Genomic DNA, 111,878 nt, shown 5'->3' with positions numbered 1-111,878 from the left:
ACACGGGCTGCACACCTTTTGGGTCTTCCATAACGATAAGACCTAAAGCAGCCAAGGATCCGTCGGTACCGTAAGCCATGGCTGCGTTCACCCCTGATGTTTTTTCTGCGGCAGCTTTGATTGTGGTTGCTGTGTCACCGCCTGCCAAAACAAGCGCTTGGTCAGCACGCAGTTTAAATGCGTAGGCAGCCTGGAATGAAGGCATGGCGTCTGTTCGCTCCATGAACTCAGCCGATGCAGCCAATTTAAATGTACCGCCCTTGGTGATGTGGCGTCCTAAGTCTTCCATGGTGCGAAGTTGGTTGGCAGTAGCGAGGTCTTTGCGCACAGCGATTGCCCAGGTGTTGTTGGCATTGGCAGGTTCAAGCCATACGATTTTATTTTTTTCAAAATCGATTTTTTTGGCCAATTCGTAGCCTGCTCTCAAGCTCTTCCACGCTTGATTTTTTTCAGCACCCAGCATGAAAGCACCGTTGCCTGTGTATTCGGGGTAGAGATCAATCTCACCCGAAAGAAGGGCGGTGCGAACAATCTTGGTGTTGCCAAGCGATAACTTGTTTTCAGTTTTGATGCCGTTGGCTTCAAGCGCAAGCACAATGATGTTGCCAAGTAACTTGCCTTCGGTATCTATCTTTGACCCCACACGCACAGGTCCCTGGGCATGGGCTGAACAGAAGGCAAGCAGGCCTATTCCGCATATCAGCAAAGCGCGGCGTATGAGGTTCAAGGGCAGAGACATATTGAGGTACCTTACAAGACAAGTCTCGTAAAATACCACAATGGCTTCGCTCAAGTTAAATGTAGCCTTGAGCGCTTGCTTAAGCGTTTTTGCCAGTGCCTACCATTTGCATGGCCGAAGCGATGAGTCCTGATACCTCTGTCATATTGCTTGGCACGATGAGCGTGGTTTTGGAGTCTTGAGCCACTTTGCCATAGGCGAGAACAGCTTGCTCGGCCACTTTTAGTTGTACAGCTTGTTCGCCGCCAGGCTTTTGAATGGCGGCCGCAATGCGCTCAATGGCTTGCGCGGTGGCTTCTGCCACAGCCATGATGGAAGCGGCATCGCCCTCTGCTTTGTTAATGACAGCCTGTTTTTCACCCTCTGAGCGCGCTATGAAGGCTTCACGTTCACCCGTGGCAATGTTGATTTGTTCTTGTCGACGACCTTCAGACGCGGCAATAAGGGCTCGCTTTTCGCGTTCTGCTGTAATTTGCGATTGCATGGCATGCAAAATTTCGGCAGGCGGTGTGAGGTCTTTGATTTCGTAGCGCAATACTTTGACGCCCCAGTTGAGGGCTGCTTCATCAATGGCGGCAACTACTTGCGCATTGATGATATCGCGCTCTTCAAAGGTTTTGTCGAGCTCAAGTTTGCCAATCACGCTACGCAAACTGGTTTGAGCCAACTGCGTGACTGCAATGATGTAGTTGGAAGAGCCATAGCTGGCAAGCTTTGGATCGGTGACTTGGAAATACAAAATACCATCGACTTGCAATTGCGTGTTGTCGCGCGTGATGCAAACCTGACTGGGAACGTCGAGTGGAATTTCTTTGAGGCTGTGCTTTTGGATGACTTTGTCTATGAAAGGCACCACAAAATTAAGACCAGGTGTGAGGCTAGCGTGGTACTTGCCCAATCGCTCGACCACCCATGCGTTTTGCTGTGGCACGACCTTGACTGTTTTGATGATAAACAAGACCGCAATGGCCAAGAGGACGATTGCAATTTCCATGATTTTTCTTTCTAAGTAGCTGACGTTGACTTAACTTTTGTGCAGCACCAAAGTGTTGCCTTGAATATTTTGAATTTGGTAAACACCCAGTTCTTGCGGAACTCCCTCTGCACAAATAGCCGTCCAGTTGGCGCCCCTGTGCTTTACTTGTGCGGTTCCGTTGCTGAGCCATTCATGCACTTCCACGGTTTCACCCACATCTAAGTGCTGAGCAGGAATTTCTTCTGGATGAGACTTCAATTTTTGCAAGGAATAAATGCGCCACAAAATAACGGCCAGTCCACCGACCACCGACCCTGTGATCAGTTGTGTTGTGAAACCTAACTGAGCGTGGGCAGCGATGGCACCTGCTGCGGCGCCAATGGCGAGCATAAGCAAGTAGAAAGTGCCAGTCATAAGCTCTATGCCAACAAGCGAGCCTGCAATGAGCCACCAAATAGTTGATTCGTTCATAACTGAGATGTCCCTTTAACTAAAGTATCTCTATTGTCTCATCGTGCCACGAATTGGCGGCCAATTTGTAGATTCCGCTCGTTTGAAAGGGATTGCAAGCTTCTTCTGAATGCTTGTTGTTTAACTGCCGTTTTGATGGAAGCATTCTTTTTTTAATTATCATTAGCGTGTGAATGAAAAATTATTGATCAACTTTAGCCCTTGGCGCCTGTCTGTAGCGCCCATGATGGACTGGACCGATCGCCATTGCCGATTTTTCCACCGTCTGCTGTCGCAAAACACATTGCTTTACACCGAAATGGTCACCACCGGTGCAATCCGTCACGGCAGTGTTGAGCGCCATTTGCGCTTTAATGCCGAGGAGCATCCTGTGGCTTTGCAGTTGGGCGGCAGCGACGCCGCCGACTTGGCCTTTGCCGCCAAGCTGGGTGAGCAGTGGGGCTACAACGAAATCAATTTGAACTGCGGCTGCCCCAGCGACCGTGTGCAGCGCGGCGCTTTTGGTGCTTGTCTCATGAACGAGCCACAGTTGGTGGCCGATGGCGTGAAGGCCATGGTCGATGTGGTCTCGGTGCCAGTCACCGTGAAGCACCGCATTGGCATTGACCAAATTGAAAGCTACGATTTTGTTCGTGACTTTGTGGGTACAGTGAAAGAAGCAGGCTGCAGTGTGTTCATTGTGCATGCGCGCAATGCGTGGTTGCAGGGTTTGTCGCCCAAACAGAATCGCGAAATTCCACCTCTGCGATATGAGTTGGCCTACCAATTGAAAAAAGATTTTCCTGCTCTCACCATTGCCATCAATGGTGGCATCACCACCAATGATCAAATCGAAGCGCACTTGAATGAGGTTGATGGCGTCATGCTGGGTCGTGAGGCTTATTACAACCCTTGGCTCTTATCCACATGGGATGAGCAATTCTTTAAAGCGCCTGCATCAGTCATCACGCGAGAAGCGGTGGAAGAGGCCATGGTGACATACATGGAGCGGGCTTTCAAAGAAGATGCATGTCCTTGGTATGCCATAGCACGCCATATGCTGGGTCTTTACCATGGGCAAAGAGGCGGGCGCTTGTGGCGTCAGGTTTGGAGCAATCACAAGCTCAAACCTATGCCGCCTCGAGAAGTGATGGCCATAGCGCGAGTGGCGTTGGCCAAGGGCGCAGAGGTGCCCGCTTAGGGTGAAGTACTGGCAGCCGTTAGACCATTGGCAAAATGCTCACGCATGCGCGCTGAAGTGGCCAAGGGGTCTTTGGCCAACAAAGCGGCCATGATGGCTTGATGTTCTTGAAGCGACTCCGTAATTCGCCCTGTTTTAAACAGCGAGTTGTGCCTGTTGAGCTTCATCACTTTGCGCAAATCGGCAACCATTTGATCGCGCCATTTGTTTTGCGAGAGCTCTAGCAAACACATGTGAAACGCTTCGTTCACTTCAAAAAACTTGTCGTGTTTTTCTTTGCCTGGCTTGCCTGCAGCTTCTAATTCAGAATGAAGTGATTGAAGTTTCTTAAAGTCTGCAGGGGAAGCAGTTTGGGCTACCACTGCGGCTGCATCGCTTTCTAATAGGCTAAGCAAGTGATAAACATCGCGCAGATCTTTTTCAGAAACTTCTGTGACGTAGGCGCCGCGTCGAACCTTCATGGTGATCAAGCCTTCAGCCGCCAAAACCTTCAAGGCTTCCCTCAAAGGGGTGCGGCTGATGCCGTAGGCCTTGGCAATTTGCAGCTCATCAATCCAGCTGCCGGGCTCTAGTTCTCCACTGAAAATGCGCTGCCGAATGAGTTCGGCAACTTCTTCATAAAGCGCACGGGGCGCCAAGGATGGGACGGCTACAAGAACGGACATGGTGGATAAAACGTTGAAATTGGCCTAAAGTGGGCGTTTTGCCGATTGTAAGGCAGGTACAATATTTTGCATCAATAATTATGAATCATATTCAGGATTTGTCGAAATGACCCAGGCCAAGAACGAGTTCAAGAACGCCCAACTAGAAGATTGGATGCGCGCCGCACAAAAGTCTGCGCCCGGTGGCAACGTCGAAGCCCTCAACTGGAAAACGCCTGATGGCATTTCGGTCAAGCCTTTGTACACGGCAGAAGATACAGCGGCTTTGCCATATGCCAACACCTTACCAGGCTTCGAGCCTTTCTTGCGTGGCCCTCAAGCCACCATGTACTCGGTGCGCCCTTGGACCATTCGCCAGTACGCCGGGTTTTCTTCTGCAGAAGAGTCCAATGCTTTCTATCGCAAGGCTTTAGCAGCCGGCGGTCAAGGTGTGTCAGTGGCGTTCGATTTGGCCACTCACCGCGGCTACGACTCAGACCATCCTCGTGTCACTGGCGATGTGGGTAAGGCTGGCGTGGCCATCGACTCAGTTGAAGACATGAAAATTTTGTTCGACCAGATTCCCCTCGACAAGGTGTCTGTGTCCATGACCATGAACGGCGCGGTATTGCCCGTGCTGGCAGGCTACGTGGTAGCCGCCGAAGAGCAGGGCGTGAGTCAAGACAAATTGTCTGGAACCATTCAGAACGACATTCTGAAAGAGTTCATGGTGCGCAACACCTACATTTACCCACCCGAGCCGTCGATGAAAATCATTGGCGACATTATTGAGTACACGGCTAAGAATATGCCGAAGTTCAACTCAATTTCCATTTCGGGTTATCACATGCAAGAGGCCGGTGCCAATCAGGCCCTTGAGATGGCCTTTACGCTGGCAGACGGCAAAGAGTATGTGAAAACTGCCATTGCTAAAGGCATGGACGTTGACGACTTTGCAGGCCGCTTGTCCTTCTTCTGGGCGGTGGGCATGAATTTCTATTTGGAAATTGCCAAGATGCGCGCGGCGCGTTTGCTCTGGTGCCGCATCATGAAGGGTTTCGATGCCAAGAACCCCAAAAGCCTTATGCTGCGCACGCACAGCCAAACGTCTGGCTGGTCGCTCACCGAGCAAGACCCCTACAACAATGTGGTGCGCACCACCATTGAAGCCATGGCTGCTGTGTTTGGCGGTACGCAATCGTTGCACACCAACAGCTTTGACGAAGCCATTGCTTTGCCCACAGAATTTAGCTCTCGTATTGCCCGCAACACGCAGCTAATCATTCAAGAAGAGACCCACATTACCAACGTGATTGACCCATGGGCTGGCAGCTACATGATGGAATCGCTCACACAAGAAATGGCCGACAAAGCTTGGGCCATCATTGAAGAAGTGGAAGCCATGGGCGGCATGACCAAGGCTGTAGACAGCGGTTGGGCCAAGCTCAAAATTGAAGCAGCCGCCGCAGAAAAACAAGCACGCATTGACTCTGGCAAAGACGTCATTGTGGGCGTCAATAAATACAAGCTGGCCAAAGAAGATCCCATCGACATCTTGGCCATCGACAACGTCAAAGTGCGTGATGGTCAAATTGATCGCTTGAAGAAAATTAGAGCCACACGCGACAGCGCCAAGGTGCAAGCTGCATTAGATGCACTCACCGCGTCAGCTGAAAGTGGTCAAGGCAATTTGCTCGACCTCAGCATTCAAGCCATTCGATTGCGCGCCACGGTGGGTGAAGTATCCGATGCGCTCGAGAAAGTTTTTGGGCGCCACCGCGCCGATACGCAAAAGGTGACTGGTGTGTACGCTGCTGCCTACGACTCAGCCGAAGGCTGGGACCAACTGAAAAAAGAGATCAACGAATTTGCCGATGCCAAGGGCCGCCGTCCACGCGTCATGATCAGCAAGTTGGGTCAAGACGGTCACGACCGCGGCGCCAAAGTGGTGGCTACCGCGTTTGCCGATTTGGGCTTTGACGTCGACATGGGCCCCTTGTTCCAAACACCCGAAGAGTGCGCCCGACAAGCCATTGAAAACGACGTGCACGCAGTGGGCGTTTCTACCTTGGCTGCAGGCCACAAAACTTTGGTGCCTGCCATCATTGAAGAACTGAAAAAGCAGGGTGCAGACGACATCATCGTGTTTGTGGGTGGTGTCATTCCCCGCCAAGACTACGACTTTTTGTACGAAGCGGGCGTGAAGGGCATCTACGGCCCTGGCACTCCCATTCCAGCCAGCGCCAAAGATGTTTTGGAGCAAATTAAAAAGGCTTTAGGTTGAGGCCTCAAGACCTGATTCAAGGTGTCTTGCAGGGTCAGCCTGCGGTACAACGCCGCGCCATGGCCAAGTCCATCACCTTGCTCGAGTCCACGCTGCCTGCAGATCGTTTGCTGGCGGATGAATTGCTCACCAGCTTGTTGCCGCATTCTGGCAAGTCATTTCGCCTCGGTATCAGTGGTGTACCTGGCGTGGGTAAGTCAACCTTCATTGAAGCCCTGGGCTTGTTTTTAATAGCGCAAGGTCACCGTGTGGCGGTGTTGGCCATCGATCCTTCGTCCACTGTTTCTGGAGGCTCCATCTTGGGCGACAAAACCCGCATGGAGCAACTCAGCGTTCACGAGAAAGCCTATATCCGCCCCAGCCCTTCCAGTGGCACTTTGGGCGGTGTGGCTGAAAAAACCCGCGAAGCCATGTTGGTGTGCGAGGCCGCAGGTTATGACGTGGTCATTGTGGAAACTGTGGGGGTAGGGCAGAGCGAAACCGCAGTGGCCAATATGACAGACATGTTTGTACTCATGCAATTGCCAAATGCCGGTGACGATTTGCAGGCCATCAAAAAAGGTGTGATGGAATTGGCCGACTTAGTGGTCATCAACAAAGCCGACATTGACGCCTCAGCAGCTACTCGCGCTGAAGCTCAAATTACCAGCGCCTTGCGTTTACTGGGCATGCACGGTCATCCAGACCATGCGCATTTTGATGAAGAAATTTGGCATCCAGAAGTGATTCAAATTAGCGCACTTTTGAATCAAGGCGTTGACAGCTTTTGGCACCGCATATTGAAATTCAAACGACTCCAACTTGCCAATCAAAAGTTTGAGCGGCGCAGGCAAGGTCAAGCCCAATCTTGGATGTGGGAACGCATCGATGCTGGCTTGAAACAGAATTTCAGATCACAGGCCAATGTTCAGGCACTGTTGCCTGAGCTTTCACAGGCGGTGATTTCAGGCAAAGTGCCTGCATCCACTGCGGCAAGACAACTCCTGGCCGCTTATCAAGCGACTGGTTTTCCTCAAAATTGACACATCCTGAACAGAAGAGAAGAAAGTTAATCATGCAAGACATCATTGAACAACTTGAAGAAAAGCGGGCTGCAGCACGCATGGGCGGTGGACAAAAGCGCATTGATGCTCAACACGCCAAAGGCAAGCTCACAGCACGTGAGCGCCTAGAGGTGTTGATAGACGAAGGTACCTTTGAAGAGTGGGACATGTTTGTTGAGCACCGCTGCACAGACTTTGGCATGCAAGACAACAAAATACCAGGTGACGGCGTAGTCACTGGCTACGGCATGATCAATGGCCGATTGGTGTTTGTGTACAGCCAAGACTTCACGGTGTTTGGTGGCGCCTTGTCTGAATCGCACGCAGAGAAGATTTGCAAAATCATGGACCAAGCCATGAAGGTGGGCGCTCCCGTTATTGGCCTCAACGATTCAGGCGGTGCGCGAATTCAAGAGGGCGTGGCATCTTTGGGCGGCTATGCAGAAGTGTTTCAGCGCAATGCAATGGCCAGTGGTGTGATTCCACAAATCAGCATGATTATGGGTCCATCGGCCGGTGGTGCGGTGTATTCGCCTGCCATGACCGACTTTATTTTCATGGTGAAAGACAGCTCTTACATGTTCGTCACGGGCCCTGAAGTGGTTAAGACCGTAACCCACGAAGAAGTTACAGCTGAAGAATTGGGTGGTGCCTTTACGCACACCACCAAGAGCGGTGTGGCCGACATGGCGTTTGAAAACGACGTCGAAGCCTTGCTCATGCTGCGCCGTTTGTACAACTACTTGCCCTTGAACAACCGCGAAAAAGCGCCTGTTCGCGCCAGTGGTGACCCTACAGACCGTCAAGACAATAGCTTGGACACACTGGTGCCCTTGAATGCCAACCAAGCCTACGATATGAAAGAGCTCATCTTAAAAACCGTTGACGACGGTGACTTCTTTGAGCTGCAACCCGACTACGCTAAAAACATTCTCATTGGTTTTGCGCGTATGGCAGGCCAGACCGTTGGCATTGTTGCCAACCAACCTTTGGTGTTGGCTGGATGTTTGGACATCAAGAGCTCCATTAAAGCCGCACGCTTTGTGCGCTTCTGCGATGCCTTCAGCATTCCAGTGATTACCTTTGTAGATGTGCCTGGCTTCATGCCCGGTACTTCGCAAGAATATGGCGGCATCATCAAGCATGGTGCCAAGTTGCTCTACGCATACGCAGAGTGCACTGTGCCAAAAATCACGGTCATCACGCGCAAAGCCTATGGCGGTGCCTACGACGTGATGGCCTCCAAGCATTTGCGCGGCGATGTGAATTTCGCTTGGCCCAATGCTGAAATTGCCGTGATGGGCGCCAAAGGCGCTGTGGAGATTATTTTCCGCGAAGACAAAAACGATCCTGTGAAGTTGGCTGCGCGTGAAGCCGAATACAAAGACCGTTTTGCCAATCCCTTTGTAGCAGGTGCGCGCGGCTTCATTGATGACGTGATTCAGCCGCACGAAACACGCAAGCGCATTTGCCGCTCACTGGTGATGTTGAAAGACAAGAAAGTTGAAAACCCATGGCGCAAGCACGGCAACATTCCACTCTAAGTGGCTTGACCGATATCGCTTGAACCTCATACGCCATTAGGAGAAATACATGTTTACCAAAATTTTGATTGCCAACCGCGGTGAAATTGCATGCCGCGTGATTGCAACGGCCAAGAAGATGGGCATTGCCACAGTTGCCGTTTATTCCGAAGCCGACAAAGAAGCACGTCATGTGATGCTGGCCGATGAGGCCGTGTTGTTAGGCCCAGCCCCATCGCGTGAGTCTTACTTGGTAGCCGACAAAATCATTGCAGCTGCCAAAGCCACAGGCGCACAAGCGATTCACCCCGGCTATGGTTTTCTGTCTGAAAACGAAGCGTTTTCTAAACGCTGCGAAGATGAAGGCATTGCCTTTATTGGCCCCCGTCACTTCTCTATTGCCGCCATGGGCGACAAAATTGCTTCTAAGAAGTTGGCCAACGAAGCCAAGGTCAATACCATTCCAGGTTACAACGAAGCCATTGACACGGCTGAACAAGCCGTTGAAATTGCCAAAGGCATTGGCTACCCCGTCATGATCAAAGCTTCCGCAGGTGGGGGTGGCAAAGGTTTGCGCGTGGCCTTCAACGACAAAGAAGCCTTTGAAGGTTTCACTTCGTGCCGCAACGAAGCGCGCAACTCTTTTGGCGATGACCGCGTGTTCATTGAAAAGTTTGTAGAAGAACCCCGTCACATTGAAATTCAGGTGTTGGGTGACAGTCATGGCAACGTGATTTATTTGAACGAGCGCGAGTGCTCAATTCAGCGCCGTCACCAAAAAGTGATTGAAGAAGCGCCTTCACCCTTCATCAGCGATGCCACTCGCATTGCCATGGGCGAGCAAGCAGTGGCTTTGGCAAAAGCCGTGAAATACCAATCTGCAGGGACTGTGGAGTTTGTGGTGGGCAAAGACCAGAGCTTCTACTTTCTTGAGATGAACACCCGCTTGCAAGTGGAACACCCCGTGACAGAAGCCATCACAGGCATTGACTTGGTGGAGATGATGATCCGTGTGGCCAATGGCGAAAAACTGCCCATGACCCAAGCCGATGTGAAGCGCAACGGCTGGGCCATTGAGTGCCGCATCAATGCAGAAGATCCTTTCCGCAACTTCTTGCCTTCCACAGGCCGCTTGGTGCGCTTTCAAACGCCTGTGCAAACCATGTTCCAGTCAAACACCCAAGACCTGTTGGGCGTTCGAGTGGACACGGGTGTACAAGAGGGCGGCGAAATCCCCATGTACTACGACTCCATGATTGCCAAACTAATTGTTCATGGCACTGACCGCAACGAGGCCATTGCCAAAATGCGCGAAGCTCTCAACGGATTCATCATTCGCGGCATCAGCTCCAACACTCCCTTCCAAGCAGCTTTGTTGGCACATCCCAAGTTTGTGGCTGGCGATTTCAACACAGGCTTCATTGCAGAAAACTATGCTCATGGTTTCCGCGCTGAAGACGTGCCTCACAACGACCCCGATTTCTTGGTTGCTTTGGCAGCATTTGTGCGTCGCAAATCACGCGAGCGTGCAGCCAACCTCAGCGGTCAATTACCTGGCTATGACGTTCAAATTGGTCATGACTACAGCGTGATTGTGTTGGGCGCCAAAGGCGACAACCGCTACATCGGAGTGCACGTTGATGAGTTTCGTGGTCAGAGCGGCAAAGCCATTATCAAGGTGGGTGAGAACCACTACATTATTGAAAGCCGTTCGCGCTTGAACGATGTGCGAATCAGTGGCACTGTCAATGGCAAGCCATTTACGGCTCAGGTTGAGCGTGGCACGCCTAAGAATCCATTGGCTTTGCAAGTTCAACACAATGGTACCCGCATTGAAGCGCTTGTGGTTTCGCCGCGCATGGCTGAATTGCATCAAATGATGCCCTTCAAAACACCGCCAGACATGAGCCGTTTTGTGTTGTCGCCCATGCCAGGTTTGCTGGTCAATGTGGCTGTTGCGCCTGGTCAGAAAGTTCAAGCTGGGGAGCGTGTGGCTGTGATTGAAGCCATGAAGATGGAAAACATTTTGTTTGCAGCGCACGACGGCGTGGTTAAAAAAGTCATGGCTTCACAAGGCGAGTCATTGACGGTAGACCAAGTGATTGTGGAGTTTGAAGCATGAAAGCCACACAACGTCCTTTCAAAGTCTTAGGCATTCAACAAATAGCCATTGGTGGTACCGACAAAGTCAAGTTGCAAAAACTCTGGGTTGACTTGTTCGGTTTGGAAATGACAGGCACCTACAAAAGCGATCGTGAAAATGTTGATGAAGACATTTGTGCCATTGGCTCGGGTCCTTTCAAAGTAGAGGTCGATTTGATGCAACCTCTTGACATTGAAAAGAAGCCTGCGGTGCACACAACACCACTGAACCATGTCGGTCTGTGGGTCGACAAATTGCCAGAGGCCGTGGAATGGTTAGGGCAACAAGGTGTTCGTTTTGCGCCTGGCGGCATTCGCAAAGGCGCTGCAGGGTTTGACATTTGCTTTATTCACCCTAAGGGCAACGAGGAGTTGCCCATTGGTGGCGAGGGCGTTTTAATTGAGTTGGTTCAAGCGCCAGAGGAAGTGACTAAAGCATTTGCGGCATTGGCAGCGCAGTACGCCTAAGCACGCAACTTACTTCACTTGCCGAGCTTTGGCTTTTGCCAAAGCCGCTTCAATAATGGCTCGCTTGCGAGCCATTTCTGTTTCTGCGTTTTCGTTTGCATAGGTATGAGTTTCTAGGTCCGCCAGTTTCATGGCGGCTTTGGCTTCAAGCCTGCGTGCATGCTCGCGTTCTTCATGCACCAACCTAATTTGTCGAGACTCGTAGCGTTGGCGAGCTTGAGCTGCCAGTTCTGTAGACCACGCATTCCAACCAGTTTTGTTGCCCGAGACAGGCACCATCTCAATGCAATCGACAGGACATACGGGTAAGCACAGATCGCAACCTGTGCAAGCCGATTCAATCACGGTGTGCATGACCTTGTGACTGCCCAAAATAGCGTCTGTAGGGCAGGCCTTGATGCACAGCGTACAGCCAATGCACCAAGCTTCGTCTATGACGGCCACAGTCATGGGGCCTTCTTGGCCATGTTCAACATTCAGAGGCACAACGGGCTGACCCGTGAGCTCTGCCAAGATGGCTACGCCTTCGGCGCCACCCGGTGGACATTGATTGATGGGAACTTGGTCTGATGCAATGGCCTGCGCGTAGGCCTTGCAATCTGGATAGCCACACCGAGTGCACTGCGTTTGAGGCAGCGCATCTAGGATGCGGTTAGCCAGCGTGCTCACTTTTGACGAGCGGGCGCTTTTTTGGCAACTACTTTGGCTGTTTTCTTGGCTGGTGCTTTTTTAGCGGCGCTGGTACCGTTGTGCGCCAAAATGAATTTGACCACTTCGGGGTACACCACATCGCGCCAACGGCGACCACTGAAAATACCATAGTGACCGGCACCTGGCACTTCCAAGTGCTGGCGGTTTTTGGGTGCAATGCTGCTGCACAAACCATGAGCTGCTGCTGTTTGACCAGAACCAGAAATATCGTCTAACTCACCTTCAACGGTGAGCAAAGCGGTGGTCTTGATGTCTTGTGGGCGGACCAGCTCTTGTTTGCCTTTGACGCTTTTTACATCCCATGTGCCATTCACCAATTTGTAGTCTTGGAAAACGGTCTTGATGGTTTCTAAGTAATAGTCGGCATCCATGTCGAGCACTGCGTTGTACTCGTCGTAGAACTTGCGGTGCGCTTCAGTGCTAGCGTCATCGCCTTTGATCAGATCTTTGAAGTAATCGTAATGGCTTGAGGCATGGCGATCGGGGTTCATGGCCACAAACCCGGTGTGCTGCAAGAAACCAGGATAAACGCGGCGGCCAGCACCTGGGAAGTTGCCGGGCACTTTGTAAATCACATTGTTTTCAAACCACTCAAAGCTTTTGTTCATGGCCAAATTGTTGACAGCTGTTGGCGATTTGCGCGCATCAATGGGGCCGCCCATCATGGTCATCGTCAAAGGTGTGGTTTCCCCGCGTGATGCCATGAGTGACACAGCAGCCAACACGGGTACCGTGGGCTGGCAGACGCTAATCACATGACAGTTGCCGTACTTACTTTGCAAATGTCGAATGAACTCTTGAACATAGTTCACATAATCATCAAGGTGAAACTCACCCTCAGTTAAGGGCACCAAACGAGCGTTTTTCCAATCGGTGATGTAAACCTTGTGATCTTTCAACATGGTCTTCACGGTGTCACGCAGCAGAGTGGCGTAGTGGCCCGACAAAGGCGCCACAATGAGCACAGCGGGCTGACCCTTCAGCCCAGTCAAAGTTGCAGCATCGTCGCTAAAGCGTTTAAATCTGCGCAACTCGCAGAATGGTTTGTCAATTTCAATGCGCTCATGAATGGCGACATCGACATTGCCAACTTGCACAGTGTGAATGCCAAACTCGGGCTTGACATAATCTTTGCCCAAGCGGTGCATCAGTTCATAGCCTGCCGACATGCGGTGAGCCAATTGCGATTGGCCGAAGGGGTTCAGCGGATTGCTGTACATCTTGGCGGCGGTATGGGCCAAGTCTGCAAAGGGCTCCATGAAAGAGCGTTGAGTTTCGTAGATTTGGTAAAGCATGGCTTGAAACCCCTTAGTTTATTGCACTGCAGCAATATAGCAGTTGTGGTGCAAGAAAAGTGGAGTCGCACACCTAATTAAATTCACATAAGTGACACTAACTCCGTATACCGTGTAATTAAATTTAGACAACCTTGGCAATGGACTGGCAAACATAATCAATGTTTTTGCTGTTCAAAGCGGCCACGCACATGCGGCCTGTGTCGGTGCCATAGACGCCAAATTCAGAGCGCAAACGCACCATTTGGTCTTTGTTCAAACCAGAGTAGCTGAACATGCCAATTTGGGTGGTAATGAAGCTCATGTCTTGCTTCACGCCAGCGGCAATTAGTCCATCGACCAAAGTTTGTCGCATGGCCTTGATGCGAACTCGCATTTCTCCCAATTCTTTTTCCCAGGTTGCACGCCACTCGGGGTTTGCCAAAACAGCGGCCACCACCGCGCCGCCGTGGATTGGTGGGTTGGAATAGTTGGTGCGAATGACAATTTTGAGCTGGCTGAGAACGCGACCACATTCTTCTTTGTCGGCGCAAACAACCGACAAAGCGCCGACGCGTTCGCCATACAAGCTGAAGCTCTTTGAAAAAGAGGTGGATACAAAGAAGTTGAGGCCCGCAGCCACAAACTTGCCAACCACTGCACCGTCTTCGGCAATGCCGTGGCCAAAGCCTTGATAGGCCATGTCAAGAAATGCGGTGAGGTTTTTGGCCTTGATCACCGCTATCACCCGATCCCATTGGGCAGAGGAGATGTCGTAGCCCGTGGGGTTGTGGCAGCACGCGTGCAGTACCACAATGGTGCCTGCAGCCGCGGCGTTCAGGCTGGCCAACATGCCATCAAAGTTGACGCCGCGTTTTTCAGCGTCGTAGTAGGCATAGCTTTCGACTTGAAAACCAGCGCTGCTGAACAAGGCGCGATGGTTTTCCCAGCTGGGGTCTGAAATCATGACTTTGGCGTTGGGGCTGACCTTTTTCAAAAAGTCTGCGCCAATTTTGAGGCCGCCTGTACCGCCAATGCCTTGCACTGTGGCCACGCGGCCAGAACTAACGGGCTCGCTGTCGGCACCGAAAACCAAACTTTTTACGGCTGCGTCGTAGGCGGCTATGCCATCGATGGGCAAATAGCCGCGGGCACTGGGTTTGTCCATCATGGCTTTTTCGGCCGCTTGCACGCACTGAAGTAGCGGGAGTTTGCCGTTGTCGTCGAAATAAACACCCACGCCCAGGTTCACTTTGTTGGGGTTGGTGTCGGCTGCAAATTGTTCGTTTAAACCCAAAATAGGGTCGCGGGGGGCCATTTCGACGGCGGTAAACAGAGACATGAAAAAAAGTCCTTGTAGGGTGTTGCGAAAAACTGTTGCTAACTGGCAGAAAACCAAAACCTAGGTTAGGCTTTAGGGTTCCCCCTAATTTTAACGGCTCTTTCCCCCATTTTTGCCGCCAATTGACACATCTCAAGAAGTTCCATGGCCGTATTACCCGTCACCCCTGAAGTTGTCCTCGAAGCGGTTCCATTTGTTGCACCAGAAGGGCAGTTTGTGCAATACGAAGGCTCTCCCTTCGAGCTGTACCAGCCCTATCCGCCAGCAGGTGATCAACCTACGGCCATTGAAGGCTTGTTGGAAGGCTTGAACGATGGCGAAGTGTTTCAAACCTTGCTAGGTGTGACGGGGTCTGGCAAGACCTTCACGATGGCCAACGTCATTGCTCAAATGGGCAAGCCTGCCATTGTGTTTGCACCCAATAAAACATTGGCCGCACAGTTGTACTCAGAGTTCAGGGAATTCTTTCCCAAAAATGCGGTGGAGTATTTCGTCAGCTACTACGACTACTACCAGCCTGAGGCTTATGTGCCGCAGCGCGATTTGTTCATTGAAAAAGATTCCGCCATCAACGAGCACATTGAGCAAATGCGTTTGTCTTGCACCAAGAGTTTGATGGAGCGTCGCGACGTGGTCATTGTGGCCACTGTGTCGGCCATTTACGGCATTGGCGAGCCCGAAAGTTATCACCGCATGATCATGACTTTGCGCACGGGCGATAAGGTAGGTCAGCGCGATGTGATCTCCCAACTCATTCGCATGCAGTACCAGCGCAATGACCAAGATTTCAGCCGTGGAAAGTTTCGAGTTCGGGGTGACACCATCGATGTGTTTCCAGCAGAACACTCTGAATTGGCAGTGCGCATTGAGTTGTTTGACGACGAAGTTGAAAGCCTTCAGTTGTTCGACCCACTGACCGGTCGCATTCGCCAAAAGATTCCCCGCTTCACAGTCTATCCCTCCAGCCATTACGTCACGCCGCGCGACAAAGTGTTGGCCGCTGTCGAAACCATCAAAATTGAATTGGCCGAACGTCTCAAAGAATTGGTGGGCATGGGTAAATTGGTGGAGGCTCAGCGTTTGGAGCAGCGCACCCGATTCGATTTGGAAATGCTCAGCGAAGTAGGGCACTGCAAAGGCATTGAAAACTACACGCGGCATTTGTCTGGCGCAGAACCTGGTGCGGCCCCAAGTACATTGACCGACTACATGCCTCTTGATGCCATCATGTTTTTGGACGAGAGCCACCAAATGATTGGCCAGCTCAATGCCATGTACAACGGAGACCGGGCTCGCAAAACCACCTTGGTGGAATATGGTTTTCGATTGCCCAGTGCGCTTGACAATCGGCCCCTTAAGTTTGAAGAATTTGAAACCAAAATGCGACAGTGCATTTTTGTGTCTGCCACGCCAGCCAATTACGAAATCACACATGCAGGCAAAGTGGTAGAGCAATTGGTCAGGCCCACAGGCTTGGTCGATCCCGAAGTTGAGGTGCGACCGGCCATCCACCAAGTGGACGATGTGCTGCAAGAAATTCGCATACGCGTAGACAAACACGAACGGGTGCTGATCACGACGCTCACCAAACGCATGGCGGAGCAACTCACCGATTACCTGTCGGACAACGGCGTCAAGGTGCGTTATTTGCACTCCGATGTGGACACTGTTGAGCGCGTCGAAATTTTGCGCGACTTGCGACTTGGCGCATTCGATGTTTTAGTGGGTATCAATTTGCTTCGCGAAGGTTTGGACATTCCCGAGGTTTCTTTGGTGGCCATTTTGGATGCTGACAAAGAAGGCTTCTTGCGTTCAGAGCGCAGCCTGATTCAAACCATTGGCCGTGCGGCCCGAAACCTCCATGGCAGAGCCATTTTGTATGCCGACCGCATGACCGACTCCATGACCAAGGCCATTGGTGAAACTGAGCGCCGACGCACCAAGCAGGTGGCTCACAACTTGGCCATGGGCATCACGCCGCGCAGCATCGTGAAAGAGGTTCGCGACTTGATTGACGGTGTCTATAGTGAAAAGGCTGGCAAAGAGGCCGAACGTTTGGAATTGGCCGCGGTGCAGCGCGCGAAGGTGGAGGAGATGAGCGAGAAGGACATCTCTAAGGCCATCAAGCAACTGGAAAAGCAAATGATGGAACACGCCAAAAACCTCGATTTCGAAAAGGCCGCACAGGTTCGAGACCAGCTCCAGATGCTCAAGGCCCAAGCCTTTGGGGCACCAGGCACCGACAACGTGGTGGTCTTGAAGGCTTAAGCGGATAAAGACCTTCATTTTGTAATCCGACTAATCCGCTCAAGTTCTGCTATAGTCGAGCAAATTAGTCAACAACCTAGGAAAAAGCCATGCGCCTTACCACCAAAGGTCGATTTGCAGTGACCGCCATGATCGACTTGGCCCTGCGACAGCATTCAGGCCCAGTCACCTTGGCAGCCATTAGCCAAAGGCAAGAAATTTCCTTGTCCTACCTTGAGCAACTGTTTGGCAAACTGCGTCGCCATCAGTTGGTAGAGTCCACCCGCGGCCCTGGTGGTGGCTACACATTGGCCAAAAAAGCCTCCGACATTACAGTGGCCGACATTATTTTGTCGGTAGACGAGCCCATCGACGCCACCCATTGTGGCGGCAAAGAAAATTGTCATGGCAGCACTGGCCGTTGCATGACCCACGACCTGTGGTCTGCTCTGAATTCCCGCATGGTTGAGTTTTTGGACTCTGTCAATTTACAGAAATTGGTCGACGACCAATTGGCAGCAGGCCACACCATTGAAGACAAGCCAGCCATCAAGCGTGCCATTTCTGCCATGCCTGTGGTTCAACCCATCCGCGTCAACGGCCCCAATTCGGTATTTGCTTTGGGCAATACTTTTGCAAAATCTTGAGAAGTTTTCAAGCATGAACTCCACACCTCATTTCCCCATTTATCTCGACTACAGCGCCACCAACCCGTGTGATCCGCGCGTGGTCGACGCCATGATTCCTTGGTTGCGCGAGCACTTTGGCAATCCCGCTTCTCGCAGCCACGCTTGGGGCTGGGAAGCCGAAGAGGCTGTTGAAAAAGCCCGCCAAGATGTGGCCGACCTCATCGGTGCCGACCCCCGCGAAATTGTCTGGACCAGCGGTGCCACCGAATCCAACAACTTGGCCTTGAAGGGCGCTGCTCAGTTTTACAAAACTCGCGGCAAGCACCTTATTACGGTCAAGACCGAGCACAAAGCCGTGCTTGACACCATGCGCGAGCTTGAGCGCCAAGGCTTTGAAGTCACTTACCTTGACGTTCAAGACGACGGCTTGCTCAACCTCGATGTGTTCAAGGCAGCCTTGCGCCCCGACACCATTTTGGTTAGCGTGATGTTTGTCAACAACGAAATTGGTGTAATTCAAGACATTCCTGCCATTGGCGCCATCTGCCGCGAAAAGGGTATCGTTTTTCACGTCGATGCCGCGCAAGCCACTGGCAAATTGCCAATCGACCTCAACACGTTGCCAGTCGATTTGATGAGCTTGGCTTCACACAAAACCTACGGCCCCAAAGGCATTGGCGCTTTGTATGTGCGCCGCAAACCGCGCATTCGCCTTGAATCGCAAATGCACGGCGGTGGCCACGAGCGCGGCATGCGCTCTGGCACCTTGCCTACGCACCAATGTGTGGGCATGGGCGAAGCCTTCCGCATTGCTCGACTCGAAATGGATCAAGATATTGCCAAGGCCAAGGCCTTGCAGGAGCGCCTCATCAATGGACTCAAAGATGTTGAGCAAGTGTTCTTGAATGGTCACCCCTCCAAGCGCGTGCCCCACAACATCAACATGAGCTTCAACTATGTTGAAGGCGAGTCGCTCATCATGGGCATCAAAGGTTTGGCTGTGTCTTCTGGCTCTGCCTGTACCTCTGCCAGCTTAGAGCCCAGCTATGTGTTGCGCGCCTTGGGCCGCAGCGACGAATTGGCGCACAGCAGCTTGCGCATGACCGTGGGCCGTTGGACCACCGAAGCCGAAATTGACTTCGCCATCGAAACCATCAAAGCCAATGTGGCAAAACTGCGCGAACTCAGCCCTTTGTGGGAAATGTACAAAGACGGCGTCGACCTCAGCACCATTCAGTGGGCTGCGCACTGAGTTTTTCACCAACAGAATAAGGAAGTTAAATCATGGCTTACAGCGAAAAAGTTGTTGATCATTACGAAAACCCCCGCAACGTGGGCTCTTTTGAAAAGGGCGATGAAGATGTGGGCACCGGCATGGTGGGCGCGCCCGCCTGCGGCGATGTCATGAAATTGCAAATCAAGGTCAACCCCGTTACAGGCGTGATTGAAGATGCGCGTTTTAAAACCTATGGCTGTGGTTCTGCCATTGCTTCCAGCTCACTGGTCACCGAGTGGGTGAAGGGAAAAACATTAGACCAAGCAGCCGCTTTGAAAAACAGCGAAATTGCCGAAGAGTTGGCCTTGCCACCCGTCAAAATTCACTGCTCTATCTTGGCCGAAGACGCCATCAAAGCCGCTGTCGAAGACTACAAGAAAAAACACGCAACTGCTTAATGCAGCGTTTGCCGGAACTCAACAATGGCCATCTCTTTAACTGAAGCAGCAGCGCGGCACGTGTCGCGCTACATCACCAAACGCGGCAAAGGCGTGGGTGTGCGCTTAGGCGTCAAAACCACGGGCTGCTCTGGTTTGGCCTACAAGCTTGAATACGTAGACGAAGTGGCCCCCGAAGACGTGGTCTTTGAAGACCATGGCGTGAAGGTGCTCATTGATCCCAAAAGCTTGGCCTACATCGATGGCACCCAACTCGATTTTGTGCGCGAAGGTTTGAACGAAGGTTTCCGTTTCAACAACCCCAATGAGCGCGATCGCTGCGGCTGTGGCGAATCGTTCCGCGTGTGATCTCTCTGCAGGCGTCAGACTTCGAGCTGTTTGGCTTGCCTACGGCCTTTGAGCTAGACCGCTCGCAAATAGACCTTCAGTGGAAGTCATTGCAGCGCGAAGCCCATCCCGATCGATTTGCTTCTGAAGGTGCTGCTGCTCAGCGCATTGCCATGCAATGGTCTGTGCGCATCAATGAAGCCTACAACCGACTCAAAGACCCTTTAAAACGTGCCGCTTACTTGTGTGAGTTAAACGGCGCCGCTGTCAACGCTGAAAACAACACAAACATGCCGCCTGCGTTTTTGATGCAGCAAATGGAGTGGCGTGAAGCGCTAGACGATTGCAAAGCACTCAAAGCGAATGACGCCAAAGATAAGGCTTTGGAAAAGCTGTTGGACGAGGTGGATGCGTCGCATGCGCAAGCTTTGAAGCAAATTGCCAAGTTGATTGATGTCGAACACAATTTTCCCGCAGCGGTAGGTCAGGTTAGAGCGCTCATGTTCATTGAAAAATTTGCACAAGAAGTGCAACACCAACTCGACGCCTCTAGTTAAAAACAAATTCGCAATGGCTCTTTTACAAATTTCAGAACCTGGTCAAGCACCAGACCCTCATCAACGGCGCATTGCCGTAGGCATCGATCTTGGCACCACACACTCCTTGGTAGCATCTGTGCGCAATGGCGTAGCCGAATGTTTGCCCGATGACAAAGGCCAAGTGATCTTGCCATCTGTGGTTCGTTATTTGCCCGGACAAGGCCGTCAAATTGGCCAAGAAGCTGTGGCCAATGCCGCGCAAGATCCTGAAAACACATTGGCCTCTGTCAAGCGATTCATGGGTCGCAGCTTGTCTGACATAGCGCATCCCGAAAAACTGCCCTACAAGTTTGCGCAGCCAGAAGGCGCCAGCGCCAAAGGCATGTTGTCAATTCAAACTGTGCAAGGCAATAAGTCGCCTGTTGAAGTCAGTGCCGAAATTTTGGCTACTCTGCGTTATCGTGCCGAAGACACCTTCAACGATGACCTTCATGGCGCAGTGATAACCGTACCCGCCTACTTTGATGATGCACAGCGCCAAGCCACCAAAGATGCAGCCCAAATGGCTGGTATCAATGTGTTGCGACTTATCAATGAACCCACAGCAGCCGCTATTGCCTATGGCTTGGACAACGCCAGCGAAGGCATTTATGCGGTGTTTGATTTGGGCGGCGGTACCTTTGATATTTCTATCTTGCGTTTAACGCGTGGCGTATTTGAAGTAATGGCCACCGGAGGCGACTCAGCTTTAGGTGGTGACGACTACGATCACGCACTGGCAGACGCAGCCTTGGCATCCATGGGTTTGTCTGACATACAAGCTGGCCTCAGTGCTGAAGACAAAACCCGATTGAAAGCGGCAGCACGTGCAGCCAAAGAGGCTTTGACCAATTCACCTGACGTTTCTTTGGTATGGACACATGCATCACAAAGCCACGAAGTGAAACTCACACGTGTTCAATTCAACGAAGCAACTTCGGCACTCACTGCAAGATGCATGTCTGCTGTTAAGAAGGCATTGCGCGATGCCAAAATCAAAGCTGAAGACATTCAAGGCGTGGTCATGGTGGGCGGCTCTACGCGCATGCCGCAAGTGCAAGAAGCGGTAGCCGCCTTTTTCGGCAAGCCACCGCTTAACAATCTGAACCCCGACGAAGTAGTGGCCTTGGGCGCTGCCATTCAAGCCAATCAATTGGCTGGCAACGACTCGGCTGGCGATTTGCTCTTGCTCGATGTCATACCTTTGTCCTTGGGCATTGAAACCATGGGCGGTTTGGTGGAGCGCATCATCCCGCGCAACCAAACCATTCCCACGGCCATGGCCCAAGACTTCACCACTTACCAAGACGGTCAAACTGCGTTGGCATTGCACGTGTTGCAAGGCGAGCGCGATTTGGTGGTGGACTGCCGAAGCTTGGCCCGTTTTGAATTGCGGGGCATTCCGCCAATGGCAGCAGGCGCAGCACGCATTCGCGTGACATTTACGGTGGATGCAGATGGTTTGCTGAGCGTTGCTGCCAAAGAGCAAATCAGTGGCGTCGAGGCCAAAATTGATGTGAAACCTTCTTATGGCTTGAGCGATGATCAAATTGCCAAAATGCTGCAAGACAGTTTTACAACCGCCGAAGTGGACATGAAGGCAAGGGCACTGGTTGAGGCTAGAGTGGATGGCGATCGCATGTTGCTGGCCACCCAGAGTGCACTCCATGCAGATGGTCAATTGCTCAGTGCTGCTGATCGTGCGCAAATTGATTCACTCATGTTGGCTTTGCGCCAAACAGTCGACTCATCGCAAGATGCGCAGGCGGTAGAAGATGCCACACAAGCCTTGGCACAAGCCACCGAAGCCTTTGCGGCCGAACGCATGAATCACAGCATTCAAAAAGCATTGTCTGGCCAAAACATCCAGAGCCTTTAAGCTCACTGCTTTCTAAAGAAATACAAAATGCCCGTTATCAAAATATTGCCCCACGCCGAATACTGCCCAGAGGGCGCTCAAATTTCTGCACCTTCTGGCACCAGCATTTGTGAAGCCTTGCTTGACAACAAAATCAACATTGAACACGCCTGCGACATGAGCTGCGCCTGCACCACTTGCCACGTCATTGTGCGTGAAGGCTTGAGCAGCTTGAACGAAGCTGAAGAAACAGAAGAAGACTTGCTCGACCGCGCCTGGGGCTTAGAACCCAACTCACGTTTGAGCTGCCAAGCATTTATGGGCAAGCAAGACGTGGTGATCGAAATTCCAAAGTACACCATCAACCACGCTAAAGAGAACCATTGAAAGCCATCGCGGCTTGATTGCGTTTACAGTTAGCTTATGCGCCAATTATTTCTAGACACCGAAACCACAGGCCTCTCTGCTGAAGGCGGAGACCGCGTCATTGAGTTGGGTTGTGTTGAGCTGGTCAACCGCAAGCTCACCGGCAACAATTTGCATTTCTACTTCAACCCTGGGCGCGATAGCCACGAAGACGCCCTCAAGGTTCATGGCATTAGCAACGAATTTTTGCGTGATAAGCCCAAGTTCAAGGATGTGGTTCAAGAAATTTTGGACTATGTCGATGGTGCCGAAATCATCATTCACAATGCCGCTTTCGACGTTGGTTTTTTAAATAAAGAACTTGAGCTGGCAGGGCAGAAGCCCTTCACCCAGTATGTCGAAAGCGTGGTCGACACCTTGGTCATGGCCAAGCAAATGTACCCCGGCAAGCGCAACAGCCTCGATGCCCTTTGCGACCGACTTGGGGTAGACAACTCTGGTCGTACTTTGCACGGCGCCTTGCTCGATGCTGAGTTGCTGGCCGATGTCTATATCAACCTCACGCGTGGCCAGGAAGCATTGCTCATCGATGCAGGCGGCGACGAAGGGCAGAAGGGTGCAGAAGAGTCAGTTGACCTGAGTGGCTTTGAATTGCCTGTGATTCAGGCCAATGCCCAAGAGCATGCTGCGCACCAAGAACAATTGGCCCAATTGGACAAGGCCAGCGGTGGAAAGACCATTTGGCGGCAGGCCGCGCCTGTTTGAACCCCTAAAATCCTTGAAATTAGCCAATTTTCCATGGCATAATTTAAGGCTACGCTAAAACAGCGATAGGGCGATTAGCTCAGGGGTAGAGCACTGCATTCACACTGCAGGGGTCAGAAGTTCGAAACTTCTATCGCCCACCACCAAACTAAATCTTGAAGACTATCAATACCTTAGGTAGTTTTCAGGATTTCAATTCTATAAAATTTAGATATGCTTCCCTCGGAAGCATTTTTTTCGTCTCAAATTTTCTTGATTCTTCAGTTCGGCTTTGAGGGGAAAATAGAATATCTTTGTCTTATGAAAATGAATATGCTCACGCTACGTGAGCAACATAAAAGTTAATATTTAGAAATACATTTTTTCGGTTGTTAAGGGTAGCGTCAAAACGAATCGAGTTCCTTGGTTCACGCGAGTTGTGAAACTGATACTGCCCTGGTGTGAATCGATGATGGTTTTTGAAAGCCACAGTCCTATGCCCATGCCGCTTTCTTTGTTTGTGCGAAGCAATTCAAAAACGACCGCTTCAATTTCTGGAGAAATTCCAACTCCGTTGTCTGCTACCGACATCACAATGCGATCGTTTTCCAATTTTGTTTGAACAGTGATATTTTTCACACCCTCAAACTTGGTTGGAAATGCCTCTATGGCATTTGTCATGAGATTCAACAAAACTTGCTGCAACTGAGACTTGTCACCTGTGAATTTCAAGGCCCTAGAGTCCAATTGAAGTTGGACTTCAATTCCTTGTTTATCCAAGGTGGGTTGGGTAAGTAGCAGTACGTCGTTGACCAGTTCATTGAAGTCAAATACCGAAACCGTTTTTCGCCCATTGCCAAACATATTGCGCAATGTAGAGATGATGGTTGCGGCTCGGTGATTGGCTTTGCGCAAGCCTGTCATTGCTTTGTCAATTCTGGGGTCTTGATCCAGTTTGGAATCGTGGTCGTTCAAAACTAATTCAATCATGCCGGCATTCGTTTGAATAACGCTTAGCGGTTGATTAAGCTCATGGGCCAAACTGGCCACCAAGGCGCCCATGCCTGCTGTTTTATTGAACAAGGTCAGTTGCCTGATAATTTCTTCTCGCTCCTCAAGCAGTTGCTTCATAACCAAACTGGTTCGTTGCGCCTCATCTGCGCGTTCGTTTGTTAATGTCAATTCATGCGCCAGAGCTAATTTTTTCTGTTCAGCTATCTCTAAAAAGATACGCAAAAAAGCAACGTTACATAGTGTGATGGTGATGAATTGACCGACCACCATAATGGCCTGATGCCAACTCGGTTGGTAGAGCTCATCGATCGAGCCACCAAGCGCTACACCGATGGCGCGCATTGCCAAACTAAAACTCAGAATCAAGCCACCCCACATCAGCAAATTGGCGCCTAGTGATTTACGTTTTCGATGAAGCTGAAGGCCCATGCGAAAGTAGTCAAAGCAAAGCACAGCATAAAAAGCATTGAACAAAACCAATGCCTCCCAATCAGCCTTCAAAACGGCGATGAGATAGACAAACAATAAGAAATAGGCGACAGATACAAGGCCATAAACCCAGTAGACACGATTTTGTGGTTCCGGCAATAAGTACATGCGCAAAGCCACCATCCGGCCCCCGTTGCCAGCCAGCATTAGCAGCTGCGCTACATACATAAACAAGAATTCAGAAACCAAACCTCGCATAGACAGTAAGACCACTGCCATGCCGCTTAAAATGCCCGATGCACACCACAATTTGACCTGAAAGCTTCTGTACTCTTGCAGAGCCAGCCAGATGGCCCCGTGCAAGATCAAGTACACGAAGCAAGTCATGAAAATGGTGGTCTGAGTATCTAGATGCATTGCATACAAAATATTTGGTTGTTTGTATTGAACACTAGAAAGATGTTTGTGCAACGTAGCACAAACGAGTGCTTAACCACTTGAAGCGTCTTTGTTTTTGATTAAATACAGGGGTGGTTTCTGTGAGGTATTGGCGTCTGTTTTGCTACCAAGCATCAAGTCCGATAAATTGATACCAAGTTTCTTGGCGTACAAACGAGCAAACCAAATAAAAGGATTTGAATGTTTTTGAAAATATACTTCACTTCCACTTTCAACAGCTTCAATTTGTTGAACTCGTGTCCCCATTTTTTTGCACAGATCTTCTATAGAAAGACCCTGTCTGATTCTTTCTAGTTTTAAAAGTCGACCTACTTCAAGCGGAATATTAGGATCCTTTATTGGCGGATGTGTCATTTCTAGGCATTTAGACTAATGGTCACATTGCCAATATTCCATGGATTCAACTTGTTGCCTATCCCTAATTGGGGATGTCGGGATCTGTAATACCGCTAAATTACTCAATTGACAGCCAATTCTTAGGCTTTTCAAGCCAGTTGTTCATGAGCCACAATGTGATGTGACAAAGCAGATCAAACCATGACAACCAAAGGCCATGTTTTTTTAGTTGACGATGACCAAGACGTTCGATTGTCAGTAGCTGATGTATTGATTCATCTGGGCTATGGCGTCAGTGACTTTGACAGTGCCGCTTCTTTTCTGCAGCAAGCACTGCGTTGCTCGCCTGCAGTCTTAGTATTGGATATGCGGATGCCAAAAATGACGGGTTTGGATTTGCAAAAAGTATTGATTGAAAAAGACTGGCCCATTCCAATCATTTACATGAGTGGCGACAGTCAGAGTCAAGAAATCATCGATGCGATGAAGCTGGGTGCGGTTGATTTTTTATGGAAGCCAATTACCCATACCCAAATGATACAAGTTGTAAACAAAGGTTTGAAATTGGATGGTCAGCGTCATGAAGATCAATTGCGCTTAAAGCGTGTGGCAGCTCTTCAACAAAGTTTGAGCGCTAAAGAGCAGGAAATTTTGTCACTGATGCTATTGGGGCATGGCAACAAAGCAATTGGAATTGAAAAAAATGTGATGGCTGATACAGTTAAAAAACATCGCGCCCGCATCATGGCGAAGATGGAAGTCAACTCGTTGGCAGAATTGTTGTTACTTTGTAAAGACTTCATTCCGACTTACGGTGATGATCAAATAACACCGCAAATAAAAAAGTGAAATGAAAAATCTAAAACACGTTGAGTCACCGTGTAAAAAACTCCATACACATTGCGTCCATGGCTTTTTAAACCAATAGCATTTCCATCTGCTCAAAAAGTCAGCAGTGTAAAGAGTCTTTACGCTTGACCTTAAAAAAGTACAAATTTTAAAAATTAAGTAGTTCTAAAGTAATCTTAAAAAAATAATTTAAAAAGGATGAGTAAAAGCAAAAGCAATTTACTCAATCCAATTCAACGTAGTTCTTATTACTCAATGGTGATCAATACCCTGGCTGAAATCAATCAGTCGATCAGCTTTCCGTCAGTCCGAAATGGATAGGGTCCGGGGAAACTGCCGATGACTGCAGTGTGGGTGACCAATCTCTGACCGTCCCACCAGTGCAGTTGGTATCCTGGTGGCTCTAAAACAAAGTTGTCGGGTCCATCCGCGCTCAAGTCGAGCGCTATTTGGTGCGCAGAGCTAGGGCAGGTCGATGCTAAGCTTCCTCCAAAGCGCACCTGTATTGAACGATGCAGGTGACCGCATGCCAGTCGCTCAACTTGGGAGTGGCGTGATATCACAGCTTCGAGTGCGTCCGCACCTTCTAGCCCCAATATATCCATATGGCCCAAGCCGGTTCGAAATGGTGGATGGTGCATTACCACCAAGGTCGGTGTATCGGGCTTTTCAGCAAGTGTGCTGTCTAACCATTGCAAGCGCTCATCGCACAAGCGGCCGCCACCTTGGCCGGGAATGAGTGTGTCTAATGCAATGATCCGAACTGGGTAATCATCTATCGCGTACTGGATAAACGGCGACCATTGGTACAAGTATTCATGGTCCGGAAATGCTCTGCGTAAAGCGTCGCGTTCATCATGATTTCCAGGGATCAGGTACATTGGCATGGTGAGCGGCTTTAGCAAAGTTGCGAGCAGTGCGTACTCGTCATCTCGTCCATAGTCCACTAAATCGCCAGTTAGCAGGACCACATCGGGGCGTTGCTTCAATTGCATCACTGAGTCAACACAATGCTCCAGCATGGTTGCAGTATCCACCATGCCGTAAGCGTGCTTTCGCCCAGCTTTTATGTGCGTGTCGGTGATCTGGCAAAAAAGCATTTCAACTCTCCAGGCTAACTAGGGATTGTGGATTTAGAGTGAACTCAATGGTCTCGCCCTTTGCGAAATTTCGCCGCTCAAATACACGCGCTATAAAAAGATCTTGCGCACCAGCGTCGAGCACCAAGCGGACATGATCACCCAAAAAGAATGCGGAGACCACTTGGGCGCTGAAATTACCGCAGCCTGTCTCAGTCAGCTTAAGGTCCTCTGGTCGAAACATCAGACCTGCGGCTGGTGCAGGTCCGGTCCAGTTCACTTGACCTCCGGGAAACACTAGCAAGTCATTCTCTATTCGGCCAAAAAGACGGTTCATTGTTCCAATAAAGTCAGCCACAAACGCATTGGCTGGTGCTCGATAAATTTCCTCAGGGGTGCCAATCTGGGCAATGCGCCCTTTGTCCATCACGGCTATGCGATCACCCAGTGCCATTGCTTCACCTTGATCGTGGGTAACGTAAACAGCGGTGATCCCCAGGGAGCGCAAAAGACGGTCGATCTCAACCCGAAGGCTTTCGCGCAACTTGGCATCTAGCGCTGTCAAGGGTTCATCAAGCAGCAAAACCCGTGGGCGAGGTGCAATTGCGCGGGCAAGTGCCACTCGTTGACGTTGTCCCCCAGACAATTGGTCTATGCGCCGTTTCGCTAAATCTGAAATATGCATCATCTCTAGAGATTCGCGTACCCGTTTTGATCGTTCATCAAAAGGTACTTTACGCACTCGCAGTCCGTATGCAACATTTTCTTCAACACTCATATTAGGGAAAAGCGCATAGCTTTGGAAGACCATACCCACATTACGCCGTTCAATGGGAACCGCAGTAACATCCTCGTCGCCAAACCACACTTTGCCACCCTCATCAGGCTCATCAAGGCCAGCAACTAGCCGTAAAGTTGTAGTTTTGCCGCACCCGGATGGCCCTAAAAAGACCACTGTTTCGCCTGCTTGAATGGTGAGGTCTGTTGCTTCGAGTGCGCGTGTACCGTCTTCATAGGTGCGTGCGCATTGCTCCAGACGAATGCTGACCTTGCCTGCTGTGTTCATATTCGCTTTCTTTGGCTGATGGCGTTTGATGCCCATTGCAGGGCAATCAACAGCGGAACGATAATGACGAAAAACACCAATGTGTAAGCGCTGCCCACTTCTAGCCGAAGTGATGCGTATGTGTCTGCCAAGCCAACAGGCAGCGTTTGTGTCAGTGGTGTGTGCAACAAAAGCGTCATGTTGAACTCACCCAAGGAAAGCGTCACCACCATCAATGAACCAGCAATAATTCCAGACCTGCAATTGGGCAAAATAATGCCAAAGAAACGTTGGACAAAGTTTGCGCCTAAACTTCGCGCGCCTTCCTCTAGCGTTTTTAAATCGATCGATGACATCACGGCAAGAACTGAGCGAACCATGAAGGGAAGTGTGAACAACACGTGGCCTACGAGTATAAAAAACCAGCTGGTGCGAAAGCCACCCGAGCTACCATAGGTCACTATCAACGCAAGTGCTGTCGCTATGCCAGGTACTGCAACTGGCATGACCAGTAATTCTTCAATAGCTCGGGTAAAAGCGTTTTGGCGTTTGGCCAACACATAAGCTGCAGGAATGCCCAACAGCAAAGTACAGACCAGACATGCTAAGGCGAGATGCAGAGACAAAAAGATTGGACCTCTGTAATCGGTCAATACTTTTTCAACCCATTGAGTGGTCAGACCGCCAGACACGCCTGTCATGTAATTCAGTGTCACGCCAGCTGTCATTGACATGAACACCGGTACGATTAAAAACGCGCACACCGCTAATGTGAACGCAAGCTGCGCCCAGAACAATGGTAATCGACGTTGTTTTTTGACTGGAACTTGCACGAAACTTATCCAGAAGCGGCGACTGAGGAACCACTCAGCGAACGGGCAAATGCGAGTGCTGCCCAGGTGATTCCGCCAAGAACAAATGACAAAGCAGCTGCCATGGCGACATTGGCCTGGAGCGTGAACTCGGTGTAGATGACCATGGGCACAACATTAATCCGTGTAGCCAGTGTGAAGGCTGTACCAAAAGCCCCCATCGATGTTGCAAAACAGATGGCCCCTGCAGCGAGAAAAGCTGGTTTAAGCGCAGGTAATATGACGTCTCTGACGACCATGAAAGAATTAGCGCCTAGTGAACGCGCAGCTTCTTCTAATCGTGGGTCTAGCTTTTCAGCAGCCGCCATCACAGTCAGGATGGTTCGGGGAATCGAAAAATAAACATAGCCCATAAACAGGCCAGCCATTGAATATGCAAAAACCAATCGCTCACCGAAAAGCAGATCGGTGATGTCGGGCACTAACCCTTGTCGACCAGCGAGCATGATCACCATAAAACCGATCACAACACCTGGAAATGCCAAAGGTAGAGTCAGCATTGCAGTCAGTAAGGTGCGGCCGCGAAAGCGGTTGCGTTCCAAGAATACGCCTGCTATGCCAGATACTAGAAGCGTGAAAATAGTAACGGTAACCGACAATGCAATCGTCGCGCTGAAACTTTTCAGGTATCGAGTCTCGGTAAAAACGGCAAGGTAAGCTGACCAACCAAGCTTACCGCTGCCGCCGATGACCACAAGTTGGGCCAAAGGCAGCAGGAAAAAGGCCGCAAACAAAATTGCGACGGGTGTCATCAGTGCGGCAAGCTGGATACGCTCCCGCATCACTTGCGAAGTAATCAGCCCACTTCCTTTTGGTAGCGGTCAGCGATGACCTTGGCTGCAGATGCGAGTTTAAAAACATCCACAGCTTGTGTGCGCTTGTACTCCGAATCTGGCAAAAAGCGCGAGCGTGCTTCGGCTGACATGGCAGAAGCAAATACGGGGCGCAGGTAGGCGTTGGCCCAGTGGCGCTGACCTTCATCCGAAAGTACAAAATCAAGTACCTTGCGGCCGTTATCAGCATTTGGCCCCTTATTGACCAAGCCCATGATGTAAGGCAATGAAACAGTTCCTTCTGATGGAATCACAAACTGAACTGGCGCTTTGTCAGTGTGTTGGCCCCGATAGGCGTTGAAGTCGTAATCCAATAAAATTGGAATCTCACCAGAAATGACACGCGCATAAGAGGTCTGCGTTGGCACGATGGGAGAGTTGGCCTGCAGGTTCTTGAAGAAACGGATGGCTGGATCAAAATTCTCGTAATTGCCGCCCAAAGCCAAATTAACTGCAACGACACCTACTTGACCAACCGCAGCGCTAGCTGGATTCAAGTAACCGATCATGCCCTTGTAAGTAGGGTTGGTGAGGTCTTGCCATGAGCGCGGCACTGGCTTGCCACGCAATGCGGCGGTGTTCACGAACAAACCCAAGGTACCAGAATGGATGGTGAACCAGAAACCATCTTTGTCTTTAAAACCATCTGGAATCTCATTCCAACGCTGAGGTTTGTAAGGGGTGAGCACACCAGCTTCACGCGCTTGTGGTCCAAATTGACCACCAAGGTAGGTAATGTCGGCTACAGGATTGTTCTTTTCTGCAATCAATGCGGCCATCGATTGGCCAGAATTTTTGTTATCGGGAGGAACTGAAATATTGAGTTTTTGGTTAACCAGTTTCAGCATGCCTCCCCAATCTGCCCATTCAGTAGGACAGTTGTAGCAGAGTGCTCGAGCAGTCTGAGCGAAGGCGCTTAAAGATACGGGTAGTGCAGCGGCGGCACCAAGTGCGGCTGAACTCTGAATGAGGCGGCGACGATCCATTTAATTCTCCTAAGTGTGTCAACTAAATTAACATTTGTAGGCTACCGAAATTAAATGACAAAGGCATGACTTGACACGGACTCAAGTACTGCATGATTGGTGTAGCAGGGCTTTGGAAGAGGTAGATCACAGGTAGCTTTTAAAGCGGATCACGCCCTTACGCGAATACAAGTACCATAAGATGTTTTCCGAAAGAAATGAGCAGTAATTTAATTGCATATCCATACTACTTCTATACTACTTTGAGTTACCAGAAAGCAGTTAACTCAATGTAATCATTGAGAAAAGTAGTGGTCTAAAGGAGTCTTCACACTGCAGGGGTCGCAAGTTCGAAACTTGCATCGCCCACCATTTGGTGGTTTTCTATATACAAATCAACGCCTGATAGGGTTCCCTTCACGCTGTTCTTAGGTTTTCTAAGGCAGTGCTCTTGGAAACTTTCATGCGTAAATTCAATTCTCCCGTCAATCTTAAAGCTGCAGCTGATTCATTCGTATCAGAGGCATTCATTGACGTCACGTTAACAGAACTTGTTAGCGCTCATTCAATTGCCAGACCTCTGCTTGCATTGCACTTCAGGTTCAAGAAAGAGGGTGTCCGATTTTTTGTGTAAACGAAGTTAAGGGTCTTAGATGAGTTGCCCGTTCCTCAATCTAAAGTTGCACTCAAGCCAAGGGCACCGGGGTGGGTTTGCCATTTGCGTCAATGGCCACATATGTCAAACGTGCTTCTGTCACCTTAATGAATTCGCCTTGGTTGGAAAAGCGCTCTGCAAATACTTCCACTTGAACGGTTATGGATGTTTTTCCCACACGAGTGATCTTTGAAAAGAACGACAGTAAGTCACCTACTTTGACGGGTTGCTTGAAAATAAATTCATTGACCGCCACGGTGGCCATGCGACCGCGAACTCGCCTGGCAGGCAACACCGCACCCGCCAAGTCAACCTGCGCCATGACCCAGCCGCCAAAAATGTCGCCATTGGCGTTACAGTCGGCGGGCATAGGAATGACCTTGAGTACCAGTTCTTGATCTGTGGGTAAAGCTACTTTTTCTGGAGGATTCATGAGAGGGCTTTGGGTAATTTTTTTTGTATTTTGAGCTTTTGGTAAAACAAACCGAGACTTTCCATTTTTAGCACTTCTATCTTGTAACGAATTGTTCAGGAGTTCATATTTAAATTGAAAGCTGTTTCAAAATAGGTAAGTTCATAATTGATTGAGTAGGTTTGCAGCATCTTTGACCGTCATGGCCAATCCAACACCTTTTAGGCGTGCCAGGTTATTCATTTCGGTCACGATGCCGTGCTCATACCCATCTTGCGCATCCCCAATCCTGGCAGACATGTGCGAGTAGCAAGCACAAGGCACTCCATGAGCCTCCAAAATACTAAGTGCTACTTTGCCCGCGTCTTCTTTTCCACCGCCCGCATCATTGAAGAAAACACAACTAGGTTTTCGCTTAAGCGCAATTACAAACTCTGCAGAAGAGCGACCTCCATGTGAGCCTGATATTACAACTGCATTAGTGTGCGAATTGCTAATGTGAGCAATTGAGTTAAGTAAGAACATTTGTGACCAGCCCCAACTTGAATCAATCAAATTCTCGCGACCCAAAATACACATCCTTCAGGACCGTACTTTTCCTTATGCTTGACCATAGCCGGAATGCTAAAAGAGTCTCCTGGATACAAGTGCTGGGTTTTGCCTTCAGTTGTCAACCAAAACTCACCTTCAATGACGATCGCATCGGCTGTAAATTCGTGATGGTGTATTTCATTTTCGGTGTTAGGGTCCCAACGCCGCTCTAGGACTTCTTTGTAGCCTTGTTCCAGCTTTTCAGCTTTGAAATCTTCGAATCGAAATTGCCTAATTTGCTCCATGATTACCTCCTGAAGGAAGACATAACTTGATAAACATCCAGGCTTTGATCAAAAAACTTATGCTCAGTACCTGACAACTGACGAAAAATCAATGACTAGGACAAGGCGAAAATACTTGGATAAATCTCCATAAAGTCTGAGTAGGTAACGTATATTTTTTTTCATACGTTGTCAATGATTGAAGAGTCAACTTTTGAGCGTCATCTCGCTAAAAATCCAGTCTAGCGGTCATGAGATTGGCTAGATTCTTGCTGAGGGTTCAGCAGAATAGCTTTCGATTAGCAAAAAGACTATGCTGACGATCCGTGAGCAACCCGTTCACTTTCAAGGGAGTTATATGACTCTTTGCCCAATTGCCTTAATGGCTACTTGCAACAAATGTCCTGCGGTTGGAATTTGTCCTCTGAAAGAAGTGCTGGGCGATCACAAGCCAGAGAACCCGGCATCGGCTGCAAATGATCCGTCAGTAAAAGATAAAACAGCAAACTTATAGGCTCAATCACTCATCATCATTTTTATTTGATGATGACCACCAAAACACTGCAAGGCGAGTGCTCAATCAAAGCTTTTGGAATTGAGCCAGCCCACCAACGCTCCAACCAATTGTCACGATGCTGATGGCCTAGCATGATTAAGTCTGCGCCAATGGTATGCGCGTATTCAACGATCTTATCAACGGCATCACCTTTGAGTAATTTTCCAGAAGCCTCAATCCCAGCCGTATTGAGTTGTTCAACACCTTCGTTGAGAATTTTCATACGCCGTTCTTCTTCTATTTTGTTTTCAGGCTCGCTGTAGTAAGAAGTTTCATGGCCCATTGAAATTGTTTCATAAGGAACCACTGAGAGCAGATGAACCTTGGCGTGTTCCCACTGCGAGAGGTCTTTGCAATTGAGCAATGCCTGCTAACTTTCAAGCGATCCGTCATAGGCCAAAACAATATTTTGATACATCTGATTTCTCCTTGGAAAAACTCATGCACAATTTCTAAATGAGGCGATTATCTAAACTATTCTGAACGCCAGGAATGCAAGAAGTTATGGGGCATTCCCTTGCTAACTTTCTACCCAGCGATATAACTTTGTAATTGATCGATCATGGATTTCTGATATGCAATCATTTCGCGAACCACATCACCAATTGAAATTAATCCCATCACTTGTGTGTCATTGACGATGGGCAAGTGCCGGATGTGATTGTCCGTCATGATTTGCATGCATTGGTCAATCGAGTGATTTGTATTGATGGTGATGAGCTTAGAGGTCATCACCTCGCTCACCTTGGCATCATTGCTACTTTTGCCCTTGAGGACAACTTTTCGTGCGTAGTCGCGCTCAGAGAAAATGCCCACCAGCTTTTGCTCTTTCAAAACCATCAACGCCCCAATGTTGTGAAGCGCCATAACTTCAAGGGCTTGCCTGATGGTGTCATCCGGACTGACTGAGTAAATGGCTCGCTGACTGTGGTCTAAGAATTGGCTGATGGTTTTCATGGCGAAATCCTTTGGCACGTAATTGACCTCAGCTCAATGTATATGGATTTTGAACACGTGCAACATATGAATTCCCTTGGTTTACTGTCACCGTAGACTTAGATCAAGTTGTCGTAACTCTCGATACGCCATATACATTGAGGGTAGTTTCAACTCCAACAGTTCATATTTCTATGATCAAAGAGTCAGCAGCGTAAAGACTCTTTACGCTGGACCTCCTAAAAGTACAAATATTTGAAAATTATTAGTACCTAAGAATTTGATTTTTATTGCGCTTCAAAATAGGTTTGTCGATAGCTAGCTTATTCATAGTGAGTCCACATTCTTAAGATGCGGACTGTTCTTTCTTTACGAAAGATTTCATAAACTAAGCGATGTTGAATATTAATTCTGCGTGAGTAAGTCCCCTTTAGGTCACCAACTAACTTCTCATAAGGCGGTGGATTTTGGAGAGGGTCTACTTCTAAAATATCCAGTAATGTCTGTGCTTTATCTTTAAGGCCTGCAGCAGATAGTTTTTTAGCATCCTTGATAGCGTATTTGGAATAGGCTAAATTCCAAACTACCATTTCAACGCCTTTTTACTTTTAGCAATAGGCTCAGCCATAGCTTCTTTAATTGACTCACGCATTCCAGGAGTTGCCAATAGATACAAAGTTTCTTGGATAGCGCTCCAATCTTCTTCGGAAACCAAAACGGCATTTGCCCGCTTACCAGAAATGACTACTGGCCTGTGTGTTTCTGCTGTTTGATCTATCAAGCGATAAAGGCCAGCTCGTGCTTGGCTTGCGGTTACTGTGTTCATGATTTCATTCCTTCTCAAGATAGTACGTAAAAGCGTACGATTTTGTCAAGTCATTATCTAACTCGGCCGAATGTAGTTGCTCAAAAAGTTAGCCGTAATTTAATTTCATAACCATACTACTTCTATACTACTTTGAGTTACCAGAAAATAGCTAACTCAATGAATTCATTGGGGAAAGTAGTGCTACAAAGGAGTCTTCACACTGCAGGGGTCGCAAGTTCGAAACTTGCATCGCCCACCAAAAACTCAAAGCGCTTGCTCGTCTTTCTTCAGCAAGTGGCAGACGATGTGGTTAAGCGCTTCTTTGGCCGCTTGTAGGGCTTGCCTAGTGGTTGTCATCCGGACGTAAGCGCGTGTGAGAGAAATAAGGGTACTTGCGAAAATTGAGAGATTTAGGAATGTAAGCAGTATGGCGACGGGCACTATCTATTACACTTCCCTCAAAAAAACGTTGACAAAAAGGATCTATCCTGAAATCAGATATCGAAATTGCCCAAGCTGCAACACCTCACCCTATCTACAAGATTGCTGCGGATCTCGGAATCCCAGACAGCGCGTTAGAACCTTTTGGTCGGACCAAAGCCAAAATTTCTCTGAACTTTATTGATACTTTGGGTAATCGTCCAGACGGTAAATTGATTCTGGTTACAGCGATCAGTCCAACACCTGCCGGCGAAGGTAAGACAACCACCACAGTGGGTTTGGGAGACGCGCTGAACCACATTGGAAAACGTGCGGTGATTTGCCTGCGCGAGCCCTCCTTGGGACCTGTATTTGGCATGAAGGGCGGCGCCGCAGGCGGCGGTCAAGCCCAGGTCATTCCAATGGAGGACATCAACCTGCACTTTACGGGTGACTTCAATGCCATCGCGCTTGCCAACAATTTGTTGGCGGCGATGATTGACAACCACATTCACCATGGCAATGAGCTTGGTTTTGATGTGCGCCGTATCACTTGGAAGCGGGTCATGGACATGAACGACCGTGCCTTGAGAGAAATTACAGCCTCTTTGGGTGGCCCAGGCAATGGATTTCCGCGCCAAGATGGCTTTGACATTGTGGTGGCCTCAGAGGTCATGGCCATATTTTGCTTGGCCACATCCATCAATGACTTGAAGGAACGATTGGGTAATATTGTGTGTGGCTACACAAGGGATCAAGAGCCAATTCTTGCAAGGCAATTGAAATCGCATGGTGCAATGGCAGCTTTGCTCAAAGACGCCTTAGCACCCAATTTGGTACAAACACTTGAGCATTCTCCAGCCCTCATTCATGGCGGCCCCTTTGCCAACATTGCGCACGGATGCAACTCTGTCTTGGCAACCAAAACTGCATTGAAGTTGGCCGATTATGTTGTCACTGAAGCCGGGTTTGGTGCTGATTTAGGCGCAGAGAAATTTGTCGACATCAAGTGCCGCAAGGCGGGCCTGCAACCGGCTGCTGCTGTCTTGGTTGCAACTATCCGCGCTTTGAAATTTCATGGTGGTGTCGATGTGAAGGCGCTAGGCCAAGAGAACTTGGAAGCACTTGAAACGGGTATTGCCAACATCGAGCGGCATGTCAATAACATTAGAAACCATTACGGCCTTGCCTGTGTGGTGGCCATCAATCACCGCACCGAAGATACAGATGCTGAAGTTAAGTTGTTGATGGACAAACTGGCCCATAAGGGCGTGAAAGTTATTCTGGCACGACATTGGGCTGAGGGTGGCAAGGGCGCAACGGAACTGGCCCATGAAGTGGTTCGCCTTTGCGAGTTGCCTAGCACTTTTAAGTATGTCTACCAAGACAGCGAGCCTTTGTGGGACAAGATGAAAGCCATTGCTACAAAGATCTACGGTGCATCAGACATCACCGCCGATGCTAAAGTACTTGGACAAATCAAGAAACTACAAGAGTCATACGGAAACTACCCCGTGTGTGTTGCAAAGACGCAGTACTCTTTCTCGACAGACCCTGCTTTGCGTGGTGCGCCATCAGGCCATGTGGTGAACATTCGCGAAGTTCGATTGGCTGCAGGAGCGCAGTTCGTTGTCATGGTTTGCGGCGATATCATGACAATGCCAGGCTTGCCCAAGGTGCCTTCGGCATGTGCCATTGACGTAGGTCCTGATGGCAAGATTATTGGGCTTTTTTGACCTGATATTGTCAGCCTTCGTGAACCGCGTCAAAGCGCTCCATGCAAGAGTAAATTGAACACACCAAACTGAAGTTTAGTTGCACTTCATTAGAGCTTCATCTGAGTGGGCAACCAGGTCACGATGCCGGGAACAAAGTAAATCAGCAACACCGCTCCCATCATCAGGAAGAACATGGGCATGGACACACGGGCGATGTAGGTCAGTTGCTTGCCCGTCATGCCCTGGAGCACAAACAGGTTGAAGCCCACCGGTGGCGTGATTTGCGCCATCTCGACGACTAAGACGATGAAAATACCAAACCAGATTGGGTCAATGCCCGCTTTTTGAACCGTTGGCATGAGCACGCCCATGGTCAGTACCACCATAGAGATGCCGTCTAAAAAGCAACCCAAGATGATGAAAAACACCATCAAGGCCATGACGAGCGCAAAGGGACTAAGACCCAAGCCACCAATCCACTCAGCCAAGTGGCGCGGCAGGCCGATGTAGCCCATGGACAAGGTCAAGAACGCAGCACCCGCCAATATTAGCGCAATCATGCAGTACAGGCGCGTGGCCCCCATCAGGGCTTCTTTGAAAACCGACCAGCTCATTGAGCCTTGCAGGCTGGACAAGACCAAAGAGCCCACCACGCCCACAGCGGCAGCTTCGGTGGCGGTTGCAAAGCCGGTGTAAATGGAACCCAACACCGCCGCAATGAGCAAGACCACGGGTATCAGGCTACTGGATGCCTGTATTTTTTGCATGAAGCTCATGGGTGCGTCACGTGGTGGTATTTGGTCTGGATGACGCAGCGCCCACACAACGATGTAGCCCGAAAAAAGCCCTGCCAGCATCAAGCCGGGCAAGACCCCGGCAATGAACAGTTGGGCGATCGACACATCGGCCGCAACGCCGTAGACGATCATGATAATGGACGGCGGTATGAGCAGGCCCAGCGTACCAGAACCCGACAAGGTGCCAATCACAATGTCGTCGGGATAGCCGCGCCTTTGCAGCTCCGGCAGGGTCATTTTGCCGATGGTGGCGCAGGTGGCCGCACTCGATCCAGACACCGCCGCAAAAATGGCGCAACCCACCACATTGGTGTGCAACAAGCGACCGGGCAAAGCCTGCATCCAAGGCGCGAGGCCTTTGAACATGTCTTGGCTCAGACGAGTGCGAAACAAAATCTCGCCCATCCAGATGAAAAGAGGCAATGCCGTGAGAGTCCAGCTTGATGCTGATCCCCAGATGGTCATGGCCATAGCGTCACCGGCGGGTCTGGCAGAAAACATTTGCATGCCCACCCAGGCCACGCCAGAGAGCGTCAGGCCAATCCAAACCCCACTGCCCAAAATCAAAAACAAACTCAGGACCAAAAGTCCTGTGATCATCATGTCATTCATGGCTGGTCATTCGTTGCGCAGCGATTCGTTGCTATCTGGGGCTTGGCGTTGACCTCGGATCTCCAAGATCAACTCGTCTACAAAGGCCAATGCAAAGATCACTGTACCCAGCGCCATGACCAATTGTGGAATCCACAGCGGCGTTGCATCGTTGCCGGTCGAGATATCGTGAAACTCGATCGATTGCCACACCAGGCGGCAACTGTAAAAAGCAAACAACCCAGCCAGCAGGCTAGCCAGCACTAGACTAAAAATTTCCATGCCTTGACGTGCGCGCCCCTTGAACAAGCCCAGTACCAAGGTGACGCGAATGTGTTCACCCCGCTTCAAGGTATGGGCCAGCGCCAGAAATCCAGCACCTGCCATGAGGTAGCCTGCATAAGCATCGGTGCCGGGCACATGCACATGAAACTGGCGACTCAAGATAGACAGCAACACCATGCACAGCAGGCCGCACATGCTCAGCGCCGCCAAAGCGGCGGTGCTGGCATAAATGGCGTTCAGCAGTTTTCTCATCAACTCAACGATTGAAAGCGTCGACGATGGACTTGCCTTCAGCACCGGACTTTTCAAGCCACTCTTTCATGATGGTGTCGCCAACTTTTTTCATGTCGGCTTTGAGTTGCGCTGAAGGTGGTGCCACCGTCATGCCATTGGCCTTGAGGATTTCCAGTGTGCTGGTGTTGACCTTGCGCGATTCGTTCCATCCACGTCTTTCCGCCTCAGCAGCGGCCTTCAGGACAGCTTCTTGGGTGGGCTTGTCCAGTCCATCAAAGGCTTTTTTATTGGCAATCACAGCATTTTTAGGAAGCCATGCCTGAACGTCATAATAAAACTTGAGGTGTTCAAACAACTTGCTGTCGACACCCGTTGCACCCGAGGTCATGGTGGACTCAACCACACCTGTGGCCAGTGCCTGCGAAAACTCGGCAGCTTGCACGGTCACGGGCTGGGCGCCTATCAGCTCAGCAATGCGGGCAGTGGTAGGGCTGTAAGCACGCCACTTGATGCCCTTCAAGTCGGCTACGCTGTTGAGCGGTTTTTTGCTGTAAATGCCCTGGGGTGGCCAAGCCACAGAATACAAAAGCAGCATGCCTTGTTCGGCCAGCTTCTTCTCCAGCAGCGGCTTTTGCGCTTTGTAGAGCTTCATGGACTCGTCGTAGCTGTCTGCCAAAAAGGGCAGGCCGTCAGCGCCAAAGGGTTGCCATTCGTTTTGGAAATTCACCAGCAAAATTTCGCCCAATTGGGCTTGGCCACCTTGTACAGCGCGCTTGATTTCAGGGGCCTTGAACAAAGAAGCGTTGGCGTGCACCGTGATTTTGAGCTTGCCTGCAGTGGCTTTGTCGACATCTGCAGCAAACTGGGTCATGTTGACGGTGTGGAAGTTGGTGGCCGGGTAGGCGGCAGGCAAGTCCCATTTGGTTTGGGCAGATGCCCAGCCGGAAAAAGCGAATAAGCCAGCCAGCATGCTGAGGTGAAGGGTGCGACGTTGCATGAAAACTCCTGTGAAGTTGTGGTGTGTACGACAAGAGGGCGGTGCCTGTCTTACATTAACCAGTTTAAGACAAAAATGGTATTTAATTGATAAGGGTTTTTCTTCATCGATCAATCTGAAAGATTTTCATGCTGAACACAAGACGCCACTTTCTAGCCAAATTTTTGTCTGCAACGCCTCTGAGTTTGAGTCTTCAAGCGATGGGGCAAGTTCAGGCAGTGCGCAGATCAGTGGTCGACCAAAATTGGGTTGATCCAACACGCCAGCGAAACGTTTCTGTGCGCATAAGATGGCCAGACGAGAATCGATTGACTGGGCCTTGGCCAGTTGTGATTTTTTCCCATGGGCTTGGCGGTACACGCGAAGGTGGATCGGTGTGGGGCGAAGCCTGGGTGGATGCTGGATTTGTGGTCGTTCACGTGCAACACACGGGAAGTGATTTCAACGCGGTACGCGGCGTTACTAGAACATTTACCGACCAACGCGCCTTAAGAACTCTTGCGTCGCCTGAGCAATTGATGGCGCGCTTGCTGGATGTGAGTTTCGTACTCAATGAGATTGAAAAGCGTCATTCAGCCAAACAAGATCTATGGCATCTGGCCAGGCCTGCGCAAGTGGGTCTTGCTGGCCACTCATTTGGTGCGCATACAACGATGGGTATGGCAGGACAGCGTTATCCGGGTTTTGAGGGAATCTCAGAGCCCCGTCTTGCCTCGTTCATTGCTTTCTCACCAACTGTACCCATGGTGGGCAGTGCTCAACGTGCATTTGAAAGATTGACTCGTCCATTGCTTTCAATTACTGGAACGCGAGACAGCGATGTAGTGGGCGTAGGGGCAACACCTGAAAAGCGAAAGGCTGTTTTTGCAGCACTGCCATCGGGAGACAAGGCTCACCTTGTTCTAATGGATGCAGATCACATGACGTTTGCCGGTCAAGTTGGAAGTGCTGCCGAAATAGTACCCCGCGAATCTATTACGAGGGAATTGCAGGCAGCACATCATGCGAGTGTGGCGGCCATTACCACTGACTGGTGGCGCGCCACATTGCAGGGCGATTTACAAGCTCGCTCAAGCTTAGAGGCCCCAAAGACCTTGGGTGTTGGTGATCTTTGGCAGGTCAAAAAATAGCGTGAAAGTTAGCTTATTTAAAGTGAGTCCACATTCTTAAGATGCGAACTGTTTTTACATAAAAAAGTAAAAATAAACAATCATCTGCATTCTGCGCAAGCCGTCTGCTCGACCTATTTGCCGCCCAGAACCATCGTAAATGCGTTCGCCATCAATGCGTCCCATTTGATAGCCTGAGCCACTGTAAAGTCTTTCGCCATCAATACGGCCAATTTGACTTCCTGAAGAGTTGTATACGCGCTGGCCATCAATACGACCTAGCTGTCGTCCAGAGCCGTCGTATATGGTTGAGCCATCAACTCGTCCAATCTGATGGCCTGATCCGTCGTAATAACGTTCACCATCCACGCGACCCACCTGACGCCCACTGCCGTCATACATGCGCTGAGCATAAGCAGATGATGCACTGAGCAGGGCAATTAGCAGGAGCGTAAAAAGGCGTTTCATTGATTGATGTAGTTAATGCGTATCTAGAAGGCTATTTCAGACCAGCACGCCAAGCGCGAAGAAAATCCTGCACTTCATCGTTTGGGCGATGCGGCTCTTTCCAATACTCACTGCAGTCTGACTTGCGCCCGAGCAATTTCATGTTGACCAACTCACGACGCAACGTCGCTTGGTCGCCAAAGGTGTGAAAACCATTGATGATGGCGTTAACTTCCTTCTCTGTGTATTTTTGATTCGCTTCGAACTTGGTCCACAAAGCCCACATGGTCATTTGCTGAACCGATAGCTTGTTGGGAAGTCGAACCAGCCGACCGGCATCATCAAACTGAAAAAGTGCCTTGCGCACAGTAGCCGACATCGACGCCAGATTTACCGCCTCTACAGCTTCATTATTCTCGGAAGCGATGAATGTTTTGGAGAAAGCCGAAGCATCAGGTGTAGAAAGGGGAACAAGCAGTCGTGTCATGTACATTCCTCGTGCGCCTGAGTTAAGTGTTAACCCTGCAAGAATTGTAGCAATCTAAAAATGCTGCGTATTCCCAATATGCGGATGCTGCGCCTCCCAATCCCGTTTGCTGACTTACATGCTGGTTAAGTTTGGCTAAGGCTACTAGAATTTAGATCTAATTGATCAATTGAACACAAAATGGCATTTCACAATATGCGTCAAAATCCTAGAAGTATTCAGTTGTTTGTTGCTGCTTATGAAGAGCAGTCTTTTACTCTTGCTGCTCAAAGAGAGCACGCAACTCAATCTGGCGTCTCTCAGCATGTGAGTGACCTAGAGGACTCTTTGGGGGTGAAATTATTTTCTAGGTCAATAGGCGCTGTTCAACCGACACCTGCTGGCACAGCTTATTACTCAGCCTGCGTTGAGTTTTTAAAAGCTCATGAAATGACACTGAGGGCGATAGAGCCATTTAAGGGAAGTCGTCAAGGTGAAATTAAAGTTGGCATGACGCCTGTGATGACAAGAGCGGTATTGGCGCCGGCATATGCCAGATTTACCAAGGAAAACCCGAATGTCACCGTGCGAATTATTGACTCTTACTTTGGTGAGCTAACAGACAGGGTTCGGTCTGGAGAATTAACTTTTGCCATTGTGCCTTCCTCGATTGGATCAAAAGGTGTTCGCACTAGTTTTTTTGCAAGCGCCCCCGAGATGCTTGTTTCAGGACGAATGAGCTCCTTTCAGCACTGCAAACCAGTAAAGTTGGCTGATCTGCCGCCCCTTAATTTGGCCATTCCCGGTCAAAGCAATGCACGCCGCAAATTGATTGATGCATACATCACTTCCAATGGCGTAGGCATCAAGAGTTTTGCTGAATTCGACACAATGGCTGGCACCATGGATCTTGTTTCTAGAGGCGAGTGGGCCACTATTTTGCCGATGATGATGATTGCCAATGACATAGACACAGGAAAATACAACATCAGTCCAATTGAGGATCCACCCTTGATACTGGAAACATTCGTCATTGAGCCTGCGCGTAAATCGATGTCAGATGTGGCCTTAGATTTTTTGGAGTGCGTTAAAGAGGAGTTTGCTTTTTCAATTGCAAAAGCGACGCAACTTTTAAAGCAAGGTAGGCATTAAGTTAAGTGATTGCATGCATCATTTCTAATAATTTGAACCGCATTTAATTCAGTTATACGATTCCCTTCAATACAACTCAAGGCTTTTGAGTGAGGAGGGCAATCAGCATGGAATGTTTTTTCAAGTCGGAAAAAGGACTGATTAGCAGAAGAAAACTAAACACGATGGCCGTGTTGAGTGCTTTGATGCCAGCCTCTTCAATGGCCCAAGCTGAGTACCCCAGTCGGCCTGTCAAGATTATTTCACCATTCCCTGCAGGCGCGTTTACAGACGGAATTGCACGTGCCTACACCAAAGAACTTCAGGACAGGCTTGGTCAACCATTTATTCTGGACCATAAACCTGGGGCAAGTACCAATATTGCAACTTCTTTTGTGTCCTCTGCACCCGCAGATGGACACACATTGTTAATTTCAACTTTAGCTTCACACTCCCTGAATAAATGGAGCTATAAAAATTTAAATTACGATGTAGAAAAGATGATGTCTGTCGGCATGATGGGTGTGAATGCCTTTTATGTGGTGGTACGCAGTGACTCACCCTTTAATTCTCTGCAAGATCTCATCAAAGCAGCTAAAGAAAGTCCAAATGGATTGGCTTATGGATCTCATGGTGAAGGGGGCGCCAACCATGTGGTCACAGAACTTTTTAGAACTCAAGCAGGCATTGGTAAGTTAATACATGTTCCCTATAAAGGCGGCGAATCACACCGCGATTTAATTGCTGGCCGTCTCGATTTTATGATCGATGGTGCAGCCATCAACCAGGTCATAGGTGGGCGATTAAAAGCATTGGCTGTTGCATACCCTAAGCGTTGGCCAACTCAAGAAAAAATTCCTACGATGGCTGAGTCTGGGTACCCTGAAGTAACGATTGCCACTTACTTTGGTTTGTCTGCTCCAGCCGGAACGCCTGTTGCTATTTTGGAAAAGTTGAATTCGCACATGCGTGAAATTGCAAGAGATGCGGATTTTCAAAAGCGCATGTTGGCAATGAACGTACAAGCTCTTCCTATGACAAGACAAGAAACGGATGGCTTTATAAAACTTCAGACCGATAAATGGAAACCAATTCTGAAGTCACTCAACATTTCATTTGAATAAAAGCGGATTAAAAGTTATGAACCTCGTATCGTGCTCGCTCAATGCTTTCAAATTGATTATTTGGCCCGCATTGATGGCATTGATGATTTTCAGTGGTGTTGCGCAAGCTCAAGCTCAAGCCGAATACCCTAACCGACCAGTCAAAATTGTTATTCCTTTTCCAGTAGGAGGGCTGTCTGATAGTTTGGCAAGGCTTTATGCCAAAGAACTCTCCGATCGTTTAGGTCAGCCATTCATCGTAGAGTCAAGACCAGGCGCATCTACAAATATTGGTGCTGCCTATGTTGCCTCTGCCCCCAATGACGGCTACACGCTTCTAGTGACAACCATTGCAACCAATGCATTGAACAAATGGTCCAATCGCCCACTCAGTTTTGATCCACATGGTTTCTCAGAAATTGGGATGCTGGGCGTCAACACTCTGTACGTCATGGTAGGGGCGAATTCTCCTTACCGAAGTGTGCAAGACATTGTCAAAGCAGCCAAAGAAAATCCACAAGGATTGTCTTATGGTTCTTTCGGCATTGGTACACCCAATCACATGTTGGCTGAAATGTTCAAACAGTCTGCTGGCATTCAGAAGTTAACTCACGTGCCTTACAAAGGTGCTAGCGATTCAAGCGTTGACTTGATGGCAGGGCGCATCGACTTCATGATTGATGGTGCCACCATCAACCTCGCAAACAGTGGAAAGTTAAGAGCATTGGCAGTGACATTTCCGAAGAGATGGCCAACCCAACCAGGAGTTCCTACCATGGCGGAAGTGGGCTATCCAGATGTAACCATCTCTACATACTTTGGCCTTGCGGCACCACCCAATACCCCGCCAGCAATTGTGGAGCGATTGAATGCAGCGCTTCGAGCAATTTCATCAACACCAGACATTGAGAAAAGACTGCTGGCATTGAATGTGATGCCTATGTCTGTGAGCCGACAAGAAGCTACAAGTTTTATGAGGCAGCAGTCAGAAAAATGGGGACCTCTGTTTAAATCTTTAGAGCTGCAAGATAAATGAATTGACCACTAGAAATCTCATGAATCATCAAATTAAAACCAATGAGTGGAAAACTCTTAAACCTTTTCCTGAGCCAACTTGGGAACTAGAGGGCGTAGAGTGTCATGGAAAAATCTATCTGATTGGTGGAATTACCAATGGCTGGGCTGCGAAAACTGGGTGGACGCCCAATCGTTTTGTCTATGAATACAACCCTCAAAACGATGAATGGACGCGCAAGGCATCCATCCCATTGCCATTGCACCATATGGCAGTGACTGAACTCGATGGTTTGATCTATGGTTTTGGTGGTTATAGAACGCCCGAAGAAGGCCCCGATGATTGGCAACCTGTTGCACACGCTTGGACTTACGATCCACTTTCGGATGTTTGGACCGAATTGCCTTCACTGCCTGAAGCAAGAGGCGCATCTGCGGCGTCAGTTTTAAACGGGAAAATCTACATTGCTGGGGGCTCATTTGCATGCAGACGAAAGGGCCAGAAGGCTCATCAATTGGCTCCCCATACAAGCAGCGCAAAGGTATTTGTTTTTGATCCTCAATCAAAAACTTATTCTGAAGCAGCCCCCATGTTGACAGCACGCAATCACCATTTGTTAGAAACGCTAAATGGCAAACTCTACGCACTTGGGGGCAGGGTGGGGTCTAGCAATGCATTTACTTCAAGTAACAAAATTGACTTGGTTGAAGAATATGACCCGGCGGATGACACGTGGTGGCCAAAATCTCGAATGTTAGCGCCACATGGTGGCATGCTTTCGTGCATTCATGATGGTGCAATTTATGTATCGGGTGGAGATGCATTGCGCATGATTGAAAAATACGATGTGCAAAATGATCGTTGGACCATTGCGGCCGAATTGCCTAGACCACGCCTAGGTGGTTCTGGTGGTTGCATAGACGGCAAGATGTATGTCATTACCGGGCATGTGCGAACAGAAAATGGAAGTCAGCCTGTGTCTGACAACATTGTTCTTGAACTAGCTTGATTTCATTGAAGGTGACTCCAATCAAACTGGGGGCAACTTTTAGGCAAGTCTTCAATTTTTCGTGCCTGAATGTTTTTAAATCTCTCCTTAACGCCGGCATCTTCCAGACGATTAGGTAAGATGTAAAAGTCACCAGTTTCTAAACCTTGCATCAATATTTCAGCCATTTCTGCAGGCTCAAGGCCAGCCGCCATTCGCGTTTGAACAGTATTTTGATACGTGCTCATGAAGTTTATTGATTGAAATGATTTATCTTGATTGGTTAAATTTGGAATGTTATCTGGCTGGGTATTTACAGGCCTAATTCGATTTGAATTTGAGTTTAAATTTGTATTGACTGCGCCTGGGCATAAAACTGAAACTGCCAATTTACTGTTCATTTGTTTAAGTTGCACATAAAGCGCTTCTGTCAAAGCAAGCACTGTGTGTTTGCTGGTGGAGTACAAGCTTGTTCCAAACGTTAAGCCCGCCTTTGATGCGGTGTTAATGATGTGTCCTTCTTGTCCATGCGCCAACATCAGTGGTGTAAAAACACGAATGCCATGAATCACGCCCCAAACGTTGATATCAAGCACCCATTTCCAATCGGAAATACTGGCTTCCCATAAACTTTTGTCATCAGCTGCGCCGCCACCTATACCTGCATTATTGAAAAGTATATGGATATTGCCGAATTTGCTTTGTGTGAATTCTGCAAGTTCACGAACAGAGGACTCACTCGTGACATCTGTTACTTTTCCTTCTACTGGGTGGCCTTCAAACTTCAGCCGACTCACTTGTTTTTCAATTGAATCAGCATCAATGTCAGCAATAACGACTTTCATGCCTGCTTTTAAAAATCGCTCAGCTGCTGCCAACCCAATACCGCTTGCCGCGCCTGTGATGACTGCAGTTTTACCCATTAAATTGATTGTCACTGAACTTAATCTAATGAAATATTGAGAGACTTCACAATGGGAGCCCACTTCACCGTCAGCCCTTTTATAAACTCTGCAGTTTCTTGCTTGGTCATGGGTTTCGAAACCATATTTCCTTGAAGTACTACTTTTTTGACTTCGGGCTCTGTCAGTGCACTCATGAGTGCACTGCTAAGTTTGTCGACAATGTGAGCTGGTGTTTTGGCGGGCGCATGGATTCCGCCAAATGCTGTCAAGGTCACTTCTGGATAACCTAGCTCCGCCATCGTTGGCAAATTGGGAAGGGTTGGCCACCTTTCTGGATACGCAACTGCCAATGCCCGCAGGCGGCCTTGTTCAACAAGCCTGATTGCACCGGCGTCCCACATAAAGTCAATTCGACCTCCGATCAGGTCGGTGCTAGATTCATTGAGTCCCTTGTAAGCAACGTGAACCAATTCCTTAATGCCTGCTTTATTTCTGAATAATTCACCCACTAAATGATTAGGACCTCCAATGGCATGCGTTCCATAACTTAAGCCTGTAGGTGCTGCCTTCGCTGCTTTAACCAAATCTTCTACAGATTTAAAGGGTGAATCATTTCTGACAATCAAATAACTAGAGACTTGTCCTATCAATCCAATGGGTACAAGGCTGTCTGGATCGTAGGTTAAATTTTTGTGCAAGAGTTTGTTGAGAACATTCGATCCAATTGTGCTGAAGAAAAGCGTGTAGCCATCGGGGGGGGCCTGTGCAACGAGTGCAGCTCCAATATTGGTTGAAGCGCCTGGTTTGAAATCAATGATAAAAGGTTGCCCTAATTTGTCGGACATTGATTTTAAGACGGCTCTTGTCGTCACCTCAGCGCCAGGTCCAAATGGAAATACAAGTCTAATTGGTTTATTTGGATAGTCTGATTGAGCCAACGATGTGTTGATTGCACCAGGTAGAAGTGCTGAAGTTAAAAGAAAATCTCTCTTTGTTAGCTTTGAATTAAAAACTTTCATGATGTTGAAATCCTTTTAAAAAATTTCTTGCCTATTTGCTTAAAGACTCTTTGAAAAATGCTTTCATATGATTCACAACAACCTGAAAAATTTCAGGGTTGCGAGGCTCATACACATCGACATGGTTTGCGTTTGGAATAATCACTAACTTCTTGGGCTCATGAGCTTTGGCATAAAAGCTCTTTGCTTCAAAGACAGAAACAATGGTGTCGCGCTCTGTATGTATAAACATCAGGGGACGTGGCGTAATGCGATCTAGATAATTTTCTGGCGCAAAATCCTGCAAGTGGTCATAGTTTTCCAAGGGATAACCCTCGGGATACTTTTCGGCAACTTTGTACATCGTGACAATCGAGTCTGCTTCTGCTCGGCCTGATGGAACCAATTCATCGTATGGCACACGCCTAGATTGACCGGTCATCACTCTTTCAATGCGATCAATTTTCATCATGTCTTCCCAGTCAAGGCGCTGAGAGTAGGTTCGCTTGTCTTTTGCACTTCTTCCGCAGTCGGCAGATGATCCAACTGAAACAGCACATCGAATGTTTTCGTCGTGAGCTGTTGCCATCATGCCAACAGTGCCGCCAAAGCTTGTTCCGTATAAGCCAATGCGGTTGGCGTCTACATCAGGTCTTTGGCGCAAATAAATCATGGCACTTAAAACATCGGTCACCTGATCCCAAGGTTTATTTTTAAGCCTGATACCTTCACTTTCGCCAAATCCCCGATGATGAAAATCCAAGGTGTTGAAACCTGCTGCAGAAAGTTCGCGAACATAGCCTGGCATGTAAATTTCTTTGCGTCCGGTGTACCCGTGCAAACAGACAATAGTTGGCATAGCTTGCCCGTCCTGCGCCCCAGCAGCCCTGGTGAATTGACCGCTTATTTTCAATCCATCACTGTAGAAGTGAATTTCTTCATGTTTCGGTTGGTAAGTTTTGTCTGACATGACTGTCCCCTAGATGAATGGCGGGAATTTATGAAGTTCATCCTAAGATCAAGATTTACCCATTGCAAATCATTAGATTTGATGGTCTCAATCAGAAAGCATGATCCATTCATTTATTTCAAATGAAGATTGAAAAAATCAATCATGTGCCCTACAACCACTTTGAAGACTTCAGGGTTACGTGGTTCATAAACATCAACATGGTTTGCATTGGGAATAATGATCAGTTTTTTGGGCTCTTTTGCCTTCTCATAAAAGTGCTTTGATTCTGAAACTGCAACCATGGTGTCTTTTTCTGTATGCACAAAAAGAACGGGTCTAGGTGAAATTCGATCAACATATTGTTCAGGTGAAAACCCAGCTGCATGATCGGAATTTTCAATGGGGTAGCCTTCAGGGTATTTCTCATCGACCTTGTACATGGTCGAAATAGAGTCGCGCTCGGCGCGACCAGAAGGTGCTAACTCACCATAAGGAATGCGGCGTGATTTTCCAGTCATTACTCGCTCGATGCGATCAATCTTCTTGACCTCCTCCCAATCGAGTCTGTCGGAGTAGGTTCTGAGGTTGTAGGAGTTTCTTAGACCATCGGCAAATGACCCTACAGCCACAGCACAACGAATCGTTTCATCCAATGCGGTGGCCGCCATGCCGGTCGACCCACCATAGCTGGTTCCATAAAGTCCTATGCGGTCGGGATCGACATCAGGTCTTTGTCGCAAATAGATGACGGCGCTGTGAATGTCGGTGACTTGATCCCATGGCTTGCAGCGCAATCTGACGCCTTCGCTGTCTCCGTATCCACGGTGGTAAAACTCTAAGGCATTAAAGCCTGCAGCCGTCAACTCGCGTATGTAGCCTGGCATATAGATTTCTTTGCGACCGGTATAGCCATGAATGCAAACGATAGTAGGACTACGGCTTCCTGGTTTGGCGCCTAAAGCTGGCGTAAAGTGACCGGCTATTTTTAGACCATCTGCATAAAAATGAATAGCTTCTTGTTTGGGATGGCTTGTAGTCATGGCATTGATCCAAGTTGTTTTAGAAGATAAACATGCTAAGCAAGCGCTCGATTGAGTACAAATTATTTGATGTGATTTTGTGTATCAAGAATTTTGATGTGGTTCCTTGAGCCTGTTGCTTATCAGGTTCACTAATGTTCAGCATCAGTGAAGATAATTGGCTAATTTGAGTAATTCTTTTTAGGATGGAAACCTAAATCCAATTTAACGATCCAAAAAATGCCAATGCGGCCAACGAATTCCAGCAATGCAGAAAGCAGAGAATTGCTAAGCGTGAGTGCAACATTTCATTTTGAAAACTGTGTCCTGGATGCTGCAACCCAGACCACTCGAGGTGCTCAATTAGCCGGTGGCTTAATTTCCTTGGGCTTGCGCGAAGGTGATGTCTTGGCGGTTTTGTTGCGAAATTCCGAGTTGTTTGTTGACGTCATCCATGCTTGCCGTCAAACTGGGATCAGCTTTTGCCCAATCAACTGGCACTTTACTGCAGACGAGGTCAGTGTGCTGCTGTTGGACAGCGGCGCGAAAGCTTTGTTGGCGCATGGTGACCTTTTGGATGGCATCAGTCATGTAGTGCCACAAAGTGTTGCAGTATTGTCAGTTGGCCAAAGTCTTTCCCCAACTTCTCTGCCCTACGAAACTTGGTTAACTGCTCAGCCTGCTTACAGCGGCCCTCTGGTGTCGCCTGGCGGTCATATGGTTTACACCTCCGGAACGACTGGTCGGCCCAAGGGCGTTGTACGCGACCGTATCCCTGTAGCAGAAATTCAAGCGCGCCTAGTTCGAACCAAGCAATTGGTTGAACTGGCACTCGGAATTTCTTCCGGTTGCCGCTCCCTAGTGCCTGCACCGCTTTACCACAGTGGACCTAGTACTTTCCTTCAGAACTCCCTTCGACTTGCTGAATGTGTGGTGCTCATGCCGCACTTTGATGCGGAGCAACTGCTGGCCCTCATTGAGCGCTATCGCATTGATGTCGTGTATTTGGTACCCATCATGTACGTGAGGCTACTGCGTCTACCTGAAGTAGTGCGCAAGCGATACGACATCTCCTCTTTGCGTTTCGTGGCATCCACTGGTTCTCCTTGCGCCCCCGATGTGAAGCGATCAATGATCGAGTGGTTTGGCCCCATCATCAATGAAACCTACGCTTCAAGTGAGGCGGGCATGATCACTTCCATTAGCTCGGCTGAAGCTCTTCAGCGCCCGGGCAGTGCAGGCCGCCCAGTGTTGGATGCCAAAGTTCGTATCTTGAGCGAAGCGGGTGAACGGCTTCCTACGGGTGAGGTTGGTCTAGTTTATGTGCGGCAACCCATTTATCCTGACTTCACTTACCGACACAACGAGGCTGCGCGGCGCGCCATTGAACGCGATGGACTGATTTGTTTGGGCGACATGGGATACCTAGACGAGGATGGCTATCTTTATTTGTGTGATCGTGCATCAGACATGGTTATCTCTGGCGGCGTCAATATCTATCCTGCTGAAATAGAACACCGCTTGCTTTCATGTCCTGGTGTTGCTGATTGCGCTGTATTCGGTGTTCCAGATCCTGAGTTTGGTGAACGTTTGCATGCTGTCGTAGAGCCACTTCCAGGTGCTGCCCCCACTTTGGTAGATATGCAAGCATGGTTGCAGGCTGGGCTCGCAGCATTCAAGGTACCCCGAAGCTTTGACTTAGCGCCGTTGCCACGCGACGACTCCGGAAAAATCGCCAAGCGGCGTCTTCGCGACCAACATTGGCAAGGTCAATCACGGCGAGTTTGAGCTTTCAGTCCATGCAAGCAAATACAAACTACCCATTAAAGAAGGCAAAAAATGGACTTAAATTACTCTCAAGAAGAGACAAAGTTTCGAGAAGAAGTTCATCACTGGCTCAAATTCAATTTACCTGAAGATATTCGCCAAAAAGTGGTTAGCTATCAAGAACTGACCAAAGAAGACTACCAGCGTTGGCACAAGATTTTGGCGGCCAAGGGTTGGTCAGTGCCGCATTGGCCGGTGGAGTGGGGCGGTACAGGTTGGGACATGACCCAACGCTATATTTACGACGAAGAATTCGCATTGGCAGGCGCGCCCAGATTGCCGCCCTTTGGTCCAGCCATGTGTGCCCCCGTGCTCTTGAAGTTTGGCACGTCTGCCCAAAAAGAACAGTACTTGCCTCGCATCCGGGAGGGTGATGACTTTTGGGTGCAAGGATATTCTGAGCCAGGTGCTGGCTCTGATTTGGCGGCAGTTAAAACACGCGCTGAACGGGTTGGCGATCACTACGTGATCAATGGCCAAAAGATTTGGACCACAATGGGTCAACACGGGGACTGGATTTTTTGTCTGGTTCGCACAGACCCACTTGCCGAAAAGCGTCAAGAAGGCATCAGCTTCATCTTGATGAACATGGAAACGCCTGGCATCACTGTTCGTCCTTTGATTTTGATGGATGGCGGACACGAAGTGAATGAGATTTTTTTCGACAACGTCAAAGTACCTGTTCAGAATTTAGTTTACGAGGAAAACAAAGGATGGACTGTTGCCAAGTATTTGCTTGGTCATGAGCGAATGGGGTCCGGAAGTGTTGGCGCTAGCAGACGAGAGCTAGCTGCTTTGCGGGCATTGGCACAGCGTGAACTGAAAAACGGCAAGCCACTCATTGAAGATTTGCGTTTTAAAGACAAGATATCTCGCGTAGAGATTGAACTTGATGCACTGGAAATTACTTCAATGCGATTTTTAGATCAGATGCGACGAACAGGCCAAGCGCCAGGCGCTGATGTGTCGATGCTTAAGATTCGTGGCACCGAGATTCAGCAAATGATTACCGAGTTGGCTATGCAGGCTGCCGGCCCCCATGCGCAACCCTTTAAGTCTGTATCGCATGGATCGATTGACTCCTTCACATCGCGTTTGGCACCGCGCTACTTTAATTTTCGCAAGGCCAGCATTTATGCCGGATCGAATGAAATTCAGCGCAACATCATTGCAAAGATGAGCTTGGGCTTGTGAGGAAAATCGATGAACTTTGAACTCACACCAGAACAGAAACAATTGGCTGATTCTGTTAGCAGGTATCTCAGCAATGAATACAATTTTGAAAAGCGCAAAGCCATCATCAATTCTGAATCTGGGGTGAGTGATACTGTTTGGCAAAATTTTGCCGATATGGGGTTGACAGCCATGGCCATCGCAGAAGCCGACAATGGTTTTGGTGGTGGCGCAATGGACTTGATGGCGGTCATGGAAGCCATGGGCGAGGCGCTGGTTGTCGAGCCCTTCTTAGACAATGTCGGGTTGGCAGGGCGTCTTGTATCTCGCATGGGGTCTGATGCACAGCGTGCAAAGTTATTGCCAGGTTTGATCGATGGTTCCGAAAGACTGGCGTTTGCCTACTTGGAGCAAGGACATCGCTATCAATTGGCACCTCAGCTTACTGTTGCCAAATCCAGCGCAGGAGCTTGGGTTCTCAATGGTCGAAAGTGTCTTGTCACTGGGGCTGCTGCGGCTCGTCACTTGCTTGTTTCTGCGCTTACTCCCCAAGGCGTTACTCTCTTTATTGTCGACACCAAGGCAGCGGGCGTTGAATTGAATCCGAGTCGCACTGTAGACGGATTTCGGGTAGCTGATGTTGCATTTTCAAATGTCACATTGCATTCAGATGCGATGCTGGGTGGCGATGGCGCTGCAATGCCCTTCATAGAAGAGGCCACAGACTTTGCTACAGCCTTGTTGTGTGCAGAAGCGGTTGGCGCGATGAAAAGCGCCAACGACGCCACGCTAGATTACATGAAACAGCGCAAGCAGTTTGGTGTGCCGATTGCATCATTTCAAGCTTTGCAGCACCGAATGGTAGAGATGTACATCACAACCGAACAAGCTCGTTCAATGGCCATCTTGGCCGCCAGCAAAGTGGATGACACGACTAACTCTAAAGAACGCGCAAGAGTTGTTTCTGCGGCAAAGATCAAAATTGCAGATGCTTCGCGCCTAGTTAGCCAGGAGTCTGTGCAATTGCACGGTGGTATGGGAATGACTGAAGAGCTCAAGGTGTCGCACACCTTTCGCCGCTTAACGATGATTGCGCAGCAATTTGGGGATGCAGATCACCATTTGGAACGATACGCTGACCTGACTTGAAATTTAGACGAAGACAATATGGAAAAAAATCACTCTCTCTTTTCAAATCTGCGCTTGCCTGTAATTTGCTCGCCCATGTTCATTATCAGCCAACCGCCTTTGGTCATTGAGCAATGCAAGGCGGGTGTGGTGGGCTCAATGCCAGCGCTCAATGCAAGGCCTGCTGAACTTCTTAAAGATTGGCTTGAAGAAATTACATTGACACTGGCTGCGCACAATCGCGACTTTCCAAGTCAGCCTGCAGCGCCATTTGCCATCAATCAAATTGTGCACAAAAGTAACGATCGTTTGGCGCAAGACATGGAGATCATTGCGCATTTCAAAGTGCCCTTGGTCATTACATCTTTAGGCGCACGCGAGGAAGTCAATGAAGCAGTTCATGCCTATGGCGGCATGGTCATGCACGACATCATCAACAATACCTTTGCCAAGAAAGCCATCGACAAAGGAGCCGACGGCTTGATTGCCGTTGCAGCTGGTGCGGGTGGGCATGCGGGTACCAAGAGTCCATTTGCGCTGATGCAAGAGCTGCGCCAGTGGTTCGATGGGCCCATAGCCCTAAGTGGTTCCATTGCCAATGGCAATTCAATTTTGGCAGCTCAAGCAATGGGCGCCGATTTTGCCTACATGGGGTCTGCATTCATTGCAACCGAGGAGGCCCGAGCCAGTGACGTCTACAAGCAGGCAATCATTGATGGAACATCAGACGATGTGGTGTATTCCAATTTTTTCACTGGCGTCTATGGCAACTATTTAAAAGCCAGTATTCGAAATGCTGGTCTCGATCCAGAAAATTTGCCTGTCAATGAAGAAAAAACAATGAATTTTTCTTCAGGCCAAGCTGGTAAACCCAAGGTTTGGAAAGATATTTGGGGGAGCGGGCAGGGCATTGGTGCCATCAGTCAAGTATTGAGCACCAAGCAATTTGTTAGCAAGTTGCATGGTGAATATGTTGCGGCACGCAGGCGGCTTGGCTATGAAGTTGGTAACACTTGAAGTGGTCAGAAAAATCTGAACTTGGAAAATCGTTCCTTTTCTTGGTGCATCTGGAACGCGATTTGTTAAAGCAATAGGGCGCTCGATGGGGGCGAGATTAGTTTACTGAGTGAACACTGAAGATTACTCACTTGCAGCTAGCATTTGAAAGATCACGGGCTAGCAGGCGTTGCTGCAGATGCTGGTAGCCCAAACACCCGATCAAAGCACCATGTAAAGACGAATGTGTAGACCAAAAAGAAAATGTTCAAGCCAAGGTTGAGTGCAAAGGAGTGAAGATAACTGATCTCTAGCCACCATGCTGCAGCTGGCAGGAGTACAGCCAAAAAGCCAACTTCAAAGCCCACTGCGTGAAGAACACGCCGTCCAAAGCCGCGGCCACGCGTTGTTCTTTTTGCTTCCCATCGCTCAAAAAGGGCGTTGTATGCAAAGTTCCAACTTACCGCAAACAGAGATCCGAACACAGCCAGGGCACCTGCACGCTCGAGGCTGCTGTCACTGAAGCTAAAAAAGCCAAGCGTGCCGAATAAGAAAGCAAAGGCCTCGTAACTTGCAACGTAAGTGATCTTACGTTTTGTGCCTTGCAGGTTCATATGGGGCTAGGCAATTTGATTTGATTGTTAATGAAAGATTGGCTCATCAGGATGGCGTGTTGAGAATGGGGCTGCCTGTTTTAATCAGTTCATCCAGAATGAAAAAAGCATCTTTGCTAGAAGCTGTATAGGGGTCAAATTCGGGATGTGCCATTTGAACCAAAGGATCATCTTTAGACAAATAGACAAGCGTCATAGACCATTGGCCAAACTGCCTTTGCGAAATTTCTTCCATTGAAAGCAGTTGAACATTGTGGTGATTCCGATCTGCCATTATTTTTGAATAAAGCAAATTGACTTTAGAACGCTCGCCTTCTAAGACTTGCATCCACAAGCCAGAGCCCTGACACAAAACACCCGTGATATCTTGTTGCTTGTTATTGGCATCAGATTTTTCCAAAATGAGTGTGGTCATGGTGGTGGTAACAGGCCCCACTGGCTGGCTGACATACAAGAGGCGTACAAGCATGAGGGTTTCCTTTGGGACATCTTTCAGTAGGGAAACAGCTTATCTCATTAAAGTGAAAAATGATCGATTTAAAGAATAGATTAGGGATGCTCTAAATAGATAGATGTTTCGTGAGTTTTATTCGCGTCTTCCAATTGGCTTTTTAAGAATGAGGGTGCTAGAATTTTTTTGCGAACATATCGTTTTGCATCAGCTGTAAAGCCTGATCAGTGTTTAACTATGAGGAATCTGCCAATGAAATCGCAAACCACAAGTTCGATCCGTATGCTGGCCGTCGCCTTGACTGCGGCGGTACTTACCGCTCCGGCCACCCTTTTGGCGCAGTCCGATTACCCCAACAAGCCCATACGCCTGATCGTTCCGTTCCCAGCCGGAGGTTCAACAGACATTGTGGGCCGAGTTGTAGCGCAGAAGCTTTCAGAACGGCTGGGCCAGCAAGTTATTGTCGACAACCGAGGCGGAGCAGGCGGCACAATTGGCGCTGATGTTGCAGCCAAGGCAACACCTGACGGCTATACCATCAGCATCGGCACCACCAGCACCCATGCGGTTGCGCCGGCAGCTTACTCAAAGCTTGGCTACAACCCCATCAGAGACTTCGCACCGGTGTCCTTGGTTGCCATCACACCTTATCTGCTTGTGGTCAATCCACAGGTTAAGGCCAACAACCTGAAGGAACTTGTCGAGCTTGCCAAAGCAAACCCTGGCAAACTGAACTATGCCTCTGCTGGCAATGGCTCTACCACTCACTTGGCCATGGAGATGCTGAAAGATGTTGGGCAAGCCAACTTGCAGCATGTGCCCTACAAAGGCAATGCCCAGGCTGACTTGGCCTTGCTCGCCAATGAGGTTCAAAGCGTGTTTGGCTCAATGCCTGCGCTTTTGCAGCACACCAAGGCCGGTAAACTGCGGCCGCTCGCAGTAGGTAGTACCCAGCGCTCTCCCGCATTGCCCGATGTACCTACAGTAGCTGAGTCTGGCTATCCCGGATTTGAAGTTAGCCTGTGGCTCGGCGTATTTGCACCCGCTGGCACACCCCGTCCTATCATTGATCGACTCCACAGGGAACTTGCGGCTATTGTGCCAACAGCCGACTTCAAGCAAGCCATGGAACGCAACGGTGCCGACCCCATCAGCAACAATCCCGAGCAGTTTGCCAAATTGATTGCTGAAGAGGCTTCGCGTTACACCAAAGTCGTCAAGACCATTGGTCTCAAGCTCGACTGATTGGCAATCCAACGCTCATGAACACGCAGGAACAGGCTAGCAATACAGTTAGGGCCATGACAGGCCCTGAGAAAATCATTGCAAAAGCCTGTGGCCTGCCTAGCGTAGCGCCAGGTGATTTTGTGTTTCCCATCCCTAACATGGTGATGGTGCATGACAATGTTTTACCCAGTATCAAAAAAGCCCTCGACAGCATCGGTATTGATCAACTGGCCAACCCCGAGAAGGTCGTTTTGGTCACGGACCATGAGGTTTTGTATGGTAGCCCACGGGCTGCACTTTATGGTGCCACCAATCGACAAGCTGCAAAAGCTTGGAAGGTCGGTCATTTTTTTGATGTTGGGCGAGGTGGCCACGGGCATATTTTTCCCATGGAAATGGGGCTTGTCAGCCCTGGTCATTTTGTATTTGACAATGACCGTCACTGCACCAATGTTGGCGCTTTAGGCGCTGTAGGTTTTCGTGTTGGGCTTGAAATTTCGCGAGTCCTGGCCACCGGAACCAATTGGATCATGGTGCCACATTCCTTGCAACTTACCTTAAAAGGCAAGTTGCCACCCTATGTTCATGCTAGAGATCTAGGCACCCATATTGGCCGACTGATCAAGCTTGGCACAATTCCGTTTGATTTAGATTACAAAATCCTTGAGTTTGCAGGAGACCTTGATCAATTTAGCCTGGCTGCTCGGGTGGCGCTTTGCAGTACACCCACTGAGCTTGGCGCATACGGTGTTTTCTTCCCGCCTTCAAAAGCGGTTTTGGAGCATGCCAGCAGCGTTGCAAAATCACCTTTTAAAGCTGAATATTCCGATCCATCTGCGCACTATCAAATGCGGGCTGAAATAGATCTGGATAATTTGGAGCCACTGGTTTCCTTGCCAGGTGGTATTCAAAATGCGGTGCCCATTTCAGAGGTGGCAGGACAGCCAATAGACCATGCTTTTATCGGTTCATGTGGCTCTTCAATGTATGAGGATATCGCTGCTGCTGCCGAAGTTTTGCGCTCTCGAAAAGTTTCCTCGGGTGTCCGGCTCTTTGTTGTCCCTGGTTCTGAAGAAACATTGAAAAGACTTGCTGCTACTGATCTCATGCAAGTTTTTGTCGAAGCGGGCGCAGTGGTTTTGCCCCCAGGCTGCGGGCCCTGCAATGATGCAGTTGTAGGTCCTTTGCATTCAGGAGAGGTTTCTATCTCTACTGCCACCAACAACAACCACGGCCGCTTTGGTGCTAAAGATGCTAAGCTGTATCTTGGAAATCCTTTGACAGTTGCGGCCTCTTCTGTGGCGGGTTCAATCATTGACCCACGCCATCTTTAATTACCAATGCTAGGAGTCATTCCATGTTTCTTCGGTTTATCGTCGCCTTGTTTTGTTTGCTGAGCTTTTCTGCTCAAGCTCAATACCCCGATCGTCCCATCCGCATCATCGTGCCATTTCCGGCTGGCGATGGTTTAGACATACAAGCCAGAACCATTGGTCAAAAGCTTTCTGAACGCCTGGGCCAACCCGTCATCATTGACAACAAGCCTGGTGCAGGAACTCTCATTGGCGTTGAAGCGGCAGCCAAGTCGCCCGGTGACGGCTACACCATTTTGCTGGTGACCACCACTTACGCAATCAACCCCGCTTTGCGCGATAAAGTGCCTTACGACCCTATCAAAGATTTTGTGCCACTCATCCAAACTACGGCCATTCCGCTGGTCGTGGTTTCTTCCAATGGCTTTGCTCCCAAAAACTTTACGGAAGTAATGGCCTTGGCCAAGCAAAAACCTGGTGAAGTCACTATGGGCAATTCAGGCATGGGTACTGCTGCGCACATTGGCATGGAATTGTTGAACAGCGCCGCAGGCATCAAGTTCACCCATGTGCCCTACAAAGGCATACCCCCAGCCATGACAGACCTCATCAGTGGACGCCTGCAACTTTTGTGCACTTCGCCTGCACAAGTGATGAGCACCATTCGCGATGGAAAGATCAAAGCGGTATTCGTAACAAGCGCTAAGCGCATGGCCCAACTGCCCAATGTACCGACCATTCAAGAGTCTGGTGTACCTGGTTTTGATGTCAACGCTTGGGTAGGTTTGATGATGCCAGCAGGCACACCAGATGCCATTGTGCAGCGTTTGAACAAGGAAATTGCAGCCATCATCACTAGCCCAGAAATCAAAACACGTTTGAGCAATGACGGCTCTGAAGTTGTTGCGAGCACGCCAGAAGCTTTTGCGGGTCATATTCGCCGCGAACTTGACAAATGGGGCACCGTCATTCGCAATGCCGGTATCAAGGCAGAATAATCTTGCAAGAGTTTGCTTGGTCAATGAGGGGGCGCTGTTGGCATTTTGGCCATGACATCCCCCACATGGGTGGCGTTGTGCCCATGCGCATCGTCTCAGAAATGCGCACAGATCCCAAATACATTGTTGAGCATTTGTTTGAGGGTGTCATTCCTGACTTTCACAAACTTTGCCGTCCTGGCGATCTTGTCGTAACCGGTCGCAACTTTGGCATGGGCGCCAAGATGCAAGGCTATATTGCGATGAAAGCTTTGGGTCTTGGTCTTGTATGCGAATCCATGTCTTTTTTGGCCTATCGAGAAGCCATTGGTATTGGATTGCCTGTCCTAACGGGATGCAAGGAAATTTCAAGCGCCTGCCAGCAAGGTGACGAGCTGAGTGTTGATTTTCAAACTGGCGTGTGTTCCAACATCACCCAGAAGCGTGAATACCAATTTGAACCCGTACCCTTGGCTTTGCAAGATGTCTTATCTAGTGGTGGCACCACAGCTTGGCTGAATCAATGGTGGCAGCAAAAGAAAGCCAATTTACAAAACGCATGATGGAGAAACTATGAATGCCATAGAAGAGCGACTCAAGGCAATGGGCTATTCATTGCCGCCAGCTTTTGTGTTTCCCAAAAAGAATCGGCGTGGCTGTGTTCGAGTCGACAACATGCTGTATCTGTCAGGGCACGGCTTAGATTTGCCCTTGCTTGAAGGCGTGAGGCAAACGGGACGCTTTGGTGAAAACATCACTGAAGCCGAAGGCTATGCAACGGCACGTGCGGTGATGTTGACCATACTGGCTACGGTCAAAGCTGAAGTCGGCTCCTTAGACCGTGTTAAACAGATTGTTCGTATATTTGGTATGTGCAATGCAAGCCCTCAATTTACGGCCATGCCGCAAGTGATTGATGGTGCCTCCGACCTGCTCTTTGAACTATTTGGTCCTGAAGCGGGTTGCCACGCCCGTTCTGCCGTTGGCATGTCGACATTGCCCCGCGGCATGGCCGTGGAAATCAATGGAGAGATTGAAGTCTGGCCAGAATAAATAAACAGCATTATTTGGCTGTCAGCGTTTTCACGACTTTTTTCGTTAAATTGTCATATATTTCTATTAGAGTTGAATTATGGAAGAGAAATTCGTCATCAAAGCGCTGGCTGCTTTGGCACAGATCAACCGACTTCAAATTTTCAGGGTGTTGGTTGTGAGGGGCAGTGAGGGTATGACGCCGGCACTAATTGCTGAGCAATTGGGTATGCCTGCAAACACACTTTCATTTCATTTGAAAGAGCTGATGAATGCCGACCTGATTTCTCAGGAACGTAGCGGCCGCAATCTGATTTATCGAGCTCAGTTCGATCGCATGAATGCGGTCCTTGCGTTTCTATCCCAAAACTGTTGCCAAGGGGAGTCTTGCGAAGTGAACTCAGAGGCAATTTGTAAAACCTGTTAACCACAAGGAAACTAAAGAGACTGATACAAAACCCTTGAACGTACTTTTTCTTTGTACTCACAACTCTGCTCGAAGCATTTTGGCTGAGGCAATGCTCAACCATTTGAGTCATGGAAAATTCAAAGCCTATTCAGCTGGTAGTAGCCCTAGAGAAAATCAAAAACCCAACCCTTTGGCCATTGTGACTTTGCAAAATGCGGGTATTTCAACAGAAGGTTTGAGCAGCAAAAGCTGGGATGTTTTTGCAGAACCCAACGCGCCTCAAATGGACTTGGTCATCACTGTTTGCGATAACGCTGCTGGTGAAGTTTGCCCCTATTGGCCAGGTCAGCCCGCTACAGCGCATTGGGGCTATGCCGATCCTTCAGAAGGGACTGGCAGTGATACAGAAAAGTTAGAAGCTTTCAAGCAAACGCTGTATCAAATCAAAAGACGTCTTGAAATTTTCACGAACTTGCCATCTTCCAGTCTAAACAAAATAGCCTTAGAACATACGGCACGAGAGCTTGCTGACAAATGATTCACTGGAAAAGGTATCTCTCTGAGTTTGTGGGAACAGCAGCACTGTTTTGCACCGTCATTGGCTCTGGCATCATGGCCGAGCAATTGGCGGGTGGCAATGTGGCTGTGGCGCTTTTAGCAAATACGCTTGCCACAGTCTTCGCCCTCTACGTATTGATAGAAACACTCGGCCCCGTGAGCGGCGCTCATTTCAATCCTGTGGTGTCACTCGTGATGGCTTATCGCAAAGACTTAGCGCGGCATCATTTATTTGGCTATGTGCTAGCTCAACTTGCGGGTGCTGCTGTGGGCGCTTGGGTTGCTCATGCTATGTTTGAATTGGAAATACTACAGTGGTCCACAAAAGTCAGAACGGGCCCATCTCAGTGGCTGGCTGAGGCAGTTGCAACTGCTGGATTACTTTTTGTAATTTTGCGTTCCCCTGAAGGCAAGGCTTCTTCTTTGGTGGCTTGCTACATTGGTGCCGCCTATTGGTTCACGGCAAGTACTTCTTTTGCCAATCCTGCAGCGGCTTTTGGTCGGATGTTTACAGATACATTTGCGGGTATTTCACCCGCAGATGTTCCTGCATTTATCGTGGCTCAGATTGTGGGCGGATTCATTGGGTTGATGCTTCATTCTTTATTGAACTCAGAGCATCAACGCAGTCACTGAGAATGAATATGGCATTCCTTTCTAAGACTACTGAAAAACTGAGCAATTTGGATGAAAGTTGTTTCAAGGTCCCTCAGCAATCTTTGTTAGTTTCGCAACAGCCCTCAACCCATCCACCAAGAATTTTGATGTTGTATGGTTCTTTGCGTGAGCGTTCCTACAGCAAGTTATTGACGCTAGAAGCTGCAAGATTGCTGGAGGCAATGGGTGCAGAGGTGAAAGTGTTTGATCCTTTGCATCTACCCCAACCTGATGCTGCTCCTGATTCTCATCCCAAGGTGAAAGAGTTGCGTGATTTAGCTGCGTGGTCTGAAGGTATGGTTTGGAGTTCGCCAGAACGTCATGGCGCTATGACTGGCATCATGAAAAGTCAAATTGACTGGATTCCTTTGTCAGTTGGTGCAGTCCGTCCTACGCAGGGAAAAACTTTGGCTTTGATGCAAGTCAGTGGAGGGTCGCAATCATTCAATGCGGTCAATCAAATGCGAATCCTAGGCCGATGGATGAGGATGCTCACGATTCCTAACCAAAGCTCGGTGGCCAAAGCTTTTTTAGAGTTCGAAGAAGATGGTCGTATGAAGTCATCAGCTTATTACGACAGAGTAGTGGATGTCATGGAAGAATTATTGAAGTTCACACTTTTGACTCGCGATATCGCATCGCATTTAGTCGATCGATACAGTGAACGCAAAGAGCCGGCTTGAACTGCCGACTCATCAAGTTTGATTGGCTGCCTGCTCCAGAGTTTTCTCTCTGGCACGCAAAATTAGCAAGGCCAAAACACCGCTCGCAATGAGCCACATGGAAACATGGATGGCTTTTTGAGAGATGGCATAGGTAATGCTTGAGTAGGTGAGCCAGGCACAGACTGCGCAAAAAATCAAAGGCAGTATGGGGTAAAGCGGTACCTTGAAAGGGCGAGTAGCTTGGGCATCTTTTTGCCTTAGCCAAATCACTGACAGCCCAACCATGAACAAGAAGCCCCAGAAAACAGGCGCGGTAAATTCAACCATGGCAGAAAAGCCGTCGGCCTCTTGAGTGCCCAAAGCAATCAGGCCGATGCTGATGATGGCTTGCATCAGCAAGGCTGGTTTGGGGCTGCCAATGTCCATTTGCCATTGGCCTAATTTGCGCAAAGCTTTCCAGTCAGTGCCAACAGCAAAGTTTGTTCGAGCGCCAACAAACATGGTGGCGTTGATGCTGGTTAGAGCGGCGATGGCCACGAATAAACCTAAAGATTTTTGTGCGAAAGGACCGAAGGCAATACCCAACAAGTCGCCTGCTGCAGTTTTGCTTTGGCTTAAGCCACTCAAGCCAAGGCCCAATAGCAAGGCCGTGTTGACCAAAAGATAAATGACTGTGAGGGTGACCATGCTGGCCAAGATAACCCAGACCATGGTGCGTGGTCCGCCCTTTAATTCTGCCGAAATGTAGGCCGACTCATTCCAGCCGCCAAAGGTTAGCAAAACGAAAACCAGGCACAGGCCCCACTGTGCAGGCGCAGGCGCTTGGGCAAACCATTGGATGGCGCCAGAAGAGGGCGCATCGACCCAAAATCCTGCCACAACCACTGCCAACAAGCCAACAATTTCAGTCACGGTTAACCAAGTTTGCATTCTCGAAGATGCGTGAATGCCGGCAAGGTTGACGGCGGTTAAGAAAACCACAATGAGCAGTGCCCAGATAGCACTTGAGTAAGCGCCTAGGTTCACCAAAGTGCTCATGTAATCGCCAAAAACAAAGGCCAGCAGAGCAATAGAGCCTGTGTTGATGATCGTGGCGCGAGACCAACCGTAAATGAAAGAAATGTTGCGGCCAAATGCCCTGTGCAGGAAGTGATAGTCACCCCCTGCATTGGGGTAAGTTGTGCAGAGTTCTGCATAACACAGCGCGCCCACAATGGAGATCAGAGCGCCAGCGAGCCACAAAACCAGTGCCCAACCTGCATCTCCGCTAATGCCTGCAACCAGCGAGGGGGTTTTGAAAATGCCGGCGCCAATCACGATGCCCACAATGAGCGCTATGGCTGAAAGAGGGTGTAGCAGACGGAGCAACTTGTCAGGGGCAGAGCTATCAGGATTCATCTGGATCATCCAACAAAGCAGAGTGGTTCAAATTGGTATCAAGGGCGCGTGATTTCTACGGGCGTGTGCATGTAATCGGAAACGACATTGCCAGTTAAGCGACGGCCATCAACTCGGCCAGAAAAGGCATGCACTTTGCGGTCAGGTGTGATGAATTGAAATTTCACTTCATCTCCGCGCAATCTGGCACCAAGCATGGCAAAAGTTTGGCCACCACGCGTGAGGGTACCGCCAATGTTTTGAAATGATTGACTCATATTCAAGCGAATGGGGCCGCCGTCCATGCCATTCATAACCCAAGCTCCTTCAACTTGCGCAGGAACAACCCAAAAATACCCCACTGAATGTCTGTATGACATGGTTTCATCGGGCTCCCAATCACCCATGGTAAATGCGTGTGAGACGATACGGGTACCAGGCTTCATCTTGAGCAAGGTGGGGCGAAGCTTCATGTTGAGATGTGGCATGAGGTAAAGAGTTACCACAGTGGCTGAGCTGAAGTCTTCTTGAAAGATGTCGCCCGTGATAATTCTCACTTTGTCGTTCAAACCAGCTTCTGCCACTTTGCGCCGAGCAAATTGCGCCATGTCGGGGTTGAATTCAATGCCCACCGATTGCGCGTTGTATTTGCGTGCAGCGGTGATGGCGATGATGCCATCGCCCGCACCTAAATCAAACACTTTGTCTTGATGAGTGACATTGGCTGCGGTGAGCATTTTGTCGATCAGTCCTTCTGGCGTGGGGATCCATATCACGTCCTTGCCAGCTTGACCTTGCACGGGCGCGTAGGTCGGTGCTGCGGGCGTGGTTGAGTAGGCGAAATTCATCCCACTGATCAGCAGTGCGGACAATAAAATACGAGACAACTTCATGATCAACTCCTTATTTGACTTATCAGATTGGGTTTAAAGGCTACTGAAAATTTCAGCTCATTGTAAAAAACCGTTAGGTTAATCTTTCTTTGATGACATTTCTTATCAAAGTTAAATTTTTATTCCTTCATCAGTAAATACCCTTGAATCCAACATACCACTTCTTAGGTGTGTAATTTGTGCAAAAAATCTGGCATCAAATTAGAATGTACTGGTTAATTTTTTCTTAGATTTTTAGAAAGCAAAAAACTCTGACTTTATGGGGCTCATCATGAATTTTGCCGCTCAGCGCCCACATGGATTAAGTTCGTGATTTCAAATTTCCAACAAACCTTCAAGCCATTGTTGTTTGAGGCCATTGGAAAAGGGCTTCAAAACATGACGGGTGCTTCTTCCTCATTAGAGGAATTCAAAATACCCGTTGGCGACCCTGGTCTCTTTGGTCCACAGTCGGTTGTTTGGAAAGTCCATGCCAATTTTTCTGCCATGATGGTGGGTGGCTTGTCTTCTTTGATGATTCAGGCCCTTCATCCAAGGGCCTTGGCGGCTGTCTGGGATCACTCCAACTTTAGACACCAGCTTAAGGCCAGGCTAGGCCGCACGGCCATGTTTGTTGCAGCAACTACCTACGGCGGCGTCGATCTTGCCAACCAACATATTCAGCGTGTAAATTCAATTCATGCCAATATTCGAGGCATTGATTTAAATGGACAGCCTTATTGCGCCAACGATCCTCATCTCATTCGATGGGTTCATCTGGTTGAGACCATTTCCTTTTTAACAGCCTATCAACACCTTAGTTTGCTTCCATTGTCTACGGCAGAATGCGACCGCTACATCGTAGAGATGAACAAAGTGGGTGAAATGTTGGGTGCAACAAATTTACCCATTACTTTCAACGATGCTAAGAATGCAATGAAGCAATATGAGTTTGAGTTGGTTTTTGATCATCGAACGCGTGAAACCCTTCAATCGATTGAGTCTTATTCTGTTGAGTTCACAGAAAAACCCTTCTTTGATTTAATTTTGAGGGCTTCGTTTGACATCATTCCAAGTTGGTTAATGCAAAAATTGGAAAAAAAATCGGATGTGTGTTTGCTCATTCAAGCCCGCAGGCTATCCTTGCAAGTCGCTTCCCAACCGGTTCAGTGGATGCTCAACGAACAGGGCGTGAGTGCGGTGGCCAGATCACGAGTTAACCAATATAAAAGGAATGAATAAGATGGTCCGTAAAGTATTCATTACAGGTGCTACAAGCGGCATCGGCGAGGCCATTGCAAAAGCCTTTCAAGCTGAAGGCGCACAAGTTGTGGCCACAGGCGCCACTCTTTCGGAAGTTGAAACTGCCCGCCAAAAATCCGCCAATTCCGGTATTGATTTTCGGGTTCTCGATGTTCGCGATCTTTCTGCAGTTCAATTGATGGTAAGTTCATTGTCAGAGCTTGATGTGGTGGTCAATTGCGCAGGTGTGATTCAACGCGCACTTGAATTAGGACCAGAAGCTTTTGCCCGCACAGTCGATATCAACCTCAACGGCACAATGCGTGTTTGTGCTGCAGCTCGCGAGGGGCTCAAAGCTCGCCGCGGATGTATTGTCAACACTGCATCCATGCTCAGTTTTTTTGGTGGAGGTTTGGTACCAGGCTATAGTGCTAGCAAAGGTGGCGTGGCCCAATTGACCAAATCTTTGGCCATTGCCTATGCCGACGATGGCATACGCGTCAACGCTGTAGCTCCCGGATGGATTGCCACACCACTCACCCAAGCTTTGCAAGACGACCCCCTGCGCGCTGCACCCATCTTGGCTAGAACGCCCATGAAGCGCTGGGGTACACCCGCCGATGTGGCTGGCCCTGTGTTGTTTTTGGCCAGCCCACAAGCTCAATTTGTCACAGGTGTGGTTTTGCCTGTAGACGGTGGATATCTAATTTCTTAAATAAGAAAGACTTGAACAATGACACCTATTACACAACATCCAGGTATCAGAGCCGAAATTGCCGTAACTGCCATTCCCGAGGACGAGCGAGTTTGGGTACCGCAAGCGCCTGATGTTTGGTTCAGACCCTTGCTTATGAACACAGTCACAGGAAGTTGGTGCAACTTGTTGCGCGTGCGCAAGTCTGGCGTGCTGTCTCGCCACATTCACCCTTCTTGGGTGACGGGCTATGTCATCAAGGGTGCTTGGCGATATTTAGAACACGACTGGGTTGCCAAGGCTGGATCGTTTGTCTATGAGCCGCCTGGTGAAATTCACACGCTGGTGGTCGACGAAGTGGTGGGTGAACCAGAAATGATCACCCAATTCAATATTCATGGCGCCATGATTTACCTTGACGACCAAGGCCAAACCACAGGCTACGAAGATGTATTTACCAAAATTGAGATGTGCCGCAAACACTATGCAGCCGTTGGCCTAGGGGCTGAATACATCGATCAATTCATTCGATAAAAAATGGGGCCTAAGGCCCCATTCTTTTTTTTGCTTTAAACCTTAGGGTTTGAAAACATACCCTGGCGCAATCATCACATTGGCAGGGATGGGTGGCAAATCAGAAAACAACTTGGGGTTTTCTTTCATGACCTTGAGCATGTGCTTTGGTTCAATGTGTTTGTTCACATCAAAACTTGCTTTGAGGATACCCAAGCGATTCAAACGATCTTGAGCAGCCCACAAAGCCTTGTAGTTGTTCATAGACAAGCGTCGATCAGCTTGCTGAATGTTGAACTGCATGGCGGCTTCTGCAACATCTTGTCTCAGACCTGGAATCCAGCGAGTTGCAACTTGAGCTGCAGCTTTGGGATTGGCCCGCATCCATTGATCAGCTTCGGACACAGCTGCAAGAAACTTTTCAATGGTGGCGCCATTCTTTTCAACCCAGGGCCTCAAAGCGACATTGAAACCGACATAAGAAATGACATCGCCGCCGCGAATGACTTCAAAAGCGCCAGGCACATCTTTCAAGGCAATGATGGGCACTGGATCCCAGCATGCGAATGCATCAATGCCTTTTGCAAGCAATGCCACTGTCATGTCGGGTGGTGGCGTGTTGACAAGTGTGACGTCAGCGGGCGTTAAACCTGCTTTTTCGAGCAGACCCAAAACATAAAGGTGGTTGATCGTGCCGAAAGAGGCCGCAATCTTTTTGCCTTTGAGTGTCTTGAGATCGCCCTTGACGATGCCAGACGCAGAACCAGCGATCAAGGAAATGGTAGCGTCGCCGCCCAATTTGTGAGCACTGCCGCTGTAATTGCCCAAAGCGACCAAATCAATTCCACGCAATACAGCGCCAATCATGGGTACGCCAACTTGCAGCAAGTCATTTTCACCAGCTTGCAAAGAGTTGAGCGCGTCTACGCCCGTTGCATAGGGGCGAGCGATGGTGACATCTAAGCCCCATTTTTCAAAAAAGCCACGTTCGAGTGCAATCGGCAATCCGATTTGATCGACGCCAGCCACCATGCCAGCCTTCACCTTGATGAGATTTTGTCCTATGGTTAGCCCTGGTGCTAACAAGCAAAGACACAGCAAAAATTTCCGAAGTAACATTCTCAGTCTCCTTTTAGTGGTTCTATCCGCTTTACCCAAAAAGGGCGCGCAAGGCTTGATAAATCATCCCGCTTCACCCCACGAACTTCAATTGAAGTATCTTCCGTACCCGAAACTCGGCCAAACTGCTGCATCGCCATGACATGAAAGCGATCAGGCGTAAAAGGCAAAACAACTTGAACATTCACTTTGTTTTTGCCATCTCGCAGACTTGCATCCACTTTGCCTGATGCAGCAAGCTCCAAGTAGATTTGCCAAGCAGCAAACAAAAACAGGCTGACAATGACAATCCTGCCGCGGCTTGACTGCCAAATTGAATGCCAAAGCTTCATGCTGAACGCACCTTGCTAAGCACTTGAGCGCTCAAGCCCTTGAATGTGTCGTCTTCGATCAATTGATCCCAAACACGAGGACGCTGCAATTGAATAGGCATGTCTTCAAGGACGCGCCCTTTGCTGAGAACCACAACGCGGTCTGCCAAAAAAACTGACTCCGGGACATCGTGAGTAATGAAAAGGATGGTTGGACGCCGCGCTTGCCAAATTTTGGTCAGCTCCTCTTGCAGTGTCATGCGTGTTTGAGCATCCACACTGGCAAAGGGCTCGTCCATCAAAAGCACGTCTGGGTTGTTTGCCAATGCACGTACCACACCTACACGTTGCTGCATGCCGCCCGAAAGTTCATTGGGATACTTTTGCGCCACATGTTCTAAACCGACGAGAGATAAAAACTCAAGTGCTATTTGATCGCATTCTTTTTTGGGTAGGCCTTTCATGCGCGGACCAAAGCCTACGTTTTCGCCAACTGTTTTCCAAGGGAACAAGGCAAAAGATTGGAACACGACACCTCGGTCTGCACCGGGCCCTTTGATGGGCTTGTCGTCGATGTTGATAGATCCGCCAGAAATTGGCAGAAAGCCTGCAATCATGTTCAGCAATGTGGTTTTGCCGCAGCCCGATGGACCCACAATGGAAATAAATTCACCTTGATTGACCTTCAAGGAGATGTCGTGCACGGCAGTAACGTTGGCGCCGGCGTAAGGATCAAAATACGTTTTGGAAACGTTTTGAATTGTCAAATTTTTCATTGAGTAACCAGACCCCATCTTTTTCCTGTTGCACGCTCAATTGGTGCAAGAACCCAGCTGTCGACCAAATACCAAAGTGTGCCCAAGACAACCATGCCAAGCAGAATTTCCACCACCGAACCGGCGCGGCGTGCATCAAACATCATGAATCCGATGCCGCTAGTGCCTACGATAATTTCAGTCGCGATCAGAGCACGCCATCCGTAACCCAAGCCATTTCTCAGACCCGTCATGATGTTAGGAAGGGCGCCTGGCAAAACAACCTCCCACACCACTCTGAGTTTGGAAGCGCCCAAACTGAGTGCGGCACGGTGAAGGTCTGTGGATACCGATCGCACACCCAGGGATGTGTTCAACACAATTGGAAAGAGAACGGTGTAAACAATGATCAAAGTCATGGTGGTCAAGCTAAAGCCAAACCAAACCAACAAGATGGGAAGCCAAGCAATGTCGCCGATGGCTTGAAAGAACAACAAAACTGGCCATACCGCCTCCCTCACTCGATCGCTCAAGCCGATTAGGAGACCCAAGGGAATGCCTATTGCAACGCCCACGGCAGCGCCAACCGCCAAACGCACTACGCTGTCTTCTAAGTATTGAGTTAAAACGCCTTTGTAGGTGAGGGTGCCAAAGGCGTTGATGACATCCATGGGGCCAGGCAGAAAAGCACGTGGAAACACCTCGTATTCGGTCACTAGGGCCCATGCCATTACCAGCGGAATAAAAGGCAAGATGGTTTGAACAATGGGAAAATTAGCTACAAGCCGCAGATAAAAAGACCATGCTTTTAAAAAAATCATCATGCTCTCCTCACCATACCCCAGCGCTCAATGGTGGCGCGCTCTACGGGTGCCAGAATGAGTCGATCAATGGCAAGCCAGATAAGGCCAATGATGATCATGCCTAAAACGATGACTTCTGTTTTGTAGAAATCACGAGCCAAAAACAACATGTAGCCAAGCCCAACATTGGTGGCAATCATTTCAGCGGCTATCAAGCCCCGCCAAGCAAAGCCCAGTCCAGTTCGAATGCCGGTGACGATGTTGGGCAAAGCACCTGGCAAAATAACTTGTGTCAGAAGTGTCCAACCATTGGCGCCCAAAGATGCAGCAGCATTTCTCAATGGCATGGGAATGCTGGCAACACCCAGAAGTGTGTTGTAAGTTACAACAAAAAATACCGCATTGAAAATAACAAAGGTAATGGCGCCAAAGCCATAGCCAAACCACAGGGTGGCAATTGGGATCCAGGCAATACCGGCCAAGACAGAAAAAAATCTAAACAAGGGCGATAGGAAATCTGAAACGATGGGGTTGAGTCCCATGGCCACCCCCAAAGGGATACTGACCACAATGGCAATGAGTGTGCCAACTGCGACTCGCCCCAAGCTTGCCGCGATGTGTTTAACAAGACTTCCATCGTTGACGGCTTCGAGGCCAGCTTTGAAAACGGATTCTATGCTTGGAAAAACACGCGCATTCACTTGAAAAAATTGAATGGAAAATTCCCAAATCAATAACAACACTAGCAGTGGTATTGCAAACTTAAAAGCTGAATACAAGCGGTGTGACATTCAAACCATTCCTACATAACTACCGTTTCATGGTACTCACATTGGCTTCAGAGTAGATTGGGGTATTCACTTAAGCTTGGCGATTCAATCAATATCAAGTTGATAAAAAAAGGAGCCAATGGCTCCTTTTTATTTTTAAATGTTGAAATCTGAATCAACAATGCAGATCAAAAAAATCCGATCTTCAGATTATTTCTTCAGCGAATGTCACCAGCAAGACTGGCTAGAGTGTCTGCAGGAATTTCAATGTGAGCAGGGTAGTTGGTGTGATCACAACCTATTTTTGCTACAGCACCAGCTTTTAAAGCTTGGCACATGGCGGGTGCAAATTCAAAGCGCACAAAGTGAACGGCTGATGTTTTCTCGTCATTTTCACGATCGAGATCTTCGTCGGCAATGGCATAGACCCTGGGATGACCTTCAATTTCAATGAACATGCGGTCTTCAATACCGATGAGTCTTGACAGTTCGCGTTTTCTTTCGATGATGTCGGTGTACTCGAGCATCATGGTGGCTTTCCAGTTGGTGCCGTCTGGTACCAATGGCGCATAGGCTTCTATTTCATCTTGAATGCCTTCTTCTTCAAAGACTTTTTCAATGCGCAACATTTCTTGAATTTGGTAGCGAATGGTGGTCTCGCTTTCAAATTGCAATGACAAGTGCTCGCCCAAGCGAATGCTTCTCAGTTTACGGTGTGCAATGACATCGGCCTTGTTGGCTTTGCGCCATTTGGTATAGGCTTCCAATGTCATTAAATTTTCTGCGGTGATGTTTCCAGTCAATTGCATGATTGTTCCTTTTTATTTCAAACCGTATGCTTTGCGCACCAGTGTGAGAGGGTGATTCAGTTCGGGTGCCCCTAAGTTGTTGACTTCAAAACCTTGTGCAATGTGATGGCCACCCAATGGACAATCTGAACTGATGAAGTCGGGCTTGCTGCCATCTTTCATGGTGGCCATGGCCTTGAAAACTGGCTTGCCAATTTTCATGGCAGTTTCGTGTGATGCTTTTTTAACGCCATAAGTGCCGGCATGGCCAGAGCATCTTTCAATCGTGTTGATTTCTGTATCAGGAATCATTTTCAGCATTTCTTCGGTTTTACGTCCAATATTTTGAACGCGACCGTGACATGGAATTTGATAGCTCACGTTGCCCAGTGCTTGCGGAAATTCAGTTTTGAGCAAGCCATCGCGTTTGCGAGCCATGAAATATTCAAACGGATCCCACATGTTGTCTTTCACCAATTGGGTATCTGCACAATCGGGAAACATGAGCGGAATTTCTTGTTTGAACATCAATGCACAACTGGGTACTGCGGCCATGATGGCAAAACCGTCTTTGGCGTACTGCGCCAAAACAGGAATGTTGGCTTCTTTAGATTCTTTGACCGAATCGAGATCACCCAGTTCGAGTTTGGGCATGCCACAGCATTTTTCTTTATCAACAATGACATAGGGAATGTCGTTGTGATTCAGAATTTTGAGAAGGTCGTGCCCAATGCCGGGCTCGTTGTAGTTGATGTAGCAAGTTGAATAAATGGCAACTTTGCCTGGTGTTTTCTCACCATCGACAACCTTCATGCTGGTTGACTCTTCTGCGCTTGATCTGAACTTTCGTGTTGCCAAAGAAGGCAGCCAGGCATTTTGGTCAACGCCCAAAGTAGACTCCATGACGCCGCGAGCCGCTTTGCTCTTGTTGATGGCATTGACTGCTTGAACCACAATGGGAATGCCAGCCAGTGAACCATGAACATCCGTAGAGGCAAGGAGCTTTTCTGCAGTGCCCACTTCGCCTTTCTTGAACTTGATGGCCTTAGCGCGCAGCATGGTGTGAGGAAAATCGAGGTTCCATTCATGAGGCGGTGTGTAGGGGCACTTGGTCATGTAGCAAAGGTCGCACATGAAGCACTGATCGACTACTTTCCAGTAATCTTTTTTGTCGACGCCGTCGACTTCCATGGTCGAGCTCTCGTCGACCAAATCGAACAGTGTGGGGAAAGAGCCGCACAAGCTGACACAGCGGCGGCAGCCGTGGCAGATGTCAAAAATTCTTTCTAGTTCGTTGAAGCAAGATTCTTCGTTGTAAAAATCTGCGCCTTGCCAATCTAGTGGATGGCGTGTGGGGGCTTCAAGATTGCCTTCTTTGGCCATGCTACTTCCTCATTCAATTGTTAATTTCACAAAAAGCCTTTACCAAGCTGTTTGTGAAATTACTGCACCCAAGGGTGCAGTAACTCAGCACATCAAATCACTCGACCAATTCGGTCAATGCTTTTTGATAGCGGTTGGCGTGTGAACGCTCTGCCTTGGCGAGTGTTTCAAACCAGTCAGCAATTTCATCGAAGCCTTCATCGCGAGCTGTTTTGGCCATGCCAGGGTACATGTCGGTGTACTCGTGGGTTTCGCCAGCAACAGCAGATTCCAGGTTTTGGCGTGTTGTGCCAATGGGCATGCCAGTAGCTGGATCGCCAGATTGCTCTAAAAATTCCAGATGGCCGTGTGCATGACCGGTCTCGCCTTCAGCGGTAGAGCGGAAAAGCGCTGCCACATCGTTTTGACCTTCAACGTCAGCTTTGTTTGCGAAATACAAATAACGACGGTTGGCCTGTGATTCGCCTGCGAAGGCGTCTTTCAGGCATTGTTCCGTGCGCGAGCCTTTGAGTGCTGCCATGGTTAATCTCCTTGAGTTAGAAACAATTGCTTTGACCGATTTGTCAAAGACTCTCGAACTTTATAGGGCTGCCGCTTTGACGTCTAATTGAGATATTCAATGGCCTTCATTAAAGCTGGCTATAGACTTAGGGTTTGTACCAATGCTTGGTCGCTTTTTTCTTGACTCTTGGTATTCGGAAATTACCCTTCCAAAATCTGTTCTTTTTGACTTCCAGATAATGACATTATCAAAAAGATCAAAATCAAACATGAAAACTGCTCCCATTCCTCAAGCTGTACTGGGCAACTACGATGGCTCAAGTTGGAGTTGGCATCTCAAGCGCAACATTTCAATATCACCATCTCAGTTGGCTTTGATATTCTGCGCTTTGGGTCTTGTTTCTTTGATCATTGGCTTTGCTTTTTATTGGGTAGGCGCATCGCTCATACTGCCTTTTTCTCTGGTTGAAATAGCGGTATTGCTGGTAGCCTATATTTACAACGCCATTCATGCCAACGACTACGAAACCCTCACGCTAAATGGCAATGTCATTCAAGTTGAGAGCAAAATTGGATTGAAGCTGAACCACATGCAGTTTGTGAGTTCCTTAACCCGATTAGACACACTGGATCACATGAATCAATTGATTCAACTCAAGCAAGGTCAAAAAGACACTTACTTTGGCCGATATGTGCATGCCAATTTGAGGCCTTTGCTTGCCAAGCAAATTTCTTCGCGCTTGCTTTCAAATCACAGTTATTGAGGCTTGAAAGCATGAATCGCTTGGGGTAGTCAAAACAATGTTGATCTGACCCCAATTAACTTGACCCCAATTGATTTTTAGGTACCGATGATGCCGCCGTCTTGTTTGCGGATGACAACAGTCGCGGAGCGGGGGCGGCCTGTGGGTTTTTGCTCTGGCCAGTTAGAAATAGCGCGCGGGTTGGCGGGGTTGTTAAGCTCGCTAGGCGTTTCACCTGGATGCTGAATGTTGACGAACATGGTTCTACCGTCAGGGGTTTCTGTTACTCCTGTCACTTCGCTACCTGCTGGGCCCACCAGGAAGCGGCGAACCTCACCAGTTAGTACATCGGCTGCAAGCATCATGTTGTTGCCAAAGTTTTTGAGATCGCCTTTGCCCATGGCAGAGGTGGACATGTCGGTTTGAATCCACATCAGGCCGCGGCCATCCACCCACAAGCCATCGGGGCAAGAGAACATGTCGCCCTTGATGTTGCCTTTGGCTTCTGGACGAGCCAATGAAGGATCGCCAGCCATGATGAAGTGATTCCATGCAAAAGTGGTGGCGTGGAAATCGACATCTTCTTTCCAGCGAATGATGTTGCCTTGGGTGTTGTTGGCGCGGGGGTTGGCCGCATCGACGCCAGGTTGATTACTGCGACCTCGGTCGCTGTTGTTGGTGAGTGTGGCGTAAACCCAGCCTTGTTTGTCGATGTCAATCCACTCAGGGCGGTCCATTTTGGTGGCGCCCAAAAGGTCGCTGGCTTGGCGTGCTTTGATAAGCACTTCGGCCTGATCGGCAAAACCATTGGCTGAAGTCAAAGGACCTTGTCCGTGTGTGAGGGCAATCCATTGGCCTTTGCCATCTTCATTGAACTTGGCTACATACAAAGTGCCATGGTCAAGCAGTGTGGCGTTGGCTGCAGCACCACCAGGTTTGATGGCATCGCGGCTGACAAATTTGTAGATGTATTCCAAGCGAGCATCTTCACCCATGTAAACAACGGCTCGTTTGTCTTTGGTGACTGCAATGGTGGCGCCTTCGTGTGCGCCACGGCCCATGGCTGTGCGCTTCATGGGCGTAGCGTTGGGATTCTGAGGATCAATTTCAACGATCCAGCCGAATCGGTTGGGTTCGTTGGGGTTTTGAACGGCATCAAAACGTGCATCATGCTCGTGCCAACGGTAACGTACACCACCTTTTCTCAAGCCCCAACGACGCTCGTGTTCGGACATTTTGTCGCCACCACTGAAGTAAAAGATGAAGTTTTCTTCGGAGGTGAGGTAAGTGCCCCATGGCGTGATGCCACTTGCGCAATTGTTCAAGGTACCCAAAACCACTTTGCCAGATGGATCGGCAGCAGTTTTCATGAGCGCGTGACCGGCAGCAGGGCCGCTTAGTTCAATTCGTGTATTGGCCGTAATGCGGCGGGCATACTTGGAGGGGTTGACCACCTCCCACTTGCCGCCTTTCTCTTGAACTTCAACCACAGACACGCCGTGGGCAGCTTGTGATTTGCGCACTTTCTCGGCGCTCCAGTTGGCCATGCCATCTTTGAACAACAAGCCGTGGTCCACGTACTCGTGGTTCATGGCCAGCAAGCCACGCCTAGATCCATCAAGGGCATAAAAATGAATGCCGTCGTGGTGCATTCCCAATTGTGTTTCTTGCTCGGAAGCAGAGTTGCTGGCGTCGTCTTTGAATGGATTATTTTGGCCCACAATTCCCACTGGATCGCCCCAAGGCGCAATGACGTGAGCAATATAGCCCTCAGGAACTGTGATGCTGTCGGCAGTAGAAATAGCCACGCTTTTGAAACCAATTTTGGCAGCGGCTACCTTGCCCATGGATGCGCAGCCTGTGAGGGCAGCAGCAGCGCCCACAGCGCTAAGTGGCGCCAAAAAGCTGCTGGCCAATGCGCCCAAGCCACCTCGCAGCACTTGGCGGCGCGAAGTGTCTGACACGTCATGAATGCTGGGGTTGGAAGAGCGGTTGCTGTCTTCCATCAAAGAAAAGTCTTTTGCCATGGTGTTGATTTCGGTGAGGGATGGTTTATAAGGTTGTAGCTAATATCTTTTTATGCCATTTTGTTGACAATTGTGTGACAAAACCAGAAACCTTAGCCTAGTAAGATTTTTTAGATGAAAACAATTCAACAACCTGGATCTTGGCCGTCTCCTTTGTCGGCCAGCTTGTTAGCCCATGCTGGCAGCAGCATCATGTGGTCTCAGCCAGTGGGACAAGATTTATGGTGGGATGAGGTGAGGCCCAGTGAGGGCGGACGGACTCTCGTGGTCAGTCGGGAGCATGGCGATATTTTGAAAGCGCCATGGAGTGCCAAAAGTCAGGTGCACGAATATGGTGGTATCAGTTGGTTGGGCTTTGTTCAAAATGGCCTGCCCATGCTGGCTTTTGTAAACAAGGTAAACCAGCGCATTTACATCACTGAACCCATGGGCGAGCCTATTCCTTTCAGCCCTGAACCTCCTATTGGCCAAAGCCATCGCTACATCGACATGATTGCCGTGGGGGAAGAAATTTGGTGCATTAGGGAAGTGCACGCCGAGTCTAAAGTTCAAAGAGATTTGGTTGCGGTGGGCCCAAGTGGTTTGCGAAGCCTAGACTCTTCCTCTCATTTCTATGCCCATCCAAGGCTTTCAGCCGATGGTCGTTATTTGGCCTGGGTAGCTTGGGAACATCCACAAATGCCTTGGGATGGTACCGAGGTGCGTGTGGCCGATGTAGAAAATGGCAACTTGCACAATGTCCGTGTGTTGGCAGGCAATACAAATACTTCTAGCTTGTCACCTGAATGGGGTCCCAACAATCAACTCTATTTCATCAGTGATGCAAGTGGCTGGTGGAATCTTTGGCAAGCAGATTTGACAGGGCCATTGCACCACCTCATTGAAGAAAAAAGTGAATGGGGCTTCCCGCTTTGGCAGTTGGGAATGAGGGCATTGTCTGTGCTTGAAGACGGACAGATATTGTCTGTGCATGGCCCTGTGGATGCTCGAAAAGTGGTGCGGGTCAATCCCCAGACTGGCAAGATGCAAGACTTGCATTGCGACTTGACCGATTTCAAACCATCTCTCAGCGCGTCAGGTCGCATGGCTTATGCCGTAGGTTCTAGTGCTCATGTGGTTTCGCAGCTCATTGAAATTGATTTGCGCAGCTGGCGAGTTGCTTCGGTGGTCACTTCAATCAATGCGCCTATCGATGCAGCATTTTTTCCCAAGCCGCATGAAATTAAAGCAGTGCGGAAAGATGGTCGTGAGGTTTTTGCCATTTTGCACGCAGCGCATCATCCTCAATATGAGCCTTCAGAAAAGCCACCTCTCATGGTGGTTGTACATGGTGGGCCTACAGCCAATTCAACGGCCACTTTGTCGATGAAGTATGCCTACTTCACCACACGCGGAATTTCGGTTGTCGATGTGAACTATGGGGGTTCTACAGGCTATGGCCGTGAATATCGCAATTTACTTCGGGGGCAGTGGGGTGTGGTGGATTGTGAAGATGTATTGGCCGTAGTCGACTCACTCATTGCGCAGGGTGTTTGCGCGCACAACAAGGTTCTCATTCGGGGCGGCAGTGCAGGGGGCTTTACAGCGTTGAATGCATTGGTCAGCAGCCAAAAATTTGCTGCAGGTGCTTCTTACTATGGCGTAGCAGACTGCACCACACTGGCCACCGATACTCACGATTTTGAATCTAGGTATTTAGACACCATGATTGGCGCTTACCCCGCCGCAAAAGCTTTGTACGTTGAACGCTCTCCCTTGACGCACTTGAGCCAACTAAGTTCGCCATTGGTTATTTTCCAAGGGTTGGAAGACAAAGTGGTTCCGCCTTCGCAATCTGAAGCCGTTCGGGATGCCTGTTTGGCCAACGGTCTGAAGCATGCCTATGTGGCCTATGAAGGTGAGGGGCATGGGTTTAGGCAGGCCAGCACCATCGTGTCTTCGCTTGAAACAGAACTCAGGTTTTATGGCGAAGTTTTGGGATTTGTGCCGCAGGTTTAAGTAGCTTGCCTTAAATCACTAGATTGATTGCGATGTTGAAATGATCAAATCTATTCAATTTCGGTTACCCCAACCACAAAGTAGTCTGTATCACCAAAGCAGGTGGTGGGCAGGCCTTTGTGTTGCTCGTAATTGAGGGTGACTCGCTTGCCTGCGGCTGCACTGACTTTTTGAGCGACTGCTTCATCGCGCACTGTAAAAAGAAACTTTTCTGGCGCAGCACCTGGCATGGCCACCAAAGAAAGTTCGCCTTCCCAAGTTTTGCAAATCCAGCCTTTGTTGGACACTTTTTGCAAAAAGCCGGCACGCTCACCGGTTGAATAGCTCCAGTTGAGCGCAATGTAGATGTAAAGGGCAAACAGGGCAATGCCGCCTGTCACGATGAACACGAGGGTTCTTAAAATCTTGGGTGCTTTGGAGGGGGTCATGATCCTATTTTAGAGCAGGCTGTTCTGAATGCTGCAATTTGGCAATTAAAAATAGGTTCAACCGAAATTTGTGTAAAGTGTTGGCAAGAAAATAATGTTGATCTGACCCCAATTAAATATATGACTCATGTGGATGTTCAAGCTCGGTTGAAGGCTTTGCGCGTTGAAATGGAGAAGCATCAGTTCGATGCTTGGGTGTTGCCGTCTTCAGACCCGCACAATTCAGAATACATGCCTTCGCGCTGGAAGGTGCGGCAGTTTATGTCGGGTTTTACAGCTTCGGTATCTACCATGGTGGTTTTAAAAGATGCTGCTTATGTTTGGGCCGATGGTCGATATTGGCTTCAAGCGGAGCAAGAGCTGTCAGGTACCGATATTCAAATTGTGTACTTAGGGCGTCCCGATGTCTTGCCTTGGAATCAATGGTTGGCCGAGCATCTGCCTGAAGGCGCTCGGCTGGGCTTTTATGGGGCTACCATGATGGTCAAGGCTGTGGCCGATATTGAAGAAAAATTGAAATCCAAACGTATCAGTGTTCAGACAGAGCATGACTTGGTCGATGCCGTTTGGGTCGATCGACCTGGTTTTCCAATGGCACATGTGTTTGCGCATGCCATGGCCTATGCAGGTGAAAGTGCGCAAGACAAACTCAATCGGGTACGAGAACAAATGCGCAAGTTGGACGCGCAAGTGCATGTTTTAAACGCGCTAGACGACATTGGCTATTTACTCAATCTTCGCGGCACTGATGTACCCACATCGCCTTACTTCCATGCTTATTTGGTGGTGGCACAGCAGAGTGCCTTTCTGTATGCACACCTCCCACGTTTTTCTGCCGACCTGGTACAAAGTTTGAAAGAGCAGGGCGTAGAGTTAAAACCTTACGACATCTTTTTTGACGACTTGAAGGCTTTGGCTGGACAAGCAGTGTTGGTTGATCCAGCGCAAAGCAATTTGCTCACATTCAAGCTACTTCGCAGTTTCAATTGTCGATTGATTGAAAAACGGGCCCCCTCGATTGCCATGAAGGCAGTTAAAAACTCAATTGAATTGGACAATTGGAAAAACTGTTTTGTTCGCGATGGCATTGCCATGGTCCGATTTTTGAATTGGTTCTACAAGCATGTTGGCGCGGGCAACTTGACTGAACGAATGGTTTCCGACCAGATTGATGGCGAGCGAGCCAAGTTGAATTTATTTCGGGGCCTGAGTTTCACAACCATTCCAGCCTATGGCCCCAATGCGGCCATGATGCACTATGGTTTGAAAGATGGCACAGAGACACCTGTTAAGCCTGAAGGCTTCTTTTTGCTCGATTCAGGAGGGCAGTATGACGATGGCACCACAGACATCACGCGCACCTTTGTTTGTGGCCCATGTACCGATGAACAGATGCGCCATTACACCTTGGTGTTGAAAGGCATGTTGCGACTTTCCGCTGCTATATTCATGCAAGGTACGCGTGGTTTGCAATTGGACATTTTGGCCCGCCAGGCTTTGTGGAATGAAGGTGTCAATTACTCCTGTGGCACCGGGCATGGCGTAGGCTATTTCAACAATGTGCATGAAGGCCCGCACAGCATTGGTGTGGGTTTGATAGACCAAGCCATTGAGCCTGGAATGGTGGTGACCAACGAACCTGGTGTTTACTTATCGGGTCGTTATGGCATACGCATCGAAAATATTTTGCTTTGCAAAGAACACTGCGCCACTGAGCACGGTAAGTTTTACCAGTTTGAACCTTTGACCTTGTGCCCCATTGACACGCGTGTGGTTCAAAAAGACTTATTGGGTGTTGAAGAAACGGCTTTTTTGAATGCTTATCACGCGAGGGTGTTTGAAAAACTGAGCCCCCATTTGCAAGGCGAAGATTTACAATTTTTGGAACACGCTTGTCGGGCCATTTAGCGACAGAGTTACGGCATCTGCTTTTTCAGTAGCGGACGCATGGCCCAAATGCCCAGCAGAGGGCCCAATCCCAACCATGGCAGAAGGGTGGACAAGTCATGCCAAGTGGCCAGGCTGGTAAACAGCTCAATGCTCACAATTGAAATACCAAAGCCAATGCAGTTGGTCAGGGTCAGTACGCTGCCTACGGCATGAGGCGGCGCATTGCTTGCTGTGAGGGTTGAAAACTGTGGTGAATCGCCTGCAACAGTTACGCCCCAAATGAGGAGCCAAGCCATCATCCATTCCAGCGACGCAGACATGAACCAGGGGGCTAGCAAACAACACAGACCACTCATGCCCAATTGAAGGGTGGCCACTTTGGCGCTGCCCCACCGTTTGGCCCCCAAGCCACCCAAAATGCAGCCCAATGCGCCAACGCCAATGACCGAGAATGCCGCAATTGAAAGCTGCGTCCCTTCAAAGCGAGTGGCCAAGATGAGGGGCGCCAACACCCACAAAGTGTAGAGCTCCCACATGTGACCAAAATAGCCCAGTACCGATGATCTCACGCGCCAATCTGTCCACAAACTGGCCAAGGCTTGCCATTGCAGTTGTTTGACTTGCATTGATTTTTGCGGAGGCTCTGGAATGAGCGCAAATAGCATGAGACCGCCTGCTGCAGCCAAACCAGCCACGCTCAACATGACAGTTGACCAAGGCAACTGGCTAGACAAGGCGCGAATGCCATGGGCACTGGCCGAGCCCAAAACCAATGCCCCAACCAACCAACCCAATGCAACGCCAAGTCCTTTGGGGAACCACTGCGAGGCTATCTTCATTCCCACGGGGTAGATGCCAGCGAGGAAGAATCCGGTGGTGGCACGCCACATTAAAAGTGCCAAAAAATCGTCTACATGGGCAAGAGCCCCCAATGTGCAAAGCGATCCCGCCAATGAGCACAGGAGAAAAACCCGCCTAGAAGAAAATCGGTCTGCAATGGCCAGCACTGCAAACACCAAGGTGCCAGCAATAAAACCCAATTGCAAAGCACTGGTCAGCCTGCCAACATCCGATGCGGGCCAACCCATTTGGATTTGCAGATCGGGCATGACGGCATTGACGGCAAACCACAAGGAAGTGCCAGCAAATTGCGCCAAAACAATGATGGGCAAAACATGCCGTGGTGTTTGTTTCATTGAGATACTTGAACCCAATTATTTGATCTGCGCCATAATTTGCATATCAACATGAAAAAAACTGAACTTTCACAATTTCAAATATGGGGCATTTTGGGTGGTGCGGCCATTATGCTCAGTTTGGCCATGGGGATGCGGCAGAGTTTTGGCTTGTTGCAGCCGCACATGATTCGCGACATCGGCATTACTGCGGCAGATTTTTCAATGGCGGTGGCCTTACAAAATATTGTCTGGGGCGCAACGCAGCCCGTGGTTGGCATTTGGGCAGATAAATATGGCACCCGGCCTGTGGCGCTTGTGGGTGTTTTAATTTACATCCTTGGCCTGCTATTTTTGACATTTGCCGATGCGGCTTGGATGGTCACGCTAGGCATTGGCTTTTGCGTGGGCATTGCCTTGTCATGTACAGCATCCAACATTGCCATGAATATCACTGCACGAACAGTAAGTCCCCTTAAGCGGGGCGCTGCCATGGGTGCGGTTTCTGCCATTGGCTCTTTGGGCTTGACCATCGCTTCCCCCATGGCGCAGTCCCTCATTGGCAATTTCAATTGGCAGATGGCTGCCATTGGATTTTTGGGTTTGGCTTGCGTCATGTTGCCAGCTGCCTTTTGGGGCTCCAAGGCCGATCAAATTGAGCCAGAGGCGGTGGTTGGCAAGCCTCAATCGGCCACTGATGCCATCACTGAAGCTTTGGGCCACAAAGGTTATCGGGTTCTAGCCATTGCGTTTTTTGTGTGTGGCTTGCAGTTGGTGTTTATCACCACCCATTTGCCTGCTTACCTGGATATTTGCGGCATGGACCCTACGGTGGGCAGCAACACCTTGGCCTTAGTGGGTTTGTTCAATGTGATTGGGTCATATTTGTTTGGCTGGCTTGGCGATCGTTATTCCAAACGCATGCTGCTGGGCAGTATTTACATGCTCAGGTCATTGGCCTTGTTCATGTTTTTTTCCTTCCCGCCTTCGCCCACCACTACTCTGATTTTTGGCGCAGTATTGGGCACACTTTGGCTGGGCGTGGTGCCCTTGGTGTCAGGACTCATCGTGCACCTGTTTGGCTTGCGCTTCATGGCCACCCTGTCTGGCATTGCCTTCATGAGCCATCAGGTGGGCTCGTTTTTAGGGGCATGGGGCGGTGGCTATATCTTCAACCTGTTTGGCAACTACGATCTGGCTTGGAAACTGGCCGTGGCCATTGGCCTGGCTGCAGGCCTGTTCCAAATGACCATGAACACCCAGCCTTCAGAAAGAATCAGAAACCAATTGGCCACCTAACAATTGGGGTCCAACAATTGGGGTCAGATCAACATTAATTGACCCCAATGCTCAATCAGCGTACCCAGGATTGGTGCGATCTAGGATGCGCATCATGGCCTCAAAGTAGAGCCGTTCGCGATCACCGCGAGGATGGCGGTCTGCGCCCGAAGGCGTGAGAACGCGTTGGATCACATCGTCGCTCAATATGTTGAGTGCTTTTCCTGTACTCATGGCCAAAACTTGGGTTTGACACGCTTTTTCCAGTTTGTACAAGCGGCGGTAAGCTTGTGCAACTGTATCGCCCACAGACACAACACCATGGTTCTTCATGAACAACACAGTTTTGTCGCCCATTAAATGGGCCAAGCGCTCACCCTCTTCGATGGAGGAGGAGAGGCCGGTATAAGTATCGTCGTAGGCAATGCGACCATGGAAGAATGCCGCCGTTTGGGTGGCCGGTAAAAGGCGATTGTCTTGGAGCATGTTGAGGGCAGTTGCCCAGGGCTGATGCGTGTGCAACACCACTTTAGCGCCCGTTAGGCGATGCAGTGGTGCATGAATACTTTGTGCGGAGAGTTCTACAACACCGCGCCCTTCTAGGGTTTGTCCGGCCTCATTGAAGATCATCATGTCACTGGCCTTGGCTTCCGACCAATGCAAGCCAAACGGCAACACAAAATACTGATCGGTTCGACCTGGGACGCAGACCGTGAAGTGGTTGTCAATGCCTTCATCAAAGCCATCTAAGACGGCCATGCGCAATGAAGCTGCCAAATGAATCTTGACTTGTTGAACGGCGTCTTGAGTGCTTGTTGTGTGCAGGGTGTGAACTGACATAAAACTTCAAATTGGAAGGTTAAAGTTCAATGAGGTTACCCCAAGCTGATTAGAATTCAAGCGGCGTAACCCTTATCTGTGCAACCCTTGTGACAATTTGTCTTCCCCTTCAACCCAGTACTTTGTCAAATCTGCCAAGGTCATCGGGTGTTTATATTTTCAAAGGGAAGGGTACCTTGCCTCTTTATATCGGAAAAAGTGTAGACATTAGAAGCAGGGTCATGGCCCACATGAGGGCTGAGGACGAGCGCGAAATGATGTCGCAGACATTGCAGGTTGATTGCATCGAAACTGCCGGTGAAATTGGTGCACTTATGCTTGAGTCGCACATGATCAAGAGTTTGAATCCCATTTTCAATGTGCGTCTCAGGCGATTGAGAAAGCTGTGTACGCTTCAAGTCGATGAGGTGGGTGGTGGTTTGATGCCCATCATTGTGAGTGGTTCAGATTTGGGACTTGGTCAAGTAGATGGACTGTATGGACTTTTCAGCTCCGTGCATTCTGCGCAAAGTAAGTTGCGCGAGCTGAGTGATCAGCATCGTCTGTGTTTGGGTCTCATCGGACTCGAGAAAATCAGCAAACGGGGTTGCTTTGGACTACAAGTCAAAACATGCTTAGGGGCTTGCGTAGGATTGGAGCCACGTGAGCAGCACGATCAGCGCTTGATGACCGCTTTGGCAGATTTGAAGGTTCATGCATGGCCTTTTCCTGGCGCCATTGATTTAGTCGAGCAGAACGACAGTTGGATACAGCGACATCGAATTCAAGATTGGCGCTATTTGAGCACCTCGTGTTCAAAAGCGGGCAACCTGAAGGTTAGCGTTCAACAAAGCTTTGACTTGGACACCTACAAAATCTTGGTCAAACCCATCATGCTAGGAACTGCTCGCATGGAGTTGGTGGGTGTCTAGAAGTATCGGACAATAGAGCTCTGTACTTTTTTAGTGTCAATTTTTGAGCGCCATGGCAATTCAATGGTTTCCCGGTCACATGCACCTCACCCGAAAGGCGATTGAGGAACGCATCAAAGACATTGACGTGGTCATTGAAATGCTCGATGCCCGACTGCCTGGCTCCAGTGCCAACCCCATGTTGGCTCAGCTCATTCAAGGCAAACCAGGCTTGAAGGTGCTTAGCAAACAAGATTTGGCAGATCCAGCACGCACTTCTTTGTGGTTGGCACATTACAACGCCTTGCCCAATGTCAAAGCCATTGGACTTGATACCAGCATGGTGTCTCCGGCCAAGGCCTTGATTGAGGCCTGTCATCAGTTGGCACCCAACCGAGGCGGCATGGCCAAACCCATGCGTGTTCTTATTTGTGGTATTCCCAATGTGGGTAAGTCAACCTTGATCAATACGCTGAAGGGCAAAAAAGCAGCCAAAACAGGTGATGAAGCTGGCGTGACCAAGCTGGAGCAGCGCATTACATTGGCCGATGATTTTTATTTGTATGACACGCCTGGTGTGCTTTGGCCTCGAATCATTGTTGAGAAAAGCGGCTACAACTTAGCGGCCAGTGGCGCTATTGGGGTCAATGCCTTTGACGATGAAGAGGTGGCACTCGAATTGCTGCATTACTTGATTGTCAACTATCCATCGGCTTTGACAACTCGCTACAAAATTCAAAATGTAGCTGAGCACAGCGATGAAACCATGCTGGAAGCCATTGCTCGATTTCGGGGCGCCATTCAAAGTGGTGGCCGAGTAAACACCACCAAAGCTGCTGAAATTGTGATTCACGATTTCAGATCAGCAGCCTTGGGCCGTCTGACTTTAGAGACGCCCACAGAATTCTCTGAATGGCTGGCTTCGGGCATGAAAGCAGACGCTGAGAAAACGCTGCGCAAGGAAGCGCTTCAAAAAGAAAAGAAATCTGCTCGCAAAGCCAAGATCAAGAACTGACCAAGCGCCATTTCTTGGCTCAAGGCTTTATCAAGAGTACGGGCACTTTGGAGGCACCAGCCACACGTTGCGCAACCGACCCCAACACTGTGTCAGCCCACCCAGAGCGCCCTTTGGTGCCCATGATGATCATGTCAAATCCACCTGCTTTGGCTTCTTTGAGAATTTGCTCGCTAGGGTGGCCAAATTTGATGGCCATATCGTGGGCCACATCGGCTTTGTCTAAAAATCGAACGGACCAAGCCAGATTGGTGTCGGCACCTTCGCGAAGATAGTCATCCACTGCACCTTTGGGTGTGAATTTTTTAAACATTTTGAGTGCAGAGTTGTCTTGGACAGTGATCACCGTGATGTGATTTTCGCCCTTCATGTTTTTGAACAGGGCGGCTGCATACTTGACAGCACTTTCGGAGGCTTTAGAGCCGTCTACCGCAATAAGGTATTTCATATCAATCCTTCAAAGTGAAGAATTGATACTAGGCTTTTAGCAAATGTGTGCCTTGATGCAAATCAAGCTTTATTTCTCTAGCTTGATACCTGTCTCTTGAACAATGTTGTTCCAACGAGATTGAATGCGTTTTTGCCAAGCTTGAGTTTCTTCGAGATTCATATCGAAGTAGATGCCACCAACCGCTTTAACCCTGTCCATGACGTCTGGTTGGTTAGCTGCTTTGAGGATGGCAGCGTTGAGCCTTCGCTGCACATCAATGGGTGTGCCAGTGGGCACCGCATAGACGGTGTAGCTTTGAAGTTCAAGATCTTTCAAGCCTTGCTCTGCCATGGTGGGTACGTTAGGTAGCAAGGGCAAGCGATTAGCACCAAACACACCCAAGGGAACGAGCTTGCCAGTGGCAATGAATGGGGCTACTTCGCTGTAAAAAGCTGAAACCAATTGAACTTGTCCTGAGGCTGCATCGGTCATTGCTGGCACATTGGCCTTGTAAGGTACATATTGAATTTTGGTGCCAGTTCGAACAGAAAATGCTGCGCAAACAAAATGTCCAACGGTGGCAGTGCCACTGCCACCGCAATCTAAAGTGGTGTTTTTGGCTTTGACATAGGCCAGCAACTCAGCCACATTTTTGACGCCTAACTGTGCATTGACCATCAAAATTGGGTAGCCTGCAATGGTGAGACCCACAGCGGAAAAGTCTTTGTTGGCATCGTAGCGAACAGGAACGCCGAGCTGTCCAATTAAGCCCATTTCATTTTGGCTGCCCATGAACAGCGTATGACCATCGGGATCCGCTTTGGCACCAGCCTCGGCTGCAATGGCCCCTGAGGCGCCAGGCCTGTTCTCAACCATGATAGCTTGACCTAGCTCTGCTTGAAGATGCGGCGCATGGCGTCTGGCGTAAATGTCAACCACACCGCCAGGTGCCGCCGAAGTGATGAGCTTGATAGGTTTTGTAGGCCAAGCTTGAGCTTGGGCAGAGCAAGTCAGTGTCAGACCCAGAAAAAGAGAAAGTAGGCTGCTTGAAACTGTTTTTTGCATCTGACTTCCTCTGTTTTTCATTTATTCTTTGACCGACCCCGTCATGCCTGAAACGTAATACTCAACAAAGAATGAGTATACGAAAGCAACAGGCAGTGAGCCTAGAAGCGCACCCGCCATGAGTGCGCCCCAATGGTATACGTCACCCTCCACCAATTCTGTGACCACACCCACAGGCACGGTTTTAACTTCGCTAGACGAGACAAAGGTGAGGGCGTAGATGAACTCATTCCACGACAAAGTGAACGCAAAGATGCCAGCAGAAATGAGGCCAGGAACCGACAAGGGCAAAATGATTTTGACCAAAATTTCCATACGGTTGGCACCGTCAATCATGGCGCATTCTTCCAGTTCAAAGGGAATGGACCGGAAGTAGCCCATGAGCAGCCAAGTACAAAAAGGAATCAAAAAAGTGGGGTAGGTGAGGATGAGCGCCAAGCGGGTGTCAAACAATCCCAGCTGAAATACCACCGATGCCAATGGAATGAACAAGATGGAAGGCGGCACCAGATAGGCCAAGAAAATGGCAAGACCGGTGTGTTTTGCGCCTTTGAAGCGCAAACGCTCAATGGCGTAGGCCGCTAAAACCGAAGCAAACAGCGAGAAGAATGTGGCCGTAACAGAAACCACCACGGTGTTCCACATCCATTGTGGGTAAGCCGTACGGAACAACAATTTTTCAATGTGTGCCAATGTTGGTGCAACAATCCAAAATGGATTGCCATCACGCGAGAGCAATTCGTTGTCTGGTTTGAACGCGGTGATGCCCATCCAGTAAAACGGAAAGAGCAACACGAACAAAAAAATCAAAAGCGGTAAGTAGGTTTTGAAAATTTTGTTTGCATTGGTGTCCAAATAGGACATGCCAACATTGTCTTGTGTGTCTTTGCTCATTTGTCGCTGCCGCCTTGTTGCCATGTGCGGCGTTGTAATCCGAAATAACTGAAGAGAATGGCTGCCAACAAGAACGGCACCATTGCAATGGCAATGGCTGCGCCTTCACCCAGAGCACCGCCAGGAATAGCCCGCTGAAAGGAGAGGGTGGCCATGAGGTGCGTGGCGTTGAGTGGGCCGCCTCGTGTGAGCACATAAATGAGTTGGAAGTCTGTGAACGTGAAGAGCACAGAGAAGGTCATGGTGACCGCAATGATGGGGGTGAGCAATGGCAGGGTAACGTGCCAAAACTGCTGCCAAGGCGTTGCGCCATCGATGGCGGAGGCCTCATAGTAAGACGGCGAAATGGTTTGCAAGCCAGCCAACAGGGTAATGGCCACAAAGGGGACACCGCGCCATACGTTGGCCGCTAAGGTGGAAAAACGAGCATTCCAGGGTGATCCCAAAAAGTCGATGTAGGTGTCGATCCAGCCCATTTTGACCAGGGCCCAACTGATGATGGAAAACTGCGAATCAAAAATCCACCAAAAAGCAATGGCAGAAAGAGCGGTGGGCACAATGTAGGGCAGCAGAATAACTGCCCTGAAAAACGATTTGAATGCCAGATTTTTATTCAGCAACAAGGCGAGCCACAAACCCAAGAAAAACTTGAACGCACTGGCCACCGTGGTGTAGAACATGGTGTTGAACAACGCTAACTGAGTGACGCTGTCACCCAGTAGGAAGATGTAGTTTTCTAAACCGATCCATTGGCCACCCCGGCCAATTTTGGTATCGGTAAAGCCAAGCCAAACACCCAAGCCAAGAGGGTATGTCAGAAACAGCAGCAGCAAGAGTGCTGCGGGCATCATAAAGATCAAGCCGAGCACATTGCGGCTGTTCTGAACTCTCTCAAGCAAGGGTGTCATGGGTTCTTTTCAGTTGATAAAAAGATCAAACTTTGTAGTAACGCTCAGCACGTTTCTGTGCGCGTTCTGCAGCTTCTTTCGGTGTTTTAGAACCGCTAGCAGCTTCAGCCACCATGTTGACCACAATGAAGTCGGCACCGGCGCCAGCTGAGGCATAACCCAGCTTGCCTGCGTAGCCTGCTGGACGCATGTTTTTCACGCAATCGCGGTAGGCTGTGTGCTTTGGATCGGAGGTCCAGATGGCAGACTTGGTGTAGAAGTCCAAAGGAGGGGCAATATAGCCACCAGCGGCTGTGAGCCACGGATCGAATTGCTCTTTTTCCATCATGAAGCGCAAGAACTCTTTGGCTGCATTCGGGAACTTGGTGTACTTCATGACCATCTGGTTGAAGAACAAGTGTGACTCGGTAGGCGTGCCAACAGGGCCAACGGGATAAGCTGCGTGGTGAACGTCAGCATTCAATGCGCGCACTTTTTCATCGGTAGATGTTTTGGTGGCGTAGTAAATGGAGATGCCGTTGTTGGTAACGCTGACCTGTCCATCCAAGAACGCTTTGTTGTTGTTGGGGTCGAGCCATGACAAGGTGCCAGGTGGGAATGTGGCGTACATTTCTTTGGCGTATTCCAAAGCCTTGATGGTCTCGGGGCTGTCAATGACCACTTTGTTGCTGGCATCTACCAATTTGCCGCCAAAGGCCCAAATGAGCCAGTTGCACCACAAGCCATCACCTGTGGCATTGCCAAGCGCAAAGCCACCCGGAGTGCCTTTTTCTTTGAGGGCTTTGAGCATTCTGAGGAAACCATCGGTGTCCTTAGGGAATGAGTCAAAACCTGCTGCTTTTAAGTGGCTTTGACGATAAACCATCATGGCACCTGCAGCACCAAGTGGAACGCCAATCCATTTTTTGCCATCGGGTTTTAAATACGCATGGCATGAAGGGTAGAAGCCACCATATTTTTTGCCCAAGTACTCACACAGATCTGTGACGTCGAGCAATTTCTCTGGGTACAAATTGGCATCGTCGTTGGTGGACAAAATGATGTCGGGTCCGGCGCCTGTATTGGCAGCTACCGCAGCCTTGGGTCGAACGTCTTCCCAGCCTTCGTTGTCTACACGTACTTCAACGCCAGTGGCTGCTGTAAATTTCTTGACGTTGGCCATGTAGGCGTCAATGTCGCCTTGCACAAATCGGCTCCAACGCAAAACACGCAGTTTGGCGCCTTTTTCTGGCTTGAAGGCCATGTTTTGAGCCTGGACTGCTGGGCTAACCGCCATAGCGCCCAAGCCAAGGGTGGTTGAAGCTGCCGCAGCACCGGCTGAGCTTTCGAGGAAGTCGCGACGATTCAGTTTTGTCATGATAAGTCTCCTGTTTTGAGTGGGTTAGCGACGAGAAAAATGGTTAAAAAATTTCAAATATTAGGCGGCTAACCTGTTGCCCGATGCTGCGTCAAAAACGTGTGAGCGCGACATGTCAGGTTGAAGGTTGATGGTGCTGCCTAATTGAAATTCGTGACGTTCGCGGAAAACCGCAGAGAACTCAACACCTTCGTGCTTGCAGGCAACAAAGGTGTCCATGCCGGTGGGTTCTAAAACAGAAACATGGGCTGAGATGCCACCGCTGCTCACCAAGGTGAGGTGTTCTGGGCGAGTGCCAAAAATAACGGGCTGTCCATTTTGTCCTTGAACGGGACTTAGCAGGTCTAGCTTTAGGCCGTCGTTCAATTCAACTTGACATTGCCCACCGCTGACCAACAATTTGCCAGGTAAAAAATTCATGGCGGGTGAACCAATGAAGCCTGCTACAAACTGGTTGGCGGGCATGTCGTACAGGTCGAGTGGGGAACCCTTTTGTTCAATACGGCCATCTCGCATGACCACAATTTGATCGCCCATGGTCATGGCTTCAATTTGGTCGTGTGTGACGTAGATAGATGTGGTTTTCAAACGCTGGTGCAACTCTTTGATTTCGCTGCGCATGGCAACGCGTAACTTGGCGTCGAGGTTGGAGAGGGGTTCGTCAAACAAAAAGACTTGGGGGTCGCGAACAATGGCACGGCCCATGGCCACACGCTGACGCTGACCGCCCGATAGTTGACGAGGGTAGCGATCGAGCAGGGAGCCAAGCGCCAAAATATCGGCAGCGCGGGCCACCTTGGTGTCGATTTCGGCTTGCGGTTTTTTGGCCAAGGTGAGTGAGAAGGCCATGTTCTCGCCAACAGTCATGTGGGGGTACAGCGCATAGTTTTGAAATACCATGGCGATATCGCGCTCTTTGGGGGGAAGGTTGTTAACTTCGCGGCTACCAATGTTGATTTGGCCGCTGTTAATTTCTTCAAGCCCAGCAATCATTCGCAGCAAGGTTGACTTGCCACAGCCAGAAGGGCCAACCAATACGGTGAAAGAGCCGTCCTCAATTTCAATGTCAACACCGTGAAGGATGGGAACATCGCCAAAATTCTTTTTGACGGATCGGATCGATACACTGGCCATTAGAAAATCCCTGCTAAAACAGGCCTGCATTGACTAGGCAGGCTCAAACTACTTGATCTGAAAATCAGTATCACACTGTTGGCTTAGGTTTCTTATCCAAAGATACCCTAATTGGTCAGACCAAATTTTGGAATGTAAACCACCCTCAAATGGGAGAGAATTGCATATAACAACGGTTTTATCAAATTGAAAAGAATATGAGCGACAAAAACTCACGCCCCGAATTGCCAGACCATCTGTCGATTGACGCCAAAAGCCCCTTTTACAACGCAGCCATCTTCGAATTCGAAATTGGCATTCGTTTCAATGGCAAGGAAAGAAAGGATGTGGAGGAATACTGCATCAGTGAGTCATGGATCAAAGTGCCAGCCGGCAAGGCCCTCGACCGCAAAGGTAACCCTCTTTTGATGAAACTCAAGGGCAAGGTTGAAGCCTTTTACCGATAAACAATCAAGGAATTTCTCATGCGCATCCCCGACTGGACCCCAGAGCAACTGAGCCAACCCAAAGAGTTGGTTGACGCCATTTTGGCCCGCAGAGGCGGGGAACTGCTGAACATCGACAAAGCGCTGTTGTGGAGCTATCCCGTTGCATCTGGTTGGAATGTCTACATGCGCAATGTCAGAACGGGATTGTCTGCTTCTCGCAAATTGTGCGAGCTTGGCATTTGCACAGTAGCTCTCCTAACAGGTGCGCACTATGAGTACCACCACCATGCCCCCGACTACCTCAAAGCAGGTGGCACGCAAGCTGAGTTGGATGGCTTAAATAGAGCGATAGCCAATGCGCCAGACAAGGGTGTGCAAGACGAAGCCTTAGACCCCATGTCCAGGTGGGTGGTGCAGTATGCGGCCCAGATGACCTTGAACGTGAAAGTTGACGCTGGGTTGTTCAAGCAACTGCAAACCCAATTAAACACCACAGAAATTGTTGAGCTGACCACCGCCATCGCGGCTTACAACATGGTGGCCAGACTGCTGGTGGCGCTTGAAGTTTCACCCGAAGAATAAGTCTTTGAAGGGGCCGTTCAGGCCGCTTCGCTGAGACTCATTTCAATCGGGCTTGATGCCATTGTCTCGAACCACTTTGGACCATGTGTCAAGTTGCTTGTCAATGAAGGCCCTGGCTTTCTCGACACTGCCGCCCGAGAGTTCAATGCCCTGAGCGCTGAGTTTTTGAGCCACTTCAGGATTTTGCAACACCTTGTTCAATTCGTCGTTCATGCGCTTGACGATATCTGGCGGCGTTTTGCTGGAGGCCAACAAAGCCCACCAAGCAGGCGCTTCAAATCCAGGAAATCCTGCCTCGGCAATGGTTGGAATTTCAGGAAATTCTGGTACCCGTTTCAAGGATGTAACAGCCAAGGGACGAATGCGTTTGTTATCAATGTGGGGCTTGCTCAAAAACACAGTGCCCATGGCCAAGGGTACGTGACCCGCAACAGCATCGGTCATGAGCGGGCCACCGCCTTTGTAGGGAATGTGGTTGAACTCTAAGTTGGCATTTTTACCCAGCAAGGCCATGGCCAAGTGACCTAAGCTGCCATTGCCAATGGTGCCGAAGGAAACATTCTTTTTGGCTTTTGCAGCAGCCACCACGTCGGCAAAAGTTTTGTATTCATTGCCCACGTTGGAGGTCAAAACCATGGCCGATGTGCCCACCAAAATCAAAGGCACCAAGTCTCTTTTGCTGTCGTAAGGCATATTGGGCATCAAGCTTTGATTGACGCCATGGGTGTCAAACACGACTGCAAACGTATAACCATCGGCGGGTGCGGACACCACGGAAGCAGTGCCAATGACGCCTGAAGCGCCGCCTCTGTTTTCCACAATGACACTCTGTCCAAGTTGCTGCGACAAGACGGGTGCAATGATGCGAGAAACCTGATCGACAGAGCCGCCAGGTGGAAACACTGCAACCAATTTGATGGGCTGCTTGGTGGGCCAGGCTTGGGCAAAAGCCAACACCGGCATGATGCTAGCAATAAGCAATAGGCGCTTGAGTTTGTAATTCAGTGTGCGGGATAAATTGTGAGTGAGCTTCATTTGGAATTTCCTTTGCAACGATGCTAGTGCTTCATGGCAAGCAGCTGATAAGTATTAACCCTATACGCGGGTTGTGGATCGAACAGCACTTCGTCAACTTTTGCCTAAAATGAAAACAGATGACAAATTCTTCAACGCCAGCGCAATTGAATTGGCGTGATTCATTTCGCGTTAAAAGCTTCAGATACCAGTGGCCCGCTGATCTTGCCACCTCTTGGGCTTTTGAAATGGAGACCATCCTCTTGGGTTGGTACATCTTGTCGGCCTCTGGGTCTGTCTTGATGCTGGTGTTTTATGGTGCACTGCAATATCTAGGTTCTTTGGTAGCCCCCATTTTTGGTGTGGTGTGTGATCGCATGGGCTACAGGAGAATGCTTTGGTCCACAAGAGCCATTTACGCACTGATGGCTTTTGTCATCATGTTGCTTTCCTATTTTGAAGCCTTGACACCCGAGAAGGTGCTCATTTTGTCGGCCGTTGTGGGCATGATCAGGCCCTCGGACCAGATGATGCGCAATGCCTTGATCGCAAAAACATTGCCGCCAGAACAACTCATGGCTGCGCTTGGAATTTCCAGAATGACCTCAGATTCGGCCAGGATTGCTGGCGCATTGGCGGGCGCGGGTATTGTGGCTTTTCTGGGAATGACGTCTGCTTATCTGGTCGTTACTTTCTTGTATTTCATTAGCTTTTGGCTTTCAAGAGGTGTTGACAATGTTCAACCCGCGCCAAGTTCTGTGGCTTTGGCCAGCCCGCTGCAAGACTTGAAATCAGCGTTCACCTATGTTTGGCACAAGCCGATTCTCATGGGTGCGATGGCCGTGGCGTTTTTGGTGAACTTGTTGGCGTTTCCCTTTTCATTGGGTTTGTTGCCTTATGCTGCCAAAAATATCTTCCTTACCAGCCAGACGGGGCTTGGTTTTTTGGGGGCTAGTTTTGCGTTTGGTGGCTTGCTGGCTTCTCTCACTTTGAGCTCCCACAAATTCAAGCTGCGCGCGTCTCAAACCATGATCGTCGCCTCAAGTGCCTGGTTCCTGTTGGATTTTGTGTTTGCGTTCACCCAAAATTTGTATTTCGGTATGTTCATTTTGATGCTGGCCGGTTTTGTGCAAAGTCTGTGCATGACACCTCTGGCCGCGGTCATGTTGCGCGCCACTGAGCCCGCTTTTCATGGCCGGGTCATGGGCATGCGCATGTTGGCCATTTGGGGCTTGCCCATTGGTTTATTGATCAGCGGCCCCTTGGTTGAAAGTATTGGTTATGTGGCTACGGCCGGGCTTTACTCAGCCCTCGGTTTGATACTGACATTGGCGCTAACTGTTTACTGGCGACGCGCATTGTGGGACCGACATTCGGTGGCAAACAATGCGCTTTAATTTGAGCAATAAGCTGTGGAGTCAAAATTGAAATTACTCATCACTGGTTTTGAACCCTTTGGGGGTGAAACAGAAAATCCCTCTTGGGAGGTTGCGCGGCTTCTGCATGGCATGCTGGGAGAATCTGATCTCCAAGTTGCAATGGGTGCTAAGAGTTAAGTCACCAATTCAGTTGGGGTACAAGAAAATAAGGCAATAAGGCAATAAGGCAACTACGCAACCAGGCCATACTTTTGTGTCAGACGATTTTTGGCACTTGGCAAAAAGTTGATACGCGATGCATCGCCTTGAAGTGTTTTGACCAACAGGGGGTCCATCACTCGAAACCAAAGTGGTGGCAAGTAGGCTAAGAAAAACATCCCAAAATAACCAGACGGCAACCGAGGGAGTTGGGGGAAATCTCTGAGCGATTGATAGCTTCGACCGGGATAGGCGTGGTGGTCGGAGTGACGCTGAAGTTGAAACAGCACCAAGTTAGAAACCAAGTGATTGCTGTTCCAAGAATGATGCGGTTGACAGCTTTCATAGCTGCCTTGGGCTGTTTTCAATCGTTGAATGCCGTAGTGCTCGACATAGTTGGCCGACGTTAGTTGAAAGGCGCCCCACAAGACCAAGGGCACCAAAACCATGACCATCTCGATGCCATAAAAACCAATTAGGGTGCCGTGGACCAAAATGCTGAGGCAAAGAGCCTGAAGGATTTCATTTTCAAAGTGCCAACTCGATTTGTTTTGACGATGCAGTCGATCAGATTCCAGTTGCCATGCCCTGAACGCGCCACCCGGAATTTCTCTGCAAGCAAATTGATAAATATTCTCACCCATTTTGGAAGAAGCAGGATCTTCGGGGGTGCTGACATGCCGGTGATGGCCGCGGTTGTGTTCAATGGAGAAGTGACCGTAAACGCCCAGGGCTGTATTGAACAGCGCAATTTTTCGGGGTATTTTTTGAAGTTTGTGGCCAAGTTCGTGGCTGACATTCAAACCAAATCCTAAAACGGAACCGGTGGTAATAACGGTGGCAATCCATTCCATGGCGCTCAATGAGAATGAGCATAGGAAAATGCAATTGAAAATAACTGATACCCACAAAACAGGAATGGTGGCGTACGTGATCCAACGGTAATAGGGATCGGCTTCTAATGCCGCAATACTAGACTCAGGGGGATTGCTGGTGTCTTCGCCAATTAAAAAATCCAACAGGGGTACCAAACCGTAGAAAAAAACCAATGGAAAAAACAAGATCCAGGTGCCAACACCGAACACAGAAACTGCCAGAGTGCCAACCATTGAGATGGCAGGTCCAATCACTGAAAGCAACCAGGCCCATCGCTTTCGATCGACATAAGGCTGGCTTTGCTGCGGATGATGTTGGACAGCTGGGTTCAAGAAGGTCGTACCGTGTTGCAGATTGACCCAAGTATGGCGCTTGCCCGTGAAATGAACAGGGTATTACCCCTAGGCGCTTGCATTTGATTCACTTATAAACAGCTGAAGGCGGTCTGTTTTCGCCGAGAAATCCAGGGTGATTGTGTTGAATCAGCAAGAATTTGATTATGTGATTGTGGGTGCCGGCTCAGCAGGCTGTTGTGTTGCCGGCAGACTGTCTGAAGATTTGAACACATCGGTGTGCTTGCTTGAGGCAGGTGGCCCAGACGATTCTGTGTTTGTCAAAGCCCCCCTCGGATTTGCTGCCACATCTTCTTTGAAGATCAACAGTTGGGGCTATGAGACCGTGCCTCAAACAGGCTTCAACGGCAGAAAAGGTTTTCAACCCCGCGGCAAAGTGATGGGCGGCAGCTCTTCTGTCAATGCCATGGTTTACACACGCGGCAATCCGCTTGACTATGACAACTGGTCTGCACTTGGCAACCAGGGCTGGTCCTACCAAGAGGTGTTGCCCTATTTCAAAAAATCGGAACACAACGAGTGCTTTGGTGAAAACGCTTACCGCGGCGTCAATGGGCCCGTCAATGTTTGCTATTTGAGAAGTCCCAGCCCTCTCAATCAAGCTTTTATTCAGGCTTGCAATGAGCAGGGCATTCCTTTCAATCCAGATTACAACGGCGCGCAACAATTTGGTGTTTCGCCTGCTCAAGTTACTCAAAAAAATGGAGAGCGTTGGAATGCAGCACGTGCTTACCTAGACCCGCACCGCCATCAAGCCAACCTGCACGTTATTTCGCAAGCGCATGCCTCGCAAATCATGTTTGAAGGCAAGCGCGCCATTGGCGTGAAGTACTTCGTCAATGGCGTGACACACGAAGTTCGTGCGCGCAAAGAAGTTGTTGTGTCTGGGGGTGCTTTTGGTTCCCCCCAGTTGCTCATGCTGTCTGGCGTGGGGCCTGCAGACCATCTAAAAGACTTGGGCATTCCTTTGGTACATGAATTGCCAGGGGTTGGACAAAATTTACAAGACCACATCACCACGGTCTTGATTTACAAAACTTCGAAAATCAATGAGGCCATGGGCTTTTCATTGAAGGGCGCTGTGAACTTGGTCAAGTCCATCCTAGAGTGGCGATCCAAGCGCACAGGATGGATCACTTCCAACGTGTCAGAAACACAAGGCTTTGTGTCTACCGAGGGAAACACAGCGTATCCGAATATTCAATTGGCGCTTTGCACGGGCATTGTCGATGACCACGCGCGCAAAATGCATCTTGGACATGGCTATACCTTGCATGTCACCCTCATGCGCCCCAAGAGCCGTGGTACTGTTACTTTGGCGAGTCGCAATCCCATGGACAAGCCCCTCATTGACCCGGCGTTTTTCAAGCACCCTGATGATATTGAGACCCTTGTGACGGCCACACAATTGGGACTGAGGGTCATGGCATCGCCCGGTTTAAATGCCTATCGGGGTGAGATGTTGTACGAGGTTGATCACAACCAACCTGGCCAAATTCGAGATTTTTTAAAAGACCATTCGGATACGGAGTACCACCCAGTCGGCACTTGCAAAATGGGACCTGTGCAAGATCCTCTGGCTGTGGTGGACGCCGAACTTCGCGTGCATGGATTGTCATCATTGCGAGTCATTGACGCTTCAGTAATGCCCCAGCTGGTGACAGGCAACACCAATGCGCCCACCTTCATGATTGCAGAAAAGGCGGTTGACCTTATGCGGGGCTAGAAAAGCGTGGTGTGCTTTTCAATTTGAAGAGCACGCTAGCGCATAAACTTGAAGTCACAACCAAGGCCAAAAAGCCTGCTTGGTATGTGCCAAACAAGGAAGACAGCATGCCGAAAATAGGCGCGCCAATGACCGCTCCCAAAAATGTGAATGTCAAGGTGCCACCTGTGGCGACGCCGGCTTGGCCTTCGGGTGCTTGACGTGCTACCTCCGCCAAATAAACACCATTCCATCCAATGGCAGATGCTCCAAAGACCACTAGCGTGATCCAAATTGCCCAAAGTGGCAATTGGGGCAGGAGCAGGGCTGTAACCAGCGCACTCAAGGCCATGAGGCATGCCAGCAGCATGAGCGTTTTTTGCGCCCCTAGCCATCGATCCGAAATGACGCCCCATGCAATGCGACCGCCAATGCCCCCAATTTGAGTGACTGACAGCAAGAGCCCCGCGCTGACCATGCCGTAGCTGAGATCTTCGTGCAAATAGGTGACCAAGTAAGTGGTCAGTGAGAGTTGCACCATTGAAAACATGAAGGAGCAAGCGGCCATGGTGGCCAAAGTGCGATGACCCAACACCATGCGAATTGGCCTTGTCAGAGTGCCTAGTTCGAAAGGCAAGCCCGCTTGTCTTTGATCATCCAAAGATGGGCGCAAGGGCTGGGACAAAGCGGCAAAAATCAAGCAGGCCAAGGCAACTGCAATCAGACTCAGTTGCCAATTGATGTTGAGCATGAGTGTGGGAATGACGGCACCCGCCATCATGGCGCCCAAGGGAACGCCAGATTGTTTGATAGAAAAAACCAAAGCCATTTGGGAAGGCTTGGTGGTTCGAGCCAGAATTTGGGAGCTGGCAGGGGTGATGGGGCCGTAACCTAAACCAATCAAAAGAGCGCCTATTGCAATCACTGGCAATGAGGGCACTGCACACAAGCTCAAACCCAAGGCACAAAACAACAAGCCCAGTTGGCTGACGCGGATGGGTCCGAGGCGGTTCACCGTTGTGCCAGAAGTGAGGCTTCCAAACATCGCACCCGCATAGGTGAGTGATATGTAAATGCCCACCAAGGTGGGTGAAACGTCCAAAGATTTGGCAGCGATGGGAGCCATCACAGGCAAACTGAGCAACGCCATTGCCACCATGGCCTGAATAAACAGCGTTGCAATCAGTGGGAGCCAGTTTGACATGGGTCAATCCTAACCGCAGGCTGTGCAGATGAATGGTTTAAAATCTGAGGCTGTTTAAAAAAATTGGAAACCTCATCATGGATTTGCTTCAAGCCCTCAATTGGCGCTATGCCACCAAAAAAATGGACCCCACCAAGGCTGTCCCTGAAGCGAAAGTACAACGCATTTTGGAAGCCATTCGCATGACCGCTACATCAAGTGGTTTGCAGCCCTACGAAATCATTCTGGTCACCAACAAAGATGTTCGCACCAAAATTCAAGCGGCGGCCAACAACCAAGCCCAAATTACAGAGGGCTCACACCTTCTGGTGTTTGCCGCTTGGAACGACTACACCGCCGAGCGCATCAACATGATGTTTGACTACAACAATGAAGTCCGTGGCTTTGTGAACGAAGGTGCTGAGGCCTATCGTCAAATGTTGCTCAAGAACTATCCAGCCAAAGGACCTGAGGTCAATTTCCAGCATGCTGCCAAGCAGTCTTACATTGCTTTGGGAACCGCGCTCATTGCAGCGGCTGAGCAAGAGGTTGATGCCACACCCATGGAAGGCTTTAATCCAAAAGCTGTCGACGAAATTTTGGATTTGGCATCTCGTGGTCTGCGCAGCACTGTGTTGTTGCCACTGGGCTATCGGGAAGCCGATAAAGATTGGTTGGTCAACATGAAGAAGGTGCGCCGTACCACCGAAAACTTCATCACTGAAGTTAAATAAGACTTACTTTGAAGTAGGGCTCTGGCACTCAGTGTCAGAGCCTTTTTTATTGCGCGAGCTTTATTCAACATGCACACTAATTTTGGCAGCGGCGGCGCGTGCTCGTTGCAAGGCGTGATCGCCTTGGGCCAGAGCAACAGCCATGCGCCGAAATGGACGCGTGGTGGGCTTGCCAAAAATTCTGACATCAACGCCTGGTTCTTGCAAGGCGGCTGATACGCCAGAGAAGCTCGGATTTTTGCCTTCCCGGTCGGCCAACACCACAGCGCTAGCTCCTTCATGCGCTTGAATGAAGGGTATGGGAAGGCCCAAAATAGCCCTTGCATGCAAATCAAATTCACTTAAGTTTTGGCTAATCAAGGTCACCATGCCGGTGTCGTGAGGGCGCGGGCTTAGCTCACTGAAAATGACCTCTTTAGCCGTGACAAAAAATTCCACGCCGAACAAGCCAGCACCGCCTAAATCGGCTGTGACTTTCTCAGCCATTGCTTGCGCTGCTTGCAAATAATCGGGTGCCATGGCTTGAGGCTGCCAACTGTATTGATAGTCACCTCGTTCTTGCACGTGGCCGATGGGTGGGCAGAATAAAGTTGGCCCAGAGCGTTGGCGAATGGTGAGCAGGGTGATTTCAAATTCAAAGTTGATGAATTCTTCGACAATGACTTTCTTGCGGTCACCGCGCATGCCTGCGCAGGCATATTCCCAGCTGGCTTGAATGTCAGCTTCGCTTTTGGCAACGCTTTGACCCTTGCCAGAAGAGCTCATGACGGGTTTGATCACCACCGGAAAGCCGATGGCCTTGGCTTGCGACAACAAGGCTTCACTTGACTCGGCATAGTTGAACTTGGCTGTGCGAACTCCAAGCCCAACCGCAACATCGCGAATGCGGTCGCGGTTCATGGTGAGATTTGCGGCGCGGGCGCTGGGAATGACTTCAAAGCCTTCTTTTTCGACATCCAGCAAAACTTCTGTTCGGATGGCTTCAATTTCAGGAACGATCAAGTCTGGCTTGTGCTTGGCAATAGCCGCGCGCAAAGGCACTTCATCGAGCATGCTGAAAATTTCGCATTCATCGGCCACTTGCATGGCCGGTGCTTGGGCATAACTGTCACAGGCAATGACATAACAACCTAGACGCTTTGCGCTGATGACGAATTCTTTGCCAAGCTCGCCTGAGCCTAAAAGTAGTATTTTTTTCATGAAGTTATTGAATTAATCAAATGACTTCAGTAATAATACGCCACATGACTAACGCAACAAGCCACAAATTCATTGCACGCCTGGTGCTGGTGTGGTTTGCGCTTTTCATAGGCGTGGCCATTGCATCTCCCATTCTGAACCCCACTGAAACCCAAATGGTTTGTTCCAGTGCGGGTGGCATGAAAATGGTGGCTGCAGGCAATGAGGATGCCAACGACACGCTGTCTTCCAACATGGACTGTCCTTTGTGCGCACCGGTGGGTGTGCCAGTGCAAACCAGCTCTGACGGTTTTGATCACCTCAGCCCATTGGCTTTTTCTCTTCATCCCATTGCCGCTGCACTGATTGCATCGCGCACTGCGCCGCCACTGCCATCGCGTGGTCCCCCTTCCGTCTGATTTTTCACGTACTGTTTTTCTGCAGACCTGTTGGTTTGCATTGAAAACAAACAAGTTCAGTGTTTATTTCATAGAGTGTGGCCCTAGAAGCCATCTCACAGACGGAGAATTCTCATGAAGCGTTTTAAATTGTCGATGTTCTTGTCCTTGACCTTGGCCACTTTTGCCGCATCAGCTCAAGTGACTGTATCTGAACCCTGGGTTCGCGCCACTCTGCCGCAGCAAAAAGCCACGGGTGCATTTATGAAGTTGCAATCTGCGCAAGATGCCAAGTTGATCAGTGCCAAGTCCCCAGCGGCTGGTATTGTCGAAGTTCACGAGATGGCCATGGAAGGCGGCGTCATGAAAATGCGTGCTGTTGATGGTTTGGCCTTGCCCATGGGCAAAGCGGTTGAACTCAAGCCTGGCGGCTATCACGTCATGTTGATGGATCTCAAGTCACAAGTAAAAGATGGCGACGCAGTGCCCCTGACGCTCACATTTGAGACCAAGGATGGCAAACGCCAGACTCTTGAAGTCAAAGCACCTGCTCGCAACATGAACGCGCCCGCTCATGCGCCGGCTCACACGCCTCATGGCGGTCACTCGGGCATGAAGCACTGAACCCACGACCCTGGTCGTCTTCATGGTCAGGCGGGTGATTTGCCTGCCTCAGCCATGCTTCCTCCATTTTTTAAGTCAATTTTGGGCGGGCTTGAATTAGCGCCGTCTGGAGTTTGCTTAAGTACCTGCGAACAAATGACATGACTTTTCAATACAACAAACTTGCGTGGGCCTGCACGGCCTATCTGCTGGGCTGTACTCCTTTACTGTCCCAAGCTCAAACACAAACACAAAGCGCCAAAAACTCAACAACGGCCATCGACACCATCGTGGTGTCGGGCTCTCGATCGGCTTCCAAACTTTCTGAAACAGCCGCATCCATCGGCGTGGTCAATCGTGCCCAGTGGGATGAGGAAAAAGCAAAATCAGTTGGGGAGATCATCAATCGAATTCCAGGAGTGTTTTGGAACGACTTGGGCAATGAGCAGCACAGCATGTCCATCCGCCAGCCGATCAGCACCAATGCGGTTTATCAATACTTGGAAGACGGTATTCCCATTCGTCCCCTGGGCGTTTTCAATCACAACGCTTTGAATGAAAACAACATGAACGCTGCTTCAGCCATCGAGGTGGTGAAGGGGGCTGCGTCGTCACTTTATGGCAGCAATGCCGTGGGCGGCGCTATCAATTTCTTAACTCAACGTGCGTCGAAAACGCCTACAGGCTATTTGGGTATGCGCATTGATGACAAGGATGGCTTTGCCCGTGTTGATTCCGGTGCCAGCAATAGCTGGGGTGATTTGGGTTTGCGTTTCTCTCACTACAGCTCGCAACGGCAAAGTCAAAACTGGCAAGAATACAGCGGCGGGAGCAAGGACTCGTTTTCATTGCGGGCAGACTACAACTTGTCTGCCACTTCTTGGATGCGTGCCTCGTTTATCAAGACAAATTTAGATACGGAAACGCCAGGCAGCTTGTTTGAAACAGACTACCGCAACAGCATCGGAAAAAGTTTGAATACCTTCACTTGGCGCAAAGACGTTGCCTCACGCGCCAATGTGGCCTGGGAAGGTGAAACCACAAAAGGTGGCTTGACCACTGTGACGGCGTTTACTCGCAAAAATGACCACGGTCAATTGCCCAATTACACCATCACTGGCTGTGCGGGAACAGTCTGCAGAGGCACCTTGAACAACAACCATGTTGAGTCATTGGGTTTGGATGTGAAACATGAGCAAAAGTTGAATTGGAGCAAAGCCAAATTGGTTTCTGGATTGACCATCGATCGCAGTCAAAACGATTATGTGTCTGACAATCTGGCCATCACGCGCGATGTTGCAACTGGTCGATACATGTCTTACGCGCTCAACAGCGTGAGGAATCCATCTGGCGTTCGCAATTACAGCGCCGACATCGCTAACAACGCAGCTTTTGCGCAATTTGAATTTGCACCCATGGACAATTTGCGAATTGTGGGTGGTGGTCGTTACGACAGTATTTCTTACGATTTCAAAAATAACTTAACACCTGGTAGCAACTATGGTGCAGCCAACGAGGTGAGAAGCTTCAGCCGTTTCACCCCTAAGCTGGGCGGTACTTTTGCACTGAATGCGCGCAACAGTTTTTACGGCAACCTCAGCCAAGGTTTCACGCCACCCGAGGTGAGTCAGTTGTATGCCAGAACTAGCGTGCCCGATTTAAAACCCTCGGTCTACGACAACACCGAGTTGGGCTGGCGTGCTGCTTTGCTCGATGGCAGTGTGAAGCTTGACTCCGCTATTTACAGGCTGGATGGCAAAGACACCATCGTGAGCTATACCCCTGCTGTGGGTGACAGTGTCAACAAAAATGCGGGTCAAACACGCAGTGAAGGCCTAGAAGTTGCATTGAGCCAAGAGGGGAAAAGATTGGATTGGCGCTTCGGTGCTACTTGGTCTCAACACACCTACCTAAGCTATAAGGTGAGTGATAGAGTGGGTGCGATAGAAGACTACTCTGGCAAAACCATGAGGCAGGCGCCATCTCATGCGATCAATGCAGCGATAGCCTACAAGTTTGCGCCTGGCTCACGCATTGCACTGAACATGATCAAGCAGGGCAGTTATTGGATGAACGATGCCAACACGGTGAAGTACGAAGGGCATACCTTGTTCAACGTCCATGCAAGTCAGAAGTTGCAAGGCGGTTGGGAGGTCTGGGGGCAAGTTCGCAACCTGACCAACCAGCGCTACTCAGATAGCGCTTCAAGCTCTTACAGAGGCACGGGTACTTACTCGCCCAATACGCAAAACACCTACCAACTGGGTGCACCGCGCAGTGTCATGCTTGGCTTGAGCAAGTCTTTTGGCGCTTGATGTGGCTTTACATATTGAATGTCTTGGTGTGTCTTTGAATTGAAAGGAATTTCAATGCGATTTTTGAACAAAACATGGGTCAATGGGATGGCCGTCGGGCTGCTGTTGCTGGGAATATGCACAGCGCTAAATGCAAATGCGCAGAGTGCCAATGTGCATAATGCCAATTCGCATAACAAACCCATGAAACATGCCAAGCGCATTCAACTGGCTACAGGGGCTGCCTTGGCACCCGATGGCAGATTGTGGGTGGTGGGCCTGAATGATCGGGGCCAAATGTTCTTGCAGTCTTCGCCAGCGCAAGCCTTGGGGCAATGGTCAGCGCCTGTGATATTGAACACACAGCAAGATGAAATTGCTGCAGACGGAGAGTCTAGACCCAAAATGGCCTTTGGCCCTAACGGCTGGGCTGTTGTGACCTATACGCAGCCGCTGCCAAAGCCCTATACCGGTTTTGTTCGAATGCTTCGCAGTGCAGACGGCGGTCAAAGCTTCTCTGCACCTTTCACAGTGCACCAAGACCGGCAAGAAATTACGCATCGTTTCGAATCTATTCTTTTTGATGCCCAAGGCAATTTGCACACGCTCTGGATTGACAAGCGCGACTTACCGCCAAAAGGAGTGGGCCCCAAATACATTGGTGCGGCCGTATATGGCAACGTTTCTAAAGACGGTGGTGCCACATTTGGCCCTGATTACAAGCTGGCAGATCATTCTTGTGAATGCTGCCGCATTGCCATGAGCAATACGGCAGATGGAAAAGTAGCTGCGGTTTGGCGCCATGTGTTTGGTGAGCAAACTCGTGATCATGGTTTTGCTTTGTTGCCGGTAGCGTCTTCAACTGTTTCGTCAACTGCGCAAGGTCAAACCAAAATCCCAGTCAGAAGTACCTTTGACAATTGGCAAATCAATGCGTGTCCTCACCACGGACCTGGCCTGGCTTCGAACACCTCGCAAACAGGATTTTACATGGTCTGGTTTGGTATTCGCAAACAAGACGGGCAAGACGTGGCGGGTGTGAGATACGCACGCTTGAGTGCCACAGGCGAGCCACTGTTGAATACGCTTAAAGCCATACCTGACCCCAGAGCAGAGCATGCAGATGTTCTCTCATACAAGCAACGCGTGGTTGTGGCCTGGCGATCTAGCGATGGCAGTACAAGCACCCTCAAGGCTTGGATATCGGAAGACGAAGGCCAGAGTTTCAGCGTGAAAGTTTTGGGTCAAACTCAGGGCCCCAATGACCATCCTCGCTTGGTTCAGCGTGCAGAAAAAATGCTGGTGGTGTGGCGTGATACCAAGGAGATCAAAGTTTATGATGTTTCTCAATAATCTTCCACGCAACATGGACACGTCACAACTCAAACGGATTCTCATGTTCAAGCGCTATCTCTGCTTTGCTTTGTTGTTGCCTCTGTTTGTGGTCCAAAATTTGAAAGCTCAAGATCACAAGCATGACCCCAAACACAACACAGTCAATGGTCAAAGCGTTAGCGCTCGAAAGCTAAGTTCAACTGAGACCTTCCACGAAAAATCTTGGGCCCAGCTGCTGAAATCTGGACCTAGGCCAGCCGCCTATTTGTTTACCACGACGTATTGCAGCACTTGCCCTGCAGCCTTTGATGTCCTTCACCATGCGGTGAAAGAAAAAGGACAGGCTGTTCCATTGATGGCCGTCATGATGGATGCCAGTGGTGCCAAAGCATTGAGGCATGCCAGCCACTTCAAGGGAATTACCAAGATGTATGCCTTCGATGGCTTCGAACCAGAGATCAGACAGTCGGTTGACCCTGCTTGGCCCAATGTCACGCCTTATGTGGTGATGATTGATGCCAAAGGCAATGCGCAGAAAGTCATTGGCCCACCATCGCCTGAAATGCTCAAGCGGTGGCTTCCTTAATAGGCGCTTCTTTGATGGGCAAATTGATGAGGGCCGCCAAGGCAGACAAACCAATGTCTGCCCACCACATCCACTGGTAGTCATTGTTGGCCTCGAACACCAGACCGCCCAAGTAAGCACCTAAAAATCCGCCAATTTGGTGTGACAGCAATGTGAGGCCAAACAAAGTGGCCAAGTATCGAATGCCAAAAAGTTTACCAACCAATGCAGCCGTTGGGGGCACCGTGGCCAGCCAAGTTAAGCCTAGACCCACTGCAAAAGCATAGAAAGTCCATTCTGTTTTGGGTGCCACCAAATAGAGGGCAATGAGCACAGCGCGCGAGCCGTACATGAAAGCCAGCACGTATTTGCTTCGGTACAAATTGACGCACGAACCTGCCAACAAGCTGCCCACAATGTTGGCTAGACCAATGAGGGCCAACGACCAACTGGCCACGCTAGGGGAGAGCCCACACAAGCCCACTTCAGTGGGCAAATGCGTGACCAAAAAAGCAATGTGAAAGCCGCAGGTAAAAAATCCGAGGTGCAACAGCAAGTAACTGGGGTTGCGCATGGCATCCGAGACGGCTCTTTTCAAGCCACCCTCTGGATCGGGCGCTTTGCTGGGGGCGTGGGTGTCATTGGTGAGTTTGTTCAACAGAGGAATGGCCAATAAGGCCACCGCTGCCATGGACCACATGGTGCCCATCCAGCCCACCCATTGAATGAGTTTGCCAATGATGGGCGCAAAGACAAATTGTCCAAAAGAACCACCAGCATTGATGATGCCTGATGCCGTACCACGTGATGTTGCCGGCATGCGCTGTGCTGCAGCGCCAAGCAAAACGGAAAAGCTACATGCTCCTGAACCTATGGCAGTAAGTAAACCCATGGTGAGAATGAGGCCCATTTGGCTGGTCACAAAAGGTGTGACGGCGGTGCCCACCACCAAGATGAGCAAGCCATACAACAAGACAGGCCGTGGCCCGTATTTATCGGCAAAGGCACCGGCAACAGGTTGAACCGCTCCCCACACAAATTGACCAATGGCCATAGCCAAGCTGATACTCACAATGCCCAAGCCAGTATCGGTGTTGAGGGGGCCGACATAGAGGCCCATAGATTGGCGCGTGCCCATGGTAATCATGAGAATGGTAGAGGCCATGAGCGTCGTCATCCAAACACCTGGATGATTCATGCTGGAAAAGAGTTTCATGTTTTGTTTAAAAATTGAAGCAGGTCTATTGAAAATTGATCAGGCATTTCAAAGTAGGGCAGAGCACCACTTTCATAGACGGTGAAGCACCAGTTTTGTGAATTGGCATAGCGTTGTTTGCCACGGTAATCGACAAAATCACCACGCGTCCCATGGCTCATCCAAACTTTTTGCGTTAATTTATCGTAGATGTTGGTAATGTCTGCGCTGAAGAGTTGGGCCGACAAAAAGCTCAGGGGTGCATGTTGCGCGCCAGGTTGTCGCGTGGTCCAAACGGCATAGCGATACATTTCTTCGTCAATGTTGTCTGAGCCCCAAGTTTTCTTTAAAAAATACCGAATCACTTTGGGCCGAGTGAGTAAATTGAAAATTGACAGGCCCCAGCCTGGACCCTGAAGCAATTTCCAAAGCCAGTTGAGCCCATAAGTTTTTCCTTCTTGAGCTTGTCTGAGTTTTAAGCCAGTGAAACCTGTTGGACTGACCAACGAGAGGGTTTGAAAATGTGTGGGTTGCTCAGCTGCCGCGCGTGCTAAGAACTCGCATGACAAAGAAACAGCTAACGCATCGATGGCTTGGGGGCCGTGAACGGCTTGGATGTGTTTAACCAAGTCGTGAATGGCGTCGGTCATGAGGCGCGGTGTGTACAAGCGATCGGCGCGTTCTGAATTGCCATAACCTGGAAGGTCGATGGCATAGACCGTTCTGTGCTGGCTTAAAGATTCGAAAACAGGCCTGACCTCAGCAGCGCTGGCGGCGGCATTGATGGTGTGTACCAAAATGAGAGGGCGACCTTGCCCTTTAACGTAAGCGCAAAGATGACCAGTGCCACTGGCAATGGTTTGGAGTTGCCCATTTAAAGCAAGATTCAATGCGTACTTTCATGACCTAATAAAAACTCATTTTCGCACATTGAATGCAAATGCTGGCGGCTAGCTTATGAACCACTCATTCGAGCTTTGTTAGGCCGCCAAAGAAAATAGCGTCAGCACAAGCTAATGCGCTGACGCCATAGAAGCAAAGATTACTTTTTAGCGCCGTCTTTGGCCGCTTCTTTGGCTACTTTTTCAGCCTTCTTGGCATCGGTCTTGGCCTCTGGTTTGACTTCTGTTTTTGCCACAGCTTTGGCGTCGGCTTTGGCTTCAGCTTTGACAGGTGCAGCAGCTGTAGCTACTGCAGGTGTGGTGGCTGGAGTGGAGGCAAATGCAGCTGCTGAGAAAGCGCCAATGATCAAGGTAGCGAGAAGTTTAGTCATGATGTTTCCTTCATGTTGTTTGAAAACTCCACCGATCGGGAGTGATCATTCAACGGCAGGGGAGACACACTTGTTGACCGAAATATTTAATTATTTATGTCAACTTTAGGGCAACACTGGCGTTAATGTTGCCCTATGTAACTGCTCAATTTAGTCCAGTTTAACGCCAGCACTTTTCACAAGTTTGACCCAAAATTTAGAGTCTTCATTTAAAAAACTTGCGAATTGTTCTGGTGATTTTGATACATCTACATCAGTGCCTTCGCGCGCCAATGCCGCTTTCACGCTGGGTTGTGCCATGGCGAATTGAGCAGCATCAAAAATCTTTTTCACAACGGCTGGGGGTGTTCCATTGGGCAAGAAAATGCCATACCAAAACTCAATGGCATAGTCGGGAAAACCTGCTTCAGCAGAACCTGGTATGCCAGGAACCAAACCAGACCTTTCTTTGGTGCTCACACCCAAACCCTTGAGTCGACCAGCCTGAATCATGGGCAACACAGAGGGTGGCGTGCCAAAGGTTACTTGTGTATCGCCAGCCACCACCGATTGAACGGCAGGTGCACCACCTCGAAATGGAATGTGCGTCATTTCAATGCCTGCAATTTGAGCAAACAAGGCGGCACCCAAATGGGGTGCTGAACCGTTGCCTGAGGTGGCGTAATTGATGGTGCCGGGTGCCTTCTTCGCTTTGGCCACCAGCTCAGTCAAGCTGTTTAAACCCGCATTGGGGTTGGCTGCAACGACCAAGGGCGAAGTAGTGATTTTCGTAACAGGAAATAAGTCTTTGGGTGTATATCCCAGCTTGGCGTTGAGGGCAGGATTGACTGAAATGCTGCTAGGACTTGCAATCAATATGGTGTAACCATCGGGCGTTGCTTTTGAAACTGCTTCAGCAGCAATGCTGGAGCCAGCGCCTGCTTTGTTCTCCACAATAATGGATTGACCCAGTGACTTGCCCATGGCATCGCTGATGTTGCGAGCCACATAGTCAGCGGCACCGCCGGGCGCAAAACCCACCACCATCTTGACTGGTTTGTTGGGGTAGTTTGCAGGCGTTTGGGCATGGGCCAACGAGCCAATGCTCAAAGCAGAGGAACACAAAATAGACAAAAGGTATTGAGTTTTCATGAGATCACTTTCAAAACAATTTTTCCAACGTGAGAGTTACTTTCCATTCGAGCTTTGGCGCCTTCCAAGTCTTTGAATTCAAAGACTGAATCGATGCACGCGTGAATTTTGCCTTCTGCAAATGCAGGCAAGATGTCTTTGATGAATCCTTGCACAGGTTCAGCTCGCTGATCGGGCGAGCGCATTTTGTTGGAGACACCAAACAGGGTGAGTCTCTTGGCATGAAGAGCTTCAATGTCCAAAGGTGCATGCAAGACACCGTCAACATACCCGACTGTGCCTAATCGCCCTTGAAAAGAAAGACACTTGAAGCTTTCTTCAAAAACAGAGCCACCGACTGTGTTCACAACCAATTGAACGCCTTTGCCCTCAGTGGTGCTCATGACAGTTGCGTAAAAGTCGGCAGATCGTGAGCAAATGCCCAAGTCCAAACCAAGTGGCTTCAATTGATTGAGTTTGGTTTGCGAACCTGAAGTACCAATGACTTTGGCACCAAGTACTTTGCCCATTTGCAATGAGGCAACGCCCACGCCAGAAGATACGCCATTGATGAGCAGCCAATCGTTCGATTTGAGTTTGCCTTGTTGCACCAACAGGTCATAGGTGACCAAAAATGTAATGGGAATGCTGGCGGCTTGTTCCCACGAAAGCGAATCTGGTACAGCCATCATTTCTTGGACGTTCATGAGTGCGTATTCGGAGAAGCTTGCACCGCAACGAGCCATGACCCGATCGCCCACTTTGAAGGAGGACATTGAATTGACTTTG

116 protein-coding genes and 1 tRNA gene (2 of these 117 running past the window's edge) are annotated in these 111,878 nt (G+C 49.4%); 56 read left to right on the top strand and 61 right to left on the bottom strand.

Translation table 11 applies throughout. From position 1 onward, the window contains the following. The 3 genes from B9Z32_RS11105 to B9Z32_RS11095 all read right to left on the bottom strand — a co-directional run. On the bottom strand, positions 1-739 hold the 5' portion of the coding sequence (locus B9Z32_RS11105) for an ABC transporter substrate-binding protein (protein ID WP_108421477.1). Its footprint begins 191 nt before the window's first position; 739 of the gene's 930 nt are visible here — the first part of the coding sequence; the start codon lies at positions 737-739; its stop codon lies beyond the left edge, outside the window. 79 nt (positions 740-818) lie between these two features. Next, positions 819-1,733, bottom strand: a complete 915-nt coding sequence (locus B9Z32_RS11100) for an SPFH domain-containing protein (protein WP_108421476.1) — start codon at positions 1,731-1,733, stop codon at positions 819-821. Between the two features lie 30 nt (positions 1,734-1,763). After that, positions 1,764-2,186 carry an NfeD family protein gene (locus tag B9Z32_RS11095; RefSeq protein WP_108421475.1) on the bottom strand — a complete coding sequence of 141 codons (423 nt, stop codon included), beginning with the start codon at positions 2,184-2,186 and terminating at the stop codon, positions 1,764-1,766. 169 nt (positions 2,187-2,355) lie between these two features. Between B9Z32_RS11095 and dusA the strand changes: the two genes are divergently transcribed. After that, the gene (gene dusA, locus B9Z32_RS11090) at positions 2,356-3,366 is read left to right on the top strand and encodes a tRNA dihydrouridine(20/20a) synthase DusA (protein ID WP_255416651.1); all 1,011 of its coding nucleotides are present in this window, start codon (positions 2,356-2,358) and stop codon (positions 3,364-3,366) included. Here the strand turns inward: dusA and B9Z32_RS11085 are convergent. Further along, positions 3,363-4,031, bottom strand: coding sequence for a GntR family transcriptional regulator (locus B9Z32_RS11085; RefSeq protein WP_108421474.1), 669 nt, complete (start codon positions 4,029-4,031; stop codon positions 3,363-3,365). The two genes, dusA and B9Z32_RS11085, sit on opposite strands and share 4 nt — an antisense overlap. A 106-nt stretch (positions 4,032-4,137) precedes the next feature. Between B9Z32_RS11085 and scpA the strand changes: the two genes are divergently transcribed. The 5 genes from scpA to B9Z32_RS11060 are packed head-to-tail and all read left to right on the top strand — an operon-like array spanning position 4,138 to position 11,470. Then, complete coding sequence (gene scpA, locus B9Z32_RS11080; protein ID WP_108421473.1) at positions 4,138-6,294, top strand: methylmalonyl-CoA mutase; 2,157 nt, start codon at positions 4,138-4,140, stop codon at positions 6,292-6,294. Continuing rightward, positions 6,291-7,316 (top strand): methylmalonyl Co-A mutase-associated GTPase MeaB, encoded by a 1,026-nt coding sequence (gene meaB / locus B9Z32_RS11075; protein ID WP_108421472.1) that lies wholly within the window; start codon positions 6,291-6,293, stop codon positions 7,314-7,316. The genes scpA and meaB overlap by 4 nt, the downstream gene beginning before the upstream one ends. Before the next feature lie 32 nt (positions 7,317-7,348). Beyond that, positions 7,349-8,881, top strand: coding sequence for an acyl-CoA carboxylase subunit beta (locus B9Z32_RS11070; RefSeq protein ID WP_108421471.1), 1,533 nt, complete (start codon positions 7,349-7,351; stop codon positions 8,879-8,881). A gap of 49 nt (positions 8,882-8,930) precedes the next feature. After that, complete coding sequence (locus B9Z32_RS11065; protein WP_108421470.1) at positions 8,931-10,982, top strand: acetyl/propionyl/methylcrotonyl-CoA carboxylase subunit alpha; 2,052 nt, start codon at positions 8,931-8,933, stop codon at positions 10,980-10,982. Beyond that, a complete protein-coding gene (locus B9Z32_RS11060) occupies positions 10,979-11,470 on the top strand; it encodes a VOC family protein (RefSeq protein WP_108421469.1) in 492 nt (163 codons plus the stop codon). The genes B9Z32_RS11065 and B9Z32_RS11060 overlap by 4 nt, the downstream gene beginning before the upstream one ends. 9 nt (positions 11,471-11,479) lie before the next feature. On the opposite strand, the gene rsxB is transcribed toward B9Z32_RS11060, so the two are convergent. The 3 genes from rsxB to B9Z32_RS11045 all read right to left on the bottom strand — a co-directional run bounded on the left by rsxB (position 11,480) and on the right by B9Z32_RS11045 (position 14,797). Then, complete coding sequence (gene rsxB, locus B9Z32_RS11055) at positions 11,480-12,139, bottom strand: electron transport complex subunit RsxB (RefSeq protein ID WP_108421468.1); 660 nt, start codon at positions 12,137-12,139, stop codon at positions 11,480-11,482. Beyond that, positions 12,136-13,476: a polyhydroxyalkanoate depolymerase gene (locus B9Z32_RS11050; RefSeq protein WP_108421467.1), complete on the bottom strand. Its 1,341-nt coding sequence runs from the start codon at positions 13,474-13,476 to the stop codon at positions 12,136-12,138. The genes rsxB and B9Z32_RS11050 overlap by 4 nt, the downstream gene beginning before the upstream one ends. A 124-nt stretch (positions 13,477-13,600) precedes the next feature. Next, positions 13,601-14,797, bottom strand: a complete 1,197-nt coding sequence (locus tag B9Z32_RS11045; RefSeq protein ID WP_108421466.1) for an amino acid aminotransferase — start codon at positions 14,795-14,797, stop codon at positions 13,601-13,603. A gap of 144 nt (positions 14,798-14,941) precedes the next feature. On the opposite strand from B9Z32_RS11045, the gene uvrB reads away from it, so the two are divergent. The 10 genes from uvrB (at position 14,942) to B9Z32_RS10995 (ending at position 23,384) form a co-directional block, all read left to right on the top strand. Further along, a complete protein-coding gene (gene uvrB / locus B9Z32_RS11040; protein ID WP_108421465.1) occupies positions 14,942-17,065 on the top strand; it encodes an excinuclease ABC subunit UvrB in 2,124 nt (707 codons plus the stop codon). Between the two features lie 89 nt (positions 17,066-17,154). Next, positions 17,155-17,691, top strand: coding sequence for a Fe-S cluster assembly transcription factor (locus B9Z32_RS11035; RefSeq protein WP_108421464.1), 537 nt, complete (start codon positions 17,155-17,157; stop codon positions 17,689-17,691). Positions 17,692-17,704: 13 nt separating this feature from the next. After that, positions 17,705-18,925 (top strand): IscS subfamily cysteine desulfurase, encoded by a 1,221-nt coding sequence (locus B9Z32_RS11030; RefSeq protein ID WP_108421463.1) that lies wholly within the window; start codon positions 17,705-17,707, stop codon positions 18,923-18,925. 32 nt (positions 18,926-18,957) lie between these two features. Further along, the gene (gene iscU / locus B9Z32_RS11025; RefSeq protein WP_108421462.1) at positions 18,958-19,347 is read left to right on the top strand and encodes a Fe-S cluster assembly scaffold IscU; all 390 of its coding nucleotides are present in this window, start codon (positions 18,958-18,960) and stop codon (positions 19,345-19,347) included. Between the two features lie 24 nt (positions 19,348-19,371). Further along, positions 19,372-19,695: an iron-sulfur cluster assembly protein IscA gene (gene iscA / locus B9Z32_RS11020; RefSeq protein WP_055360539.1), complete on the top strand. Its 324-nt coding sequence runs from the start codon at positions 19,372-19,374 to the stop codon at positions 19,693-19,695. Then, entirely contained in the window at positions 19,695-20,231 is a 537-nt protein-coding gene (hscB, locus tag B9Z32_RS11015) for a Fe-S protein assembly co-chaperone HscB (RefSeq protein WP_108421613.1), read from the top strand. Before iscA ends, hscB begins: the two co-directional genes overlap by 1 nt. Before the next feature lie 13 nt (positions 20,232-20,244). Then, the gene (gene hscA, locus B9Z32_RS11010) at positions 20,245-22,131 is read left to right on the top strand and encodes a Fe-S protein assembly chaperone HscA (RefSeq protein ID WP_108421461.1); all 1,887 of its coding nucleotides are present in this window, start codon (positions 20,245-20,247) and stop codon (positions 22,129-22,131) included. Positions 22,132-22,158: 27 nt separating this feature from the next. After that, the gene (gene fdx, locus B9Z32_RS11005) at positions 22,159-22,497 is read left to right on the top strand and encodes an ISC system 2Fe-2S type ferredoxin (protein ID WP_108421460.1); all 339 of its coding nucleotides are present in this window, start codon (positions 22,159-22,161) and stop codon (positions 22,495-22,497) included. Positions 22,498-22,533: 36 nt separating this feature from the next. Then, on the top strand, positions 22,534-23,241 hold the full coding sequence (gene dnaQ / locus B9Z32_RS11000; RefSeq protein ID WP_108421459.1) for a DNA polymerase III subunit epsilon: 708 nt from the start codon (positions 22,534-22,536) through the stop codon (positions 23,239-23,241). A gap of 68 nt (positions 23,242-23,309) precedes the next feature. Continuing rightward, positions 23,310-23,384 (top strand) — tRNA-Val (locus B9Z32_RS10995). 205 nt (positions 23,385-23,589) lie between these two features. On the opposite strand, the gene B9Z32_RS10990 is transcribed toward B9Z32_RS10995, so the two are convergent. Beyond that, the gene (locus B9Z32_RS10990) at positions 23,590-25,038 is read right to left on the bottom strand and encodes a sensor histidine kinase (RefSeq protein WP_158268209.1); all 1,449 of its coding nucleotides are present in this window, start codon (positions 25,036-25,038) and stop codon (positions 23,590-23,592) included. Positions 25,039-25,152: 114 nt separating this feature from the next. Beyond that, positions 25,153-25,476, bottom strand: coding sequence for a RodZ family helix-turn-helix domain-containing protein (locus B9Z32_RS10985; RefSeq protein WP_146179484.1), 324 nt, complete (start codon positions 25,474-25,476; stop codon positions 25,153-25,155). Between the two features lie 183 nt (positions 25,477-25,659). On the opposite strand from B9Z32_RS10985, the gene B9Z32_RS10980 reads away from it, so the two are divergent. Then, entirely contained in the window at positions 25,660-26,307 is a 648-nt protein-coding gene (locus B9Z32_RS10980) for a response regulator transcription factor (RefSeq protein WP_108421456.1), read from the top strand. 284 nt (positions 26,308-26,591) lie between these two features. Here the strand turns inward: B9Z32_RS10980 and B9Z32_RS10975 are convergent, their stop codons facing one another. The 12 genes from B9Z32_RS10975 to B9Z32_RS10920 form a co-directional block, all read right to left on the bottom strand. Next, on the bottom strand, positions 26,592-27,407 hold the full coding sequence (locus B9Z32_RS10975) for a phosphodiesterase (protein WP_108421455.1): 816 nt from the start codon (positions 27,405-27,407) through the stop codon (positions 26,592-26,594). A 1-nt stretch (position 27,408) separates the two neighbouring features. Then, positions 27,409-28,488 (bottom strand): ABC transporter ATP-binding protein, encoded by a 1,080-nt coding sequence (locus B9Z32_RS10970; protein WP_233248252.1) that lies wholly within the window; start codon positions 28,486-28,488, stop codon positions 27,409-27,411. Continuing rightward, a complete protein-coding gene (locus B9Z32_RS10965; RefSeq protein WP_108421454.1) occupies positions 28,449-29,165 on the bottom strand; it encodes an ABC transporter permease in 717 nt (238 codons plus the stop codon). Before B9Z32_RS10965 ends, B9Z32_RS10970 begins: the two co-directional genes overlap by 40 nt. A gap of 104 nt (positions 29,166-29,269) precedes the next feature. Continuing rightward, a complete protein-coding gene (locus B9Z32_RS10960) occupies positions 29,270-30,085 on the bottom strand; it encodes an ABC transporter permease (protein WP_108421453.1) in 816 nt (271 codons plus the stop codon). A 14-nt stretch (positions 30,086-30,099) separates the two neighbouring features. Further along, positions 30,100-31,122, bottom strand: a complete 1,023-nt coding sequence (locus B9Z32_RS10955) for an extracellular solute-binding protein (protein ID WP_108421452.1) — start codon at positions 31,120-31,122, stop codon at positions 30,100-30,102. Between the two features lie 665 nt (positions 31,123-31,787). Beyond that, positions 31,788-32,189: an acyl-CoA thioesterase gene (locus B9Z32_RS10950; RefSeq protein WP_108421451.1), complete on the bottom strand. Its 402-nt coding sequence runs from the start codon at positions 32,187-32,189 to the stop codon at positions 31,788-31,790. 141 nt (positions 32,190-32,330) lie between these two features. Next, the gene (locus B9Z32_RS10945; protein ID WP_108421450.1) at positions 32,331-32,693 is read right to left on the bottom strand and encodes a hypothetical protein; all 363 of its coding nucleotides are present in this window, start codon (positions 32,691-32,693) and stop codon (positions 32,331-32,333) included. A gap of 26 nt (positions 32,694-32,719) precedes the next feature. Then, on the bottom strand, positions 32,720-33,004 hold the full coding sequence (locus B9Z32_RS10940; RefSeq protein ID WP_108421449.1) for a cupin domain-containing protein: 285 nt from the start codon (positions 33,002-33,004) through the stop codon (positions 32,720-32,722). Positions 33,005-33,519: 515 nt separating this feature from the next. Beyond that, the gene (locus B9Z32_RS10935; protein ID WP_108421448.1) at positions 33,520-33,903 is read right to left on the bottom strand and encodes a universal stress protein; all 384 of its coding nucleotides are present in this window, start codon (positions 33,901-33,903) and stop codon (positions 33,520-33,522) included. Between the two features lie 164 nt (positions 33,904-34,067). Further along, the gene (locus tag B9Z32_RS10930; RefSeq protein ID WP_108421447.1) at positions 34,068-34,496 is read right to left on the bottom strand and encodes a CBS domain-containing protein; all 429 of its coding nucleotides are present in this window, start codon (positions 34,494-34,496) and stop codon (positions 34,068-34,070) included. Between the two features lie 302 nt (positions 34,497-34,798). After that, positions 34,799-35,065, bottom strand: a complete 267-nt coding sequence (locus B9Z32_RS10925; protein WP_108421446.1) for a Txe/YoeB family addiction module toxin — start codon at positions 35,063-35,065, stop codon at positions 34,799-34,801. Continuing rightward, a complete protein-coding gene (locus B9Z32_RS10920; RefSeq protein ID WP_108421445.1) occupies positions 35,059-35,301 on the bottom strand; it encodes a type II toxin-antitoxin system Phd/YefM family antitoxin in 243 nt (80 codons plus the stop codon). The genes B9Z32_RS10925 and B9Z32_RS10920 overlap by 7 nt, the downstream gene beginning before the upstream one ends. Positions 35,302-35,771: 470 nt before the next feature. Between B9Z32_RS10920 and B9Z32_RS10915 the strand changes: the two genes are divergently transcribed. Further along, positions 35,772-37,439 (top strand): formate--tetrahydrofolate ligase, encoded by a 1,668-nt coding sequence (locus tag B9Z32_RS10915; RefSeq protein WP_108421444.1) that lies wholly within the window; start codon positions 35,772-35,774, stop codon positions 37,437-37,439. A gap of 89 nt (positions 37,440-37,528) precedes the next feature. Here B9Z32_RS10915 and B9Z32_RS10910 read toward each other — a convergent pair whose 3' ends face one another. Genes B9Z32_RS10910 through B9Z32_RS10900 form a run of 3 tightly spaced genes read right to left on the bottom strand, consistent with a single transcriptional unit; the run spans position 37,529 to position 40,325 of the window. Continuing rightward, entirely contained in the window at positions 37,529-38,830 is a 1,302-nt protein-coding gene (locus B9Z32_RS10910) for a TRAP transporter large permease (protein WP_108421443.1), read from the bottom strand. 6 nt (positions 38,831-38,836) lie between these two features. Continuing rightward, complete coding sequence (locus B9Z32_RS10905; protein WP_108421442.1) at positions 38,837-39,346, bottom strand: TRAP transporter small permease; 510 nt, start codon at positions 39,344-39,346, stop codon at positions 38,837-38,839. A 4-nt stretch (positions 39,347-39,350) separates the two neighbouring features. Continuing rightward, positions 39,351-40,325, bottom strand: a complete 975-nt coding sequence (locus B9Z32_RS10900) for a TRAP transporter substrate-binding protein (protein ID WP_108421441.1) — start codon at positions 40,323-40,325, stop codon at positions 39,351-39,353. A 128-nt stretch (positions 40,326-40,453) separates the two neighbouring features. On the opposite strand from B9Z32_RS10900, the gene B9Z32_RS10895 reads away from it, so the two are divergent. Continuing rightward, a complete protein-coding gene (locus tag B9Z32_RS10895; RefSeq protein ID WP_108421440.1) occupies positions 40,454-41,455 on the top strand; it encodes a dienelactone hydrolase in 1,002 nt (333 codons plus the stop codon). Between the two features lie 54 nt (positions 41,456-41,509). Here B9Z32_RS10895 and B9Z32_RS10890 read toward each other — a convergent pair whose 3' ends face one another. Together B9Z32_RS10890 and B9Z32_RS10885 are read right to left on the bottom strand one after the other, a co-directional pair. Continuing rightward, positions 41,510-41,902 carry a 5-fold beta-flower protein gene (locus tag B9Z32_RS10890; RefSeq protein ID WP_108421439.1) on the bottom strand — a complete coding sequence of 131 codons (393 nt, stop codon included), beginning with the start codon at positions 41,900-41,902 and terminating at the stop codon, positions 41,510-41,512. A 31-nt stretch (positions 41,903-41,933) separates the two neighbouring features. After that, on the bottom strand, positions 41,934-42,368 hold the full coding sequence (locus tag B9Z32_RS10885; RefSeq protein ID WP_108421611.1) for a DUF2087 domain-containing protein: 435 nt from the start codon (positions 42,366-42,368) through the stop codon (positions 41,934-41,936). Positions 42,369-42,548: 180 nt separating this feature from the next. On the opposite strand from B9Z32_RS10885, the gene B9Z32_RS10880 reads away from it, so the two are divergent. The 4 genes from B9Z32_RS10880 to B9Z32_RS10865 all read left to right on the top strand — a co-directional run bounded on the left by B9Z32_RS10880 (position 42,549) and on the right by B9Z32_RS10865 (position 46,605). Then, positions 42,549-43,499: a LysR family transcriptional regulator gene (locus B9Z32_RS10880; RefSeq protein ID WP_199219985.1), complete on the top strand. Its 951-nt coding sequence runs from the start codon at positions 42,549-42,551 to the stop codon at positions 43,497-43,499. Positions 43,500-43,663: 164 nt separating this feature from the next. Then, positions 43,664-44,602, top strand: a complete 939-nt coding sequence (locus B9Z32_RS10875) for a tripartite tricarboxylate transporter substrate binding protein (RefSeq protein WP_158268208.1) — start codon at positions 43,664-43,666, stop codon at positions 44,600-44,602. Positions 44,603-44,618: 16 nt separating this feature from the next. After that, on the top strand, positions 44,619-45,617 hold the full coding sequence (locus B9Z32_RS10870) for a tripartite tricarboxylate transporter substrate binding protein (RefSeq protein ID WP_108421437.1): 999 nt from the start codon (positions 44,619-44,621) through the stop codon (positions 45,615-45,617). Between the two features lie 19 nt (positions 45,618-45,636). After that, positions 45,637-46,605, top strand: a complete 969-nt coding sequence (locus B9Z32_RS10865) for a hypothetical protein (RefSeq protein WP_108421436.1) — start codon at positions 45,637-45,639, stop codon at positions 46,603-46,605. 2 nt (positions 46,606-46,607) lie between these two features. Here the strand turns inward: B9Z32_RS10865 and B9Z32_RS10860 are convergent, their stop codons facing one another. From B9Z32_RS10860 to B9Z32_RS10845, 4 genes are all read right to left on the bottom strand, one after another. Beyond that, positions 46,608-47,522 carry an SDR family NAD(P)-dependent oxidoreductase gene (locus B9Z32_RS10860; protein WP_146179482.1) on the bottom strand — a complete coding sequence of 305 codons (915 nt, stop codon included), beginning with the start codon at positions 47,520-47,522 and terminating at the stop codon, positions 46,608-46,610. Positions 47,523-47,527: 5 nt separating this feature from the next. Next, on the bottom strand, positions 47,528-48,508 hold the full coding sequence (locus B9Z32_RS10855) for a tripartite tricarboxylate transporter substrate binding protein (RefSeq protein WP_108421434.1): 981 nt from the start codon (positions 48,506-48,508) through the stop codon (positions 47,528-47,530). Between the two features lie 31 nt (positions 48,509-48,539). Next, the gene (locus tag B9Z32_RS10850) at positions 48,540-49,457 is read right to left on the bottom strand and encodes an alpha/beta hydrolase (RefSeq protein WP_108421433.1); all 918 of its coding nucleotides are present in this window, start codon (positions 49,455-49,457) and stop codon (positions 48,540-48,542) included. A 113-nt stretch (positions 49,458-49,570) separates the two neighbouring features. Continuing rightward, positions 49,571-50,479, bottom strand: coding sequence for an alpha/beta hydrolase (locus B9Z32_RS10845; protein WP_108421432.1), 909 nt, complete (start codon positions 50,477-50,479; stop codon positions 49,571-49,573). Between the two features lie 273 nt (positions 50,480-50,752). Here B9Z32_RS10845 and B9Z32_RS10840 point away from each other — a divergent pair, with 273 nt between their 5' ends. Genes B9Z32_RS10840 through B9Z32_RS10825 form a run of 4 tightly spaced genes read left to right on the top strand, consistent with a single transcriptional unit; the run spans position 50,753 to position 55,603 of the window. After that, positions 50,753-52,246 carry an AMP-binding protein gene (locus tag B9Z32_RS10840; RefSeq protein ID WP_233248251.1) on the top strand — a complete coding sequence of 498 codons (1,494 nt, stop codon included), beginning with the start codon at positions 50,753-50,755 and terminating at the stop codon, positions 52,244-52,246. A gap of 51 nt (positions 52,247-52,297) precedes the next feature. Beyond that, positions 52,298-53,479 (top strand): acyl-CoA dehydrogenase family protein, encoded by a 1,182-nt coding sequence (locus B9Z32_RS10835; protein ID WP_108421431.1) that lies wholly within the window; start codon positions 52,298-52,300, stop codon positions 53,477-53,479. A 9-nt stretch (positions 53,480-53,488) separates the two neighbouring features. Continuing rightward, a complete protein-coding gene (locus tag B9Z32_RS10830; protein ID WP_108421430.1) occupies positions 53,489-54,607 on the top strand; it encodes an acyl-CoA dehydrogenase family protein in 1,119 nt (372 codons plus the stop codon). An 18-nt stretch (positions 54,608-54,625) separates the two neighbouring features. Further along, complete coding sequence (locus tag B9Z32_RS10825) at positions 54,626-55,603, top strand: nitronate monooxygenase family protein (protein WP_108421429.1); 978 nt, start codon at positions 54,626-54,628, stop codon at positions 55,601-55,603. Positions 55,604-55,755: 152 nt separating this feature from the next. Here the strand turns inward: B9Z32_RS10825 and B9Z32_RS10820 are convergent, their stop codons facing one another. Together B9Z32_RS10820 and B9Z32_RS10815 are read right to left on the bottom strand one after the other, a co-directional pair. Next, positions 55,756-56,196 (bottom strand): PACE efflux transporter, encoded by a 441-nt coding sequence (locus B9Z32_RS10820; RefSeq protein ID WP_369909925.1) that lies wholly within the window; start codon positions 56,194-56,196, stop codon positions 55,756-55,758. A gap of 46 nt (positions 56,197-56,242) precedes the next feature. Beyond that, positions 56,243-56,665 (bottom strand): BLUF domain-containing protein, encoded by a 423-nt coding sequence (locus B9Z32_RS10815; protein WP_108421428.1) that lies wholly within the window; start codon positions 56,663-56,665, stop codon positions 56,243-56,245. Positions 56,666-56,899: 234 nt separating this feature from the next. Here B9Z32_RS10815 and B9Z32_RS10810 point away from each other — a divergent pair, with 234 nt between their 5' ends. From B9Z32_RS10810 to arsH, 9 genes are all read left to right on the top strand, one after another. Next, complete coding sequence (locus tag B9Z32_RS10810; RefSeq protein ID WP_233248249.1) at positions 56,900-57,892, top strand: tripartite tricarboxylate transporter substrate binding protein; 993 nt, start codon at positions 56,900-56,902, stop codon at positions 57,890-57,892. A gap of 17 nt (positions 57,893-57,909) precedes the next feature. After that, complete coding sequence (locus tag B9Z32_RS10805; protein WP_108421427.1) at positions 57,910-59,208, top strand: aconitase family protein; 1,299 nt, start codon at positions 57,910-57,912, stop codon at positions 59,206-59,208. 23 nt (positions 59,209-59,231) lie between these two features. Next, a complete protein-coding gene (locus B9Z32_RS10800; RefSeq protein ID WP_108421426.1) occupies positions 59,232-60,185 on the top strand; it encodes a tripartite tricarboxylate transporter substrate binding protein in 954 nt (317 codons plus the stop codon). Between the two features lie 65 nt (positions 60,186-60,250). Further along, positions 60,251-60,727: a 3-isopropylmalate dehydratase small subunit gene (locus tag B9Z32_RS10795; RefSeq protein ID WP_108421425.1), complete on the top strand. Its 477-nt coding sequence runs from the start codon at positions 60,251-60,253 to the stop codon at positions 60,725-60,727. Between the two features lie 10 nt (positions 60,728-60,737). Next, positions 60,738-61,217 carry a RidA family protein gene (locus tag B9Z32_RS10790; RefSeq protein WP_108421424.1) on the top strand — a complete coding sequence of 160 codons (480 nt, stop codon included), beginning with the start codon at positions 60,738-60,740 and terminating at the stop codon, positions 61,215-61,217. A gap of 79 nt (positions 61,218-61,296) precedes the next feature. After that, positions 61,297-61,623, top strand: coding sequence for a helix-turn-helix transcriptional regulator (locus B9Z32_RS10785; RefSeq protein WP_108421423.1), 327 nt, complete (start codon positions 61,297-61,299; stop codon positions 61,621-61,623). 34 nt (positions 61,624-61,657) lie between these two features. Continuing rightward, positions 61,658-62,143 carry an arsenate reductase ArsC gene (locus B9Z32_RS10780; protein ID WP_108421422.1) on the top strand — a complete coding sequence of 162 codons (486 nt, stop codon included), beginning with the start codon at positions 61,658-61,660 and terminating at the stop codon, positions 62,141-62,143. After that, positions 62,140-62,799: an MIP/aquaporin family protein gene (locus B9Z32_RS10775; RefSeq protein WP_108421421.1), complete on the top strand. Its 660-nt coding sequence runs from the start codon at positions 62,140-62,142 to the stop codon at positions 62,797-62,799. Before B9Z32_RS10780 ends, B9Z32_RS10775 begins: the two co-directional genes overlap by 4 nt. A gap of 8 nt (positions 62,800-62,807) precedes the next feature. After that, positions 62,808-63,503, top strand: a complete 696-nt coding sequence (arsH, locus tag B9Z32_RS10770; protein ID WP_369909923.1) for an arsenical resistance protein ArsH — start codon at positions 62,808-62,810, stop codon at positions 63,501-63,503. A 12-nt stretch (positions 63,504-63,515) separates the two neighbouring features. On the opposite strand, the gene B9Z32_RS10765 is transcribed toward arsH, so the two are convergent. Both B9Z32_RS10765 and B9Z32_RS10760 read right to left on the bottom strand, forming a co-directional pair. Then, entirely contained in the window at positions 63,516-64,883 is a 1,368-nt protein-coding gene (locus B9Z32_RS10765; protein ID WP_108421419.1) for an APC family permease, read from the bottom strand. A 38-nt stretch (positions 64,884-64,921) separates the two neighbouring features. After that, the gene (locus B9Z32_RS10760) at positions 64,922-65,755 is read right to left on the bottom strand and encodes a cyclopropane-fatty-acyl-phospholipid synthase family protein (RefSeq protein WP_108421418.1); all 834 of its coding nucleotides are present in this window, start codon (positions 65,753-65,755) and stop codon (positions 64,922-64,924) included. Between the two features lie 309 nt (positions 65,756-66,064). On the opposite strand from B9Z32_RS10760, the gene B9Z32_RS10755 reads away from it, so the two are divergent. Genes B9Z32_RS10755 through B9Z32_RS10745 form a run of 3 tightly spaced genes read left to right on the top strand, consistent with a single transcriptional unit; the run spans position 66,065 to position 68,204 of the window. Further along, positions 66,065-66,976 carry an oxygenase MpaB family protein gene (locus B9Z32_RS10755; RefSeq protein ID WP_108421417.1) on the top strand — a complete coding sequence of 304 codons (912 nt, stop codon included), beginning with the start codon at positions 66,065-66,067 and terminating at the stop codon, positions 66,974-66,976. Position 66,977: 1 nt separating this feature from the next. Further along, entirely contained in the window at positions 66,978-67,691 is a 714-nt protein-coding gene (locus tag B9Z32_RS10750; RefSeq protein WP_108421416.1) for an SDR family NAD(P)-dependent oxidoreductase, read from the top strand. Between the two features lie 18 nt (positions 67,692-67,709). Then, positions 67,710-68,204, top strand: a complete 495-nt coding sequence (locus B9Z32_RS10745) for a 2,4'-dihydroxyacetophenone dioxygenase family protein (protein WP_108421415.1) — start codon at positions 67,710-67,712, stop codon at positions 68,202-68,204. Between the two features lie 42 nt (positions 68,205-68,246). On the opposite strand, the gene B9Z32_RS10740 is transcribed toward B9Z32_RS10745, so the two are convergent. The 8 genes from B9Z32_RS10740 to B9Z32_RS10705 form a co-directional block, all read right to left on the bottom strand. Then, positions 68,247-69,302, bottom strand: coding sequence for an ABC transporter substrate-binding protein (locus B9Z32_RS10740; protein WP_108421414.1), 1,056 nt, complete (start codon positions 69,300-69,302; stop codon positions 68,247-68,249). Positions 69,303-69,304: 2 nt separating this feature from the next. Next, positions 69,305-69,634, bottom strand: coding sequence for a hypothetical protein (locus B9Z32_RS10735; protein WP_199219984.1), 330 nt, complete (start codon positions 69,632-69,634; stop codon positions 69,305-69,307). Further along, positions 69,631-70,389, bottom strand: coding sequence for an ABC transporter ATP-binding protein (locus B9Z32_RS10730; protein ID WP_108421605.1), 759 nt, complete (start codon positions 70,387-70,389; stop codon positions 69,631-69,633). The genes B9Z32_RS10735 and B9Z32_RS10730 overlap by 4 nt, the downstream gene beginning before the upstream one ends. Next, on the bottom strand, positions 70,386-71,192 hold the full coding sequence (locus B9Z32_RS10725; protein WP_108421413.1) for an ABC transporter permease: 807 nt from the start codon (positions 71,190-71,192) through the stop codon (positions 70,386-70,388). The genes B9Z32_RS10730 and B9Z32_RS10725 overlap by 4 nt, the downstream gene beginning before the upstream one ends. Beyond that, the gene (locus B9Z32_RS10720; RefSeq protein WP_108421412.1) at positions 71,189-71,962 is read right to left on the bottom strand and encodes an ABC transporter permease; all 774 of its coding nucleotides are present in this window, start codon (positions 71,960-71,962) and stop codon (positions 71,189-71,191) included. Before B9Z32_RS10720 ends, B9Z32_RS10725 begins: the two co-directional genes overlap by 4 nt. Positions 71,963-72,159: 197 nt before the next feature. Then, a complete protein-coding gene (locus tag B9Z32_RS10715; RefSeq protein ID WP_108421411.1) occupies positions 72,160-72,750 on the bottom strand; it encodes a DUF3501 family protein in 591 nt (196 codons plus the stop codon). Between the two features lie 12 nt (positions 72,751-72,762). Then, a complete protein-coding gene (locus tag B9Z32_RS10710) occupies positions 72,763-74,112 on the bottom strand; it encodes a (Fe-S)-binding protein (protein ID WP_108421410.1) in 1,350 nt (449 codons plus the stop codon). Positions 74,113-74,209: 97 nt separating this feature from the next. Continuing rightward, positions 74,210-74,632 carry a rubrerythrin family protein gene (locus tag B9Z32_RS10705; RefSeq protein ID WP_108421409.1) on the bottom strand — a complete coding sequence of 141 codons (423 nt, stop codon included), beginning with the start codon at positions 74,630-74,632 and terminating at the stop codon, positions 74,210-74,212. A gap of 250 nt (positions 74,633-74,882) precedes the next feature. On the opposite strand from B9Z32_RS10705, the gene B9Z32_RS10700 reads away from it, so the two are divergent. Then, the gene (locus tag B9Z32_RS10700; RefSeq protein WP_158268207.1) at positions 74,883-75,377 is read left to right on the top strand and encodes a DUF2244 domain-containing protein; all 495 of its coding nucleotides are present in this window, start codon (positions 74,883-74,885) and stop codon (positions 75,375-75,377) included. Positions 75,378-75,454: 77 nt separating this feature from the next. Here B9Z32_RS10700 and B9Z32_RS10695 read toward each other — a convergent pair whose 3' ends face one another. Then, a complete protein-coding gene (locus B9Z32_RS10695; protein WP_108421407.1) occupies positions 75,455-77,383 on the bottom strand; it encodes a PhoX family phosphatase in 1,929 nt (642 codons plus the stop codon). A 114-nt stretch (positions 77,384-77,497) separates the two neighbouring features. Here B9Z32_RS10695 and B9Z32_RS10690 point away from each other — a divergent pair, with 114 nt between their 5' ends. Further along, positions 77,498-79,381, top strand: a complete 1,884-nt coding sequence (locus B9Z32_RS10690) for a prolyl oligopeptidase family serine peptidase (protein ID WP_108421406.1) — start codon at positions 77,498-77,500, stop codon at positions 79,379-79,381. 50 nt (positions 79,382-79,431) lie between these two features. Here B9Z32_RS10690 and B9Z32_RS10685 read toward each other — a convergent pair whose 3' ends face one another. Further along, on the bottom strand, positions 79,432-79,809 hold the full coding sequence (locus B9Z32_RS10685; protein ID WP_108421405.1) for a hypothetical protein: 378 nt from the start codon (positions 79,807-79,809) through the stop codon (positions 79,432-79,434). 120 nt (positions 79,810-79,929) lie between these two features. Here B9Z32_RS10685 and B9Z32_RS10680 point away from each other — a divergent pair, with 120 nt between their 5' ends. Continuing rightward, the gene (locus B9Z32_RS10680) at positions 79,930-81,717 is read left to right on the top strand and encodes an aminopeptidase P family protein (RefSeq protein WP_108421404.1); all 1,788 of its coding nucleotides are present in this window, start codon (positions 79,930-79,932) and stop codon (positions 81,715-81,717) included. Positions 81,718-81,725: 8 nt separating this feature from the next. Here the strand turns inward: B9Z32_RS10680 and B9Z32_RS10675 are convergent, their stop codons facing one another. Then, complete coding sequence (locus B9Z32_RS10675; protein WP_108421403.1) at positions 81,726-82,895, bottom strand: nitrate/nitrite transporter; 1,170 nt, start codon at positions 82,893-82,895, stop codon at positions 81,726-81,728. A gap of 51 nt (positions 82,896-82,946) precedes the next feature. On the opposite strand from B9Z32_RS10675, the gene B9Z32_RS10670 reads away from it, so the two are divergent. Further along, on the top strand, positions 82,947-84,173 hold the full coding sequence (locus B9Z32_RS10670) for an MFS transporter (protein WP_108421402.1): 1,227 nt from the start codon (positions 82,947-82,949) through the stop codon (positions 84,171-84,173). Between the two features lie 51 nt (positions 84,174-84,224). On the opposite strand, the gene B9Z32_RS10665 is transcribed toward B9Z32_RS10670, so the two are convergent. Further along, complete coding sequence (locus B9Z32_RS10665) at positions 84,225-84,992, bottom strand: class II aldolase/adducin family protein (protein ID WP_108421401.1); 768 nt, start codon at positions 84,990-84,992, stop codon at positions 84,225-84,227. 221 nt (positions 84,993-85,213) lie between these two features. Between B9Z32_RS10665 and B9Z32_RS10660 the strand changes: the two genes are divergently transcribed. Further along, positions 85,214-85,903: an endonuclease gene (locus tag B9Z32_RS10660; protein WP_108421400.1), complete on the top strand. Its 690-nt coding sequence runs from the start codon at positions 85,214-85,216 to the stop codon at positions 85,901-85,903. A 52-nt stretch (positions 85,904-85,955) separates the two neighbouring features. After that, positions 85,956-86,897, top strand: a complete 942-nt coding sequence (gene ylqF / locus B9Z32_RS10655) for a ribosome biogenesis GTPase YlqF (RefSeq protein ID WP_108421399.1) — start codon at positions 85,956-85,958, stop codon at positions 86,895-86,897. Between the two features lie 19 nt (positions 86,898-86,916). Here the strand turns inward: ylqF and B9Z32_RS10650 are convergent, their stop codons facing one another. The 6 genes from B9Z32_RS10650 to B9Z32_RS10625 all read right to left on the bottom strand — a co-directional run bounded on the left by B9Z32_RS10650 (position 86,917) and on the right by B9Z32_RS10625 (position 92,685). Beyond that, positions 86,917-87,345 (bottom strand): universal stress protein, encoded by a 429-nt coding sequence (locus tag B9Z32_RS10650; RefSeq protein WP_108421398.1) that lies wholly within the window; start codon positions 87,343-87,345, stop codon positions 86,917-86,919. 69 nt (positions 87,346-87,414) lie between these two features. Further along, positions 87,415-88,392: a tripartite tricarboxylate transporter substrate binding protein gene (locus B9Z32_RS10645; protein ID WP_158268206.1), complete on the bottom strand. Its 978-nt coding sequence runs from the start codon at positions 88,390-88,392 to the stop codon at positions 87,415-87,417. A 21-nt stretch (positions 88,393-88,413) separates the two neighbouring features. Further along, complete coding sequence (locus B9Z32_RS10640) at positions 88,414-89,256, bottom strand: carbohydrate ABC transporter permease (RefSeq protein WP_369909940.1); 843 nt, start codon at positions 89,254-89,256, stop codon at positions 88,414-88,416. Positions 89,257-89,282: 26 nt separating this feature from the next. Continuing rightward, positions 89,283-90,185, bottom strand: a complete 903-nt coding sequence (locus B9Z32_RS10635; RefSeq protein ID WP_108421604.1) for a carbohydrate ABC transporter permease — start codon at positions 90,183-90,185, stop codon at positions 89,283-89,285. Between the two features lie 34 nt (positions 90,186-90,219). Beyond that, positions 90,220-91,551: an ABC transporter substrate-binding protein gene (locus tag B9Z32_RS10630; RefSeq protein WP_108421395.1), complete on the bottom strand. Its 1,332-nt coding sequence runs from the start codon at positions 91,549-91,551 to the stop codon at positions 90,220-90,222. Positions 91,552-91,611: 60 nt separating this feature from the next. Next, positions 91,612-92,685: an ABC transporter ATP-binding protein gene (locus B9Z32_RS10625; RefSeq protein WP_108421394.1), complete on the bottom strand. Its 1,074-nt coding sequence runs from the start codon at positions 92,683-92,685 to the stop codon at positions 91,612-91,614. Positions 92,686-92,882: 197 nt separating this feature from the next. Here B9Z32_RS10625 and B9Z32_RS10620 point away from each other — a divergent pair, with 197 nt between their 5' ends. Both B9Z32_RS10620 and B9Z32_RS10615 read left to right on the top strand, forming a co-directional pair. Next, complete coding sequence (locus tag B9Z32_RS10620; protein ID WP_108421393.1) at positions 92,883-93,131, top strand: DUF3297 family protein; 249 nt, start codon at positions 92,883-92,885, stop codon at positions 93,129-93,131. 18 nt (positions 93,132-93,149) lie between these two features. Continuing rightward, positions 93,150-93,695 (top strand): carboxymuconolactone decarboxylase family protein, encoded by a 546-nt coding sequence (locus B9Z32_RS10615; RefSeq protein ID WP_108421392.1) that lies wholly within the window; start codon positions 93,150-93,152, stop codon positions 93,693-93,695. Between the two features lie 42 nt (positions 93,696-93,737). Here B9Z32_RS10615 and B9Z32_RS10610 read toward each other — a convergent pair whose 3' ends face one another. Beyond that, positions 93,738-94,730 carry a tripartite tricarboxylate transporter substrate binding protein gene (locus B9Z32_RS10610; protein WP_108421391.1) on the bottom strand — a complete coding sequence of 331 codons (993 nt, stop codon included), beginning with the start codon at positions 94,728-94,730 and terminating at the stop codon, positions 93,738-93,740. Positions 94,731-94,849: 119 nt separating this feature from the next. Between B9Z32_RS10610 and B9Z32_RS10605 the strand changes: the two genes are divergently transcribed. Together B9Z32_RS10605 and B9Z32_RS14260 are read left to right on the top strand one after the other, a co-directional pair. Continuing rightward, a complete protein-coding gene (locus tag B9Z32_RS10605; protein WP_108421390.1) occupies positions 94,850-96,106 on the top strand; it encodes an MFS transporter in 1,257 nt (418 codons plus the stop codon). Between the two features lie 15 nt (positions 96,107-96,121). Beyond that, positions 96,122-96,265 (top strand): hypothetical protein, encoded by a 144-nt coding sequence (locus B9Z32_RS14260; protein ID WP_199219983.1) that lies wholly within the window; start codon positions 96,122-96,124, stop codon positions 96,263-96,265. A 53-nt stretch (positions 96,266-96,318) separates the two neighbouring features. Here B9Z32_RS14260 and B9Z32_RS10595 read toward each other — a convergent pair whose 3' ends face one another. Further along, positions 96,319-97,494 carry an alkane 1-monooxygenase gene (locus tag B9Z32_RS10595; protein ID WP_233248247.1) on the bottom strand — a complete coding sequence of 392 codons (1,176 nt, stop codon included), beginning with the start codon at positions 97,492-97,494 and terminating at the stop codon, positions 96,319-96,321. 145 nt (positions 97,495-97,639) lie between these two features. Between B9Z32_RS10595 and B9Z32_RS10590 the strand changes: the two genes are divergently transcribed. Continuing rightward, complete coding sequence (locus tag B9Z32_RS10590) at positions 97,640-99,241, top strand: GMC family oxidoreductase (RefSeq protein WP_108421602.1); 1,602 nt, start codon at positions 97,640-97,642, stop codon at positions 99,239-99,241. Here B9Z32_RS10590 and B9Z32_RS10585 read toward each other — a convergent pair. Then, positions 99,228-100,424 (bottom strand): MFS transporter, encoded by a 1,197-nt coding sequence (locus B9Z32_RS10585; protein ID WP_108421388.1) that lies wholly within the window; start codon positions 100,422-100,424, stop codon positions 99,228-99,230. The genes B9Z32_RS10590 and B9Z32_RS10585 overlap by 14 nt on opposite strands. 77 nt (positions 100,425-100,501) lie before the next feature. Here B9Z32_RS10585 and B9Z32_RS10580 point away from each other — a divergent pair, with 77 nt between their 5' ends. Further along, the gene (locus B9Z32_RS10580) at positions 100,502-101,137 is read left to right on the top strand and encodes an NAD(P)H-dependent oxidoreductase (RefSeq protein WP_108421387.1); all 636 of its coding nucleotides are present in this window, start codon (positions 100,502-100,504) and stop codon (positions 101,135-101,137) included. Between the two features lie 60 nt (positions 101,138-101,197). Here the strand turns inward: B9Z32_RS10580 and purT are convergent, their stop codons facing one another. Next, entirely contained in the window at positions 101,198-102,337 is a 1,140-nt protein-coding gene (gene purT, locus B9Z32_RS10575) for a formate-dependent phosphoribosylglycinamide formyltransferase (RefSeq protein WP_108421386.1), read from the bottom strand. A gap of 44 nt (positions 102,338-102,381) precedes the next feature. Here purT and B9Z32_RS10570 point away from each other — a divergent pair, with 44 nt between their 5' ends. From B9Z32_RS10570 to B9Z32_RS10550, 5 genes are all read left to right on the top strand, one after another. Continuing rightward, the gene (locus tag B9Z32_RS10570; RefSeq protein WP_233248246.1) at positions 102,382-102,735 is read left to right on the top strand and encodes a DUF2946 family protein; all 354 of its coding nucleotides are present in this window, start codon (positions 102,382-102,384) and stop codon (positions 102,733-102,735) included. Between the two features lie 114 nt (positions 102,736-102,849). After that, entirely contained in the window at positions 102,850-103,338 is a 489-nt protein-coding gene (locus B9Z32_RS10565) for a copper chaperone PCu(A)C (RefSeq protein ID WP_108421384.1), read from the top strand. 140 nt (positions 103,339-103,478) lie between these two features. After that, positions 103,479-105,632, top strand: a complete 2,154-nt coding sequence (locus tag B9Z32_RS10560) for a TonB-dependent receptor (protein ID WP_108421383.1) — start codon at positions 103,479-103,481, stop codon at positions 105,630-105,632. Between the two features lie 183 nt (positions 105,633-105,815). After that, complete coding sequence (locus tag B9Z32_RS10555) at positions 105,816-106,964, top strand: hypothetical protein (RefSeq protein WP_108421601.1); 1,149 nt, start codon at positions 105,816-105,818, stop codon at positions 106,962-106,964. Beyond that, positions 106,948-107,532 carry a thioredoxin family protein gene (locus tag B9Z32_RS10550; protein ID WP_146179481.1) on the top strand — a complete coding sequence of 195 codons (585 nt, stop codon included), beginning with the start codon at positions 106,948-106,950 and terminating at the stop codon, positions 107,530-107,532. The genes B9Z32_RS10555 and B9Z32_RS10550 overlap by 17 nt, the downstream gene beginning before the upstream one ends. On the opposite strand, the gene B9Z32_RS10545 is transcribed toward B9Z32_RS10550, so the two are convergent. From B9Z32_RS10545 to B9Z32_RS10525, 5 genes are all read right to left on the bottom strand, one after another. After that, the gene (locus B9Z32_RS10545) at positions 107,513-108,727 is read right to left on the bottom strand and encodes an MFS transporter (protein WP_108421381.1); all 1,215 of its coding nucleotides are present in this window, start codon (positions 108,725-108,727) and stop codon (positions 107,513-107,515) included. The genes B9Z32_RS10550 and B9Z32_RS10545 overlap by 20 nt on opposite strands. Further along, positions 108,724-109,596, bottom strand: coding sequence for an alpha/beta fold hydrolase (locus B9Z32_RS10540; protein ID WP_108421380.1), 873 nt, complete (start codon positions 109,594-109,596; stop codon positions 108,724-108,726). The genes B9Z32_RS10545 and B9Z32_RS10540 overlap by 4 nt, the downstream gene beginning before the upstream one ends. A 152-nt stretch (positions 109,597-109,748) precedes the next feature. Next, entirely contained in the window at positions 109,749-109,979 is a 231-nt protein-coding gene (locus tag B9Z32_RS10535) for a hypothetical protein (RefSeq protein WP_108421379.1), read from the bottom strand. Between the two features lie 150 nt (positions 109,980-110,129). After that, complete coding sequence (locus B9Z32_RS10530; RefSeq protein ID WP_108421378.1) at positions 110,130-111,110, bottom strand: tripartite tricarboxylate transporter substrate binding protein; 981 nt, start codon at positions 111,108-111,110, stop codon at positions 110,130-110,132. Continuing rightward, positions 111,107-111,878: the 3' portion of a zinc-binding dehydrogenase gene (locus B9Z32_RS10525; RefSeq protein WP_108421377.1), read on the bottom strand. 215 nt of this gene lie beyond the right edge of the window; only the last 772 of its 987 coding nucleotides appear in the window; the start codon falls outside the window, past its right edge; its stop codon occupies positions 111,107-111,109. Before B9Z32_RS10525 ends, B9Z32_RS10530 begins: the two co-directional genes overlap by 4 nt.

The organism is Limnohabitans sp. MMS-10A-178, from assembly GCF_003063375.1.
Lineage (GTDB): Bacteria > Pseudomonadota > Gammaproteobacteria > Burkholderiales > Burkholderiaceae_C > Limnohabitans_A.
This window is presented reverse-complemented; position numbering and strand designations above follow the sequence as displayed.

What these genes read in the sequence shown, in the direction of transcription:
- B9Z32_RS10615 (WP_108421392.1), top strand. Translation starts at nt 93,150, where the DNA reads ATGCGCATCCCCGACTGGACCCCAGAGCAACTGAGCCAACCCAAAGAG.
- B9Z32_RS11065 (WP_108421470.1), top strand. Translation starts at nt 8,931, where the DNA reads ATGTTTACCAAAATTTTGATTGCCAACCGCGGTGAAATTGCATGCCGC.
- B9Z32_RS10975 (WP_108421455.1), bottom strand. Translation starts at nt 27,407, where the DNA reads ATGCTTTTTTGCCAGATCACCGACACGCACATAAAAGCTGGGCGAAAG.
- B9Z32_RS10885 (WP_108421611.1), bottom strand. Translation starts at nt 42,368, where the DNA reads ATGACACGACTGCTTGTTCCCCTTTCTACACCTGATGCTTCGGCTTTC.
- B9Z32_RS10685 (WP_108421405.1), bottom strand. Translation starts at nt 79,809, where the DNA reads ATGACCCCCTCCAAAGCACCCAAGATTTTAAGAACCCTCGTGTTCATC.
- B9Z32_RS10765 (WP_108421419.1), bottom strand. Translation starts at nt 64,883, where the DNA reads ATGAATCCTGATAGCTCTGCCCCTGACAAGTTGCTCCGTCTGCTACAC.
- B9Z32_RS10875 (WP_158268208.1), top strand. Translation starts at nt 43,664, where the DNA reads ATGGCCGTGTTGAGTGCTTTGATGCCAGCCTCTTCAATGGCCCAAGCT.
- B9Z32_RS10870 (WP_108421437.1), top strand. Translation starts at nt 44,619, where the DNA reads ATGAACCTCGTATCGTGCTCGCTCAATGCTTTCAAATTGATTATTTGG.
- B9Z32_RS10745 (WP_108421415.1), top strand. Translation starts at nt 67,710, where the DNA reads ATGACACCTATTACACAACATCCAGGTATCAGAGCCGAAATTGCCGTA.
- B9Z32_RS10775 (WP_108421421.1), top strand. Translation starts at nt 62,140, where the DNA reads ATGATTCACTGGAAAAGGTATCTCTCTGAGTTTGTGGGAACAGCAGCA.
- B9Z32_RS10830 (WP_108421430.1), top strand. Translation starts at nt 53,489, where the DNA reads ATGAACTTTGAACTCACACCAGAACAGAAACAATTGGCTGATTCTGTT.
- scpA (WP_108421473.1), top strand. Translation starts at nt 4,138, where the DNA reads ATGACCCAGGCCAAGAACGAGTTCAAGAACGCCCAACTAGAAGATTGG.
- B9Z32_RS10845 (WP_108421432.1), bottom strand. Translation starts at nt 50,479, where the DNA reads ATGACTACAAGCCATCCCAAACAAGAAGCTATTCATTTTTATGCAGAT.
- B9Z32_RS10750 (WP_108421416.1), top strand. Translation starts at nt 66,978, where the DNA reads ATGGTCCGTAAAGTATTCATTACAGGTGCTACAAGCGGCATCGGCGAG.
- B9Z32_RS10850 (WP_108421433.1), bottom strand. Translation starts at nt 49,457, where the DNA reads ATGTCAGACAAAACTTACCAACCGAAACATGAAGAAATTCACTTCTAC.
- B9Z32_RS10865 (WP_108421436.1), top strand. Translation starts at nt 45,637, where the DNA reads ATGAATCATCAAATTAAAACCAATGAGTGGAAAACTCTTAAACCTTTT.
- B9Z32_RS10810 (WP_233248249.1), top strand. Translation starts at nt 56,900, where the DNA reads ATGAAATCGCAAACCACAAGTTCGATCCGTATGCTGGCCGTCGCCTTG.
- B9Z32_RS11030 (WP_108421463.1), top strand. Translation starts at nt 17,705, where the DNA reads ATGAACTCCACACCTCATTTCCCCATTTATCTCGACTACAGCGCCACC.
- iscU (WP_108421462.1), top strand. Translation starts at nt 18,958, where the DNA reads ATGGCTTACAGCGAAAAAGTTGTTGATCATTACGAAAACCCCCGCAAC.
- B9Z32_RS10585 (WP_108421388.1), bottom strand. Translation starts at nt 100,424, where the DNA reads ATGTCAAACTGGCTCCCACTGATTGCAACGCTGTTTATTCAGGCCATG.
- B9Z32_RS10620 (WP_108421393.1), top strand. Translation starts at nt 92,883, where the DNA reads ATGAGCGACAAAAACTCACGCCCCGAATTGCCAGACCATCTGTCGATT.
- B9Z32_RS10785 (WP_108421423.1), top strand. Translation starts at nt 61,297, where the DNA reads ATGGAAGAGAAATTCGTCATCAAAGCGCTGGCTGCTTTGGCACAGATC.
- arsH (WP_369909923.1), top strand. Translation starts at nt 62,808, where the DNA reads ATGGCATTCCTTTCTAAGACTACTGAAAAACTGAGCAATTTGGATGAA.
- iscA (WP_055360539.1), top strand. Translation starts at nt 19,372, where the DNA reads ATGGCCATCTCTTTAACTGAAGCAGCAGCGCGGCACGTGTCGCGCTAC.
- B9Z32_RS10535 (WP_108421379.1), bottom strand. Translation starts at nt 109,979, where the DNA reads ATGACTAAACTTCTCGCTACCTTGATCATTGGCGCTTTCTCAGCAGCT.
- B9Z32_RS10580 (WP_108421387.1), top strand. Translation starts at nt 100,502, where the DNA reads ATGGATTTGCTTCAAGCCCTCAATTGGCGCTATGCCACCAAAAAAATG.
- B9Z32_RS10985 (WP_146179484.1), bottom strand. Translation starts at nt 25,476, where the DNA reads ATGACACATCCGCCAATAAAGGATCCTAATATTCCGCTTGAAGTAGGT.
- B9Z32_RS10835 (WP_108421431.1), top strand. Translation starts at nt 52,298, where the DNA reads ATGGACTTAAATTACTCTCAAGAAGAGACAAAGTTTCGAGAAGAAGTT.
- B9Z32_RS10890 (WP_108421439.1), bottom strand. Translation starts at nt 41,902, where the DNA reads ATGAAACGCCTTTTTACGCTCCTGCTAATTGCCCTGCTCAGTGCATCA.
- B9Z32_RS10545 (WP_108421381.1), bottom strand. Translation starts at nt 108,727, where the DNA reads ATGAAACTCTTTTCCAGCATGAATCATCCAGGTGTTTGGATGACGACG.
- B9Z32_RS10930 (WP_108421447.1), bottom strand. Translation starts at nt 34,496, where the DNA reads ATGAAAACCATCAGCCAATTCTTAGACCACAGTCAGCGAGCCATTTAC.
- B9Z32_RS10760 (WP_108421418.1), bottom strand. Translation starts at nt 65,755, where the DNA reads ATGAAGTTGTCTCGTATTTTATTGTCCGCACTGCTGATCAGTGGGATG.
- dnaQ (WP_108421459.1), top strand. Translation starts at nt 22,534, where the DNA reads ATGCGCCAATTATTTCTAGACACCGAAACCACAGGCCTCTCTGCTGAA.
- B9Z32_RS10700 (WP_158268207.1), top strand. Translation starts at nt 74,883, where the DNA reads ATGAAAACTGCTCCCATTCCTCAAGCTGTACTGGGCAACTACGATGGC.
- B9Z32_RS10925 (WP_108421446.1), bottom strand. Translation starts at nt 35,065, where the DNA reads ATGGTAGTTTGGAATTTAGCCTATTCCAAATACGCTATCAAGGATGCT.
- B9Z32_RS10550 (WP_146179481.1), top strand. Translation starts at nt 106,948, where the DNA reads ATGATGTTTCTCAATAATCTTCCACGCAACATGGACACGTCACAACTC.
- B9Z32_RS10555 (WP_108421601.1), top strand. Translation starts at nt 105,816, where the DNA reads ATGAAACATGCCAAGCGCATTCAACTGGCTACAGGGGCTGCCTTGGCA.
- B9Z32_RS10945 (WP_108421450.1), bottom strand. Translation starts at nt 32,693, where the DNA reads ATGTTCTTACTTAACTCAATTGCTCACATTAGCAATTCGCACACTAAT.
- B9Z32_RS10625 (WP_108421394.1), bottom strand. Translation starts at nt 92,685, where the DNA reads ATGGCCAGTGTATCGATCCGATCCGTCAAAAAGAATTTTGGCGATGTT.
- B9Z32_RS10645 (WP_158268206.1), bottom strand. Translation starts at nt 88,392, where the DNA reads ATGCAAAAAACAGTTTCAAGCAGCCTACTTTCTCTTTTTCTGGGTCTG.
- B9Z32_RS10680 (WP_108421404.1), top strand. Translation starts at nt 79,930, where the DNA reads ATGACTCATGTGGATGTTCAAGCTCGGTTGAAGGCTTTGCGCGTTGAA.
- B9Z32_RS10815 (WP_108421428.1), bottom strand. Translation starts at nt 56,665, where the DNA reads ATGCTTGTACGCCTCTTGTATGTCAGCCAGCCAGTGGGGCCTGTTACC.
- B9Z32_RS10910 (WP_108421443.1), bottom strand. Translation starts at nt 38,830, where the DNA reads ATGAATGACATGATGATCACAGGACTTTTGGTCCTGAGTTTGTTTTTG.
- B9Z32_RS10605 (WP_108421390.1), top strand. Translation starts at nt 94,850, where the DNA reads ATGACAAATTCTTCAACGCCAGCGCAATTGAATTGGCGTGATTCATTT.
- B9Z32_RS10960 (WP_108421453.1), bottom strand. Translation starts at nt 30,085, where the DNA reads ATGCGGGAGCGTATCCAGCTTGCCGCACTGATGACACCCGTCGCAATT.
- B9Z32_RS10610 (WP_108421391.1), bottom strand. Translation starts at nt 94,730, where the DNA reads ATGAAGCTCACTCACAATTTATCCCGCACACTGAATTACAAACTCAAG.
- B9Z32_RS10950 (WP_108421451.1), bottom strand. Translation starts at nt 32,189, where the DNA reads ATGAATCCTCCAGAAAAAGTAGCTTTACCCACAGATCAAGAACTGGTA.
- B9Z32_RS10965 (WP_108421454.1), bottom strand. Translation starts at nt 29,165, where the DNA reads ATGTCAATGACAGCTGGCGTGACACTGAATTACATGACAGGCGTGTCT.
- B9Z32_RS11035 (WP_108421464.1), top strand. Translation starts at nt 17,155, where the DNA reads ATGCGCCTTACCACCAAAGGTCGATTTGCAGTGACCGCCATGATCGAC.
- hscA (WP_108421461.1), top strand. Translation starts at nt 20,245, where the DNA reads ATGGCTCTTTTACAAATTTCAGAACCTGGTCAAGCACCAGACCCTCAT.
- B9Z32_RS10805 (WP_108421427.1), top strand. Translation starts at nt 57,910, where the DNA reads ATGAACACGCAGGAACAGGCTAGCAATACAGTTAGGGCCATGACAGGC.
- fdx (WP_108421460.1), top strand. Translation starts at nt 22,159, where the DNA reads ATGCCCGTTATCAAAATATTGCCCCACGCCGAATACTGCCCAGAGGGC.
- B9Z32_RS11095 (WP_108421475.1), bottom strand. Translation starts at nt 2,186, where the DNA reads ATGAACGAATCAACTATTTGGTGGCTCATTGCAGGCTCGCTTGTTGGC.
- B9Z32_RS10730 (WP_108421605.1), bottom strand. Translation starts at nt 70,389, where the DNA reads ATGAAAAATTTGACAATTCAAAACGTTTCCAAAACGTATTTTGATCCT.
- B9Z32_RS11085 (WP_108421474.1), bottom strand. Translation starts at nt 4,031, where the DNA reads ATGTCCGTTCTTGTAGCCGTCCCATCCTTGGCGCCCCGTGCGCTTTAT.
- B9Z32_RS10790 (WP_108421424.1), top strand. Translation starts at nt 60,738, where the DNA reads ATGAATGCCATAGAAGAGCGACTCAAGGCAATGGGCTATTCATTGCCG.
- B9Z32_RS10560 (WP_108421383.1), top strand. Translation starts at nt 103,479, where the DNA reads ATGACTTTTCAATACAACAAACTTGCGTGGGCCTGCACGGCCTATCTG.
- B9Z32_RS10900 (WP_108421441.1), bottom strand. Translation starts at nt 40,325, where the DNA reads ATGCAACGTCGCACCCTTCACCTCAGCATGCTGGCTGGCTTATTCGCT.
- B9Z32_RS10640 (WP_369909940.1), bottom strand. Translation starts at nt 89,256, where the DNA reads ATGTCCTATTTGGACACCAATGCAAACAAAATTTTCAAAACCTACTTA.
- B9Z32_RS10665 (WP_108421401.1), bottom strand. Translation starts at nt 84,992, where the DNA reads ATGTCAGTTCACACCCTGCACACAACAAGCACTCAAGACGCCGTTCAA.
- B9Z32_RS10920 (WP_108421445.1), bottom strand. Translation starts at nt 35,301, where the DNA reads ATGAACACAGTAACCGCAAGCCAAGCACGAGCTGGCCTTTATCGCTTG.
- B9Z32_RS11060 (WP_108421469.1), top strand. Translation starts at nt 10,979, where the DNA reads ATGAAAGCCACACAACGTCCTTTCAAAGTCTTAGGCATTCAACAAATA.
- B9Z32_RS10895 (WP_108421440.1), top strand. Translation starts at nt 40,454, where the DNA reads ATGCTGAACACAAGACGCCACTTTCTAGCCAAATTTTTGTCTGCAACG.
- B9Z32_RS10735 (WP_199219984.1), bottom strand. Translation starts at nt 69,634, where the DNA reads ATGAAGCTTTGGCATTCAATTTGGCAGTCAAGCCGCGGCAGGATTGTC.
- B9Z32_RS10530 (WP_108421378.1), bottom strand. Translation starts at nt 111,110, where the DNA reads ATGAAAACTCAATACCTTTTGTCTATTTTGTGTTCCTCTGCTTTGAGC.
- B9Z32_RS10880 (WP_199219985.1), top strand. Translation starts at nt 42,549, where the DNA reads ATGGCATTTCACAATATGCGTCAAAATCCTAGAAGTATTCAGTTGTTT.
- ylqF (WP_108421399.1), top strand. Translation starts at nt 85,956, where the DNA reads ATGGCAATTCAATGGTTTCCCGGTCACATGCACCTCACCCGAAAGGCG.
- B9Z32_RS10955 (WP_108421452.1), bottom strand. Translation starts at nt 31,122, where the DNA reads ATGGATCGTCGCCGCCTCATTCAGAGTTCAGCCGCACTTGGTGCCGCC.
- B9Z32_RS10825 (WP_108421429.1), top strand. Translation starts at nt 54,626, where the DNA reads ATGGAAAAAAATCACTCTCTCTTTTCAAATCTGCGCTTGCCTGTAATT.
- B9Z32_RS10795 (WP_108421425.1), top strand. Translation starts at nt 60,251, where the DNA reads ATGGGTGGCGTTGTGCCCATGCGCATCGTCTCAGAAATGCGCACAGAT.
- uvrB (WP_108421465.1), top strand. Translation starts at nt 14,942, where the DNA reads ATGGCCGTATTACCCGTCACCCCTGAAGTTGTCCTCGAAGCGGTTCCA.
- B9Z32_RS10695 (WP_108421407.1), bottom strand. Translation starts at nt 77,383, where the DNA reads ATGGCAAAAGACTTTTCTTTGATGGAAGACAGCAACCGCTCTTCCAAC.
- B9Z32_RS10720 (WP_108421412.1), bottom strand. Translation starts at nt 71,962, where the DNA reads ATGTCACACCGCTTGTATTCAGCTTTTAAGTTTGCAATACCACTGCTA.
- B9Z32_RS10820 (WP_369909925.1), bottom strand. Translation starts at nt 56,196, where the DNA reads ATGAACCTGCAAGGCACAAAACGTAAGATCACTTACGTTGCAAGTTAC.
- B9Z32_RS11070 (WP_108421471.1), top strand. Translation starts at nt 7,349, where the DNA reads ATGCAAGACATCATTGAACAACTTGAAGAAAAGCGGGCTGCAGCACGC.
- B9Z32_RS11050 (WP_108421467.1), bottom strand. Translation starts at nt 13,476, where the DNA reads ATGCTTTACCAAATCTACGAAACTCAACGCTCTTTCATGGAGCCCTTT.
- B9Z32_RS10980 (WP_108421456.1), top strand. Translation starts at nt 25,660, where the DNA reads ATGACAACCAAAGGCCATGTTTTTTTAGTTGACGATGACCAAGACGTT.
- B9Z32_RS10565 (WP_108421384.1), top strand. Translation starts at nt 102,850, where the DNA reads ATGAAGCGTTTTAAATTGTCGATGTTCTTGTCCTTGACCTTGGCCACT.
- B9Z32_RS10740 (WP_108421414.1), bottom strand. Translation starts at nt 69,302, where the DNA reads ATGTTACTTCGGAAATTTTTGCTGTGTCTTTGCTTGTTAGCACCAGGG.
- B9Z32_RS10690 (WP_108421406.1), top strand. Translation starts at nt 77,498, where the DNA reads ATGAAAACAATTCAACAACCTGGATCTTGGCCGTCTCCTTTGTCGGCC.
- B9Z32_RS10905 (WP_108421442.1), bottom strand. Translation starts at nt 39,346, where the DNA reads ATGAGAAAACTGCTGAACGCCATTTATGCCAGCACCGCCGCTTTGGCG.
- B9Z32_RS10705 (WP_108421409.1), bottom strand. Translation starts at nt 74,632, where the DNA reads ATGGCAGCACTCAAAGGCTCGCGCACGGAACAATGCCTGAAAGACGCC.
- B9Z32_RS10970 (WP_233248252.1), bottom strand. Translation starts at nt 28,488, where the DNA reads ATGGGCATCAAACGCCATCAGCCAAAGAAAGCGAATATGAACACAGCA.
- B9Z32_RS10715 (WP_108421411.1), bottom strand. Translation starts at nt 72,750, where the DNA reads ATGCAATTGACTGGAAACATCACCGCAGAAAATTTAATGACATTGGAA.
- B9Z32_RS10710 (WP_108421410.1), bottom strand. Translation starts at nt 74,112, where the DNA reads ATGGCCAAAGAAGGCAATCTTGAAGCCCCCACACGCCATCCACTAGAT.
- B9Z32_RS10800 (WP_108421426.1), top strand. Translation starts at nt 59,232, where the DNA reads ATGTTTCTTCGGTTTATCGTCGCCTTGTTTTGTTTGCTGAGCTTTTCT.
- B9Z32_RS11100 (WP_108421476.1), bottom strand. Translation starts at nt 1,733, where the DNA reads ATGGAAATTGCAATCGTCCTCTTGGCCATTGCGGTCTTGTTTATCATC.
- B9Z32_RS10725 (WP_108421413.1), bottom strand. Translation starts at nt 71,192, where the DNA reads ATGATGATTTTTTTAAAAGCATGGTCTTTTTATCTGCGGCTTGTAGCT.
- B9Z32_RS10670 (WP_108421402.1), top strand. Translation starts at nt 82,947, where the DNA reads ATGAAAAAAACTGAACTTTCACAATTTCAAATATGGGGCATTTTGGGT.
- B9Z32_RS10570 (WP_233248246.1), top strand. Translation starts at nt 102,382, where the DNA reads ATGACTAACGCAACAAGCCACAAATTCATTGCACGCCTGGTGCTGGTG.
- B9Z32_RS10630 (WP_108421395.1), bottom strand. Translation starts at nt 91,551, where the DNA reads ATGACAAAACTGAATCGTCGCGACTTCCTCGAAAGCTCAGCCGGTGCT.
- B9Z32_RS10650 (WP_108421398.1), bottom strand. Translation starts at nt 87,345, where the DNA reads ATGAAATACCTTATTGCGGTAGACGGCTCTAAAGCCTCCGAAAGTGCT.
- B9Z32_RS11045 (WP_108421466.1), bottom strand. Translation starts at nt 14,797, where the DNA reads ATGTCTCTGTTTACCGCCGTCGAAATGGCCCCCCGCGACCCTATTTTG.
- B9Z32_RS10940 (WP_108421449.1), bottom strand. Translation starts at nt 33,004, where the DNA reads ATGGAGCAAATTAGGCAATTTCGATTCGAAGATTTCAAAGCTGAAAAG.
- B9Z32_RS10675 (WP_108421403.1), bottom strand. Translation starts at nt 82,895, where the DNA reads ATGAAACAAACACCACGGCATGTTTTGCCCATCATTGTTTTGGCGCAA.
- B9Z32_RS10660 (WP_108421400.1), top strand. Translation starts at nt 85,214, where the DNA reads ATGGCCCACATGAGGGCTGAGGACGAGCGCGAAATGATGTCGCAGACA.
- B9Z32_RS10855 (WP_108421434.1), bottom strand. Translation starts at nt 48,508, where the DNA reads ATGAAAGTTTTTAATTCAAAGCTAACAAAGAGAGATTTTCTTTTAACT.
- purT (WP_108421386.1), bottom strand. Translation starts at nt 102,337, where the DNA reads ATGAAAAAAATACTACTTTTAGGCTCAGGCGAGCTTGGCAAAGAATTC.